This is a genomic window from Streptomyces sp. NPDC093252 (genome assembly GCF_040683675.1).
GTDB lineage: Bacteria > Actinomycetota > Actinomycetes > Streptomycetales > Streptomycetaceae > Streptomyces.
In genome coordinates this window covers 345,244-452,675 of the sequence record NZ_JBFBEM010000007.1, presented here as the reverse complement: position 1 = coordinate 452,675, position 107,432 = coordinate 345,244, and the positions used below count along the sequence as shown (strand labels likewise).

The 107,432-nt window shown below is 72.8% G+C and carries 95 protein-coding genes, 1 pseudogene and 2 CRISPR repeat arrays (1 of these 98 running past the window's edge); of the genes and pseudogenes, 46 read left to right on the top strand and 50 right to left on the bottom strand.

Annotated elements, in window-relative coordinates; translation table 11 throughout:
* Positions 1-2,973, top strand: a 2,973-nt coding sequence (locus AB0O01_RS17780) for an SDR family NAD(P)-dependent oxidoreductase (protein WP_365314393.1), incomplete at its 5' end; no start/stop codon positions are given.
* Between the two features lie 85 nt (positions 2,974-3,058).
* Here AB0O01_RS17780 and rfbA read toward each other — a convergent pair.
* Complete coding sequence (rfbA, locus tag AB0O01_RS17775; RefSeq protein ID WP_365314392.1) at positions 3,059-3,964, bottom strand: glucose-1-phosphate thymidylyltransferase RfbA; 906 nt, start codon at positions 3,962-3,964, stop codon at positions 3,059-3,061.
* 241 nt (positions 3,965-4,205) lie between these two features.
* On the opposite strand from rfbA, the gene AB0O01_RS17770 reads away from it, so the two are divergent.
* The gene (locus AB0O01_RS17770) at positions 4,206-5,423 is read left to right on the top strand and encodes a class I SAM-dependent methyltransferase (protein WP_365314390.1); all 1,218 of its coding nucleotides are present in this window, start codon (positions 4,206-4,208) and stop codon (positions 5,421-5,423) included.
* 20 nt (positions 5,424-5,443) lie between these two features.
* Positions 5,444-6,418 (top strand): dTDP-glucose 4,6-dehydratase, encoded by a 975-nt coding sequence (rfbB, locus tag AB0O01_RS17765; protein WP_365314424.1) that lies wholly within the window; start codon positions 5,444-5,446, stop codon positions 6,416-6,418.
* Between the two features lie 138 nt (positions 6,419-6,556).
* Here the strand turns inward: rfbB and AB0O01_RS17760 are convergent, their stop codons facing one another.
* On the bottom strand, positions 6,557-8,122 hold the full coding sequence (locus tag AB0O01_RS17760) for an IucA/IucC family protein (protein ID WP_365314388.1): 1,566 nt from the start codon (positions 8,120-8,122) through the stop codon (positions 6,557-6,559).
* Positions 8,123-8,345: 223 nt separating this feature from the next.
* Here AB0O01_RS17760 and AB0O01_RS17755 point away from each other — a divergent pair, with 223 nt between their 5' ends.
* The 3 genes from AB0O01_RS17755 (at position 8,346) to AB0O01_RS17745 (ending at position 12,144) form a co-directional block, all read left to right on the top strand.
* Positions 8,346-9,962, top strand: a complete 1,617-nt coding sequence (locus AB0O01_RS17755) for an IucA/IucC family siderophore biosynthesis protein (protein ID WP_365314387.1) — start codon at positions 8,346-8,348, stop codon at positions 9,960-9,962.
* Between the two features lie 68 nt (positions 9,963-10,030).
* Positions 10,031-11,347, top strand: a complete 1,317-nt coding sequence (locus AB0O01_RS17750) for a VWA domain-containing protein (RefSeq protein ID WP_365314386.1) — start codon at positions 10,031-10,033, stop codon at positions 11,345-11,347.
* Positions 11,347-12,144, top strand: a complete 798-nt coding sequence (locus AB0O01_RS17745) for a hypothetical protein (protein ID WP_365314384.1) — start codon at positions 11,347-11,349, stop codon at positions 12,142-12,144. The genes AB0O01_RS17750 and AB0O01_RS17745 overlap by 1 nt, the downstream gene beginning before the upstream one ends.
* 76 nt (positions 12,145-12,220) lie before the next feature.
* On the opposite strand, the gene AB0O01_RS17740 is transcribed toward AB0O01_RS17745, so the two are convergent.
* Positions 12,221-12,895 carry a helix-turn-helix domain-containing protein gene (locus AB0O01_RS17740; protein ID WP_365314382.1) on the bottom strand — a complete coding sequence of 225 codons (675 nt, stop codon included), beginning with the start codon at positions 12,893-12,895 and terminating at the stop codon, positions 12,221-12,223.
* A 94-nt stretch (positions 12,896-12,989) separates the two neighbouring features.
* Here AB0O01_RS17740 and AB0O01_RS17735 point away from each other — a divergent pair, with 94 nt between their 5' ends.
* Positions 12,990-14,198, top strand: a complete 1,209-nt coding sequence (locus AB0O01_RS17735; RefSeq protein ID WP_365314380.1) for a pyridoxal phosphate-dependent aminotransferase — start codon at positions 12,990-12,992, stop codon at positions 14,196-14,198.
* A 29-nt stretch (positions 14,199-14,227) separates the two neighbouring features.
* On the opposite strand, the gene AB0O01_RS17730 is transcribed toward AB0O01_RS17735, so the two are convergent.
* Positions 14,228-14,434, bottom strand: coding sequence for a hypothetical protein (locus AB0O01_RS17730; protein WP_365314378.1), 207 nt, complete (start codon positions 14,432-14,434; stop codon positions 14,228-14,230).
* A gap of 265 nt (positions 14,435-14,699) precedes the next feature.
* On the opposite strand from AB0O01_RS17730, the gene AB0O01_RS17725 reads away from it, so the two are divergent.
* Complete coding sequence (locus AB0O01_RS17725) at positions 14,700-16,235, top strand: hypothetical protein (RefSeq protein WP_365314377.1); 1,536 nt, start codon at positions 14,700-14,702, stop codon at positions 16,233-16,235.
* On the opposite strand, the gene AB0O01_RS17720 is transcribed toward AB0O01_RS17725, so the two are convergent.
* From AB0O01_RS17720 to AB0O01_RS17710, 3 genes are all read right to left on the bottom strand, one after another.
* Positions 16,207-16,821 carry a VOC family protein gene (locus AB0O01_RS17720; protein WP_365314375.1) on the bottom strand — a complete coding sequence of 205 codons (615 nt, stop codon included), beginning with the start codon at positions 16,819-16,821 and terminating at the stop codon, positions 16,207-16,209. The two genes, AB0O01_RS17725 and AB0O01_RS17720, sit on opposite strands and share 29 nt — an antisense overlap.
* A 52-nt stretch (positions 16,822-16,873) precedes the next feature.
* On the bottom strand, positions 16,874-18,262 hold the full coding sequence (locus tag AB0O01_RS17715; RefSeq protein ID WP_365314372.1) for a hypothetical protein: 1,389 nt from the start codon (positions 18,260-18,262) through the stop codon (positions 16,874-16,876).
* A gap of 263 nt (positions 18,263-18,525) precedes the next feature.
* Positions 18,526-18,939, bottom strand: coding sequence for an ATP-binding protein (locus AB0O01_RS17710; protein WP_365314370.1), 414 nt, complete (start codon positions 18,937-18,939; stop codon positions 18,526-18,528).
* A gap of 159 nt (positions 18,940-19,098) precedes the next feature.
* On the opposite strand from AB0O01_RS17710, the gene AB0O01_RS17705 reads away from it, so the two are divergent.
* Positions 19,099-19,935 (top strand): helix-turn-helix transcriptional regulator, encoded by an 837-nt coding sequence (locus tag AB0O01_RS17705; protein WP_365314369.1) that lies wholly within the window; start codon positions 19,099-19,101, stop codon positions 19,933-19,935.
* Positions 19,932-20,111 carry a DUF397 domain-containing protein gene (locus AB0O01_RS17700; protein WP_365314367.1) on the top strand — a complete coding sequence of 60 codons (180 nt, stop codon included), beginning with the start codon at positions 19,932-19,934 and terminating at the stop codon, positions 20,109-20,111. Before AB0O01_RS17705 ends, AB0O01_RS17700 begins: the two co-directional genes overlap by 4 nt.
* Before the next feature lie 46 nt (positions 20,112-20,157).
* Here AB0O01_RS17700 and AB0O01_RS17695 read toward each other — a convergent pair whose 3' ends face one another.
* Positions 20,158-20,535, bottom strand: coding sequence for a peptidase inhibitor family I36 protein (locus AB0O01_RS17695; RefSeq protein ID WP_365314366.1), 378 nt, complete (start codon positions 20,533-20,535; stop codon positions 20,158-20,160).
* 107 nt (positions 20,536-20,642) lie between these two features.
* Between AB0O01_RS17695 and AB0O01_RS17690 the strand changes: the two genes are divergently transcribed.
* From AB0O01_RS17690 to AB0O01_RS17675, 4 genes are read left to right on the top strand one after another with little or no spacing between them, the layout of a single operon-like run.
* The gene (locus AB0O01_RS17690) at positions 20,643-21,242 is read left to right on the top strand and encodes a histidine phosphatase family protein (RefSeq protein ID WP_365314365.1); all 600 of its coding nucleotides are present in this window, start codon (positions 20,643-20,645) and stop codon (positions 21,240-21,242) included.
* Positions 21,243-21,281: 39 nt separating this feature from the next.
* A complete protein-coding gene (locus tag AB0O01_RS17685; protein ID WP_365314363.1) occupies positions 21,282-21,914 on the top strand; it encodes a hypothetical protein in 633 nt (210 codons plus the stop codon).
* A 59-nt stretch (positions 21,915-21,973) separates the two neighbouring features.
* The gene (locus AB0O01_RS17680; protein WP_365314361.1) at positions 21,974-22,396 is read left to right on the top strand and encodes an acyl-CoA thioesterase; all 423 of its coding nucleotides are present in this window, start codon (positions 21,974-21,976) and stop codon (positions 22,394-22,396) included.
* A 13-nt stretch (positions 22,397-22,409) separates the two neighbouring features.
* Complete coding sequence (locus AB0O01_RS17675; protein ID WP_365314359.1) at positions 22,410-22,988, top strand: VanZ family protein; 579 nt, start codon at positions 22,410-22,412, stop codon at positions 22,986-22,988.
* Here the strand turns inward: AB0O01_RS17675 and AB0O01_RS17670 are convergent.
* From AB0O01_RS17670 to AB0O01_RS17625, 10 genes are all read right to left on the bottom strand, one after another.
* Entirely contained in the window at positions 22,967-24,346 is a 1,380-nt protein-coding gene (locus tag AB0O01_RS17670; RefSeq protein WP_365314422.1) for a nucleobase:cation symporter-2 family protein, read from the bottom strand. The genes AB0O01_RS17675 and AB0O01_RS17670 overlap by 22 nt on opposite strands.
* Before the next feature lie 316 nt (positions 24,347-24,662).
* Positions 24,663-26,114 carry an 8-oxoguanine deaminase gene (locus AB0O01_RS17665; protein ID WP_365314358.1) on the bottom strand — a complete coding sequence of 484 codons (1,452 nt, stop codon included), beginning with the start codon at positions 26,112-26,114 and terminating at the stop codon, positions 24,663-24,665.
* 14 nt (positions 26,115-26,128) lie between these two features.
* Complete coding sequence (pucL, locus tag AB0O01_RS17660) at positions 26,129-27,031, bottom strand: factor-independent urate hydroxylase (protein WP_365314355.1); 903 nt, start codon at positions 27,029-27,031, stop codon at positions 26,129-26,131.
* An 8-nt stretch (positions 27,032-27,039) separates the two neighbouring features.
* Positions 27,040-27,474 (bottom strand): hydroxyisourate hydrolase, encoded by a 435-nt coding sequence (gene uraH, locus AB0O01_RS17655; RefSeq protein WP_365314354.1) that lies wholly within the window; start codon positions 27,472-27,474, stop codon positions 27,040-27,042.
* Positions 27,471-28,040: a 2-oxo-4-hydroxy-4-carboxy-5-ureidoimidazoline decarboxylase gene (gene uraD / locus AB0O01_RS17650; RefSeq protein WP_365314352.1), complete on the bottom strand. Its 570-nt coding sequence runs from the start codon at positions 28,038-28,040 to the stop codon at positions 27,471-27,473. Before uraD ends, uraH begins: the two co-directional genes overlap by 4 nt.
* A 195-nt stretch (positions 28,041-28,235) precedes the next feature.
* On the bottom strand, positions 28,236-28,547 hold the full coding sequence (locus AB0O01_RS17645) for a helix-turn-helix domain-containing protein (RefSeq protein WP_365314420.1): 312 nt from the start codon (positions 28,545-28,547) through the stop codon (positions 28,236-28,238).
* 47 nt (positions 28,548-28,594) lie between these two features.
* Entirely contained in the window at positions 28,595-28,846 is a 252-nt protein-coding gene (locus AB0O01_RS17640; RefSeq protein ID WP_365314351.1) for a hypothetical protein, read from the bottom strand.
* A gap of 174 nt (positions 28,847-29,020) precedes the next feature.
* A complete protein-coding gene (locus AB0O01_RS17635) occupies positions 29,021-30,343 on the bottom strand; it encodes a cytochrome P450 (RefSeq protein WP_365314349.1) in 1,323 nt (440 codons plus the stop codon).
* 296 nt (positions 30,344-30,639) lie between these two features.
* On the bottom strand, positions 30,640-31,296 hold the full coding sequence (locus AB0O01_RS17630; RefSeq protein ID WP_365314347.1) for a hypothetical protein: 657 nt from the start codon (positions 31,294-31,296) through the stop codon (positions 30,640-30,642).
* Positions 31,293-32,180, bottom strand: a complete 888-nt coding sequence (locus AB0O01_RS17625) for an ATP-binding cassette domain-containing protein (RefSeq protein WP_365314346.1) — start codon at positions 32,178-32,180, stop codon at positions 31,293-31,295. The genes AB0O01_RS17630 and AB0O01_RS17625 overlap by 4 nt, the downstream gene beginning before the upstream one ends.
* A gap of 282 nt (positions 32,181-32,462) precedes the next feature.
* Here AB0O01_RS17625 and AB0O01_RS17620 point away from each other — a divergent pair, with 282 nt between their 5' ends.
* Both AB0O01_RS17620 and AB0O01_RS17615 read left to right on the top strand, forming a co-directional pair.
* Positions 32,463-33,299: a TIM barrel protein gene (locus AB0O01_RS17620; RefSeq protein WP_365314344.1), complete on the top strand. Its 837-nt coding sequence runs from the start codon at positions 32,463-32,465 to the stop codon at positions 33,297-33,299.
* Between the two features lie 78 nt (positions 33,300-33,377).
* Positions 33,378-34,268 carry a 2-hydroxy-3-oxopropionate reductase gene (locus AB0O01_RS17615; protein WP_365314342.1) on the top strand — a complete coding sequence of 297 codons (891 nt, stop codon included), beginning with the start codon at positions 33,378-33,380 and terminating at the stop codon, positions 34,266-34,268.
* A gap of 341 nt (positions 34,269-34,609) precedes the next feature.
* On the opposite strand, the gene AB0O01_RS17610 is transcribed toward AB0O01_RS17615, so the two are convergent.
* From AB0O01_RS17610 to AB0O01_RS17585, 6 genes are all read right to left on the bottom strand, one after another.
* Complete coding sequence (locus AB0O01_RS17610; protein WP_365314340.1) at positions 34,610-35,680, bottom strand: methyltransferase; 1,071 nt, start codon at positions 35,678-35,680, stop codon at positions 34,610-34,612.
* On the bottom strand, positions 35,677-35,886 hold the full coding sequence (locus tag AB0O01_RS17605; RefSeq protein WP_365314339.1) for a hypothetical protein: 210 nt from the start codon (positions 35,884-35,886) through the stop codon (positions 35,677-35,679). Before AB0O01_RS17605 ends, AB0O01_RS17610 begins: the two co-directional genes overlap by 4 nt.
* A 130-nt stretch (positions 35,887-36,016) precedes the next feature.
* The gene (locus AB0O01_RS17600) at positions 36,017-37,939 is read right to left on the bottom strand and encodes a carbamoyltransferase (protein ID WP_365314337.1); all 1,923 of its coding nucleotides are present in this window, start codon (positions 37,937-37,939) and stop codon (positions 36,017-36,019) included.
* Between the two features lie 5 nt (positions 37,940-37,944).
* Positions 37,945-40,164 (bottom strand): iron-containing redox enzyme family protein, encoded by a 2,220-nt coding sequence (locus tag AB0O01_RS17595; RefSeq protein ID WP_365314335.1) that lies wholly within the window; start codon positions 40,162-40,164, stop codon positions 37,945-37,947.
* Positions 40,165-40,264: 100 nt separating this feature from the next.
* The gene (locus AB0O01_RS17590; RefSeq protein WP_365314333.1) at positions 40,265-41,371 is read right to left on the bottom strand and encodes an SGNH/GDSL hydrolase family protein; all 1,107 of its coding nucleotides are present in this window, start codon (positions 41,369-41,371) and stop codon (positions 40,265-40,267) included.
* A gap of 81 nt (positions 41,372-41,452) precedes the next feature.
* On the bottom strand, positions 41,453-42,100 hold the full coding sequence (locus AB0O01_RS17585; protein ID WP_365314332.1) for an NAD(P)H-dependent oxidoreductase: 648 nt from the start codon (positions 42,098-42,100) through the stop codon (positions 41,453-41,455).
* 173 nt (positions 42,101-42,273) lie between these two features.
* Here AB0O01_RS17585 and AB0O01_RS17580 point away from each other — a divergent pair, with 173 nt between their 5' ends.
* Positions 42,274-42,516 (top strand): hypothetical protein, encoded by a 243-nt coding sequence (locus tag AB0O01_RS17580; protein ID WP_365314331.1) that lies wholly within the window; start codon positions 42,274-42,276, stop codon positions 42,514-42,516.
* A 113-nt stretch (positions 42,517-42,629) separates the two neighbouring features.
* Here the strand turns inward: AB0O01_RS17580 and gcl are convergent, their stop codons facing one another.
* Positions 42,630-44,414 carry a glyoxylate carboligase gene (gene gcl, locus AB0O01_RS17575; protein WP_365314329.1) on the bottom strand — a complete coding sequence of 595 codons (1,785 nt, stop codon included), beginning with the start codon at positions 44,412-44,414 and terminating at the stop codon, positions 42,630-42,632.
* Positions 44,415-44,672: 258 nt separating this feature from the next.
* Here gcl and AB0O01_RS17570 point away from each other — a divergent pair, with 258 nt between their 5' ends.
* Positions 44,673-45,350 (top strand): hypothetical protein, encoded by a 678-nt coding sequence (locus AB0O01_RS17570; protein ID WP_365314327.1) that lies wholly within the window; start codon positions 44,673-44,675, stop codon positions 45,348-45,350.
* 9 nt (positions 45,351-45,359) lie between these two features.
* Here the strand turns inward: AB0O01_RS17570 and AB0O01_RS17565 are convergent, their stop codons facing one another.
* Positions 45,360-47,111: an AMP-binding protein gene (locus AB0O01_RS17565; protein WP_365314325.1), complete on the bottom strand. Its 1,752-nt coding sequence runs from the start codon at positions 47,109-47,111 to the stop codon at positions 45,360-45,362.
* 302 nt (positions 47,112-47,413) lie between these two features.
* Here AB0O01_RS17565 and AB0O01_RS17560 point away from each other — a divergent pair, with 302 nt between their 5' ends.
* Complete coding sequence (locus tag AB0O01_RS17560) at positions 47,414-50,218, top strand: AAA family ATPase (protein ID WP_365314323.1); 2,805 nt, start codon at positions 47,414-47,416, stop codon at positions 50,216-50,218.
* 488 nt (positions 50,219-50,706) lie between these two features.
* A complete protein-coding gene (locus AB0O01_RS17555; RefSeq protein ID WP_365314321.1) occupies positions 50,707-51,495 on the top strand; it encodes a serine protease in 789 nt (262 codons plus the stop codon).
* A 180-nt stretch (positions 51,496-51,675) separates the two neighbouring features.
* Here the strand turns inward: AB0O01_RS17555 and AB0O01_RS17550 are convergent, their stop codons facing one another.
* On the bottom strand, positions 51,676-52,821 hold the full coding sequence (locus AB0O01_RS17550; RefSeq protein WP_365314320.1) for a winged helix DNA-binding domain-containing protein: 1,146 nt from the start codon (positions 52,819-52,821) through the stop codon (positions 51,676-51,678).
* Positions 52,822-53,048: 227 nt separating this feature from the next.
* Here AB0O01_RS17550 and AB0O01_RS17545 point away from each other — a divergent pair, with 227 nt between their 5' ends.
* From AB0O01_RS17545 to AB0O01_RS17530, 4 genes are all read left to right on the top strand, one after another.
* On the top strand, positions 53,049-55,874 hold the full coding sequence (locus AB0O01_RS17545; protein ID WP_365314318.1) for a hypothetical protein: 2,826 nt from the start codon (positions 53,049-53,051) through the stop codon (positions 55,872-55,874).
* Between the two features lie 59 nt (positions 55,875-55,933).
* Positions 55,934-57,826 (top strand): SMI1/KNR4 family protein, encoded by a 1,893-nt coding sequence (locus tag AB0O01_RS17540; RefSeq protein WP_365314316.1) that lies wholly within the window; start codon positions 55,934-55,936, stop codon positions 57,824-57,826.
* Between the two features lie 17 nt (positions 57,827-57,843).
* On the top strand, positions 57,844-60,264 hold the full coding sequence (locus AB0O01_RS17535; RefSeq protein ID WP_365314314.1) for a heavy metal translocating P-type ATPase: 2,421 nt from the start codon (positions 57,844-57,846) through the stop codon (positions 60,262-60,264).
* A gap of 93 nt (positions 60,265-60,357) precedes the next feature.
* Positions 60,358-61,359: an NAD-dependent epimerase/dehydratase family protein gene (locus AB0O01_RS17530; RefSeq protein WP_365314313.1), complete on the top strand. Its 1,002-nt coding sequence runs from the start codon at positions 60,358-60,360 to the stop codon at positions 61,357-61,359.
* 46 nt (positions 61,360-61,405) lie between these two features.
* Here the strand turns inward: AB0O01_RS17530 and AB0O01_RS17525 are convergent, their stop codons facing one another.
* Both AB0O01_RS17525 and AB0O01_RS17520 read right to left on the bottom strand, forming a co-directional pair.
* Positions 61,406-62,521 (bottom strand): HAMP domain-containing sensor histidine kinase, encoded by a 1,116-nt coding sequence (locus AB0O01_RS17525; protein ID WP_365314311.1) that lies wholly within the window; start codon positions 62,519-62,521, stop codon positions 61,406-61,408.
* Entirely contained in the window at positions 62,514-63,467 is a 954-nt protein-coding gene (locus AB0O01_RS17520; RefSeq protein ID WP_365314309.1) for a response regulator transcription factor, read from the bottom strand. Before AB0O01_RS17520 ends, AB0O01_RS17525 begins: the two co-directional genes overlap by 8 nt.
* Before the next feature lie 114 nt (positions 63,468-63,581).
* Between AB0O01_RS17520 and AB0O01_RS17515 the strand changes: the two genes are divergently transcribed.
* From AB0O01_RS17515 to AB0O01_RS17505, 3 genes are read left to right on the top strand one after another with little or no spacing between them, the layout of a single operon-like run.
* Positions 63,582-64,277, top strand: coding sequence for a glycosyltransferase family 2 protein (locus AB0O01_RS17515; protein ID WP_365314307.1), 696 nt, complete (start codon positions 63,582-63,584; stop codon positions 64,275-64,277).
* Positions 64,274-64,897: a DUF2064 domain-containing protein gene (locus tag AB0O01_RS17510; protein WP_365314305.1), complete on the top strand. Its 624-nt coding sequence runs from the start codon at positions 64,274-64,276 to the stop codon at positions 64,895-64,897. Before AB0O01_RS17515 ends, AB0O01_RS17510 begins: the two co-directional genes overlap by 4 nt.
* The gene (locus tag AB0O01_RS17505; RefSeq protein WP_365314303.1) at positions 64,894-65,670 is read left to right on the top strand and encodes a class I SAM-dependent methyltransferase; all 777 of its coding nucleotides are present in this window, start codon (positions 64,894-64,896) and stop codon (positions 65,668-65,670) included. The genes AB0O01_RS17510 and AB0O01_RS17505 overlap by 4 nt, the downstream gene beginning before the upstream one ends.
* On the opposite strand, the gene AB0O01_RS17500 is transcribed toward AB0O01_RS17505, so the two are convergent.
* Together AB0O01_RS17500 and AB0O01_RS17495 are read right to left on the bottom strand one after the other, a co-directional pair.
* Positions 65,600-66,028, bottom strand: coding sequence for a hypothetical protein (locus AB0O01_RS17500; RefSeq protein ID WP_365314301.1), 429 nt, complete (start codon positions 66,026-66,028; stop codon positions 65,600-65,602). The genes AB0O01_RS17505 and AB0O01_RS17500 overlap by 71 nt on opposite strands.
* A 92-nt stretch (positions 66,029-66,120) precedes the next feature.
* Positions 66,121-67,401, bottom strand: a complete 1,281-nt coding sequence (locus AB0O01_RS17495; protein WP_365314300.1) for a molybdopterin-dependent oxidoreductase — start codon at positions 67,399-67,401, stop codon at positions 66,121-66,123.
* Between the two features lie 113 nt (positions 67,402-67,514).
* On the opposite strand from AB0O01_RS17495, the gene AB0O01_RS17490 reads away from it, so the two are divergent.
* The gene (locus tag AB0O01_RS17490) at positions 67,515-68,888 is read left to right on the top strand and encodes a hypothetical protein (RefSeq protein WP_365314299.1); all 1,374 of its coding nucleotides are present in this window, start codon (positions 67,515-67,517) and stop codon (positions 68,886-68,888) included.
* Between the two features lie 21 nt (positions 68,889-68,909).
* Here AB0O01_RS17490 and AB0O01_RS17485 read toward each other — a convergent pair whose 3' ends face one another.
* From AB0O01_RS17485 to AB0O01_RS17475, 3 genes are all read right to left on the bottom strand, one after another.
* Positions 68,910-70,898, bottom strand: a complete 1,989-nt coding sequence (locus tag AB0O01_RS17485; protein ID WP_365314297.1) for a serine/threonine-protein kinase — start codon at positions 70,896-70,898, stop codon at positions 68,910-68,912.
* Positions 70,899-71,731: 833 nt separating this feature from the next.
* Positions 71,732-72,187: a CRISPR direct-repeat array (repeat unit 29 nt; unit sequence GTGGTCCCCGCGCATGCGGGGGTGGTCCC).
* 120 nt (positions 72,188-72,307) lie between these two features.
* Positions 72,308-72,859 (bottom strand): class IV adenylate cyclase, encoded by a 552-nt coding sequence (cyaB, locus tag AB0O01_RS17480; RefSeq protein ID WP_365314295.1) that lies wholly within the window; start codon positions 72,857-72,859, stop codon positions 72,308-72,310.
* Positions 72,860-72,874: 15 nt separating this feature from the next.
* Positions 72,875-73,726 (bottom strand): helix-turn-helix domain-containing protein, encoded by an 852-nt coding sequence (locus AB0O01_RS17475; protein ID WP_365314294.1) that lies wholly within the window; start codon positions 73,724-73,726, stop codon positions 72,875-72,877.
* 203 nt (positions 73,727-73,929) lie between these two features.
* Here AB0O01_RS17475 and AB0O01_RS17470 point away from each other — a divergent pair, with 203 nt between their 5' ends.
* The 4 genes from AB0O01_RS17470 to AB0O01_RS17455 all read left to right on the top strand — a co-directional run bounded on the left by AB0O01_RS17470 (position 73,930) and on the right by AB0O01_RS17455 (position 79,581).
* The gene (locus tag AB0O01_RS17470) at positions 73,930-74,274 is read left to right on the top strand and encodes a hypothetical protein (protein WP_365314292.1); all 345 of its coding nucleotides are present in this window, start codon (positions 73,930-73,932) and stop codon (positions 74,272-74,274) included.
* 505 nt (positions 74,275-74,779) lie between these two features.
* Positions 74,780-75,287: direct repeats of the CRISPR family, unit length 29 nt; unit sequence GCGGTCCCCGCGCATGCGGGGGTGGTCCC.
* 125 nt (positions 75,288-75,412) lie between these two features.
* A complete protein-coding gene (locus AB0O01_RS17465) occupies positions 75,413-75,820 on the top strand; it encodes a YciI family protein (protein ID WP_365314290.1) in 408 nt (135 codons plus the stop codon).
* Positions 75,821-75,828: 8 nt separating this feature from the next.
* Positions 75,829-76,989 carry a DUF6596 domain-containing protein gene (locus tag AB0O01_RS17460; RefSeq protein WP_365314418.1) on the top strand — a complete coding sequence of 387 codons (1,161 nt, stop codon included), beginning with the start codon at positions 75,829-75,831 and terminating at the stop codon, positions 76,987-76,989.
* A gap of 624 nt (positions 76,990-77,613) precedes the next feature.
* Positions 77,614-79,581, top strand: coding sequence for an FAD/NAD(P)-binding protein (locus tag AB0O01_RS17455; protein WP_365314288.1), 1,968 nt, complete (start codon positions 77,614-77,616; stop codon positions 79,579-79,581).
* Between the two features lie 91 nt (positions 79,582-79,672).
* On the opposite strand, the gene AB0O01_RS17450 is transcribed toward AB0O01_RS17455, so the two are convergent.
* From AB0O01_RS17450 to AB0O01_RS17435, 4 genes are all read right to left on the bottom strand, one after another.
* Positions 79,673-80,305 (bottom strand): hypothetical protein, encoded by a 633-nt coding sequence (locus tag AB0O01_RS17450; RefSeq protein ID WP_365314286.1) that lies wholly within the window; start codon positions 80,303-80,305, stop codon positions 79,673-79,675.
* Between the two features lie 247 nt (positions 80,306-80,552).
* On the bottom strand, positions 80,553-83,339 hold the full coding sequence (locus AB0O01_RS17445) for an FAD/NAD(P)-binding protein (RefSeq protein WP_365314284.1): 2,787 nt from the start codon (positions 83,337-83,339) through the stop codon (positions 80,553-80,555).
* A 379-nt stretch (positions 83,340-83,718) separates the two neighbouring features.
* Positions 83,719-84,957, bottom strand: a complete 1,239-nt coding sequence (locus AB0O01_RS17440; protein ID WP_365314283.1) for a PQQ-binding-like beta-propeller repeat protein — start codon at positions 84,955-84,957, stop codon at positions 83,719-83,721.
* Positions 84,958-85,367: 410 nt separating this feature from the next.
* Positions 85,368-86,813, bottom strand: a complete 1,446-nt coding sequence (locus AB0O01_RS17435) for an APC family permease (protein ID WP_365314281.1) — start codon at positions 86,811-86,813, stop codon at positions 85,368-85,370.
* A 236-nt stretch (positions 86,814-87,049) separates the two neighbouring features.
* On the opposite strand from AB0O01_RS17435, the gene AB0O01_RS17430 reads away from it, so the two are divergent.
* From AB0O01_RS17430 to AB0O01_RS17420, 3 genes are all read left to right on the top strand, one after another.
* Entirely contained in the window at positions 87,050-88,489 is a 1,440-nt protein-coding gene (locus tag AB0O01_RS17430) for an aldehyde dehydrogenase family protein (protein WP_365314279.1), read from the top strand.
* A gap of 99 nt (positions 88,490-88,588) precedes the next feature.
* Positions 88,589-90,010, top strand: coding sequence for an FAD-dependent oxidoreductase (locus AB0O01_RS17425; RefSeq protein WP_365314278.1), 1,422 nt, complete (start codon positions 88,589-88,591; stop codon positions 90,008-90,010).
* Between the two features lie 23 nt (positions 90,011-90,033).
* Positions 90,034-90,564 carry an Lrp/AsnC family transcriptional regulator gene (locus tag AB0O01_RS17420; RefSeq protein WP_365314276.1) on the top strand — a complete coding sequence of 177 codons (531 nt, stop codon included), beginning with the start codon at positions 90,034-90,036 and terminating at the stop codon, positions 90,562-90,564.
* Between the two features lie 185 nt (positions 90,565-90,749).
* Here the strand turns inward: AB0O01_RS17420 and AB0O01_RS17415 are convergent, their stop codons facing one another.
* Complete coding sequence (locus tag AB0O01_RS17415; protein ID WP_365314274.1) at positions 90,750-91,466, bottom strand: NAD(P)H-binding protein; 717 nt, start codon at positions 91,464-91,466, stop codon at positions 90,750-90,752.
* 105 nt (positions 91,467-91,571) lie between these two features.
* Between AB0O01_RS17415 and AB0O01_RS17410 the strand changes: the two genes are divergently transcribed.
* Positions 91,572-92,282 (top strand): TetR/AcrR family transcriptional regulator, encoded by a 711-nt coding sequence (locus AB0O01_RS17410; RefSeq protein WP_365314272.1) that lies wholly within the window; start codon positions 91,572-91,574, stop codon positions 92,280-92,282.
* An 83-nt stretch (positions 92,283-92,365) separates the two neighbouring features.
* Here AB0O01_RS17410 and AB0O01_RS17405 read toward each other — a convergent pair whose 3' ends face one another.
* From AB0O01_RS17405 to AB0O01_RS17390, 4 genes are all read right to left on the bottom strand, one after another.
* Entirely contained in the window at positions 92,366-93,010 is a 645-nt protein-coding gene (locus AB0O01_RS17405) for an HD domain-containing protein (RefSeq protein WP_365314270.1), read from the bottom strand.
* Positions 93,011-93,132: 122 nt separating this feature from the next.
* Complete coding sequence (locus tag AB0O01_RS17400; RefSeq protein ID WP_365314268.1) at positions 93,133-95,088, bottom strand: choice-of-anchor A family protein; 1,956 nt, start codon at positions 95,086-95,088, stop codon at positions 93,133-93,135.
* 189 nt (positions 95,089-95,277) lie between these two features.
* Positions 95,278-95,784 (bottom strand): hypothetical protein, encoded by a 507-nt coding sequence (locus AB0O01_RS17395; RefSeq protein ID WP_365314266.1) that lies wholly within the window; start codon positions 95,782-95,784, stop codon positions 95,278-95,280.
* A gap of 33 nt (positions 95,785-95,817) precedes the next feature.
* Positions 95,818-96,765, bottom strand: a complete 948-nt coding sequence (locus tag AB0O01_RS17390) for a GNAT family N-acetyltransferase (RefSeq protein WP_365314265.1) — start codon at positions 96,763-96,765, stop codon at positions 95,818-95,820.
* Between the two features lie 76 nt (positions 96,766-96,841).
* Between AB0O01_RS17390 and AB0O01_RS17385 the strand changes: the two genes are divergently transcribed.
* Together AB0O01_RS17385 and AB0O01_RS17380 are read left to right on the top strand one after the other, a co-directional pair.
* Complete coding sequence (locus tag AB0O01_RS17385; RefSeq protein ID WP_365314263.1) at positions 96,842-99,139, top strand: WD40 repeat domain-containing protein; 2,298 nt, start codon at positions 96,842-96,844, stop codon at positions 99,137-99,139.
* Positions 99,140-99,218: 79 nt separating this feature from the next.
* Positions 99,219-99,689 carry an NUDIX domain-containing protein gene (locus tag AB0O01_RS17380; protein ID WP_365314262.1) on the top strand — a complete coding sequence of 157 codons (471 nt, stop codon included), beginning with the start codon at positions 99,219-99,221 and terminating at the stop codon, positions 99,687-99,689.
* Positions 99,690-99,851: 162 nt separating this feature from the next.
* Here the strand turns inward: AB0O01_RS17380 and AB0O01_RS17375 are convergent, their stop codons facing one another.
* The 3 genes from AB0O01_RS17375 to AB0O01_RS17365 are packed head-to-tail and all read right to left on the bottom strand — an operon-like array spanning position 99,852 to position 100,706.
* Positions 99,852-100,142: a hypothetical protein gene (locus tag AB0O01_RS17375; protein WP_365314261.1), complete on the bottom strand. Its 291-nt coding sequence runs from the start codon at positions 100,140-100,142 to the stop codon at positions 99,852-99,854.
* Positions 100,139-100,408, bottom strand: coding sequence for a hypothetical protein (locus AB0O01_RS17370; protein WP_365314260.1), 270 nt, complete (start codon positions 100,406-100,408; stop codon positions 100,139-100,141). The genes AB0O01_RS17375 and AB0O01_RS17370 overlap by 4 nt, the downstream gene beginning before the upstream one ends.
* Positions 100,401-100,706, bottom strand: a complete 306-nt coding sequence (locus tag AB0O01_RS17365; RefSeq protein ID WP_365314259.1) for a hypothetical protein — start codon at positions 100,704-100,706, stop codon at positions 100,401-100,403. Before AB0O01_RS17365 ends, AB0O01_RS17370 begins: the two co-directional genes overlap by 8 nt.
* Positions 100,707-100,810: 104 nt before the next feature.
* Between AB0O01_RS17365 and AB0O01_RS17360 the strand changes: the two genes are divergently transcribed.
* The 4 genes from AB0O01_RS17360 (at position 100,811) to AB0O01_RS17345 (ending at position 102,524) form a co-directional block, all read left to right on the top strand.
* On the top strand, positions 100,811-101,641 hold the full coding sequence (locus AB0O01_RS17360) for a helix-turn-helix transcriptional regulator (RefSeq protein WP_365314258.1): 831 nt from the start codon (positions 100,811-100,813) through the stop codon (positions 101,639-101,641).
* Complete coding sequence (locus tag AB0O01_RS17355; protein ID WP_365314257.1) at positions 101,638-101,838, top strand: DUF397 domain-containing protein; 201 nt, start codon at positions 101,638-101,640, stop codon at positions 101,836-101,838. Before AB0O01_RS17360 ends, AB0O01_RS17355 begins: the two co-directional genes overlap by 4 nt.
* Positions 101,839-102,014: 176 nt before the next feature.
* On the top strand, positions 102,015-102,227 hold the full coding sequence (locus tag AB0O01_RS17350) for a DUF397 domain-containing protein (RefSeq protein ID WP_365314255.1): 213 nt from the start codon (positions 102,015-102,017) through the stop codon (positions 102,225-102,227).
* Between the two features lie 30 nt (positions 102,228-102,257).
* Positions 102,258-102,524, top strand: a complete 267-nt coding sequence (locus AB0O01_RS17345; RefSeq protein WP_365314253.1) for a hypothetical protein — start codon at positions 102,258-102,260, stop codon at positions 102,522-102,524.
* A 66-nt stretch (positions 102,525-102,590) separates the two neighbouring features.
* Here the strand turns inward: AB0O01_RS17345 and AB0O01_RS17340 are convergent, their stop codons facing one another.
* Together AB0O01_RS17340 and AB0O01_RS17335 are read right to left on the bottom strand one after the other, a co-directional pair.
* The gene (locus tag AB0O01_RS17340) at positions 102,591-102,923 is read right to left on the bottom strand and encodes a hypothetical protein (RefSeq protein WP_365314251.1); all 333 of its coding nucleotides are present in this window, start codon (positions 102,921-102,923) and stop codon (positions 102,591-102,593) included.
* A complete protein-coding gene (locus AB0O01_RS17335) occupies positions 102,920-103,762 on the bottom strand; it encodes a transposase (protein WP_365314249.1) in 843 nt (280 codons plus the stop codon). The genes AB0O01_RS17340 and AB0O01_RS17335 overlap by 4 nt, the downstream gene beginning before the upstream one ends.
* A 244-nt stretch (positions 103,763-104,006) precedes the next feature.
* Between AB0O01_RS17335 and AB0O01_RS17330 the strand changes: the two genes are divergently transcribed.
* Positions 104,007-104,219 carry a DUF397 domain-containing protein gene (locus AB0O01_RS17330; protein WP_365314247.1) on the top strand — a complete coding sequence of 71 codons (213 nt, stop codon included), beginning with the start codon at positions 104,007-104,009 and terminating at the stop codon, positions 104,217-104,219.
* A 50-nt stretch (positions 104,220-104,269) separates the two neighbouring features.
* Positions 104,270-104,404: pseudogene (locus AB0O01_RS17325) on the top strand (protein kinase family protein); the annotation flags it as partial.
* A 144-nt stretch (positions 104,405-104,548) separates the two neighbouring features.
* Here the strand turns inward: AB0O01_RS17325 and AB0O01_RS17320 are convergent.
* Positions 104,549-105,205, bottom strand: coding sequence for a TetR/AcrR family transcriptional regulator (locus tag AB0O01_RS17320; RefSeq protein ID WP_365314245.1), 657 nt, complete (start codon positions 105,203-105,205; stop codon positions 104,549-104,551).
* Between the two features lie 107 nt (positions 105,206-105,312).
* On the opposite strand from AB0O01_RS17320, the gene AB0O01_RS17315 reads away from it, so the two are divergent.
* Both AB0O01_RS17315 and AB0O01_RS17310 read left to right on the top strand, forming a co-directional pair.
* Positions 105,313-106,365: an aldo/keto reductase gene (locus tag AB0O01_RS17315; RefSeq protein WP_365314243.1), complete on the top strand. Its 1,053-nt coding sequence runs from the start codon at positions 105,313-105,315 to the stop codon at positions 106,363-106,365.
* A gap of 198 nt (positions 106,366-106,563) precedes the next feature.
* Positions 106,564-106,752, top strand: a complete 189-nt coding sequence (locus AB0O01_RS17310; protein ID WP_365314241.1) for a suppressor of fused domain protein — start codon at positions 106,564-106,566, stop codon at positions 106,750-106,752.
* Positions 106,753-106,846: 94 nt separating this feature from the next.
* Here the strand turns inward: AB0O01_RS17310 and AB0O01_RS17305 are convergent, their stop codons facing one another.
* Positions 106,847-107,432 carry the 3' portion of a CatB-related O-acetyltransferase gene (locus AB0O01_RS17305; protein WP_365314239.1) on the bottom strand. Its footprint extends 59 nt past the window's final position, so 586 of the gene's 645 nt are visible here — the last part of the coding sequence; the start codon falls outside the window, past its right edge — the gene reads right to left on this strand; the stop codon is at positions 106,847-106,849.

Sequence of the window (107,432 nt, the reverse complement as noted above, 5' to 3'; positions counted from 1 at the left end):
CTCCTCCACCCCACCCTCGACACCCCCACCCCCCACCTCCCCTTCACCTTCACCGGCATCACCCTCCACACCCCACCCCCCACCGGCCCCGTCGAAGCCCATGTCGACACCGCGACGGGCCGGGTCATCCTGCTCGGCGCGGACGGCCAGGTCTTCGCCCGGATCGAGGGCGTGACCCTGCGGCCCGCCGCGCTGGAGAACCCGGGGCTGCACACCCTCACCTGGACCCCGATGAGCGAGCCGGAGGCCCGACCGGACCACACCGACTGGGCGTGGGTCGGGTCGGCCGACTCGGCGCGCTCAGCGAACTCGGCGGGCTCAGCAGGCTCAATGGCCTCAGCGGGCTCAGCGGGCTCAGCGGATTCGTCCGTACTCGACACCTTCTGCACCCGTCACCCCGATCTCGCCTCGGTGCCCACCGAGGACCCCGTCACCACCGTGCTGGTGCTGGACACCCCGGCCCCGGCGGAGTCCCTGGCCCTGGACGGGCTGCCCGCGCTCCTCGACTCGCTGCGGGGCTGGCTGACGGGGCCCGCGCATCCGGCGAGCCGGCTGGTGGTGCTCACCCGGGGGGCCGTGGCCGCCGGTGAGGGTGAGCGGGTGAGTCCGGCGGTGGCCGCCGCGCGGGGTCTGGTGCGCAGTGCGCAGACGGAGAACCCGGGGCGGATCGTCCTGGTGGACACGGATGGCCGGGAGGACTCGGACCGGGCGCTGCGGGCGGCCGTGGCAGGGGCCGTGGCGGCGGGCGAGCCGGAGGTGGCGCTGCGCGCGGGCGCGGTCCTGGTGCCCCGGATCACCCGGGCGGCCCCGCCGGAACCGGCGCTGCCGCCGGGCCCGGAGCCGTGGCGGCTGGCGCCGGGGGCGCATCGGACGCCGGACGATCTGACCGTCGTCCCCTGGCCCGGCGGTGCGGAGCCGCTCGGTGCCGGTCAGGTGCGGATCGCCGTACGGGCCGCCGGGCTGAACTTCCGGGATGTGCTGATCGCGCTGGGGATGGTGCCGGAGCGGAATGTGACCATGGGTGCCGAGGGTGCCGGAGTGGTGGTCGAGACCGGTCCGGGGGTCACCGATCTGACGGTGGGCGACCGGGTGATGGGCTACTTCGACGGGGCGTTCGGGCCGATGGCCGTCGCGGACCGGCGGCTGGTGGCGCGGATGCCCGAGGGCTGGTCGTTCGCGCGGGCGGCGGCGGTGCCGGTGGTGTTCCTGACGGCCTACTACGGGCTGGTGGACCTGGGCAGGGTGCGGCCCGGGGAGAAGGTGCTGATCCATGCCGGTGCGGGCGGGGTGGGGATGGCCGCCGTCCAGCTCGCCCGGCATCTGGGCGCGGAGGTGTTCGCGACGGCGAGTCCCGGCAAGTGGGGGGCGCTGCGGGAGCTGGGAGTGGCGCCGGAGCGGATCGCGAACTCGCGCACGACGGCGTTCGAGGCGGAGTTCCGGGCGGCGACCGGCGGGGCCGGGGTGGATGTCGTACTGAACTCGCTGACCGGTGAGTTCATCGACGCGTCGCTGCGGCTGCTGTCGGCGGGCGGGCGGTTCCTGGAGATGGGGAAGACGGATGTCCGGGACAAGGCCGGGGTGGAGGCGGAGCGGCCGGGGGTGGCGTACCACGTGTACGACCTGACGACGCTGGCGCGGACGGAGCCCGGGGTGCCGGGCGCCGATCCGGAGCGGATGCGGGAGATCCTGGCGGAGGTGCTGGCGCTGTTCGACCGGGGGGTGCTGGAGCCGCTGCCGCTGACGGTGCGGGACATCCGGCGGGCCAAGGAGGCGTTCCGGTTCCTGGCGCAGGCGCGGCACGTCGGCAAGGTGGTCCTGACGGTCCCGGCGCCGCTGGATCCGGACGGCACGGTGCTGATCACGGGTGGGACGGGGGCGCTGGGCGCGGAGGCGGCCCGTCATCTGGTGCGGGAGCACGGCGTGCGGCATCTGGTGCTGGCCAGTCGGAGCGGCCCGGAGGCGCCGGGGGCGCGGGAACTCGTGGCGGAGCTGCGGGAGTCGGGGGCGTCGGCGGCGGTGGTGGCGTGCGATGTGGCAGTGCGGGAGGAGGTGGCCGGTCTGCTGGCGGGGCTGTCCTCGGCGCGTCCGCTGACGGCGGTGGTGCACACGGCCGGGGTGCTGGACGACGGGATCGTCACCGCGCTGACGGACGGGGCACTGGAGCGGGTGCTGGGGCCGAAGGCGGTCGCGGCCCGGCATCTGCACGAGCTGACCCGGGATCTGGATCTGGCGGAGTTCGTTCTGTACTCGTCGTACGCCGGGGTGTCCGGCGGGCCGGGGCAGGCGAACTACGCGGCGGCCAACTCCTTCCTCGACGCCCTCGCCCGGGAGCGGACCGCGCTGGGGCTTCCGGCGGTGTCGCTGGCGTGGGGGCTGTGGGAGCGGGAGAGCGGGATGACGGGTCATCTCGGGACGGCGGACCGGGAGCGGCTGGCCCGGGGCGGGCTGGTGCCGCTGACCACCGGGCGGGGCATGGCCCTGTTCGACGCGGGGCGGGCGCTGGCGGAGCCGGTGGTGGTGGCGACGGCGTTCGACGAGGGGGCGCTGCGGGAGCGGGGTGAGGCGCTGCCGGCGCTGCTGCGGGACCTGGTGCGGGTTCCGGCGCGGCGGGCCCGGCCGGGGCCGGACGCCGGGGCGGCGGCCGGGCAGGCGGGGCCGGACGAGCTGCGGGTGCGGCTGGCGCCGCTGTCGGCGCGGGACCGGACGCGGATGCTGATGGATCTGGTGCGGACCCATCTCGGCGCGGTGCTGGGGCACTCCGATCCGGGGGCGATCGGCGCCGACCGGGCGTTCGAGCAGTTGGGTCTGGACTCGCTGATGGGGGTGGAGCTGCGCAACCGGCTGAATCTGGCGACGGGGCTCCGGCTGCCGTCGACGGCGGTCTTCGACCATCCGACGGCGGCGGAGCTGGCGGTGCGGCTGGACAGCGATCTGCTGCCGGGGGAGCGGGAGGGGGTGCCGGTGGGCGGGTGAGCGGGTGAGGTGGGTGAGCGGGTGAGCGGGTGAAAGCGTCCGCCCGCCCCGGGGGTGACCGGGGGCGGGCGGACGCGGTGTGGAGTCAGACAGCGGTGGAGGCGGCTGTGGCGGCTGCGGTGGTGAGTTCCTCGGCGACGGCCATCACATACCGGCCGTAGGAGGAGTGGGCGATCCGGGCGCCCAGGCGGTGGCACTGGGCGCCCGTGATGAAACCCATCCGCAGGGCGATCTCCTCGATGCAGGCGATGCGGATGCCCTGCCGTTCCTGGAGGGTGTGGACGTAGTGCCCGGCCTGGAGCAGGGATTCGGGGGTACCGGCGTCGAGCCAGGCGAAGCCGCGGCCCAGATTGACCAGATGGGCCCGGCCGCTCTCCACATAGCGGCGGTTGAGGTCGGTGATCTCCAGTTCGCCGCGGGCGGAGGGCCGCAGGTTCTTGGCGAGGTCGACGGCGGTGCCGTCGTAGAGGTAGAGGCCGGTGAGGGCGAGGTTGGAGCGGGGGTGGGCGGGCTTCTCCTCGACGGACAGCAGCCGGCCGGCGGAGTCGGTCTCGCCGACGGCGTAGCGGCTGGGGTCGCCGACCCGGTAGCCGAACAGCACGCAGCCGTCGAGGGCGGCGCGGGCGTCGGCGAGGATCCGGTAGAGGCTGGGGCCGTGGTAGATGTTGTCGCCGAGGACGAGGGCGACGGGGTCGTCGCCGATATGGGCGGCGCCGATGAGCAGGGCCTCGGCGATGCCGTTGGGTTCGGGCTGCTCGCGGTAGGTGAGGTGGATGCCGTAGTCGCTGCCGTCGCCGAACAGCCGCTGGAACTGGGGCAGATCGGCGGGGGTGGAGATGATGAGGATGTCGCGGATGTCTGCGAGCATCAGCACGCTGAGCGGGTAGTAGATCATCGGCTTGTCGCCGATCGGCAGCAATTGTTTCGATGTGGCGAGAGTCAGCGGGTGAAGTCTGGTTCCGGACCCGCCCGCGAGAATGATGCCTTTCACAGGGATTCTCCTGCCTTGCCTCCGGGAGTGGCACGCGACGCTGGACATTAATCCGGGCCGCTGTCGATCCCCGCTCGACGGTGGGTGGACCGGGTGAACGGCCGGGCGGACGGGCTGAACCGCCGGGCGGACCGGGTGAACCGCCGAGTGAACCGGGTGGGCGGACGGGCGGACCGGGTGGGCGGGCGGTGTCCAGCGGCCTTCTAGCTGCCTTCGAGAGGCGGCCGACAGGATCGTCGCCATGACTGCATGCCGTATCTGCCAGGGCTCGGTGCACCAGTTCTTCGACTTCGGCAGCCAGCCGCTTTCCGACGGTTTTCTCCGTCCGGAGGACACCTCCGGGGAATTCTTCTTCCGGCTCGCGGTGGGAGTGTGCCGCAATTGCGCGATGGTGCAGTTGCTGGAGGAGGTGCCGCGCGAGCGGATGTTCCGCGAGGACTACCCGTACCAGTCGTCGCTGTCGGTGCGGATGCGGGAGCACTTCGCCCGTACCGCGCACCATCTGCTGGACACCGAGTGCGCCACCGGTGATCCGCTGGTGGTGGAGATCGGCTGCAACGACGGGGCGATGCTCGGCACGGTCGCCGGGCGCGGGGTGCGGCATCTGGGCGTCGACCCGTCGCGCGATGTCGCCGAGGTGGCCGCCGGGAAGGGCGTCCGGGTCCGGGTCGACTTCTTCGAGGAGTCGCTGGCCCGGGAGGTCGCCGCCGCCGAGGGACCGGCGCAGGTGATCTACGCCGCCAACACCATGTGCCACATCCCCTATCTGGACTCGGTGTTCCGGGGGGTGGACGCGCTGCTCGCGCCGGACGGGGTGTTCGTGTTCGAGGACCCGTATCTGGGGGACGTGGTCGAGCGGACCAGCTTCGACCAGATCTACGACGAGCACTTCTATCTCTTCTCGGCGACCTCGGTCCGGGCCGCGGCCCGGCTGCACGGCTTCGAGCTGGTGGAGGTGGAGCGGCTGCCGGTGCACGGCGGCGAGGTCCGCTACACCCTGGCGCGGGCCGGGGCGCGGACGCCGTCGGAGCGGGTGGCGGCGCTGGTCCGGGAGGAGGCCGAGCGGGGCATCGCGGAGATCTCGACGCTGGAGCAGTTCGGCTCCCAGGTGAAGCGGAACGTCGAGGATCTCGCGGCGCTGCTGCACCGGCTGCGCGAGGAGGGCGCCCGGGTGGCGGCCTACGGGGCGACCGCGAAGAGCGCGACGGTCACCAATTACGGCGGTATCGGCCCCGATCTGATCCCGGCCGTCTATGACTCCACCCCGGCGAAACAGGGACTTCTCTCGCCGGGCGCGCATATCCCGGTACGGCCGCTGGAGGAATTCTCCGAGCCGTATCCGGAGTACGCGGTGCTGTTCGCCTGGAATCACGCGCAGGAAATCATCGAGAAGGAGCACGCGTTCCGCGAGCAGGGCGGCAAGTGGATTCTGTACGTACCCGAACTCCACATCCTGTGACCGCCACCGCCGCCGCCGCCGTGCCCACCCGGCTTCTGGTGACCGGCGGGGCCGGATTCATCGGTTCGCACTATGTGCGCTCGCTGCTGTCCGGTTCCGCAACGCCGGACGGGGTTCAGGTGACCGTCCTGGACAAGCTGACGTACGCCGGGAACCGGGCCAATCTGGCGCCCGTGGAGGGGCATGCCGGGCTCCGTTTCGTGCGGGGTGACATCTGTGATCCCGATCTGGTCGGCGAACTCGTGAAGGACGCCGACCAGATCGTCCACTTCGCCGCCGAGTCCCATGTGGACCGGTCGATCGCCGGGGGCGACGAGTTCGTCCGGACCAACGTCCTCGGCACCCAGACCCTGCTGTCGGCGGCGCTGCGGTCCGGGGTGGAGCGGTTCGTGCAGGTGTCGACGGACGAGGTGTACGGGTCGATCGCCGAGGGGTCCTGGCCGGAGGGCCACCCCCTCGCGCCGAACTCGCCCTACGCGGCGTCGAAGGCGGCGTCCGACCTGGTGGCGCTGTCGTACCACCGGACGCACGGACTGGACGTCCGGGTGACGCGCTGCTCCAACAACTACGGGCCGTACCAGTTCCCGGAGAAGGTGATCCCGCTGTTCGTGACCCGGCTGCTGACCGGCGGGAGGGTCCCGCTGTACGGGGACGGCTCGCAGATCCGGGAGTGGCTGCACGTCGACGACCATGTGCGGGGCGTGGAGCTGGTCCGCACGGCCGGGGCGCCGGGCGAGGTCTACCACCTCGGCGGCGGCACCGAGCTGACCAACCGCGAGCTGACCGGGCTGCTGCTCCGGGCGTGCGGCGCGGACTGGGACCGGGTGGAGCGGGTCACCGACCGCCTCGGCCACGACCGGCGCTACGCGCTCGACTGGTCCAAGTCCCGCGACCGCCTCGGCTACCACCCGCGCCGCGACTTCACCGAGGGCCTGGCCGCGACGGTGGCGTGGTACCGGGAGCACCCGGAGTGGTGGGGCGCTCCCGACGGCTGAGGAGCGGTGGGCCGCCCCCGACGGCCGGCAAGCGGAGGGCCGTCCCCGGCGGCCGACGAGGGTGGGCCGCTCCCGGCGGCCGGCGAGCGGGGCGGGGCCGTACCGGGTCACCGGCGGGGCAGCCGGGAGGTCGGCCCGTCAGCCCCGGAACGGGTTCGGCAGCGGACGGTAGCGCGCGTCCGCGCCGTCCGCCTCCGTCCAGCGCAGCAGCAGATTCGTCTTGCCGGGCAGGGTCGGCGCGGCGAGCAGGGCCGGGATCTCGGGAACGGCGTGGCGGGCCAGCTCGCGGCGGACGGCGGGCCAGGGGTCGAAGCCGGGCCGCTGCTCGGCGAGCGCGCCCGCGACCTCCAGCAGATGGTTCACCACCAGGCAGTACACCAGCCGCTCCCACCCGGCGGCCCGCCCCACCTCCGCCACCAGTTTCACGCCCTCCGCGTCCCGGTACAGCGCCCGCACGGGCGTGCCGTCCGCCGCGCAGACGACGACCGCGTTCTGGAGGTGCGCTTCGAGGACGACGCCGTGACCGGCGAAGGCGGCCAGCACCGGGGGCACCACCGCCGCGAGATACGCCTCCCACCAGCGCCCGGGGTCGGTGGCGGCGGCGAGCGGGCTGCCGGGGAAGCCCTCCACCAGCGCGGCGGCCAGATACGGGGTCGTCCCCGGCGGCACCTGCGCCCGCAGCCCCGCGCGGCTGAGCACCGCGAGTTCCTCGAAGGCGAAGTCGGCCGTCCGGTACCCAAGGTCGCCGAGCCAGCCACCGGGGGCGCCCGGCGCGGCGAAGGCGGCCGTCACCGCGCCGTCCGTCCGGCGGAGCCTGCGCAGATCGTGGCGCCAGAGCCGCCGGATGTCGTTGGTGATCCGGACGTCCAGGCTGAACTTCAGGAAGAAGTCCCCGGCGGACCGGTCACCATCCACCCCTGAGGCGCCCTCCTCGGACCCGGAATCCCCCGCCCCCGGCACATACACCGTCCGGATCGCCGCCGTCGGCCACACCGCGAACGGTGTCGTGCCGAGCCGGATCAGGCGGCCGTCGGCGAAGGCGGGGGCGAGGCGGTCGCCGAGCAGGGCGAGCTGCCAGGGGTGGGCGGGCAGCGCGCGGTAGCCGGGCGGGACGGTACCGAGGGCACCCAGGGCGTCCAGGGCGCTCGTGTCGCCCTCCTCCACCACCGCGTCCGCGCGCAGCCCGAGCAGCGTGAGCGGGAAGCGGGCGTACGCCTCCGGCGCGTACGGGAGCCAGCCGCTCGCCGGACCGCCGCCGCGCGCCTTGGGCGCCGGGTGATGGGGGTGGCCGGTGAGCAGGGACTGTTCGGAGAGCAGATACGGGTCCCGGGGCGGCTCGGCGTCCGCGCGGGCGGCCAGCAGTGCCGCCACCACGTCCCGGCTGTCCCGCATCTCGGCGGGCAGTGCGGCGTTGGCGCGGCCGGTGTGCCGGGTCAGCTCCTCGGCGACCAGGTCGACCAGGCCGGTGTGGGAGAGCGGCTGCCACTGTCCGTTCGTGCAGACTTCCGGTTGGGCGGGCCGCCGGTCGCCGCGCACCCGAAGCAGCCGTCCGGTGCCGAGGAGCCGGTAGGTGAACCGTTTCCCCGGGCCACCGTCCGGTGTCACCGCCTCGGCGGCCTCCCGCAGCAGACAGTTCAGCAGCGGCGCGGCGGCGAGGGCGTCGGCCGGGACGCCGGTGGCGGCGGGCGGGGGGATGGGATCCACGCGTTCTTCTCGTTCCCTGCGGCTCGTACGGTTCATTGGGGCGGGGACGATCAGTATCCCCCGCACGACGGACCCGCCCGCCCGCACCCACGACCGACACCACCCGCCCCACGACCGGCGCCACCCGCCTCATGCCCAGCACCACCCCACCCAGGCACGAAGCAAAACCCACGCACCACGCAACCCGCCCCAGGCACCACGCACCACCGGAGGTAGACCCCCCGTGTACCCACCCCCCGCAGCCGCCGACGAGGTCGCCGCCGAGCTGGCCCTGGTCCGGCCCGGACTGACCGCCGGGTTCCGGGCGGAGCTGCCCCGCGCCCGCGCCGCCGTGCTGACCCGGCTCTGGCGGGCCCTGGCCCATGAGCCGCTGCCCTGGGTCGAGGCCCGCGACCGCTCCGCCGACGGCGTCACCCTGCGGCTGCGCGACGGACGGCGGCTGCACGGCCCCGCCGCCGACCCCTACGCGACCCGCGCCTACGCCCCCGCCGTCGACCTGGACGGCCGCCCCTACGACGACCCGGCCCGCCTGCTGGCCGCCCTCGCCGTCCCGCACGGCGACGGGTTCGCCGCCGAGCTGGCGCACAGCGCGGCCTCCCTGGCGCTCTCCCGGGCCGCGCAGCGGGAGCTGCCGGACGAGACCCCCACCCGGGACCGGGAGTGGGAGCAGCGGGTCGTGGACGGGCATCCGTACCACCCCAACTGCCGGGCCCGGCCGGGCTTCTCGGTGGCCGAGCAGTTCGCGTACGCGCCCGAGCACCGTCCGCTGGTGCGCCTGGGGCTGGTGCCGGTCCCGGCGGACCGGGCGCTGGTGTCGGGCGACTGGCCGGACGCGCTGCGCGCCGGGAGCCGTCTGCTGGTGCCGGTGCACCCCTGGCAGGCGGCCCACGTCCTCAAGCCCCGCCACGACGAAGAGCGGCTCCGCCACGACGGAGAGCGGCGGCGCAACGACGACGAGCGGCGGCGCTACACCGAGGCCGGACACACCCACACCCCCGCCCACAACCACCGGCACCACCACCACCCCTACGACGACAACCGCCCCGCGCACCCCCTGATGTCCCTGCGCACCCTCGCCCTCCCCGCCGGACCCCATGTCAAGACCGCCCTGAGCGCCCGTCTGACCTCCTCCGTGCGGGACATCTCCGTCCCCTCGGTGACCTCGTCCGCGCTGCTGTCGGCCTTCGCGGAGCGCCTGGCGGCGCGGACGGACGGGCTGCTGCACATCACCCGCACCCTGGGCGCGGTCACGGACGGCACACCTGAACTGGCCGCCGTGCTGCGGGAGTCGCCGGAGGTGTACGCGGGCCGGGGGGAGCGGGTCGTACCGGTGGCGGCGCTGCCGCTGACCGGGCTGCCGGAGTCGGCGGCCTGGCTCACGGACTTCGCCCGCCTCGTCCTCGCCGTGGGTCTGCGGCTGCTGGAGCTGGGGGTGGCGCTGGAGGCGCACGGGCAGAATCTGCTGGTCGTGCTCTCCGCCGAGGACGCGCCGGTCCGGCTGGTGTACCGGGATCTCGCGGACATCCGGGTCAGCCCCGCCCGGCTGGCCGGGCACGGTATCGAGGTCCCGGCACTGCCCGCCCGCATCCTGGCGGACGATCAGGACGCCCTGCGACGCAAGCTGTTCGGCTCCCTGGTCGCCGGGACGCTGGCGGCGACGGCGGGTTCGGGCCCCGCCCTGGGTGCCGTACTGGACGCCGCCCTCGCGGATCTGCCCCGCACCCCCGACACCCGTGCCCTGCGCGAAGGCCCGGTCCCCGCGAAGGCGTTGACGCTGATGCGGCTGACGCCGGACCGACAGGGCGATCTCTGGGCGGAGTTGCCCAATCCACTTCGGTGACCCACCGTCATACCAGCTCTTGACCAACCGTTTTGAAGCCGGTTACCCACGCTCAATAGGATCCGCCGATGATCACAAGTACACGGCGGGCGGCGGGCGTGGGTGCCCTGCTGGCCGCGCTGGCGGCCGGGCTCGCGTTCCCGTCCACGGCGCTCGCCGACGAGACCGACGAGACCAGGGCCCCCGCGCCCCAGGTCAATCTGGTGCTGGACGTGAGCGGCTCCATGCGGGAGCGGGACATCGACGGACAGTCCCGGATGGCCGCGGCCAAGCAGGCGTTCAACGAGGTGCTGGACGCCACCCCCGAGGAAGTGCGGCTCGGCATCCGCACCCTGGGCGCGGACTATCCGGGCGACGACCGCGAGCGGGGCTGCGAGGACACCGCGCAGCTCTACCCGGTGGGCCCGCTGGACCGGACCGAGGCGAAGACGGCGGTGGCGACGCTGGCGCCCACCGGCTGGACCCCGATCGGCCCGGCGCTGCTGGCCGCCGCCGGCGACTTCGACGGCGGGACCGGCGCGGACGGGGCCACCGGCTCCCGCCGCATCGTGCTGATCAGCGACGGCGAGGACACCTGCGCCCCGCTGGACCCCTGCGAGGTGGCCCGGGAGATCGCCGCGAAGGGCATCGGCCTGACCATCGACACCCTGGGGCTGGTCCCGAACACCAGGATGCGGCAGCAGCTCAGTTGCATCGCGGAGGCGACCGGCGGTACGTACACCTCGATCGAGCACACCGACGAGCTGACCGACCGGGTGAACCAACTGGTGGACCGGGCGGCCGATCCGGTGGTGGTGCCGGTCGCGGTGGAGGGCGCGGACCGCTGCGCCGGGGCTCCGGCCCTGACGTCCGGTCTCTACACCGACCGCCAGGAGTTCGGGCAGGCCCGCTGGTACCGGGTGGAGGTGGCGCCGGGCCAGGAGGTGCGGGCCTCGGTGAGCGTGTCGGCGGACCGGGCGGTGGCCCCGCACTACGGGGTGCTGCTGCGGGCGGTGACGGCGTCGGGCCGGGAGATCGTCCGGGGCGAGGCGGCCGGGACGGGCCGCACGGACGTCCTGTCGACGGGCCTGCGCTACCCGAGGCCGGAGGCCGAGGACGAGGACGACGAGAACGAGAACGAGAACGAGAACGAGACCCCGGAGACGGTGTGCCTCCAGGTGACCCACTCCTTCTCCCCGGCCTCCGGCGTGAAGACCACCCCCGGTCTGCCGCTGGAGCTGACCGTGGACCTGGTGGACGGGCCGTCGCCCGCGTCCGATGTGGCCGCGTTCGGCCTGGGGCGCGGCTGGTGGCTGCTGGGCGCGCTGGTACTGACCGGTTTTGTGGCGGGGCTGCTGTGGGGCTGGGTGTCCCGCTGGCGGGTCGCGGTCTGGAGGACGAGCTGATGCGGATCGTACGAGCGCTGACGGGCGCCTTCCTGACCCTCGCCCTGGCGACGGCCCCCGCGGCGGCGGACACGACCCCTTCCCCGACCGGCGATTCCCCCTCCGGGGCCCCGACCTCGGCGGGCACGTCGTTCCGCACCGCGACCGAGCTGGCCCAGGCGCAGCCCGGCACGGCCGACGCCTCCGCCGGTGACTACCTGTACTGGTCCTTCCCGGCCGACTCCGGGCAGCGCCCGACCGTCACGGCGACGGTGGAGCTGCCCGAGGCGCATGCCGCGCAGACCTGGCAGATCGACGTGTACGACGGTCTGCGGCGCCGCCAGGCGTGCCAGTACGGGGCGCAGACCCGGACGGCGGCGGCCGGGGCGGCCTCGGTCGAGCTGGCCTGCACCCTGCGGACGGTCCGGGCGTGGTCCGAGCCGTGGGCGAACGACCCGCTGCCGGGCACGTACTACGTCCGGCTCACCGCGCCGGGCCTGCCGACCGCCGATCTGGGGCTGCCGGTCCGCACCGAGGTGCGGGTGGACGCCCGGGACATCGGCGGCGCGGCGGCGGTGGACGGGGCGCTGTCCGAGCCACTGGTGCCGGGCGTGGGGGTCACCTCGGCGCAGGACCCCGAGGACGACTCGACGACGACGGCGGCGGTGCTCTCCGCGATCGAGCCGGAGGACGGCTGGGCGTCGGGCCGCTGGTCGGACCGCTGGGTGTGGACGGCGATCGGCGGCGCGCTGGCCGCGCTGGCGGGGGTCGGCGGCTACGCCCTGACCCGGGGTTCGGGCCGCCCGCCCCGCCCCTGACCGACCACCGGAAGGCCCGCCGCACCCCCTGTGGCGGGCTTTCCCCATCCCCCTGACGGGCCTTCCCCCTCCCCCCTCACCCCTCCCGCAGTGCCTTGGCGAGCGGGCCGTCCCCGCCGACCACGACCCGCCCCTCCCGCACGGCGTCGGCGAGACCGATCCGCCCCCGGGCGAGATCGGCGCCGGTACGGGAGTCCAGCTCCAGCACCACATCGGCCTCCCCCGGCGCACCCCCGTCCCCGTACACCGCGCCACCACCGCCACCACCACCGCCACCGCCCCCCACCCGCAGATGGAACTCCCCGTCCTCCGACCGCACATCCACCACCACCCCCTCCTCCTCCCCGAGTCCCTCTCCCAGTCCCTCCCCCAGGGCCCGGAGCAGGGGCAGGGCGAGCCAGTGGGCGCGGACGGCGTCGGTGGGGCGCCGGTCGCCGAGTTCGTCCTCGCCCCACTCCCCCAGAGCCTGGAGGACGGGCAGCAACCGGCGCCCGCGCGGGGTGAGTTCATAGACGTAGGCCGCGGCGGGCGGGGGCAGTCTGCGCCGGCCGCTCAGCCCGTCCCGCTCCATGTCCCGCAGCCGTGAGGCGAGGACATCGGTGCTCACGCCGGGCAGGTCCGCGTGCAGATCGGTGTACCGGCGCGGCCCGGCCAGCAGTTCCCGGACGATCAGCAGGGTCCAGCGGTCGCCGACGACATCGAGGGCACGGGCCGCGGAGCAGTACTGGTCGTAGCTTCGGCGTGGTGACATGCGACGCAGTCTAGACATGTTGTTGGACTTTCCAAGCGGCCACTTGGTAAAACCAAGCATCACAAGTTCCCGGAAGTTCCCGGAGGAGCGTCGCATGGAGTTCCGGCAGTCGAGCAAGCTGAGCGAGGTCTGTTACGAGATCCGCGGACCGGTGATAGAGCACGCCAACGCGCTGGAGGAGGCGGGCCACAGCGTGCTGCGCCTGAACACCGGGAATCCGGCGCTGTTCGGCTTCGAGGCGCCGGAGGAGATCGTCCAGGACATGATCCGGATGCTGCCGCGGGCGCACGGCTACACCGACTCACGCGGCGTCCTGACGGCCCGCCGCGCGGTGGCCCAGCGCTACCAGACCCTCGGTCTGGAGGTGGACGTGGACGACGTCTTCCTCGGCAACGGCGTCTCGGAACTGGTCTCGATGGCGGTCCAGGCCCTCCTGGAGGACGGCGACGAGGTCCTGATCCCGGCCCCCGACTTCCCCCTCTGGACGGCCGTCACCACCCTCGCCGGGGGCAGGGCGGTCCACTACCTCTGCGACGAACAGGCCGACTGGTACCCCGACCTGGACGACATGGCGGCGAAGATCACCGACCGCACCAGGGCGGTCGTCATCATCAACCCGAACAACCCCACCGGCGCGGTGTACCCGAAGGAGATCGTTGAGGGCATTCTCGACCTGGCCCGCCGCCACGGCCTGATGGTCTTCGCCGACGAGATCTACGACCAGATCCTCTACGACGACGCCGTGCACCACTCGGCCGCCGCGCTCGCCCCCGACCTGGTCGTCCTCACCTTCTGCGGCCTCTCCAAGACCTACCGGGTGGCGGGTTTCCGCTCCGGCTGGCTGGTCGTCACCGGCCCGCGCCAGCACGCCCGGAACTACCTGGAGGGCCTCACCATGCTGGCCTCCATGCGCCTGTGCGCGAACGCCCCGGCGCAGTACGCGATCCAGGCGGCGCTGGGCGGACGCCAGTCCATCAGCGATCTGACGTCCCCCGGCGGCAGACTCCACGACCAGCGGAACGTGGCCTGGGAGAAGCTCAACGAGATCCCGGGCGTGTCCTGCGTCAAGCCCATGGGCGCGCTGTACGCCTTCCCCCGTCTGGACCCCAAGGTCCACCGGATCCACGACGACGAACGCTTCGTCCTGGACCTGCTGCTCCGCGAGAAGATCCAGGTCGTCCAGGGCACGGGCTTCAACTGGCCCACCCCCGACCACTTCCGCATCCTGACCCTCCCGCACGCCGACGACCTGGAGGCGGCGATCGGGAGGATCGGGCGGTTCTTGAGCGGGTACCGGCAGTAGCGGGACGGGACGCCGTCCGGCCCCGGGACTCAGAAGTGGAGCTGACTCAGCAGCCGGTCGAAGAGGGCGCGGGAAAAACCGGCGACAGCCCCGCCCAGCACGACACGGAGCACCGTGAACCGGCGGGGCTCTCCGTCCGCGCCGCTCTCCCGGACGGGGGCGGCGGGGTCCGGCTGGACGGGCGGGACAGGGACGCTCCGGGCGGCGTCCCGGGGTACTCCCGGGCGGGACTTCATGGCGGTTCTCCCTCTCAACTCGGCGCGTCTCGGCCCTGCTTCGGCCTGGTCGGCCCTTGTCGACCCTGATCGGACCTGATCGGACCTTGTCGACCCTGATCGGACCTTGTCGGCCCTTGCGGCACCCCCTCTGTGTACCGTGCGCCTTCGCCGCGTTCCGCGATCTCTGGACGAATCCGAACGGGCCGGGGGCGCACCCTGGCCGGGGGCGGCGGGAGCTGCCAAGGTGGCGGGAAGCGCGGGCGAAGTCACTTCAGGGGGGACGATGCCGACCGCCGACGAGATCGCTGCGGCTCTCCGCTTCACGGGCGAGTTCGAGCGCCTGCGCAAACGCGCGGGCAATCCGTCGTACGACGAATTCGAGCGGCTGGTGCCGCACATTCCGCGCAGCACGCTGCACAACGCTCTCAGCGGTACGCGGAAGAGCCTCGCGGACTGGCCGCTGTTCCGCCCGCTGCTGCGCCGCTGCATCGAACTGGCCGGGAGCAACGGTGTCACGGACGCCGGGACCGAGGCGGAGTGGCTGGAGTTCTGGAAGGCGGCCACCGATGGACGGATCATTCCGTCCCCGCTGGAATCCGCCGCGATCCGGGAGAAGTTCCGCAAGGCGGAGGAACGGGCGAGGGTCCTGAGCGGCTCGGGCGTGCTCAGTACCCTGCGCAGCCTCTACCCCTCCTACCCGCCCGTCGACCTCTGGGGCGTCCAGCACCCCATCTGCGTGTTCCCGGCACCGCCCGGCCAGTGGCACAACACGGAGTCGGCCGTCGGGACGCTGCGGGACCGCCGGGTCCCGGCGGAGGACGAGTACGCGGGGGACTACGACCCGGAGGGCGGCCGGGACGCCTTCCTCACCTATGTGGACCGCTATCGCGGCGCGAGCGCGGCGGACCGCCGCCGCTTCTTCCCGGGGGCCGCCTACGGCTTTCGCCAACTGCGTCTGCGTCCCGGGGGCGCCGTCACCATCGACTGCGGGATGGGCCGCTACTTCACCTCGCTGGCCACCTCGGAGGATCTCGACGCCGAGATGATGGAGTCGCTGACGGCCGACCCGGCACGGCCCGTGCCGCTGCGTGAACTCCCCCGGCGCTCCTGGCTCCACCGGCAGGTCGGGGACCCCGTCACCGACGGCCGCCACCGCGACGCGGCCCTCTCCCACGCCACCGTCGTCGTGACCGCCACCGGGGACGGAGGCTACGACATCCTGCTCCCGGAGCGGTCCCGCGATGTCGCCACGCACGCCCATTTCAACCATGTCGCCCCGTCCGGGATCTTCGCCCCGTACGACGAGACCTCACCGTCGCCGCTGATGGAGTACTCGGTCCGGCGCAACTTCTTCCGGGAGTGGAGCGAGGAGTTGTACGCGGCGGAGGAGCATGAGCACCCCCAGTACTCGGTGGTGATCCCCGACCCCGAGGACGAACCCGAGATCACCCGCCTCAAGGCCCTGCTGGACAGCGGGCGGGGTCACCTCGGATACACCGGGGTCTCCTGCAACCTGCTCACCCTGCGCCCCGAGATCTGCATGGCGCTGATCATCGAGGACCGGAACTGGTTCCGGCAGGAGAACCGGATCGCCCGCGAGATGGGCCGGACCTTCGAGTGGGGCTGGGAGTACGAGAAGCGGGTGTGGGACGGGGCGAGGGCCCCCGGGAAGCCGGGCCAGCTCCGCCTGCGCCTGGACGCGGACCTCCGGCCCGTCGACGGACAGCTCCTGCGACCCAGCTTCCTCATCCCCAACGCCGCCGCGGCGATCTTCCTGGCGGTCAGAATGCTCAGGCTGCGCCGGACGGCGGGAGCGTGACGCCGCCGGGGGTGAGCAGCGCCTCGGTGAGCCCGTTGATCCGCGGCACCCAGGTGCCGTCGTCGTCGCCGGGCCCGAAGCGGACCCCGGGATCGTCGAGGCCGAGCGCGCGGCGGTAGAAGTCCCGGGCCGCGTCGGGATCGCCGCCCCGGTGATGCGGGGCGCCCGGGGTGGCGGGGGTCCCGGGTGCGTGGGTCCACCCGGCGAACCCGCGCTGCTCCCACAGCGAGACGGCCGCGCCGAGCGGATCGAGCAGGGTGCTCATGGCACCCACCCCGGGCAGTTCGAAGGGCTCGACCACGAGCCGCGCCCCGGCGTCGAGCGCGGCCCGCGTACGGGCCTCGACATCGTCCACGGCCAGGTACCAGGCGATGTGCTCAGGGGTGCCGGGCGGGTAGACCGGATGGGAGAGATCGCTCAGCCCGGCCACCACATGACCGTCGTGGGCGAGAACGGCCGCGGCCCGCAGCGCCTGGGGCTCCGCGGGCCGCCAGCCCAGGGACTCGGCCAGGAGAGTCACCGTGGCCCCGACGTCATGGGTCTTGAGATCGAGCCAGCAGAACATTCCGGGGCCACGGGGGTGCATCGGTCGGCCGTCCTCTCTTCGCGGCCGTTCATCATAGGAAATCGGGTCCCGGCTACCCGCAGGGCGGGCAGCAGACCGGTGCCGGTTCGACGCAGACGGCGACGGAGTCGGTGTTGTCGGTCGGGTCGGGATCCTTCTCGTTCGCCGTGGCGGTGGCGGTGTTGTGGACGAGGCCGGTCGTCGTGGCCTTGGCGCGCAGGACGAGGGCGGCGGTGGCGCCGACGGGGAGGGTACCGACCGCCCACTCGCCCGTGGCCGGGTCGTACAGCCCCGGACCCTCCGCGGAGAGGAAGGCGAGCCCCTCGGGCAGCCGGTCGGTGACCCGGACGCCGGTCGCCTGGTTGGGCCCGGAGTTGGCGACCGTCACGCGATAGGTCACCGTCTGCCCGACGGTGACGGTGGTGAGGTCGGCGGCCTTGGTCACGCTCAGGTCGGCGGCGGGCTTGACCTCGGTGACGGCCTCGTCGGAGGTGGCGGTCAGGGTCTGCGGGGTCTCACCGAGCCGGTTCTCGTAGGTCGCCGACGCGGTGTTCCGGACGAAGGATCCGGCGCTGGCGAGGTCGATGACGACCCGGTACTCGACGGTGGTCCCGCCCGGCAGGCTCTCGGTGTTGGGCAGCGACCCGCCCACCGCGCCGGAGGCACCCGCGCCGAGATAGAACACGACCTGGTCGGCCGCGGCGTCGTAGTGCCCCTGGTCGTCGCCCGGCGCGTCGGTCAGCGCCCCGGTGTTCGGCCCGTCGACGATCCGCAGCGAGCCCGGCACATATGTCGTCCCGGGCGGGACGACATCCGTCAGGACCAGCGCGTCGGCCGCCCCGCCGCCCTCGTTCCGGACGGTGACCCGATACGTCAGGACGTCGCCGACCTCCAGCGGCCCGGCGGGGATCGCGGTCTTGTCGAGGACGATGTAGGGGGCGGTGCCGAAGAAGATGCCGTCCAGGAAGTTGCCGATGCCCCGGTTGCCGCCGGCCGCGGCGATCGAGCGGAACGCGAACCGGGTCAGGGTCTGCCCGGCCGGGACGACATACGTGCCCGTGTAGTAGCCCCAGGCGTTCTTGCCGTCGGAGAAGCGTCGTTGCTCCACCACCGACCCCGGGGCGCCGATGTCCAGCGCCATGGTGTCCTCGCCGAGGCGGCCCCGGTGGTAGAGGCGCCAGTACAGGGTGGTCCCGGGGGTGGTGGGGAGGTCCTGGTAGAGGGTGGAGACCTCGTTGGCGTTCAGCTCGGCGAACTGGGCCCCCTCGGCGGACGGCACCCCGAGGAAGCCCGAGCGCCACAGCTCCACCATGTGGTCGGAGGCGGTGGTGAGCCAGCCGGGGACTCTCTTCGGCGCCTGTGTCTGGGAGGAGTCGGGCAGGATCTCGAAGTCCGTCACGGCGGGCTGCTCGAAGCTGCCGTTGACGAGGGCGACACGGAGCGGCGGGGGCGGGGTGGACATGGTTGTTCTCCTCGGAGTGGACGGAGTTGACCGAGTTGACCGAGATGGCCACTACGTTCAGTAGCGAATCGCGGGATGACGACTCCGTACAGTGGCGCCCCGTCAGCTCCGGCCAACCCGTGACAGCGGGTTTACGGCCATTCCCCCGCCGCCGGACACCACCACCGCCTCCCCCATCCCGCCCGTCACGCCCGCCCTGGCCGGAAACACCGCTCACCCAGGGTGAATTGAACGCGGCCGGGTTGACGCCATCGGACCCCACCTCACTTCAGCGCCACCTCACACCACACGGTCTTGGTGTACGGGTCGCCTCCGGCGGTTCCCCAGTCGATGGCCAGCGCCTCCACCAGGGCGAGCCCCCGGCCGGACTCGGCGTCGAGGGCCACCGGAGGAACGCACCCGGGCAGGGGCGGACGCCGTTCGGGGCGGGCGTCGGTCACCTCGATCCGGAGCGTCGGATGCCCCTCCGGGCGGAGCGTGAGCCCGAGCCGGAACTCGCGGCCCCGCAGGCGTCCGTGGGTGGCGGCGTTGGTGGCGAGTTCGGCGACCAGCAGGGCGGCGGTACGGCTCGCGTCGGTGTCGGGGGGCCAGCCCCAGTCGTGCAGTTTCCCGATCGCGCAGTGCCGGGCGAACCGGGCCCCGGCGGGGGTGGCGGGGAGACGGATTCCGTAGTTCATGTCACTGAGAGTGGTTGGGCGTCCCTACAGTGGCCAGTAATGGCGGCCGTACACAGCGTCACTGTCCGACCGTTGTCCGGGCTTGTCCGGGCCGCGCGGCGTTGCTCGGTGCGTCTATGGGGAGTTGGGCACGAAGCGACACGAGGAGGTGTCTGAGAGATGAGTGACGAGACCGAGCCGCGCATCGCCGACGACGAGGAGGCGAGGGCGGTCCTCAAGACGGTGGGTCGGGTCATCAAGTTGTGTCGGCAGCGGAAGGGGCTGACACAGGCGGAGCTGGGGAAGCTGGTGGGGTACAGCGAGGAGCAAGTATCGGCGGTGGAGCGCGGCAGGCGAGTGCCGAGCGAGAAGTTCCTCAAGGCAGCCGATGAGGCGCTGGGCGCCGACGGTCTGATCGTGGGGTTACGGCGGGACGTGGCCCAGGCCAAGTACCCCAAGAAGGTGCGCGACCTGGCGAAGCTGGAAGCGGAGACGATCGAGGTCTGCGCCTACACCGATACCGTCATCGACGGCCTGCTCCAGACACCGGACTACGTCAGGGCGCTCTACGCAATGCGGCGCCCGCCCTACTCCGAGGCCGAGTTGGAGACCTTGACCGCCGGACGCTTGGACCGGCAGAGCATGTTCGACCAGGATCCCACCCCGGTCTTCAGCTTCATCCAGGATGAGGCGACACTGCGACGGCCCCTCGGGGGCAGGATGGTCATGCGGAAGCAGCTCGAACATCTGTTGGAGATGGGCGAGCGGCGTAACGTAGACATCCAGGTCATGCCGTTTGACCTGGAGGAGCACGCGGGCATCTCAGGGCCGGTCCGACTGCTGCGACTGCTCAGCGGAGAGACCGTGGCCTACGACGAAGTGCCCTTCACCAACCGCCTGTTCGCTGGGCCGAAGGAGGTTCAGATCCTGTCGATCCGCTATGGCACGATCCGAGGTCAGGCCCTCTCGCCCCGCGATTCGTTGGCCTACATCGAGAAACTGCTGGGAGAAACATGACCGCTCTGCACTGGTACAAGAGCAGCTATAGCACCAACGAGACGGCGGCCTGCGTGGAAGTCGCCCTCGCCCCCCAGACCATCCACATCCGCGACTCCAAGCACATAAACGGCGACCAGCTCACCTTCCCGCGTGAGCGCTGGACCGCGTTCATCGGCTACGCCGCCGAGCGCTGACGCACATCCCCGCCCCGGCACCTCACCGGGGCGGGCCGTCATATCGTCAGCAGATCCTGAAGGAGCTGATCTTGTCGTTGATCCACGACGGAACGCTGCCCCACCGCTCCCAGGGACCGATCCTGAACTCCAGTCCCGTGCCTTGGTTCTCGTAGAAGCACAGGCTGTTCGCGGAATTGTTGACGAGGGACGAGGTGGCATCGTTGCCCGCCCTCACGCTATCGGAGCGCGGCACGGAGAACCACACCCACGCCGTGCCGTCGTAGTTGCTGTGCTCGAAGAGGCAGAGTGCGAGCCCGTTGCAGCGGTCGGGCGTACCGGCGGCGGCCGGGGTGGCGGTCGCGAGACCGGCGGTGGCGGCGAGCGCGGCGGCACCGGCCAGCAGGCCGATCTTGCTTCCGGCCTTGCGAAGAAGTGAAGTCATGGCCGGAACCTAACGGTGGGAAAGATGTAGATGGAGAACTTCTCTCCAGATACTTCCCGGATGAACAGAGACCTTCGCCTGAAGGGACGTAGTCGTAGCCTGAGGGCATGGGTGATCTCTTTCTCGTACGGCACGGTGAGACCGAGTGGTCGCGGAGCGGCCGGCACACCGGGCGCACGGACGTCCCGCTGACCGAGCACGGGCGCGCGGAGGCGCGGGCGCTGGTGCCGCTGATCCGGTCGCATCGGATCGGTGCCGCGTTCGTGAGTCCGTCGCAGCGGGCGCGGGAAACAGCGGAGCTGATCGGGTTGCCGGACGCGCGGCCGGACGTCGATCTCATGGAGTGGGACTACGGGGCGTACGAGGGGATCACGACCGTCGAGATCCAGCGGGACCGGCCGGGGTGGTTCCTGTTCACGGACGGGGTGGAGCCGGGGCCGGTGGAGCATCCGGGCGAGAGCGTGGAGCAGGTGTCGCGGCGGGCGGACCGGATGCTGGCGAAGGTGGACGCGGCGCTGGCGAACAACGAGGGGTGTGTGGTGCTGGTGGCGCACGGGCACTTTCTGCGGGTGCTGACGGCGCGGCGGCTGGGGCTGGCGCCGGAGGACGGGGCGTTGTTCCAGTTGGCGACGGGGGCGTTGGGGCGGTTGAGCTATGAGCACGGGTGGCCGGTGATCGCGGGGTGGAATGTCAGACCCGGGTCGTAGCCTTCGGAGGGAGGGGGATCTCCGGGGAGGTGGGCGGGTATGGCGGGACCGGCGACGGCCGCGCAGCGGCGGGTCATCGAGGGGGCCGATCCGGTGACGGGGCGGCTGCGGGGTACGGAGGCGCAGCTCGCGGCGCTGGTGAGGCGGGGGCTGGCGTTCCGGCATCCGAGGCCGCCGCACGAGCACTTTCTGACTCCGGCGGGGCACCGGCTGCGGGAGGCGCCGCGGGGAGCTGTGCCGGAGGAGGTCCCGGTCAGGGCCGATTCCGGGGTGTTCGCGGCGCGGGTCGGGGGTGAGGAGGCTCGGCCGCCGGAGTCGGGGGCGGCGAGGGCGCGGGAGGTGCGCAGTGCGTGGCAGGGGCTGCTGGAGCTGCGGCGGATGACGAATCGGGACGGGGCGGTGGACCGGCCGTGCGGGTGGGAGCGGGGTCATCTGGTGCAGGCGGCGGCGCTGGCGCTGGAGGCGGCGGGGCACCGGCCGGCGGAGGGGGCGTCGGGCGGGTACCGGGTGCGGGCGACTCCGCAGCCGGAGGCGGTGGCGGTCCATGACTCGGACGCGGCGGCGCTGGTGGGGTACGCGGAGACGCTGGAGGGGGCGGGGTGGCAGCCGGGTGAGTACACCGACCCGCGCAGCCGGAGCCGCTATCTGCTGGCGTCGCCGCGCCGGGTGTGAGGGGTGGGGGGCGTGCCAGGATCGGGGGCGATGGGCGTGGGCGATGGCGAGGAGTCGTGGTGAGGGAAGAGTTCGCGGTGCCGGTGACCGTGCGCGGGTACGAGACGGATGTGCAGGGGCATCTGAATCAGGCGGTGTATCTGAGCTATGCCGAGCACGCGCGCTGGTCGCTGCTGGAGGCGGCCGGGATCCGGCAGCGGGATCTCACGGACAGCAGGCTGGGGCCGGTGGTGCTGGAGACGGTGATCCGGTACCGCAGTGAGCTGCTGGCCGGTGATGAGGTGCGGGTGACCTGCGCGTTCGTCTGGGGCGAGGGCAAGACGTTCCGGGTGGTGCAGCGGATCGAGAAGGCGGACGGGACGCTCGCCGCGGAGGTGGAGGGTGTGTCGGGGCTGATGGACCTCACCGCGCGGCGGCTGGTCGCGGATCCGGGCGGCCGGTTCAGACAGCTCGCGGCGGAGCCGGGGCTGATGGGGTTGTAGCGGAAAGAGCACCATGAGTCGAGTACTGAGCCTCTACGCGGACGAACTGGCCGTGGCGCTGTTTTTCGGAGTGCCGCTGTCCATCACGGTGGCGTGGCTGGTGCACCGGTTCGTGATGGGACGAACCCCGGGGCCGGGAATGCGCCGCCTCGCGGTACTCGACGGTCTGCTGGCCGCGTCCGTCCTGCCGTTTCTCTGCGCGACTCTGTCCCGGGGCTACGGCAGCGGACGGACGCTGAGCGTCGTTCCGTTCGGTGAACTCTCCACCGCGTTCGGCACCGCACAGGTGGCCTTCTCCGAAGTGACGCTGGTCAACGTCGGCGGCAACATGGCGCTGCTGTTTCTCTTCGGCGCCCTGCTCCCCGTGCGGAGCCGGAGGTGCCGCGGCTTCGCACGGGTCGCCGCTGTCGCGGCCCTGATGTCCCTCTGCGTGGAGGGCGCGCAGTACCTGCTGGCGCTCGGCCGGGTCGGCTCCGTGGACGATGTGCTGCTCAATGTCGCCGGAGCCCTCATCGGCGCTCTCGCGTCCCGTCCTTGGTGGTCCGCGCGGCGGATCACCGCCCGAGGGCGCTATCCCGCCGCCGCCCGCTGATGCCCCGCCGCCCCGCTGATCTCCTCCCCCGCCTCCATCGGGTGGGTGACGTCCTGGGCGTCCCGGGTGCCCTTGCCGATGTGGTTGAAGACCAGGTTCAGGAGGACCGCGGCGACGCAGCCCGTGGAGATGCCGGAGTCCAGGATGATGCGGGCGGTCTCCGGGAAGGCGTGGTAGAACTCCGGCGCCGAGATGGGGATGATGCCGACGGCCAGGGAGACGGCGACGATCAGGACGTTGTTGTCCCTGTCGAGGCCCGCGCGGACCAGGGTCTGGATGCCGCTGGCGGCGACCGAGCCGAAGAGGACGACGCCCGCGCCGCCCAGGACGGGGCGGGGGACGACCGCGATCAGTGACGCCGCCATCGGGCACAGGCCCATCAGGACCAGGAACCCGCCGCCCGTGGCGACGACGTACCGGCTGCGGATCCTCGTCATGGCGACCAGGCCGATGTTCTGGGCGAAGGCGCTGCACATGAAGCCGTTGAAGAGGGGGCTGAGGGCGGAGCCGAGGGTGTCGGCGCGCAGTCCGGCGGCGATGGTCCGCTCGTCGGCGGGGCGGTCGACGATCTCGCCGAGGGCGAGCATGTCGGCGGTGGACTCGGTCATGGAGACCACCATCACCACGCACAGCGAGACGATCGCGGCGATCTGGAACTGCGGGGCGCCGAAGTGGAAGGGGGTCGGGAACCCGATCACGGCCGCGTCCGCGACCGGGGCGAAGTCGGTGACGCCGAAGGGGATCGCGATGAGGGTGCCCAGGACCAGGCCGAGGAGGACCGCGATCTGCTTCACGAAACCCCGGGTGAAGCGGCGCAGGACCAGGACGATCACCAGGGTGAGGGCGGCGAGGGTGAGATTGGTGGCCGAGCCGTAGTCGGTGGCGGTGGGGCTCGCGCCCTGCGCCCAGCCGAAGGCGACGGGGAGCAGCGAGATGCCGATCAGGGTGATGACCGTACCCGTGACGACGGGTGGGAAGAAGCGGACCATCTTGCTGAAGAAGGGGGCCGCGAGGAAGCCGAGGAGTCCGGCGACGATCACCGCGCCGAAGATGACGGGCAGGGCGTCGGACTTGTCGTCGGTGGTCGCGACGATCGCCGTCATGGGGGCGACCCCGGCGAAGGTGACCCCGTTGACGAAGGGCAGCCGGGCGCCGATGTTCCAGACGCCGAGGGTCTGGAGGAGGGTCGCGAGACCGGCGGTGAAGAGACAGGCGCCGGTGAGGAAGGTCAGTTCGGCGGCGGAGAGCCCGATGGCGGCGCCGACGATCAGCGGCGGGGCGACGACTCCGGCGTACATGGCGGCCACATGCTGGAGGCCGGTCGTGGCCATCTTCAGGGCGGGGAGCTTCTCGTCCACCGGATGGACCGGGGGGACCGGATGGACCGGGGGCTCGGGTGTCTTGCGGGGGGCTGGCTGGGCGGGGACTCGGTCGGCAGGCACTGCGGTTCCTCCGGTCGGTTGCACGGCACCGTTGCCGTGGGTGTCAGGGAGGTGGTGCGTGATGACGCGGTCGTGCGGGACCGGGGTGGGGAGACGGACGGGGAGGGGTGGGGGCGGTGCTCCGGGGCGTGCCGGTGCGTACGGGCACGCCCCGGAGACGGTCGCCATGGCTCCGCTCGGGTCCATGGCCACCGGCCGGGAGCCGTCCCTCCCGGTCGGAGTACAGGGGGGATCAGCCGCCCACGGGGGCCGTGGCGCTCTCGGTGATCCGGGCGCTCCCGGTCATCCCGGTAGTCCCGGTAGTCCCGGTAGTCCCGGTGATCCCGGCGAGGCGGCGGGCCTGGGTGCGGGTCTCGCGGGCGAGGGCGTCCTCGTCGGCGGTGAGCAGGCGGCCGTTCTCGACGATCTGGCGGCCGTCGACGAAGGAGGCGGTCACCGGGGCCGCCGCGCCGAGGACCAGCGCGGTGACCGGGTCGGCGATGGAGGCGTGGGCGAGGGTGTCCAGGTTCCAGAGGACCAGGTCGGCGAGCTTGCCGGGCTCCAGTGAGCCCGTCTCGGCGGCGCGGCCGAGGACCTGGGCGCCGCCGTAGGTGCCGAGGCGTAGCGCCTGACGGGCGGTCAGGGCGTGGTGGCGGTGGGCGCCGAGGCGGTTGATGAGGAGGGCGTTGCGCAGTTCGGTGTGGAGTTCGCCGGACTCGTTGGAGGCGGTGCCGTCGACCCCGAGGCCGACCGGGACGCCGGCGGCGAGCAGGTCGGGGACGCGGGCGATCCCGGCGGCGAGGCGGGCGTTGGAGGAGGGGCAGTGGGCGACGCCGGTACGGGTGCGGGCGAAGGCGGCGATGTCGGCGTCGTTCATATGGACGCAGTGGGCCATCCACACGTCCTCGCCGAGCCAGCCGGTGGACTCGAAGTAGTCGGTGGGGCCCATGCCGAAGAGTTCATGGCAGAACTTCTCCTCCTCGACGGTCTCCGAGCCGTGGGTGTGCAGGCGGACGCCGAGGCGGCGGGCGAGCGCGGCACCCTCGCGGAGCAGATCGGTGGAGACGGAGAAGGGCGAGCAGGGGGCGACGGCGATCCGGGTCATGGCGTCGAAGGCGGGGTCGTGGTGCTCGGCGACCGTGGCCTCGGTGGCGGCGAGGGCGCCGTCCAGGGTCTCCACGGCGAAGTCCGGGGGCAGCCCGCCGTCCTTCTCGCTGCGGTCCATGGAGCCCCGGGCGAGGGTGAAGCGGACACCCATCTCGCGGGCGGCGCGGACGATGGTGCCGGAGAGGTCGCCGGAGCCGTGCGGGAAGACGTAGTGGTGGTCCATGGCGGTGGTGACCCCGCCCCGGGCCATCATCGCCAGCGAGCCCCGGGCCGCCGCGCCCACCATCGGCTCGTCGATCCGCGCCCAGGTCGGGTAGAGCGCCACCAGCCAGTCGAAGAGGTTGTGGTCGGTCGCGAGTCCCCGGGTGATCCACTGGTAGAAGTGGTGGTGGGTGTTGACCAGGCCGGGGGTGACGAGATGCCCGGAGGCGTCGATTCGGCGGACGACGTTCTCCAGGCCGTCCGGCGCCCGGCCCGGCCCGAGCGACTCGATCCGGTTCCCGGCGATGACGAGATGGCCGGTGGCGTACTCGGTGTCGTGGGCGTCCACGGTCGCGATCGACGCGTTCTCGATCACGGTGCGCTGCACTGCTGCCATGGGGTGCGTCCTGTTCAGAGGTTGGTCAGGTCCAGCGGGATGCGGGCCTCGCGGCCGTCGCGCAGGACGGTGGCCTCGATCAGGCCGTAGGGGCGGTCGGCGGCGAAGTACACCTCGTTGTCGTTCTTCAGCTCGAACGGGGCGAGGTCCACCAGGAAGTGATGCTTGTTCGGGAGGGAGAAGCGGATCTCGTCGATCTCCTCGCGGTGCTCGATGATCCGCGCCCCCATCTGGTACAGCGTCTGCTGGAGGGAGAGGCTGTAGGTCTCGGCGAACGCCTGGAGCAGATGGCGTCGGGTCTCCTCGTAGGACTCCTCCCAGTCGGGCACCGGCAGGTCGTCGCCGGTCCAGGCGAACCGCCAGCGGGCGGAGACCTCGGTGGCGAGGATCCGGTCGTACGCCTCGGGGAGGGTCGTGTACCTGTCCTTGACGTAGCCCCAGAACTCGGAGTCGGTGGAGTTGAGGACGGTGAGGTCCTTGAGTCCCGAGATCACCTCCCAGGTGTCGCCGTCGTAGGTGATCTGGGTCAGGCGGGTCTCCTGGCCGGTGCGGGCGAAGGAGTGCCCGGCCCGGTCGGGGGTGGTGGTCCCGATCCGCTCCCAGCCGTACTCCTCGATCCGGATGCGGGCGCGGTGGATGGGGTCCTGGGAGGTGACGAAGTGCCGGGCGAGATGGATGCCGAACTGCTCGGCGGAGTCGATGCCGTACTCCTTGGCGAAGGCATAGACGGTGTTCTTGGTGGTGTCCGTCGGCAGGACGTTGGCGTTGGAGCCGGAGTAGTGGACCTCGGCCATGTCACCGCTCAGCGCGATGGAGACATTGAGGTCCTTGATGTGATGGGTGGCGCCGTCCCGCGTGATCCGGACGACTCGGTTCTCGGCCTTGCCGTACTGGTTCTGTCCAAGAAACGTGGGCATGGTGTCTGCTAGCTCCCTCGGTATACGGAGTAGCCGAACGGGTTGAGCAGCAGCGGTACGTGGTAGTGCTCGCCGGGGCGCACGGCGAAGGTGATCGCCACCTCCGGGAAGAACGCGCCCGGTTCGGCCGGTGTCTCCGGGCGGAGCACGGTACCGCTGTCCCGATTCGCGGGGGCGTCCTGCTGCGCATCGGCTCGCTGGGTCGTGAAGTACGGCTCCACCGCGAAGTCGAGCCGTACCTGGGTGGTGCCCTCCGGCAGGGCCGGCAGGTCCTTGCACCGGCCGTCGGCGTCGGTCTCGGAGGCGCCGAGTGCCCGCCAGTCCGCGTCCCGGCCGGCCCGGGCCGCGAGGTGGACGGCGACACCGCGGGCGGGGCGGCCGGCGCTGGTGTCCAGGATGTGGGTGGACACCGAGGTCACCGGGGCGGTGGTGGGGGTGCTCATAGGGATCGGTCCTCTTCCTCTTCCTCTTCCTCTTCCGCTTCCGCTTCCGCTTCCGCTTCCGCTTCCGCTTCCAGGAGTCGGGCGAGTCGGATGCGGTTGATCTTCCCCAGTTCGGTGCGGACGATCTCCCGTTCCCGCTCCGGCGGGTTGCCGGTCCGCTCCCGCAGCGCGTCCCGCATCTCCTCGCCGGTACGGCCGGTGGCGCAGATCAGGAAGACATGGCCGAACCGCTCCTGGTAGGCCAGGTTGAGGGCGAGCATCTCCGCCCTGAGCGACTCGGCGGCCCCGGCCATCCCGGACTGCTCCCGGGCCGAGGTGGGGTCACCGGGGCGGGGGCGGCCGATCGGGGGGTGCCCGGCCATCGCCTCGCCGAGATCGTCGGCGGTGAGCGCGGTCATGGCGGTGTCGCTGGCGGCGTACAGGTCCCCGGGGGTGGTGGCGGGCCGGGCGGCGAGCAGTCGCTCCACCCATGCCGTGGCGGCGCAGACCTCGTGCAGCGCGGTGCGCGCGGCGGGTTCCTCAAGGGCGTTGAACCGGGACAGGCCCGGCGTGGAGGTGGTCGTCACGGGAGAGCCTCCGTGGCCTGGTGCTGATCGGGCTGCGCATAGCTAACGCCCTCGACAACACGGCGTCAACAGTTTGTTGAAAATTCGGGGTAACAAGGCGGGACGACGGCGACCGCCGCTCCGCGGGCCTGCGGAACGGCGGTCGGGACCGGGTGAAATCCCAGGTCAGGGCGGACATATGGGCCGCGCGGGGGGTCAGCTCTCCCGCTCCCGGTTGAGGTAGTTGTAGACGGTGAAGCGGCTGACCCCGAGGGCGACGGCGACGGTCTCCACCCCGTGCCGCACGGAGAAGGCGCCGCGCGCCTCCAGCGCCCGGACGATCTCCTGCTTGGTCCGGCGGTCCAGGTCGGCGAGGGGCTTGCCGTGACCGCGCTCCATGGCGGCGAGGATGTGATCGAGCGAGTCCGCGAGCTGCGGGAGGCGTACGGCGACGGCGTCGGTGCCCGCCCAGGCGAGCACCACATCGTCCGGCCCGGCCTCCTCCGGTGGCAGCAGGGCCCCGCCCATCGCGTCGACCAGCGGCTTCACCGCGGCGACGAAGGCGTCGTGGCCGCTCACCTATCGCCCTCCCCCACCACATTGACCTGGAGCGAGACCCGGGTGGCCCCCGCCTCCAGCGTCCGCCGCAGCAGGGCGTCCAGCGCGGCGAGGACGGCGTCGGCGCCGCCCTCCGCCGTATTGCCGAAGGGCCCCACGTCCACCGCGTCCAGCTCGGCCGCCTCGATCACGTCCCGGGCCACCAGCGCGTGCGCGGGGGGCTGGTCGAGATCGAAGGGCTCGGTCGTGAACTCGACTCGCAATCGCACTGTGCCCCCAGGGAACGGATCCTGCATCGCAGCGGCGGGGTACAGACGTATCCCGGCCGCTCCCGCACGACCTTAACGGACGGCTGCGATCAACGGCCGGGATCGGTGGAGGGGGTTCAGAGGTGTTCCCGGGGTGTCGGAGGGCTCCCGGTTACCAGAGGTCCTCCCCGGCTGTCAGCCGTCCTCCCCGGGCCGCCGGACGGCGAGCCGCACCGGCAGCCGGGCCGGGGCGTTGACGAACGAGGACGCCACCGACTCGATCTCCTCCGACGGCTCGGCGAGGGTGATGGTGAACCGCTCGTACAGCGCGGGCAGCGCGGCGATCGCCTCCAGCCGGGCCAGGGGAGCGCCCAGGCAGTGGTGCGGGCCGTGCCCGAACGCCCGGTGCTGATGGGCGTTGGGCCGCCCGGGTGCGAAGGTGTGCGGGTCGCCGAAGACCTCGTCGTCACGGCTGATCGCCGAGAGATGGCACAGGATGGGATCCCCGGCGCGCAGGGTCACCCCCGCCACGGCCATGTCCCGCACCGGGTACAGGAACATGCTCATGGGCGCGGGCGGATCGAGCCGCAGCGACTCCTCCACGACCCCGCGCCAGGCCCCCGTGCCGCCGTCCTCCAGGATCCCCGCCAGCCGCTCCGGATGCTCGGCCAGCCGCCGGATGACATTGCAGATCAGATCCTGGGTGGTCTCATGACCGGCGAGCAGGACGAGGAACAGGGTGCCCGCCAGCTCCTCCTCGGACATGTTGCCCTTGTCGAACTCGGTGATCAGCGCGGTCGTGAGATCGGGTCCGGGGTGGGCCCGCTTGTCGGCGATGAGCCGCGCCATGGCGCCGAAGATGCTCGCCTCGGCGGCCAGCCGCTCCGCCGGGGGCGTCCGGCCGCTCATCAACAGCGCGGTGTCGACGGTGAGTTGGTGGCGCTCCTCGGTGTCCTCCACCCCGTACAGCTCGCAGATCACGATCACCGGGATCTCGAAGGCGAAGGTGGTGCGCAGATCCACCACCGCCTCGGGCCCCGCCGCCGCCAGCACGTCGAGCCGCTCGGCGACGATCTCCTCGATGCGGCCCCGCAGCGCCTCGACCCTGCGGGTGGTGAAGGCGGCCTGGACCGGCTTGCGGAGCCGGGCGTGATCGAGGCCGTCCATGATGAGCATGGTCGGGGTGACCAGGAGCTGGAGCATCGGCCAACTGTCCGGCACCTCCCCGTCCTGGTAGGCGCGCCAGTGGGTGGGGCTCTTGCGCAGGTCGGGGTGGGTGGTGAGCAGGTCGTAGACCTCCCGCCGGGTCACGGCCCAGGCGCGCACCCCGTCGGTGAGTTCCACGGGGACCAGGGGGCCGAGCGCCTGGAGGGTGCGGCCCTCGGCCTCGTAGTCCTGTCCCAGTGGGTCGATGCGGTACTGGGGGCGGTCGATGTGGTAGCGGGAGCGGTCGGGCCCCCGTTCGTCGGGCCGGGATATCTCCTCGGCGGGTCCGGCAGCAGCGGATGTCTCGGTCACGGCGCGCCTCCGAAAGCGGGCGGGGACGGGGGGACTTGGACGCGGTCGGGGACGGGGTGCTGGACGTAGGGGCAGGGGGCGAGGGCTGGACGACGTGCTGTGACGCATTCTCGGCACCCCACCGGCCCTGGCCACCCCGTTCGCCCCGGCCTGCACGCATCGCGGCGGCTTGCTACCCGAACGGGCAACGCACGGGAAGGTCGGGCGAGTTGGGCGCGCCGAACGGGATGGAGGGATGGAGGGGACGGGCGGGATGGAGGGGATGGGCGAGACGGACAGGACGGGCGGGGCGAGGGTCAGGCCCTTCTCCGGGAGACCGCACCCGTGACCGCCAGCGCCCCCGCCAGCAGGGCCACGGCGAGGACGAGCAGCCCGCCTGCCGGTGCCACGGCGGACGCCGGGTCCGGGGTGTTCTGGAGGCGGCCGAGCAGGAGGTTGACGGGGGAGACGCCCCTGCCCAGCAGCGCGGCCGACAGCAGCACGAGGGCCGCGGCCAGCGCGTAGCCCTGACGCCGGAACACCAGCCGGGAGCACACCACCCCGATCGCCATGCCGGTGACGGCGCAGACGAGTTGTGCCACCACGCCCAGCAGCAGATCCGCCGGGCCGGGTGTGTGGCTGCCCAGCAGCAGCGGCAGCACCAGGCCGACGGCCGTGAACAGCACACACCACACCCCGGCCGTCGCGACGGTCGCGAGCAGCACGCGCGTCCGGCCTCCGGCGCTCACGGTGACGATCGAGCGGTGCGGCGCGTCCTCAAGACCGATCAGCGCCGTGGTCAGCCAGACCGAGCACGGGAGCACGGCCCCGGCCACCGCTCCGTAGGTCGCGCTGAGCGGACCGGTGTCGCTGCTGGTCAGCACGGTGACGAGGCCGAGGAGGAGGAGTAGCGGGGCAAGATAGCGCTGGGAGAGCAGCAGGGTGGTGAAGAGGTAGCGGACGAGGGCGATCACCGAGGGGTCCGCCTCGCCTCGGCCGCAGACTGCGGCACCTCCTCACCCTCAACCTCGCCCTCAACCTCACCCTCGCCATCGCCCCCGGCCCCCTCCCCGACCCAGGTCAGTCCGGCCACCGACCACCCTTCCCGCAACGCCGCCAGCAGCACGGCGTCCGTCCGGTCCCGCGTCACCCGGAGCACCACCTCGCCGTCGCGCCGCACGGCGTGCAGCACGCCCGGCAGGCCCGGCCAGTCCAGCGCGGCCGGGGCGGCGGCACCCGTGTGCGGCGGCACGGTGAGGAGGAGTTCGGCCCGCGCGGTGCGGCCTCCGGCGGGACGATCGCCGCCGGGTCGGCGGGTGATCCGGCCCCCGGCGAGGGTGTGGACGCCGTCGGCGCGGGTGTCGACGGTCGCTTCGCGGTGGTCGGTGAAGACCACCGAGCCGCCCCGCGCCGCCACCTCCCCGATGAACTCGGCGAGGACGCCGTGCGCCGGGGCGTCGAGGCCCGACCAGGGTTCGTCGAGAACCAGCAGATCGGGCGGGACCAGGAGGGCCTGGGCCAGGGCCACCTTCTGCGCGTTGCCCTTGGAGAGCGTGCGCAGCTCCGCGTGCTCCCCGCCCACCAGGGACAGCCGGTCCAGCAGATGACGGCCCCGGGCAGCGGCGGCGGAGGTGGCGAGACCGCGGATCCGGCCCAGATGGACCAGATAGGACAGCGCCGACAGACGGTCCTGCGCGGTGAAGCGGTCCGGTACGTAGCCGATGACCGGCGGCCGGCCCGACACCCTGCCCGTGGTGGGCCGCGTCAGTCCGGCGAGGATTCTCAGCAGGGTCGACTTGCCCGAGCCGTTGCCGCCCACGACCGCGAGCACCTCACCGGGCGGGACGCGCAGGTCCACGTCCCGCAGAACCCACCGACCTCCCCCGTACCCGCGCCCGAACCCGGGACCGTACCGCTTGCCGACCGCCTCACAGCGCAACAACCCGGCTCCTCGATGTGGTCGCACGTCTGTCCACCCGCGCACCGCCACCGTATCCACCCGGAGCCGGGGATGCCGTGACGACCCCTTGACAAGCCTCCCCACCCCCCGGCACTCTTCCATTAAGCAGAAAGCAACTTCCATCATACGGAAATACAGCAGCCACCCACCCCACACGGTACGGAAGGGAGCGCGGCCCCGATGGGATTCGCAGACCAGCGCTTCAACGTCAACCTGTCGATCCTCTTCACCGAACTCCCGCTCCTGGAGCGCCCGGCCGCCGCCGCGGCGGCCGGTTTCTCCGCGGTCGAGCTGTGGTGGCCCTGGGTCGACTCCCCCACCCCCGCGCGCCCGGAACTCGACGCGCTCAAGGGGGCGATCGAGGACGCCGGGGTGCGGCTCACCGGGCTCAACTTCTACGCCGGACAGCTCCCCGGCCCCGACCGGGGCGCGCTGTCGGTGCCGGGCGAGGAGTCGGCGCGGTTCCGGGCGAACGTGGAGGTGGCCGCCGAGTTCGCCGGCTCCCTCGGCTGCACGGCGCTCAACGCCCTGTACGGGAACCGGGTGGACGGCGTCGACCCCGCCGCGCAGGACGCGCTGGCGCTGGAGAACCTCGCGCTGGCGGCGCGGGCCGCCGACCGGATCGGGGCGACGCTGCTGATCGAGGCGCTGAACAAGCCCGAGTCGCCCAGGTATCCGCTGGTCTCGGCACCGGCCGCGGTGGCCGTCGTCGACCGGGTCAACGAGGCCACCGGGCTGGACAACGCGCGGTTCCTGATGGATCTGTACCACCTGTCGATGAACGGGGAGGACCTCCCCCGGGTGATCGCCGCGTACGCCGACCGGACCGGGCATGTGCAGATCGCCGACAACCCCGGCAGAGGGGCGCCCGGTACGGGGACGCTGCCGCTGGAGGAGTTGCTCGATCAGCTCACCAAGGCGGGGTACGACGGCTGGGTCGGGCTGGAGTACAAGTCCACCGGGGGCGGGGCCGCCGCGTTCGACTGGCTCCCCCGCGCCGCCCGCGCGGCCCGCTGACCCGGAACACCCACCCTGCACAGACCCATTCAGATCAGCTCAGATCAGCTCAGATCAGCTCAGAGAGGTTTCCCCAGCATGAGCAGTCTTCCCAAGGTCGCCTGGATCGGGCTCGGCATCATGGGGTCGCCGATGTCCGAGAACCTGATCAAGGCGGGGTACGAGGTCACCGGGTACACCCTGGAGCGGCAGAAGCTGGAGCGGCTCGCGGCGGCCGGGGGCACCGCCGCCGCGTCGCTCGCCGAGGCCGTGCGGGACGCGGATGTCGTCATCACGATGGTGCCCGCCTCCCCCCATGTCGAGGCCATCGCCTACGGCCCGGACGGCATCCTGGAGAACGCCCGCTCCGGCGCCCTGCTGATCGACATGTCCTCCATCACCCCGCAGACCTCCATGGATCTCGCCGCCGCCGCGAAGGCGAAGGGCATCCGGGTGCTGGACGCCCCGGTGTCCGGCGGTGAGGCGGGAGCCGTCGAGGCCGTGCTGTCCATCATGGTGGGCGGCGACCGGGCAGACTTCGACGCCGCCCGGCCGGTCTTCGAGGCGCTCGGCCGGACCATCGTGCTGTGCGGGCCGCACGGCTCCGGTCAGACCGTGAAGGCCGCCAACCAACTGATCGTCGCCGTGAACATCCAGGCGTGCGCCGAGGCCGTGGTCTTCCTGGAGAAGTCCGGCGTCGACCTCGGGGCCGCGCTGGACGTACTGGGCGGCGGGCTCGCCGGCTCGACCGTGCTGGCCCGCAAGAGGGACAACTTCCTCCACCGGGACTTCACGCCGGGCTTCCGGATCGATCTGCACCACAAGGACCTGGGCATCGTCACCGACGCCGCCCGCACGGTCGGTGCCGCCCTGCCGGTCGGCGCGGTGGTGGCCCAACTGGTCGGCTCACTGCGCGCCCAGGGCGACGGCGGGCTCGACCACTCGGCGCTGCTGAGGTCGGTCGAGCGGCTGTCGGGGGATCAGGTCTGACCCGTCCGCTCCGCTCCCTCCCCTGGTCCGATCCGCCGGGTCCCCTGATCTCCGGGCGGTGCCGGTGCTGACAACTGTCCTGTCGCGCCCAAGCACCGGCACCGCCCGGAATCCACCCCGCTCCACCCCCGGCAGGGACATCGGACCCCCCATACGTCCCATACGTCCGCCAGGGCCGACGACCCGGATTGAGGGGTGGTCACCGGCCCGGCGGACCCGGCGAGGACCGCGGCGGCGTGCGAGCCAGTGCGGTGGTGAAGGCTTCGCGGTGCTCTTCCCGGCCTGAGGGAAGACCCGCGGAGCCGTCGCCGCGGTCCCCAGCCTCCCAGGCCCTTCCGGTCTCACCGGTCCAGTCGGGCCTCCAGGATCGAGAAGGGGTTGTACGACGGGCCCGGGATCAGCCGGGTCTCGGTGAACCCGGCGGCCCCCAGCAGCCGCCCGTACTCGGCCCGGCTGCGTTCGCGGCCCGTGCCCACCCCCAGCATCGCCAGATCGTTGAACTTGGCCGGGTGGGAGACGTCGGTGTCCGGCAGCACCGCCTCCACCACGACCAGATGCGCCCGGGGACGCGCGGCCTTGGCGATGGTGCCGAGGAGGGTCGCGCACTGGTCGTCGTCCCAGTCGTGGAGCACCGTCGACAGGATGTAGACATCCGCGGCCGGGACCGCCTCGAAGAAGTTCCCGCCCACCGCCTCGACCCGGTCGGCCAGTCCGAGCGCCGCCAGCCGCGCGGTCGCCGGGGCCACCGCCGCCGGGACGTCCAGGACGATCCCCCGGCGCCGCGGGGCGCCCCGGCGCTCCTGGTCGGGGCGGTCGAGCAGACCGGCGAGGACCGTGCCGTCGGCGCCGCCGATGTCCGCGACGATCTCACCGGGCGGCAGCGCGTACCCCGCCAGCAGATCCACCTTGATGGACAGGGCGACATCGCTCATCGCGCCGATCAGGCTCGCCATGTGCTCGGGGTGGGCGTCGAGCCAGGCGCCGATGGTCTGCCCGAAATGGGCCTGGAAGGCGGGTTCCCCGGTGCGGACGGTGGTCGCCAGATCGCTGAACGGGTGGTAGTGGGTGTGCATCCAGAATCTGGCCAGGGCACGGACCGAGCCCGGCCCGTCGGCCAGGGTCGCACCCAGCGGGGTCAGCGCGAACACCTCGGCGGCGTCGTACGTCACCACGTCCAGGGCGGAGAGGAAGCGCAGCAGACGGGTGAGGGCGGCGGGGTCGGTGCCGGTGGCCGCGGCGAGGTCGGCGGCCGGGAGCGGGCCGTCCAGCAGGGCGTTGGCCAGCCCGAGTTCACCGAACGCGTACAGGGCCTGGGACTGCTGGAACCCGGCGAGCAGCTCCGCCATGTGCTGGGTGTCGGCCACGGTCGGCCGGGGCAGGGGCCGGGCGGTGGGGATGTCGTCGACGGTCATGCGGCACTCCTCTGGTGGGCGGGGGCGGCGGCGGAGGCGGACGGGTGGGGGTGGTCGAACCGGTGCCAGTAGGAGGACCGGCCGGCGTCGGGGCGGCGGTGCAGGGGGTCGCGGACCAGCCGGGCGACGATCCCGAGCGGGACGAAGACCACCGCGTAGAGGAGGAACAGGGCCGCGGTCAGGGCGGCGTCGCGGAGCGGGGTCATGGGAGGGTGGGCCCCTTTCACGGGACGGGTACGGCTCCAGCGGGGACGCGGGGAGACGGGGGGGGGAGACGGGGGCACGGGGGGGGAGACGAGGGCACGGGGGGAGACGGGGGCACGGGGCCGCGCCGGGTCAGTCGAGGGGGATCTCCGCCCGCCAGTCCCCGTCCTCGCGCCACGGGGGCTGCTCGGTGCGGTCGAGGAGGTGGTCGCCGAGGGCCAGCAGATCGATGTGGGTGCGCATGAAGCAGCGGTAGGCGTCGGCGGGGCTCGCCACGATGGGCTCGCCGCGCACATTGAACGAGGTGTTCACCAGTACCGGGCAGCCGGTCAGGTCCCGGAAGTCGCCCAGCAGCCGGTGCAGTACGGGGTCGCGTTCCTTGTCGACGGTCTGGATCCGCGCGGAGTGGTCGACATGGGTGACGGCCGGGATGGTGCTGGAGACCGAGCGCAGCCGCTCCCCCACCGACATCGCCTCCGTCCCGCCCTCCGTCCCGCCGGCCGCCGCCCCGCCGCCCCCGGTGCGCTGCCGCTCGGCGACCTGACCGACGATCAGCATGTACGGGCTGGGCTGGCGCAGATCGAAGTACTGCTCGGCCTCCTCGGCGAGCACGATCGGGGCGAACGGCCGGAACGACTCCCGGAACTTGATCTTGAGGTTCATGGTGGACTGCATGTCCGGGCTGCGGGCGTCACCGAGGATCGAGCGGGAGCCCAGGGCGCGCGGCCCGAACTCCATCCGCCCGGAGAACCAGCCCACCACCTTGCCGTCGGCGAGTTCCTGCGCCACCGCCCGGGTCAGCTCCGGGCCGCGCAGGGTGCGGTACGGGTAGCGGTGCTCGTCCAGGAAGCGGCGGATCGCGGCATCGTCGTAGCCGGGTCCCAGACGGGCGCCCTTCATGGCGTCGCCGCCGTGCGGCACATGGGCGCGGGAGCCCTCGTGGCGGGCGGCGAGCAGGGCCGCGCCGAGCGCTCCCCCGGCGTCCCCGGCGGCGGGCTGCACCCACACCTCGTCGAACAGTCCGCGCTCCACGATCCGGCCGTTGGCCACGCAGTTCAGGGCGACGCCCCCGGCCAGGCAGAGCCGGGACTCGCCGGTCCAGGCACGGGCGGTGGCGGCCAGCTTCAGCATGATCTCCTCGGTGACCGCCTGCACCGAGGCCGCGAGATCGAACTCCCGCTCGGTCAGCGGCCCTTCGGGCAGCCGCCGGGGTCCGCCGAACAGCTCCTCGAAGGCCCGGCCGGTCATGACCTGGCCGTGGAGGAACTCGAAGCGGTCGGTGTGCAGCCGGAAGGAGCCGTCGTCGCGGAGGTCGACCAGCTTCTCCTTGATCAGGGCCGCGTACCGGGGGCGCCCGTAGGGGGCGAGGCCCATCAGCTTGTACTCGCCGGAGTCCACCTTGAAGCCGCAGAAGTAGGTGAAGGCGGAGTAGAGCAGCCCGAGGGAGTGCGGGAAGCGGAGTTCGGCGACCGGCCGCACCCGGTCGCCGGTGCCGTGCCAGATGGAGGTGGTCGTCCACTCGCCGACCCCGTCGACGGTCAGCACCGCGGCCGACTCGTACGGGCTCGGCAGGAACGCGGAGGCGGCATGGGTCTCGTGGTGGCCGTAGCTGACGACCGGCGGGGGCGCGCCCTGCCCGAGGTCGGCGAGGCGCCGGGTGACCGTGCTCTCGGTACGGGCCTTCCAGGCCAGCCACTGCGGCAGGACGTCCCGGAAGGACCGCCAGCCGCGCGGGGCGGTGGCGGCGTAGGTGCCGAGCACCCGGCGGAACTTCAGCGCGGGGCGCTCGTAGTAGGCGACCGTGTCGACGTCCCGGAGGGTGGCACCGGCCTCGTCGAGACAGTAGGTGACGGCGTGCCGGGGGAAGGCGGGGTCGTGGCGGCGTCGGCTGAATCGTTCCTCCTGGGCGGCGGCGACGATGTCACCTCCACGCACCAGGGCCGCGGCGCTGTCGTGGTAGTAGGCGGAGATACCGAGAGCGGTGGGGGTCGGGGAGGTGGCGGGGGTCTTGGGTGTCTTGGGGGTCTCGGAGGTCCTGGAGGTCCTGGGGGTCATCGGGGTCAGCCCCTTCCGGTGGGGAGGGAGTGCTCGGGGCCGCGTGCTCTGAGGCGGGCGTAGAGGGCCGAGCCGAGCGTGCGGGGGGAGTTCAGCGAGCGGTAGCCGATCCGGATCCGGCGCCACATCGCCCGGTCGCCGCCGGGTCCGAGGACCCCGGGCACCTGCGCCATGAAGGCGTCCACGGCCTCGGCGGCCCAGGCGGAGTGCCCGGTGGCCACATTGTCGATGGTGTTGTGCAGATCCACGAACTGGGTGCTGAAGCCGTACTTCTCCAGACCGACCCGGGCCGTGCGGTAGCTGCCGCCCACCCCGGACAGCTCCATCGCCAGATTGAGTCCGAGGATCTCGGGCTGGAAGGTGCGCGGGAAGCGGGAGACGCTCAGCCAGAAGACCGGCAGGGCGAACGACCGGTCGTGGAAGCCGGGCCACTCGGCGAAGGCGGCGGAGGCGGTCGGCGGCAGTTCGTGCCCCATCTGGCTCAGCAGCCGCCGGTAGATCCGGGGGTGGTTCAACTCCCGCTCCCCATTGCCCAGTTCGTCCCAGTAGGTCTGGAACAGCAGATGGCCGACCGGGGACGAGGCGAGCCGGTAGTCGGTGAACCCCTGGAGCCAGGCCCCGTCGATCATGATGAGCGGGGCCAGTTGCAGCGTGGACGCGATCAACTGCTCCCTCGTCGGTACGGGGGTGTCGTCGCCGAACTCCTCGCCGTGCCGGTCGTGTTCGGCCAGCAGCCAGGGCGTGAGGCCCCGCTCGGGGTCCCAGCGGGCGGGGAGCTGGTGGGGTGCCGCGTCGAGCCGGAACGCGCTGCGGGTCAGCCAGCGCCGGGCGTAGTCATGGGCGTGGCGGCGGATCGCGGGTGAGTCCTCCCGGGTGAGCAGCCGCCGGTAGGCGTCCCGGGTGGAGGCGGGCGCGCCCGGCTCCGCCGCCCGCCGCGGGGCGGTCCCCGGGGACTCCGGCCCGTCGGTCGGCCGGAACCAGTCGCGCTGTACGTCGTGCAGGGCGCGCCGGTCGGCGGCGGGGGTGCCGTCGGCCGGGAGCTGGGCGATCCAGCGGCGGATCGCGGCGACCTCGTCCTCGGTGAACACCCGGAACATCGGGCCCGTCTCGGAGATCAGCCCCCGGATCAGCGGGCTGTGGTCGGGTTTCCCGGGCCGGACCAGGGGGCTGGCGGCCAGGGCGTCCAGGAAGGGGGCGGGACCGGACTCGATGTCGGCGAACCACTCGGCGAGCGGGCGCCCGTCGAGCCGGTACCGCCCGTGGTAGACGGCGGCCTGCCGCGCCCGGCCGAAGAGCAGGCGCCAGATGTCGTAGTCGGGGTGGTGGGCGAGGACCGCCTCCCGCAGCAGCGCCTCGCACCAGCGGCGGTACTCGCGGGCGGCACGACGGAAGCCGTGCCGGAGGCGGTCGGCAGTGGTGGGATGGTCGGGGGCGGTGGGGTGGTCGGGGGCGGTGGGGTGGTCGGGGCGTGGGGCAGCGCCGGGTCCCGGGGCGGGGACGGTCGGCGGGGCCAGGTACAGACCGGCGGCCGTGAGGGATCGTTCCAGCGCGCTCGGGCCCTCCCCCGTGCGAGTCGAGCCCAGGTCGATGTCCCGGGCGCTCATCGGGCCGAGGGCGGTCTCGGGCAGGACGGCGAGCGGCGGCGGGGTGCCCACCGCGCGCAGGAACAGATCCGCGCCGAGGATCTCCGCGAAGTACCGGTCGGGCTGCCTGCTCATGGCGAGCAGCAGGGCCGGGAGCCGGAAACTGACGTTCTGGATCCGGTCGTTGGAGGTGAGGCCCACCCCGTCGGTGTCCAGGGGGAGCCGGTGGTGGGCCAGGGCGGCACGGTAGGCGCTGCCCCGGTCGGCGCCGGGGTAGCCGACGCCGAGGTCGGCGGCGTACAGGGCGAGGATCTCCAGGGCGAGGCCGGTGTCGCCGTTGGCGGCGCTGGACATCCACTGGAGCCAGGACCCGGCGGACAGCGCGAGCGGGGCGGAGTTGAGGAGGAGGCACCGCACCACCGGCTCCGCGGCGGCCTTCGCCCCGAGTTCGGTACGGAACCGGGCGGTCTGCCCGGCGCCCCAGGCGCGGGCCTCGTCGGCGAGTTCCGCGGCACCGGCCGTGCCGGGGTCCTCGTCGGGGACGGGGGTGTCCAGGGCGGTGAGGGGCAGGGCGCCCTCCGGGTCGAGGGCGCGGAGGTAGAGGAGTCGGTCCGCCGTCGCGGTGTCGGGGGCCTGCGTCACGGTGGTCCTTTCCGGCTCGGGGCAGCTCAGAACATGGGGTAGATCGACCCGTCGTTCTTGCGCCGGCGGCGTCGGCGGAAGAAGTCGAGGAGTTTGCGGATCATGGCGTTCTCTCCTTCTCTGCCGGGCCACGGAGGGGTTCCGGGCCATGGAGGGTTTCCGCTCCGGCCGCTTCCGGGGACTGCGCGCCGATTCCGAACGCGGCGCACAGCAGCGTGGTGGCCAGCGCGTTTCCGCGGTCGTTGAGGTGCACCGGATCGACGAACAGCCAGCCGTCGCGGTCCGGATGGGAGGCGAGGGCCGCACTGAGATCGAGGAAGTCGACACCGCGTTCCCGGCAGACGCGCGCGGTCTCCTCGGCGTACCGCTCATGGGCCTCTTCGGTGAGCGCGGTGCGGAATCCGGCCCACATCGTGGACCACAGGGAGCCGTCCTCGCGGAGCAGGACGCTCTCCTCGGCGGAAGGTTTCTTCCGGCTCCAGGGCAGGGTGGGCTGGAGCGCGAACCGCACCCGGGCGCCGGTCGGGGCGAGCAGTTCCAGCAGCCGGTCCAGATCCCTGCGCAGGGCTCCGGCGGCGGTGGCCACCCGCTGGTCGAGCGGCGGTTCGGGCTGCGCGGGCGGCCCGGACCGGGACAGCAGCCGGCGCAGCCCGGAACGGGGACGGGCGATGCCGGCCACAGCACCGCGCCGGACGGCGGCCCCGCTCAACTCGCCGTAGAACTCGCCGGAGAAGAAGAACTGGCCGAATCCGCGGTCGGCGCCGGGCAGCGCGGAGAGGACGAGATTGTTGAGCCCGGAGAAGATCACGACGTCCCGGATCTGCGGCAGTTGATGCCGGTGCAGCAGGAACAGCAGGACTTCCTGGGTGGAATTGAAGGCGGGCGCCGCGAGATTGAGCCAGGGGGTTCCGGTTTCCCGGCCGAGGAGGGAGGCGAGGGTGGTGCGATCGGATCCGGCGCCGAATCCGAACGCCGAGGAACCGCCCATCAGCAGGCTCACCGGGCCCTCGGGGAGATGGTCGCCGAGTGAATGGGGGACGTCCCGTAATCCGTGGGAGAGACGGAATCCCCGGGAATCGGTGGTGAGGACGGGGGAACGGTAGTCCGGCTGGTTGAAGTACATGACATAGGGCTGCCAGTGCACCCCGCTCATGGCGAATTTCTCGTACTGCGCCAATTGCGGGGCCAGGGCCGCGGGGGAATCCATGTCACCTCTCACGGGCGGGCGTGGGTGGGGCTAAGGGGTGAGGGGGTGAGGTAGGGGGTGACGCGAGAAGGGAGGGGGTGATCAGGCGGCCGGGGCGGGCAGGGGCGGTGGCTGGGGTGCGGTGGCGCGGGCGGAGTGGCGGCGGATCGAGCGCAGCAGGGTGCCCGCGTGGTCGTGGGCGAGCAGATCGCCGAGCACATGGAGTTGGACGCGGATCAGCCGGGCCGCCTCCCGGTCCAGCAGCAGCGGTGCGCCGAACTCGTCGTCGGCCAGCGCGCGATGGGCCTGATGGACGACCACCTGCGGCTGGGGTACGACGATATTGCCGAGTTCGTTGAGCATCGCGGCGGTGTCGGCGAGCCCGCGGTAGCCCCGGGCGCGGGCCGGGGTGGCGGTGAGCACCACGATCGCCTTGCCGGTGAGGGCGGGGGCGTCCTTGGGCCGGGAGGCCCAGTCGATGGCGTTCTTGAGCACGCCCGGCAGGGAGTGGTTGAACTCGGGGGTGGCGATGACCAGTCCGTCCGCCTCGGCGAGGGCCCGGCGCAGACGGGTGACGGGTGGAGGTGGGGTGGCGGTGTCGGCGTCCTGGTCGTAGAGCGGAAGCTCGGCGAGGCCGTCGCAGGACCGCCAGTCGAAGGTGGTGGGGGCGAGTGGGGGAAGGCAGCGCAGCAGGCGGGAATTGAGCGAGTCCTCGCGCAGCGAGCCGGACAGCATGAGTACGCGGTGCATGACGCGTCCCCTCATGTCAGGGGTGGGATACGTTGAAAACTATATTCCTCTAGAGGATTTAACAAGAGACTCTTTCTCCGTTTAGCGCACATGGCTGGAAACCATCTCCCCCGGTGGGGGTCTCCCGCCGTGCGGGGGGTGCGGTCGGCCCGTGCGGGCAGCACCCTGAAGGCATGGCACATCCATCGCCGCGCCCGCGGATCGTCGTCCACGCCCCGGCCCTCGACGGCACCCGGCGGGTCACCGAGGGCGACGAGACCCTCGGGGTCGCCTCGCACCTGGACGATGTCGGCGAGATCCTCCGGCTGGCCGACCACTATGTGACGGACGTCGGAAGCAGTGATCTGGTCGAGTGGCAGGGCGGCGGACCGGAGGAGTGGCCGGGGCTGTCGGAGGAGCACCACAGGTCGCCGTGACAGCGGACAGCCCCCGCCCCCTCCGGGTGAGAGGGGAGGCGGGGGCCGCTGGATGCGCCGCGCCGGGGTCAGACCTTCAGCGTGCGGATCGAGGTGGGTGCGCCGCGCCGGGGTCAGACCTTCAGTGTCCGGATCGAGGTGGGCGCGTGCCCCGGTTCGGTGGCGATCTCCTCGAACTCCACCACGTTGCCGATGTCGTTCGTCGTGGACATGGAGATGTTGGTGACCCGTTCCAGGATCGCCTCGACCACCACCGGCACCCGGAACTCGGCGGCGAGCTTCTTCGCCTCCTCCAGCGCGGCGCCCAGTTCGTTGGGGTCGGTGACCCGGATCGCCTTGCAGCCCAGCCCCTCGGCGACCTTGACATGGTCGACGCCGTAGACGCCGAGTTCGGGTGAGTTGAGGTTCTCGAACTCCAGGTTGACCTGGAAGTCGATGTCGAAGGCGCGCTGGGCCTGCCGGATCAGACCGAGGTAGGCGTTGTTCACCAGCACATGGATGTAGGGGATGCGGTGCTGGGCGCCGACGGCGAGTTCCTCGATCAGGAACTGGAAGTCGTAGTCCCCGGAGAGGGCGACGACCAGGGTCCCGGGGTCGGCGGTGGCGACCCCGAGGGCGGCCGGGACGGTCCAGCCGAGGGGGCCCGCCTGACCGCAGTTGATCCAGTGCCGCGGCTTGAAGACATGGAGCATCTGGGCGCCGGCGATCTGGGAGAGGCCGATGGTGGAGACATACCGGGTGTCGGGCCCGAACGCCTTGTTCATCTCCTCGTAGACCCGCTGCGGCTTGATGGGGATGTCGTCGAAGTGGGTGCGGCGCTGGAGGGTGGCCCGCTTCTCCTGCGCGGCGGCGGCCCAGGCGGAGCGGTCGGGGAGCCGTCCCGCCGCCTTCAGTTCCCGGGCGGCCTCCAGGAGGAGGGCGAGGGCGGCCCCGGCGTCGGAGGCGATCCCGTAGTCCGGGGCGAAGATCCTGCCGATCTGGGTGGGTTCGATGTCGATGTGCACGAAGGTCCGCCCGGCGGTGTAGACATCGAGGCGGCCGGTGTGGCGGTTGGCCCAGCGGTTGCCGATGCCGAGCACGAAATCGGACTCCAGGAAGGTGGCGTTGCCGTAGCGGTGCGAGGTCTGGAGGCCGACCATCCCGGCGTTCAGCTCGTGGTCGTCGGGGAGCACGCCCCAGCCCATCAGCGTCGGGACGACCGGGACGCCGGTCAGTTCGGCGAACTCCACCAGCAGCGCGGAGGCGTCGGCGTTGATGACCCCGCCGCCCGCGACGATCAGGGGCCGCTCGGCGGCGTCGAGGAGGGCGAGGGCCTTGTCGATCTGGGGGCGGGTCGCGACCGGCTTGTAGACGGGCAGCGGGGCGTAGGTGTCGGGGTCGAACTCGATCTCGGTGAGCTGGACATCGAGCGGCAGATCGATCAGCACGGGGCCGGGCCGCCCGGACCGCATCAGATGGAACGCCTGCTGGAAGACGCCGGGCACCTGGGCCGCCTCCAGCACGGTGACGGCCATCTTGGTGACCGGCTTGGCGATGGACGCGATGTCGACGGCCTGGAAGTCCTCCTTGTGGATCACCGCGGTCGGGGCCTGGCCGGTGACGCAGAGGATCGGGATGGAGTCACCGATGGCCGAGTAGAGCCCGGTGATCATGTCGGTGCCGGCCGGGCCGGACGTGCCGATGCAGACGCCGATGTTGCCGGGCGCGGTGCGGGTGTAGCCCTCGGCCATGTGCGAGGCGCCCTCGACATGGCGGGCGAGGGTGTGGGCGACACCGCCGGACGCCTTGAGCGCCGCGTAGAAGGGGTTGATGGCCGCGCCCGGCACACCGAACGCCTGGGTGACGCCTTCGCGCTTGAGGATCTCGACTGCCGCGCGGGCAGCGGTCATACGAGCCATTGAGCACTCCTGCTTCGCCTGTCGGATGCACTCCCGTCGCGCCCCGCGGTAAGCACGCCCCGAATCTCTCACTACCTTCGGATTCCACCTCGTTCAGTCCCCGTATATTCCGTATCACGGAAACTGTTTTCTACTATCTGGAAGTAATGTAGGAGGGGTGGCCGGGGCAGTCAAGACAACCGACGGACAAGCGGCCCCCGCCTGGAGCACGATGGAGACCCCCCGGGCGGTAGCGGCACGCAGTCGGAAGGGCGGACCATGTCCCAGAGCATCGAGGTGCACTGCCCGGCCTGCGCCCGCGCCCACCACTACACCCCGCCGTCCTACCCCTGCGTCTGCGGTACGGCGGTGGCGCCCGCGCTGGATCCGCGCGGCACGGTCCGGCCGGTGCCGCACCGGGTCTGGGACGAGGAGTGGGTCCCCGCGCGGTGCGGCGACTGCGGGCGGGTCGGCATCTGGCCCCGCCCGGATGTGGGCTGCCCCTGCGGCACGACCCTGCGGCTGCCGGTCGCCGAGGAGCCGTCGGCGGGCGCCGGGGGCGGTGGCCGCCCCGCCTTCCGCCCGGTCACCATCCGCACGGCGAAGGACGCGGTCACCACCGTCGTCCGCTATCTGAACTGGCTCGGACACGACGGCGTCCGCCGCGCCGACCACTCCCCGCCGGCCGGGATCGGCCTGACCGCCCCCGGTGTCCTCGCCCAGGTCGACCCGACGGTCCGTCCGGCGTCCCTGCGGGATGTCGAGTGCCTCTGGCTGACCGCCCTGACCGCGTCGGCGTCCGGCGTCTACTTCTCCCTCGCGGGCTACGAGGACCGGGCCAGAACGCGGGCGGACGAGTTGGGCGTACCGCTCTACGTCCTGGACCTGACGGGCACTCCGCAGCCGGTCAACGCGGTCGCGGAGCGCTGGACGGAGACGGGGGCGGACACCCCGTAGCCGCCCGCTTCAGCGGAAGTCCTCCTCCCGGTACTCCTCCGCCGAACCCGAGGCCGAGGGGGGACCCGAAGCCGAAGCCGACGCCGAAGCCGACGCCGTCGCCGTCGCCGTCGCCTCGCGCAGTTCGACGCGGCGGATCTTCCCGGACACCGTCTTCGGCAGCGTCCCGAACTCCAGTCGGCGGATCCGCTGGTACGGGGCCAGCGTCTCGCGGGAGTGCTCGAACAGGGCCTTCGCGGTGCCGGGCCCGGGGTCCCACCCCTCCGCCAGCACGATGTACGCCTTCGGCACCGCGAGCCGCACCGGGTCCGGCGCGGGCACGACGGCCGCCTCGGCGACGGCGGGGTGCTCCAGCAGGGCGCTCTCCAGCTCGAAGGGGGAGATCTTGTAGTCGGAGGCTTTGAATACCTCATCCACTCGCCCGACATACCTGACATATCCCTCTTCATCCCGGCTGCCGATGTCACCGGTCCGGTAGTACCCCCCGGCCATCACCTCCGCCGTGCGGTCCGGGTCGCCGTGGTAGCCGGTCATCAGGCCGACCGGGGGGCCGCCGGGGCCGGTCAGGTCGAGGGCGATCTCGCCCTCGTCGCCGGGGGCGCCGGTGGCCGGGTCGAGCAGGGCGACCCGGTAGCCGGGGCTCGGGCGGCCCATGGAGCCGGTCTTGAGGGGCTGGCCGGGGCTGTTGGCGACCTGGACGGCGGTCTCGGTCTGGCCGAAACCGTCCCGGACCGTGACGCCCCAGGCGCGGCGGACCTGCTCGATCACCTCGGGGTTGAGCGGCTCCCCGGCGGCCACGGCCTCCCGGGGCGGGGTGCGCAGTTGGGTCAGGTCGGCCTGGATGAGCATCCGCCAGACGGTCGGCGGGGCGCAGAAGGTGGTGACCCCGGCCCGGTCCATCTCGGTCATCAGCCGGGCCGCGTCGAAGCGGGTGTAGTTGAGGAGGTACACGGTCGCCTCGGCGTTCCAGGGGGCGAAGAGGTTGGACCAGGCGTGCTTGGCCCAGCCGGGCGAGGAGATGTTGAGGTGGATGTCGCCGGGGCGCAGACCGATCCAGTACATGGTCGACAGATGGCCGACCGGGTAGGAGACATGGGTGTGCTCGACCAGTTTGGGGCGGGCGGTGGTGCCCGAGGTGAAGTAGAGCATCAGGGGGTCGTCGGCGCGGGTCGGGCCGTCGGGGGTGAAGGTGGCGGGCGGCGCCTGGTGGGCCTCGTCGTAGGGCAGCCAGCCGTCCGGGGCGGGGCCGGTGGCGATCCGGGTGTAGTCGCCGGGTACGTCGGCGAACTTGGCGGTGTCCTCGGCGCGGGCGATCACATGGCTGACCCGGCCGCGCTCGACGCGGTCGCGCAGATCGGCGGGGCCGAGCAGCGGGGTGGCGGGGATCACGACGGCCCGCAGCTTCATCGCGGCGAGCGCGGTCAGCCACAGCTCCGCCTGGTTGCCGAGCATGACCAGGATCCGGTCCCCGGCGGCGACGCCCCGGGCGCGCAGCCAGTTGGCGAAGCCGTCGGAGCGCTCGGACAGCTCGGCGAAGGACAGCCGGGTGTCGCGGCCGTCCTCCTCGACGATGTGCAGGGCGGTCCGGGCATTGCCCTCGGCGATCACGTCGAACCAGTCCAGGGCCCAGTTGAAGTGGTCGGGCCGGGGCCAGCGGAAGCCCTCGTGGGCCGTGGGGTAGTCCTCGCGGTGCCGGAGCAGGAAGTCCCGGGCGGCCCGGAACTCCCCGGTCGCGTCCGCCGCACTCGTCGCCGTGCTCATGGTCGTCGTCCTCCTGGAAACCCGGACCTGACGCCGGGTGGCTCGCTGCCGTCGGGCAATCCGTGACGCGGGTCTCACTACCCCGGATCGGAGGTGGAACCGTCCCCGGAACGGGGGTGGAACCGTCCCCGCTGTGCGATTGCCGGGACGGCGCTGTGCCGCCCCTGGGAAGATGGGGCTGTGAGCCACGTCTCACCGGTTCAATCGTGATGCACGCTGTAATTTCCCTCACCACCGCACGCCTCCGGATTTCAACGACGCGTTGCCTAGAATTTGGCGGAACACGACCCTCGGAGGGAGCGGTGACCGTGCGACGGGACTTCCAGGAGCCTGCGAGGTGCCGCCCCGACCTGGTCATCGGGCGGGAGGAGCTGTTCTCGGCCGCGCGGGAGCAGTTCGGGCGCGGCGGCAGCGTGCTGCTGCACGGTCCCGCCGGGATCGGGAAATCGACGGTGCTGCGGGCCCTGGCCGCCGAGTACGGGGAGTCCGCCCGGACCGTGCTGCGCTGCTCGGCGACCGAGTCGGAGTCGCATCTGCCGTTCCTCGCGCTCGCCGATCTGCTCGGGCTGGTCCTGGACGAGGTGGCCGGAAAGATGCCGGACGCGCAGCGCACGGCGCTGGAGTCGGCGCTCACCGGCCGCGGCGAGTCCACCCTCCAGCGGGACGGTCTTGCGCTGCGCCTCGCGGTGCTGTCCGCGCTGCGCGCGCTGGCCGCCGAGGGCCCGGTCCTGGTGGTCGCCGACGATCTCCAGTGGCTGGATCCGGCCAGTGCCGAACTCCTCGGCTTCGCCGCCCGCCGCCTCGGCGACTTCCCGGTCCAGGTGCTCTGCGCGGCCCGCACCGAGGGACAGGAGTACGACGACCATCTACGCGCGTCCCCGCCCGACACCCTCGCCCTGCGGCTCGGCCCGCTGACCCGGACCCAGGTGTCCGCGCTGCTGGACGAGCGCGGCTACCCGGCGCTGCTGCGCTCCACGGTCCGGGACATCCATCGCACCAGTGGCGGGAACCCGCTGTTCGCGCTGGAGCTGGGCCGGGCCCTCGCCGAGAGCCCGACCCCGCCGCGCCCCGGGGAGCCGCTGCCGGTGCCGACCTCGCTGCGCGCGCTGGTGCTGCACCGGCTGGACATGCTGTCCGCCGACGCCCGGCACACCCTGCTGGTGGCCAGCGCGGGCGCCCGCCCCACCACCGCGCTGCTGCACGCGGCCGGGCGGGTCCACGCGGAGGCGGAGACCGCGCAGGCGGCGGCGCTGGGCCTGCTGGCGACCGAGCCGGAGGGCCCGGCCGTCCGGTTCGCGCATCCGCTGATCTCGGCGGCGCTGTACGCGGAGGCGTCGGCGCAGGAGCGGCGGGACGCGCACGCGGCGCTGTCCACGGCCGCGTCCGACCCCATCGAACGGGCCCGGCACCTGGCGCTGGCCACCACCGGCACCGACCCGGAGGCGGCGGCCCGGCTGGCGGAGGCGGCGGCGCTGGCCCGGGACCGGGGCGCGCCCTCGGTCGCCGCGTCACTGGGGCTGCTGGCGGCCCGGCACACCCCGGCCGACGGGGAGCCCGGCCCGGAGGAGCGGCGGCTGACGGCGGCGGAGGACGCGATCACCGGCGGGGAGACCGATCTCGCCCGGGACATCGCGCGGGACGTGCTGACCCGGGCGACGGCACCGGCCGACCGGGTGCGGGCCTGGATCGTGGTGATCAACGCGGCCGGGCAGGCGATGGGCAAGGTCGACGCGGTGTTCCCGCAGGCGCTGGCCGACGCCGACGACGATCCCCGGCTGCTGGCCCTGGTCCGCTACCAGCTCGCCTGGCGGGCGCTGCTGGTGGAGGGCGAGATGGACCGGGGCCGGGAGGAGGCGGCGCACGCGGCCCGGCTGGCGGCGAAGGCCGCGGACCGGCGCACCGAGCTGCTCGCCCTCGCCTTTCAGGCCCATATGGAGACCCTGATGGGCCACCCGGACGCCCCGGCCACCATCAAGCGGGCGATGCGCGAGCCGCAGGACCCGAGGGTCGCCGTCGACCACAACGGCATCGGCGCGGTCCGCTTCCGCTGGCTGATCATGAGCGATCAGCTCGCCGAGGCGCGGACGACGGTGATGACGCTGCTGCGCGAGGTCCGGCGGCGCGGCATCGCCGAGAGCGAGGTGCACTACGTCCGTTTCCTCGCCGAGACCGAGCTGCGCTCCGGGCACTGCGGCCGGGCCCTGGACCTGGCCCGCGAGAGCCTGCGGCTGGCCCGGGACGCCGGGATCGGCGAGGGCGCCAGCGCGATGCTGACCTCGCTGGCGGAGGCGGCGGGCGGGGAGACCGGCCGGGCCCTGGCGCTGGCCCGGGAGGCGGCGGAGCGGGCGGAGGAGGACGGCGACGTCATGTACCTCTCCCGCGCGCTGGGCGCCCTCGGCCACGCCCATCTGGTCGCCGGGGACGCGGCGGAGGCGGTACGGGCGCTGCGGCGGGTGCGGGAGCTGGAGATCGGTATCGGCATCACCGACCCGGCGCGGGGGCGCTGGCAGGGTGATCTGGCGGAGGCGCTGGTGCGGATCGGGGAGACCGGCGAGGCGCAGGACGTCATCGATGTCACCCGGGTGCAGGCGCTGCGGCTGGGCCGGGAGAGCGTGCTCGCGGTGCTGGACCGGGCGGAGGCCCTGGTGCGGGCGGCACGCGGGGAACGGGACGCGGCGCTGGCCCAGTTGACGTCCGTGCAGGACCGGCTGGCGAAGCTGGGGTACGGGCTGGAGGAGGCGCGGGCCGCGTTCGCCCTGGCCCGGCTGCGCACCGGGCGCCCCGGTCCCACGTCGTACGACGAGGCGGCGCGGCTGTTCCGGCGGTGCCGGGCGATGCCGTGGCTGCGGCAGGTCGAGGAGGCGGCGGCGTCGGATCCGGCCGAGCCGCCGGCTCCGCCGGTGCTGGACGCGCTGGCGGGCCTGGCGGCGATGGAGCGTCAGGTGGCGGCGCTGGTGATGGAGGGGGCCACCAACCGGGAGATCGCGGGGCGGCTCTTCATCAGCGTGAAGACGGTCGAGGCGACACTGACCCGGGTGTACCGCAAGCTGGGGATTCGGTCGCGGGTGGATATTGTGCGGTTGGCGGCGGGGAGCCCCCGGCGGTAGATCGGGAATTGGGTGCGGGTGCGGATTCGGGTGCGGGTGCGGGTGCGTGGGGGCTGGTCGCGCAGTTCCCCGCGCCCCTGGGGACGTTCGCGCGCGGGCCAACTTCAGCGGCCCCCGGGGGCGCGGAGTCGGGTGCGGGTCGTGGTGGGTTGCTCGCGCAGTTCCCCGCGCCCCTAGGGGGTGGCAGCTAGCTCTGCTTGTGACTCACGCGACCTCAACGTCCTCAGGGGCGCTGGGGGTACCCCCTCTGGGGGAGGAACTGCGCGACCAGCCACCCTCCCACCCGCACCCGAAAAGCCATCCGCTCGCACACCTGACCGAGGGTTAACCCTGTTCAACTCCCCTAGGGGACTCCCTCATTGGGCGTCGGTGATTGCGGCCCCTACGGTAGGCCCGTACCGCTCGCCGGGCACACGAGGGCCGGTCCACCACCCTCGTGCTCACCCCCCACCCCCGCGCGACCCCCCACCGGCAACCTGAGGAGACCCATGTTCGGGCTCAACCGTGCCAGAAAGACCGCCCTCACCCTCGCGGCCTGTACCGCCGCCGCCGCGACCGCGCTCGTGGGCGCGCCCGCCGTCGCCGCCCCCGCCCCCATTGTGGGCGGAACCACCACGACCACCACGGCGTATCCGTACGTCATGCAGATCACGGATGCCTCGCAGAACCAGTTCTGCGGCGGCACCCTGGTCACGCCCACCAAGGTGGTCACCGCCGCGCACTGCATGGTCGGCGAGACCACCAGCAGTGTGCGGGTGGTCGGCGGGCGCACCTACCTCAACGGCACCAACGGCACCGTCGCCCGGGTCAGCCGGATCTGGATCCACCCCGACTACCGCAGCGTCACCAGCGGCGACGACATCGCCGTACTGACCCTGTCGACGTCGATGCCGTACACCACCATCCCGTACGTCGCCCCCACGGACACCGGGGTGTACGCGGCCGGTGCCACGGCCCGGGTGCTGGGCTGGGGCACCACCCGCGAGGGCGGCGCCTCCTCCAACCAACTGCGCACCGCGACCGTCCCCACGGTCTCCGACACCAGTTGCCGCACCTCCTACGGCACCCGGTTCGTCGCCGGTGACATGGTGTGCGCCGGTCTGACCAGCGGCGGGGTGGACACCTGCCAGGGCGACAGCGGCGGCCCGCTGGTGATCGGCGGACGGCTGGCGGGCATCACGTCCTGGGGCGACGGGTGCGCGCGGGCCGGGTACCCGGGGGTGTACACCCGGCTGACGACCTTCTCCAGCCTGGTCACCACCCAGATCAACTCGTAACCGGTGACGGCCGTGCGCGCGCTGCCGGTGACCGCGTGAACGGTTCGGCACCACCGGTACGGAAGAAGAACCACTGCTCCCCGTACTCCTGAGTATCCCTCAGGTGCAAGACCAGGGGGCGCTGCGGGCCTCCACGAGCGGCCCGCAGCGCCCCCTCTCCATGTCCCCGCGACCTCGCGGCTAGTCGGGGATGACCGTGCCGAAGCGGATGTCGTGCCCCGCCCCCGGGTGGACCGCCGCCAGCATCCGCGCCCCCTCCTCCACCACCTCGTCGCGCCGCTCCTTGCCGAGTTGGTCGAAGAGTTCGATCACCAGGGCGTCGGCGGTCAGGCCCCAGACGCCGACCAGGAAGCCGTCCACGAGGAGCGGGCAGTAGGGGGTGTTGACCTGCCAGGTGCGGCCGTGGTGGACGGCGGGCAGCACCCGGGTGCGGTCGGCGTGGGAGAGCAGGGCGTTGTCGAACTCGGGCAGGAAGCGCGGCGGCGCGGGTGTCCCGGCGTCAGGGCGGGGCGCGTCGGGCAGGTCGAACAGTTCCACGCCGTGCTGGTCGTGGAAGGTGATCAGCTCGGGGCGCAGGCTCTCGAAGGCGTCCCGCAGCCGGGTCAGCCCGCACCAGTGCTGCATGTCCTTGACGGAGGCGGGCCCGAAGGCGGCGAGATAGCGCAGCACCATGTCCTGGCGGGCGGGGGCGGGCAGCGCGGGCCGGTCCAGCCAGTGCTCGACGGTGGTGACGGCGACCTGCTTGCTCTGCCCCCACATCCCGCGCGGGGTGACCTGCACCAGCGGCAGCAGACAGCGGGCCGCGACGGACAGGGACTGCGGGTCGGCGTCCGGCCAGTGCGTGCCCAGCGCGTCCCGGACCTGCCGCATGGTGCGGGGCTCCGCCTCGACCAGTTCCCGGGCGAGGACCACGAGCCGCTCCAGGTCGACCCCGACCAGCCCCTTGCGGAACATCTTCACCTCCCGGTCCAGCGCGCCCTGCGCGAACGGCCGTACCGTCAGCGCGTCGTCGCCGGTGTGGAGGTGGATGGTGGAGCGCAGGGTGGCCATCCGGACGACGGCCCGCTCCCCGAGGAGGGTGGAGAGCTGTTCCGGGGCGAATCCCTCCAGCCGGGCGGCGAGCGCGTAGTACGGCGGTTTCACCTCCTGCGCCTGGAGCCCGACGAGATGCGTGACGGCGTCCAGGGGGGTCATCGGCGCCCTGGTGAGCAGGAGTTGCCGGGCGAGGGTGGCGCGGTTGAGGGCACGGGGGGTGAGGACGGGGGGTCGGGCGCGTCCGGCCGCGGCCGGGCCCGTCGTGGCCGGTGCCGCTGTCCTGTCGTTCATCTCCGCCGCCTCCGTCGCATTCCCTTGTCCTCCGTCGTTGTCCGTCGTGCCTCGCCCGGCCACCCCGGGCCGGATCCCGCCGGATCCCACCGGGTCTGACCAGGAAACTACCGAGCATCGCGGACAGATCCCGTCCGCAACACGTCCTGTCCCCCAACCCACCCTGGCACGACGGCCGTTCGCACTACACTCTGGCCCCGCGCACGCCACGAGGGGGGACGGTACGCATGGCGAACCCGACGATCCAGCCCGCGCCCGCCGGAGCACCGGGCGGGCCCGCCGCCGACACGGACTTCGTCTGGACGGACCCCGCCGAGGAGACCGTCTACCGGCGGACCGTCGAGGCGTGCCTCGCCGAACCCCGCATCCAGCGCCGTCTGGACTCCCGGCCCGGGGTCACCGCCGACGCCGTCCGGACGGCGATGCGCGGGCAGGCGAACACGGCGCGGGCGCTGGCGCCGTGCGAGGGGACCCGGGCCAAGTACCGGGCTGCCGCGGACCGGCTGGAGGAGACCAGGACCTCGTTCGCACGGGCCCGGATCGAACTCGGGTTCGATGTGCGCTCGGTGCTGGTGTGGCTCGGGGGCGCCCTGATGCTGGCCACCATCCTCGCCGGTGTCTCCGAGGCCCTCTTCGACGGCGCGGTGTGGCCGACGGCCGGTCTCGTCGCCCTCACCAGCGCGCTGTTCGGCGTTCTCATGGCCTGGGCCACCGGCTCCGCGCCGTCCGAGGCCCATCTGCTGGCCCAGGTGATCCTGGTGCGGGCCGTCCTGGTGGCCAAGCCGCAGCAGTTCAACGCCGGTGTGGAACTGCGGCGCTGGGAGAACGATCTCCGGGTGACGGGGACCGCCCCGGTCGTCCTCCTCGTCGTGGAGGCGCTGCTCGGTGACGATCCGCACAGTGTGCTGCTGCCCGACAGCTACGACGGGCTGCGCGCCCCGCAGAGCGGCGGGTATGTGGTGCCGGGCGGCGCCGCGCGCGAACTGCGGCGCAAGCTGGCGATCCTGGAGGGCGGCACCATCGCGGTGTGCGGGCCCCGCGGGTCGGGCAAGACGACGCTGCTGCGCGGCGCGGTCGAGGACGGCGACTTCTCGGTGTCCGCGCACATCCCCGCCACCTACGCCCCGCACGACTTCCTGCTGTTCCTCTTCGGCCGGGTCTGCGAGCAGTACATCCGGCGCGAGGACTACCCGGTCCCCGAGTTCACCCGGCTGTCCGGGCTGGTCCGCGCGCGCCGCAGGCTGGGCCGGGCGCTGCGCGGGCTGCGGCGCCGGGCGTTCTTCGCGGTCCTCGCCGCCGGGCTGCTCGTCCTCGGCCTGTTCGCCACCTCCCGCTCCCTGTGGGGGCGGTACGACGGGACGGTCCGCTCCCACGCCGACACGGTGGCCGACCGGGCGACCGGACTGGTCCTGGACGTCTGGCGGGGCGACAACCTGGGCGCCGGTCTGCTCCTCGCCCTCGCCGGGCTGCTGATCTGGCAGGTACGGCGCTCCGCGCGCTGGCGCCGCCATCTGCGCCGGGCGCCGCGCAACCTGGTCCGGCTGACCGGTGCGGCGCTGCTGATCGGCACGGTCGTTTCCGTCCCCTGGGACGCCGAGGTGCGGCGGCACGCCGTGGCGGTGGCCAACAACGTGGTGTTCCTGAGCGGCGAACTGGCGCTGCTGCTGATCGCCCTGCTGCTGTGGCTGGTCGGGTATGTGGAGGTCGAGTACCGGCTGGGCGGGCGGACGTTCCCGGCCCGGTGGCTGTACTCCCCGGCGGCGCTGGCCGCCCTGGTGGCCTTCGTCTACGTATTCCGCCGCAACGACGAGGCGGTCGCGCTGTTCCTGGACCCGGACAACCCGACCCGGCTGCTCTGTCTGACGGCGGGCGGCCTGCTGCTGGCGCTCTCCTCCTGGACCGCCCGCGAACCCGAACCCCCGCTGGTCACCCGCTGCCGCGACCAGCTCTACCACCTGAAGACCGTGCAGACCACGACCGCCGCCATCGCCCCCGGCGCCGCCCAGCTCGCCGCCGTCACCGGCACCCACACCTCGTCGCTGTCCACGATCCCGCCGAACTTCCCCGAACTCGTGGACGACTTCAGGGCGCTGCTCACCGCCATCGCCGACCAGGTCCGCGCGGAGGGCCACCGTACGGTGATCGCCCTCGACGAACTCGACCGGCTCGGCTCGGACCTCCAGGCGCGGGCGTTCCTCAGCGAGATCAAGGCGATCCTGGGGGTGCCGCACGTGTACTACCTGATCTCGGTCGCCGAGGATGTCGGCGCCGCCTTCGTCCGGCGCGGGCTGCCGCACCGGGACGCCACGGACAGTTCGCTGGACGACATCGTGCATGTCCAGCCCGCTGACCTCGCCGAGTCGCGGGCCATCATGGACCGGCGGGCGCCGGGCCTGACCCCGCCGTACGTCCTGCTCTCGCACGCGCTGTCCGGCGGGGTGCCGCGCGATCTGATCCGCTACGGGCGCCGGGTCATGGAGATGCACGAGCGGACCAGTTCCATGGAGCTGACCGACATCTCCCGCCGGCTGATCCTGGAGGAGCTGACCGACACCCTCGCCGGGTATCACACCCTGCTGGCCAAGCAGCAGTGGTCGCAGGAGAGCGCGGACGTGCTCGGCGCCTACCGGCAACTGACGGCCCGACTGCGTTCGGCCTGCGCCTGCGACGCCGACGCGGTGACCCGGTCCCTGGAGCGCTTCTCCGCGCGGTCCGCCCCCGGGGTCCCCGCCGTCCCCGCGCTGCCCGCCGACAGCGCGGCCCTGATCCACGAGGCGTCCGTCTACACCTACTTCGCCCTGACCCTGCTCCAGATCTTCGCCGCCCCCGCCTTCGACCAGCGCAGCGGCCAGGCCCTGGCGAACGGCGCGGCCGGTGACCCCCAGTCGCTCGCGGAGGCCCGGCTCGAACTGTCCGTCTCCTCCTACAGCGCCCGTCCCCTGATCGGCGACATCCGCCAGGCGTGGAGCCTGCCCCCGGTCACCAGCCTCTCCCTCACCCTCCCGATCCCGGCCCCGCGCCCACGCTCCTGCCCCCTGCATCCGCGGGTCTGAGGCGTTGTCCGAGGCACTGTCCGAGGCGTTGTCAGTGCCGGGTTCTACGCTCGGTGGGCATGAGCATCGCGACCGTCGGGGAGTCCTGGGACCGGATCGAGGACTGGCTGTCCCGGCATGCCCCCGTCACCCTTGCCCGCCTGCGGCCCCCGGCCTCCGCCGCCGACATCGAGGCCGCCCAGCGCACCCTGGGCGTCACCCTCCCCGACGACGTGGCCGCCTCGCTGCGCCGCCACGACGGGGTGGAACTCGCCGACGGAACACTGGAGCTGTCCTACTACGGCCCCCTGTCCCGCGTCGCGGACATCGTGGACCGGACCCTGTCCCTGCGCCGGATCGGGGAGCAGTTCGCCGACCTCAACACGGACGACGAGAACGACGACGAGAACGACGCACACCAACTGACCGCCTTCTGGCACCCCAAGTGGCTGCTGCTCACCCTCGGCATCGGCTGGCAGTCCTCCGACGGCCTCTTCGTCACCTGCCGCCCCGGCCCCCACCACGGCCGTCCGGGCCGCTACTTCGACGAGGACGCGGCCGGCTTCACCGAGTGGCCCACCTTCCGCCATCTGCTGACCGACCTCGCGGACGCCCTGCGGGACGGGCGCGCGTTCCATCACCGGATCCCGATCGCGGCGGAGGGCGCGCTGCGGTGGGAGGACGAGCAGGACATCATCCCGGACCCGGTATCGGCGCTGGCCCTGGCGGAGGCGGCGACCGAACCGGAAACGGCTCCCGAGCCCGCCGATACGCCCATGGGCAGCGCACCGCCCTTCATCTCCGCATCCGCATCCGCATCCGCAGCCTCATCCGTCTTCGTCTCCGCTTCCGCCCCCGCCTCCCCCTCCGTGAAGCCTGTCCCTTTCCCCACCTCACCGCCCCTCCCCGAGCAGCCGGACATCCTTCTCGCCCGGGGTCTGTCCCCCGCCGAACTGCTGCGCCGGCTGGGCGCGCTGCCCGGTACCGTCCGTCCACGCACCCGGCGGGGAGCGGTGCGCTCCGGGGCGTCCCTCTGGGCCGTGGGCCGACCCCTGGTCCGGGCGGGCCGGGCCGGGGAGTGGGCCTACGCCGTGCAGGAGTCCGGCATCGCGCAGTTCCCCAGGCCGGAGGTGCTGCGGCTGGTGTCGGCGGGCACCCGCGCGCTGGCGCTGACCATGCTCGGCCCCAGGGTGGCCGTCACCGTCGCCGAGGACGGCGCCCTCCGCCCCGAAGAGGGCCGGAGCGTCGAGGCACCCCGCGAGGGGGACTCCCATCAGATCATCGGCCCGGCCGGCGCCCATCTGAGGAGCCTGCCCGGCTTCGAGCCCTGGCCGGACGCCGCCGCCGCGTACACCCGGCTGCTGACGGAGCTGACCCGGGAGCACGGCATCGCGCTCCCCCCGCTCCCTGCCGGGGACCTGCCGAGCGCGCTCCTCCTCCCCCACCTGGACGACCTGGAGCCGTATCGCCGCCTGTCCCTGACCGAGGTGCGCCAGTACGACCTGGCCGGGCTGTTCGAGCGGACCGAACCCCGGCGGCTGCGTACCGCCTTCGCGGCCCAGCTCGCGCGGCTGGCCGGGGAGACCCGGCTGGACACCTACCCGGAGATCGCCCACGCCCTGGTGCTGGTGCGCCGGGACACCGAAGTCCCGCTCGCGCCGGACGACCCGCTCGATCTGCGGCTGCGCACCCTCGCCGCGGAGACCCGGGCCGCGCAGCGCCTGCTCACCCCGCCCTGGTCGGCGGAGCCGGTCCGGGTCACCCAGGACGACTGTTTCGCCTGGTCCGCGCGGGAGCGGGCCGCGCAGGCGCTGTCGGCGTTCATCCGGCTCCCGCTGACGACCGCCGCGGGCCTGATCCTCCAGGAGCGGATATCCCCGTACTGGCGGGACGAACTCGCCGCCGACCTCGACGGCCGGGTGGACGGGCCCGGTTGTCTGGGGCTGCCTCCCGCCTTGCCGGAATACCCCTGAGGGGTATTGTCGTGCCCATGGGAGACGCCGATGTGACCTTGGCAGTGACCGAGATCGATCTGTCCGACTGTTCCTGCGGGACGGAACTGGCCGCCCTGGAAAGCGGCCTGGAGACCCTCCCCGGGGTGCACTCCGTCCACCTCGACCGGACCCGCTCGGTGGCCCATGTGCGGTACGACCCGGAGCGGACCGACCCCCGCCGGCTCGCCGCCGCGCTGTCGGAGCGGGGGTACGGGTGCGTGTGCGAGGACTGCCCGGACTCGTGCTGCCAGCCGGGCCACCCGGCGGTGGGCACGGCCGACCGGCAGCACGGCACCGAGGACGGGCACGCCGAGCATGCGGGACACGAGGAGCACGCCGGGCACGGCGGGCACGGCGAGCACGGCGACCACACCGGGCACGGCGAGGATGACGACCACACCGCGCACGGCGATCACGACGAACACGCCGGGCACGGTGCCTCCATGGTGCGGGACATGTTCCGCCGGTTCCTCGTCTGCGCCGTCCTGACCGTGCCGATCGTGCTGTACTCGCCGATCGGGCACAGCGTCGGCTTCACCGCGGACCCGCCGTTCGGGCTGCCGATGGCGTGGTTCGGGCTGATCCTGGGGACGCCGGTGGTGCTCTGGGGCGGCTGGATCTTCATCTCCTCGGCGTGGCGGTCGCTGCGCCAGGGCGAGGTGACGATGATGACGCTGATCGCGACCGGCATCCTCGTGGCGTACGTCTACTCCGTGTTCGCCACCTTCGCCGGGGCCGAGGACGTGTTCTTCGAGGCCGCGGCGATGCTGACCACCCTGAGCCTGATCGGGCACTGGCTGGAGATGCGCTCCCGCTACGCCACCGGGCGGGCCGTGGAGGCGCTGCTGTCGCTGGCGCCGCCCACCGCGCGGGTCCGGCGGGACGGCACCGAGACCGAGGTGCCGCTGGAGCAGGTCGTCACCGGGGATGTGGTGGTCGTCCGGCCCGGCGAGAAGGTCCCGGTGGACGGGACGGTGCTGGACGGGGCCAGCCATGTCGACGAGTCGATGATCAGCGGGGAGCCGCTGCCGGTGGCCAAGACCGCGGGCTCGCCCGTGGTCGGCGGGACCATCAACACCACCGGTGCCTTCACCTTCACCGCCACGGCGGTCGGCGCGGACACCGCGCTCGCCCGGATCGTGCAGATGGTGCGCAACGCGCAGGCGTCCAAGGCCCCGGCCCAGCGGCTGGCCGACACCGCCGGGAAGTACATCGTCTATCTGGCCCTGGGCTCCGGTGTGGTGACGTTCCTGGCGTGGGCGCTGATCGGGGACGAGGGCATCGGGTTCGCCGTGACGGCGGCGGTGTCGGCGGTGGTCATCGCCTGTCCGGACGCGCTGGCGCTGGCCACCCCGACCGCGATCACCGTGGGCGTCGGGCAGGGGGCGCGCGGCGGGGTGCTGTTCAAGAACGCCACCGCGCTGGAGGCCACGGCGGCGATCGACACCGTCGTCTTCGACAAGACAGGAACCCTGACCGAGGGGAAGCCGTCGGTCACCGAGGTCGTCCCGGCGCCAGGGGTGGACGAGGAGACGGTGCTGCGGCTCGCGGCCCGCGCCGACCAGCCGTCCCAGCACCCGCTGGCCACGGCGATCGTGGCGGCGGCCCAGGAGCGGGGGTGGACGGTGGAGCCGCCGGCCTCGTTCGACTCCGTACCGGGGTACGGGGTGGTCGCGGTGGTGGACGGCCGCAGGGTGCTGCTGGGGAACGCGCGGCTGCTGGAGCGGGAGGGGGTGGCGGACCGGGCGCTGGCGGAGGCGGCCGACCAACTGGCGGCGGACGGGAGGACCGCGATGTATGTGGCGGCGGACGGGAAGCCGCTGGGGGTGGTCGCGGTGTCGGACACGGTCCGGGCGTCGGCCCGTACCGCGGTCGCCGAACTGCGCCGGGACGCGGTCACCGCGGTGATGCTCACCGGCGACCGGGCCGCGACCGCGCACGCGGTGGCCCGGGGGGTCGGCGTGGACGAGGTGATCTCCGATGTGCTGCCCGGGGACAAGGCGGAGCGGATCGCCGCGCTCCAGCGGGGCGGCGCCAAGGTCGCGATGGTCGGCGACGGCGTCAACGACGCCCCGGCGCTGGCCCGCGCGGAGGTCGGCATCGCGATCGGCGCCGGGACGGATGTCGCGGTGGAGACCGCCGATGTGGTGCTGGTCCGCGACGACCCGGCCGATGTCGCCTACGCGCTGCGGATCGCCCGCGCGGTCCGCCGCAAGATCAAGCAGAACCTGTTCTGGGCCGCGATCTACAACCTGCTGGCCATCCCGGTCGCCGCCGGGGCGCTCTATCCGAGCCTGGGCCTGGTGCTGCGCCCGGAGTGGGCGGCCCTGCTGATGAGCGCCTCCACCATCATCGTCACCTTCAACGCGCTGCTGCTGCGCCGCCTGGACCCCCGGCGCCACCCGGCACCGGCCTGACCGGCCCTGCGGCGCCGGGCGGGGTCTTACGTCCCGGTGACACGCCCGGCATTGCGCCGGGCGGTGGGCCCGCGCGGGCCTAACTTGACCGGTATGCGCGTACTGGTCACCGGCGGTGCCGGGTTCATCGGGTCTCATGTCGTCGACACCCTGCGGGCCCGCGGGCACGAACCGGTGGTGTACGACGTCCGGCGCGACCCGGCGGCCGACGTACGCGATCCGGACGCCGTCGCGCGGGCGCTGGCGGGCGTCGACGCGGTGTGCCATCAGGCGGCGAAGGTCGGACTGGGGAACGGTGTCGCGGACGCCGCCGACTACGCCTCGCACAACGACCTGGGCACCGCCGTGCTGGTCGCCGCGATGGCGGGGGCGGGCGTGCGGCGGCTGGTGCTGGCGGGCTCGATGGTGGTGTACGGCGAGGGCCGGTACACCTGCCCCGGTCACGGCGTCGTGCGGCCGGGGCCGCGGGCCGCCGCCGATCTCGCGGCGGGCCGGTTCGAGCCGCTGTGCCCGGAGTGCGGCCGGGAACTCGCCCCGGGCCTGGTCGGCGAGGACGCCCCGGCCGACCCGCGCAATGTGTACGCGGCGAGCAAGCTGGCCCAGGAGCATCTGTGCGCCACCTGGGCGCGGGTGACGGGCGGTGCGGCGGTGTCGCTGCGCTACCACAATGTGTACGGGCCGCGGATGCCCCGGGACACCCCGTACGCGGGGGTGGCGTCGTTCTTCCGCTCGGCGCTCGCCCGGGGCGAGTCCCCCCGGGTCTTCGAGGACGGTGGGCAGCGGCGGGACTTCGTCCATGTCCGGGACGTGGCCGCCGCCAACGCGCTGGCCCTGGAGGCGGACCCGGCGCCGGGCGAACTGACCGTCTACAACACCGGCAGCGGTGAGCCGCACACCGTCGGCGAGACGGCCCGCGCCCTGGCCGCCGCCCACGGGGGCCCGGAACCCGTCGTCACCGGTGAGTTCCGGCTCGGCGACGTCCGGCACATCACCGCCGACTCGTCGCGGCTGCGCGCCGCGCTCAACTGGCGCCCGGAGACCGGCTTCGCCTCGGGGATGCGCGAGTTCGCCCACGCGGACCTGCGCGCGGACTGAGCGACCTGAGCGGACTGAGCGGACTGAGTCGCCTTCGGCGGGCCGGTCAGGGCGCCGCCGTCGGCAGGATGACCTCGAAGCGGCAGCCGCCCGGGATGTTGCGGACCCGGGCGCGGCCCTGGTGGGCCTCGACGATGCCGCGCACGATGGCCAGTCCGAGACCCGCGCCCGCCGGGGGCGTCCGGGCGTCGGTGCCGCGCCAGCCGGTGTCGAAGACCCGGGGCAGATCCTCCTCGCTGATCCCGCCGCAGCCGTCGGTGACGGACAGCACGACCTCGCCGTCGGCGGCGCGTTCGGCGGCGACCGCGACGGTGCCGTCGGCCGGGGTCCGGCGGATGGCGTTGACCAGCAGATTGCCCAGGACCCGGCTCATCTCCCTGCCGTCCACCTCCACCGGTACGGCCTCGACCCGCTCCCCGACCAGCTTGACGCCGTGCTGCCGGGCGAGCGGGTCGGCGCCCGCGATGGCGTCGCCGATCAGGTCGTACAGGGAGATGCGGGAGGGGGTGAGGGGGAGGGTTCCGGCGTGGATGCGGGAGAGTTCGAAGAGGTCGCCGACCATGCCGTCGAGGCGTTCGACCTCGGCGCGGATCCGGGTGAGATAGCGGCCGGGGTCGGCGGCGACACCGTCCTCCAGGGCCTCCGCCATGGCGCGCAGCCCGGCGAGGGGGGTGCGCAGATCGTGCGAGATCCAGGCGACGAGTTCCCGGCGTGAGGTCTCCAGCGCGCGTTCGCGCTCCCGGGACTCGGCGAGCCGGGCGCTGGTGGCGGCCAGTTCGCGGCTGAGGGCGTCGAGTTCGGCGGTGGCCGGGCCGTCGGGGGCGGCGAAGGCGCCGCCGTCGCCGAACGAGCGGGCGGCGACGGTCAGTTCACGGCTGCGGGCGACCACCCAGCGGCCCAGCACCAGCGCGGTGGGCAGGGAGACGGCTGCCGCCATCACCACGACGGTGGTGACCACGGTCAGATCGTGCGGGGACAGGAACATCGCCCAGGCCACGACCAGGGTGCCGGAGAGCATCGCGACCACGCCGACCACCGCGACCACGGTCAGGGAGGCGGTGAGCGACCGGCGCCGGATCAGCCGCAGCACGGCGGCACCGGCCAGCCCGGAGAGGGCGGCACCGGCGAAGGCGTAGGCGGCGATGAGGAGGGTGTCACGCACGGTCGGCGCCTTCGGGGTCGGGACCTTCGGGGTCGGGGTCGGCAGCGAGGACAGGAGCGGCAGCGGGGGCAGGAGCGGCTCCGGGGGCAGGGGCAGGGGCAGGCAAGGGGCCCGGGTGGTCGGCAGCGGGGCCGAGGTGGCCGGGGTCGGGGACGGGAGGGTGCCCGGGGACGGGAGGGTGCCCGGGGTGGCCGAGGGGATCGAGGTGGCCGAGGGGGTCGGGGTCCGGCTCGAAGCGGTAGCCGACGCCCCACACCGTCCGGATCAGCCGGGGGTGGGCGGGGTCGTCCTCGACCTTGCCGCGCAGCCGCCGGACATGGACGGTGACGGTGGACAGATCACCGAAGTCCCAGCCCCACACCTCCCGCATCAGATCCTCCCGGCTGAACGCCCGCCCGGGATGCGCCAGGAAGAAGGCGAGGAGGTCGAACTCGCGCAGGGTGAGGGCGAGTTCGGTGCCGTGCTTGACGGCCCGGCGGGCGGCGGGATCGAGGCGGAGCCCGGCCGCGCCGAGCGGGCGCCCGGCGGGGCCAGGGCGGGCGCGGCGCAGGACGGACCCGACGCGCAGGACGAGTTCCCGGGGGCTGAACGGCTTGGTGACATAGTCGTCGGCGCCGATCTCCAGGCCGAGGACGCGGTCCTCCTCGTCGCCGCGCGCGGTGAGCATGATGACCGGGACGGGCCCGGCGCCGCGCAGTCTGCGGCACACCTCCAGACCGTCCATGCCGGGCAGCATCAGATCCAGGACGACCAGGTCGGGCCGGTGGGCGGCGGCGGTGGCGAGCGCGCCGGGCCCGTCACCGGCCCGGTCCACGAGGTAGCCGGCGCGGTCCAGGTATCCGGCGACCACCTCGGAGACGGTGGGGTCGTCGTCCACGACCAGCACCCGGCGGGTGGGGGCGGCCGGGTCGGTGAGGGGCGGTGGCGGGGGAAGGGGCGGGTGCATGGCCCCAGGGTGGCACCGGGGCCCCGCCGGGGGCGGGCGATGGACGCGCGGACGGCCCGACGTCCGCGTTTCGTAAGGAGCGGAAGTCCCGGATGTCCGTTTCTCGTTCGTAGGGTGAGCGCTGTGATCCCACCACCCCACGACGTCGATGTCGTCCTGCCCTGTCTGAACGAGGCCGAGGCGCTGCCCTGGGTCCTGGCCCGGATCCCGGAGGGCTGGCGGGCGGTCGTGGCCGACAACGGCTCCACCGACGGCTCGGCGGAGCTGGCCCGCGCGCTCGGCGCGCTGGTGGTGACGGAGCCGCGCCGGGGCTTCGGCGCCGCCTGCCACGCCGGGCTGTCGGCGGCCACCGCCGAGGTCGTCTGCTTCTGCGACTGCGACGCCTCCCTCGATCCGGCGCTGCTCGTCCCGTTCGTCGCCGAGATCCGGTCCGGCGCGGCCGATCTGGTGCTGGGGCGGCGCCGTCCGCGCGGCCGGGGCGCCTGGCCCGCGCACGCCCGCGCCGGGAACCTCGCCCTGGCCCGGATGCTGCGCCACCGCACCGGGCTGCGCCTGCACGACCTGGGCCCGCTGCGGGCGGCCCGACGGGAGCCGCTGCTCGGGCTCGGCCTCACCGACCGGCGCAGCGGCTATCCGCTGGAGATGGTGGTGCGCGCCGCCGACGCGGGCTGGCGGATCGCCGAGCACGACGTGCCGTATCTGCCGCGCACCGGGGTGTCCAAGGTGACCGGCACCTGGCGCGGCACCTGGCAGACCGTACGGGACATGCGGCGGGTGCTGGCCCGGCCGGTGGAGGGGGCCGCCGAATGACCACGCTCGTCGTCATCGCCAAGGAACCGCGCCCCGGCCGGGTCAAGACCCGGCTCACCCCGCGTTTCACCCCGGCCGAGGCCGCCGAACTGGCGGAGGCCGCGCTCGCCGACACCCTGGACACGGTGGCCGCCGCGCCCGCGACCCGGCGGCTGCTGGTCCTGGAGGGCACTCCGGGGCGCTGGCTGCCCCCGGGGTTCGAGGTGGTGGCGCAGTGCGCGGGCGGCCTGGACGCCCGGCTCGCGGACGCGTTCGCGCACTGCGCCGGTCCGGCCCTGCTGATCGGCATGGACACCCCGCAGGTCACGCCCGGACTGCTCACGGTCGATTTCGCGGACTGCGACGCGTACTTCGGCCCCGCCGAGGACGGCGGCTTCTGGGCGCTCGGGCTCGCCGCCCCCGATCCGGCGCTGCTGCGGGGTGTGCCGATGTCCACGCCCGTGACCGGGAAGGCGCAGCGGGAGCGGCTGACGGCGGCCGGGCTGCGGGTGCGGGACCTGCCCCGGCTGCGGGACGTCGACACCGCCGACGACGCCGAGGCGGTCGCCGCGCTGGCCCCGTACGGCCGTTTCGCCGCGTCGCTGGCCCGGCTGCACCGGCGGGCGGGCGGCGACCGGTGAGGCGGACGGCGCTCCCGGGCCCCGGGGAGCGGGACCGCACCTGGCCCGACGCCACCCCGGCCGACCCCTACGCCGCCGCCCTCCGCGCCGGGCACGGCCCGCTGTTCCTGCGCCGGGAGGACGGCTGGCTGCTGCCGCTGGAGGTGGAGCGGTGGTGCGCGCGGGCCGACGCCGTGGACCGGGACGTACTGGACCGCTGCGAGGGCGCGGTGCTGGACATCGGCTGCGGCCCGGGGCGGCTGGTCGCCGAACTCGCCGCCCGGGGCCGCCCCGCCCTCGGGGTCGATGTCAGCCCGGCCGCCGTCGCCCGCACCCGGCGCCTGGGCGGCCAGGCGATCCACCGCTCGGTGTTCGCCCCGCTGCCCGGCGAGGGCCGCTGGGACACGGTCCTGCTGATGGACGGCAACATCGGCATCGGCGGTGACCCGGACGCGCTCCTCGCCCGCACCGCCCGGCTGCTGCGCCCCGGCGGGCTGCTCATCGCCGAGACCGACCCCGCCGATGTCGACGAACGCACCCGCGTCCGGGTCGTCCCGCTCACCTCCGCCCGCGCCACCGGCACCCTCTTCCCCTGGGCCCGGCTCGGCACCCCGGCCCTGCTGCGCCGGGCGCACGGTTGGCGGACGGTCGGTCACTGGGCCGTCGGAGGCCGCCGCTTCGTCGCCCTGCGCACCGGCACCGCCCCGGGGCCGGGCACGGCCCTCACCCCCTCCGCCCCCGCCACCCCCGTACCGCCAGCACCACCGCCGACCCCCCGAACAGCACCGCGCTGATCACGAGCCAGCGGGTCAGGAATCCCGCCGAGGACAGTCCCGTCGCCGCCCGGTACCGTTCCGCCGTCACCATCCCGCTGATCAGCGGGAACCACACCGCCAGCAACAGCAGCGACAGCGCCGCCGGGACCCGGACGTACATCACCAGGTCCCGGTGCCCGCTCGCGGCGAGCCCCGCGGTGAGCGCCCGGTCCGCGCCCGCGTACAGCGGCAGCAGCACCAGATCGTGCAGCAGCGCCGCCCCGACCAGCCAGACCGCCACCCCGAACCAGTCGTCGGCGAACAGCCGGACCCCCGCGTAGGCGGCCAGCGCGAACGAGCAGGCGAGCAGCAGAAGTTGCAGCGGACTCCCGAGCACGTCCCGGAACCGGCTGGCCCTCCGCCCGCGCCCGCCCCCGCCCCCATGCCCATGCCCATGCCCGTGCCCGAGGCGCCACCCGTCCCGCCCCATCACAGCTCCCCGAACGTCATCCGGGCCACCCACTTGGTGTTCAGCACACCGGGCGCCGCCGGGACGATCACCCGGGCCGGGTAGCCGTGGTCCATGGACAGATCCTCCCCGTTGACGGTGAGGGCGAGCAGGGCGCGCGGGTCGGCGACCTGGTTGGCGCGCAGCGCGGCATGGCGGAAGGCGCCGCGCCGCTGGAGGGACTCCACCAGGACGTCCGGCGGATCGTCGCCGTGGCCGACCAGCGCGGCCAGCTCGGCGAGCCGGACACCGCGCCACCACTGGTCGGAGGTCGACCAGCCCTCCACGCAGGCGATGGGCAGGGCCGCGCTGTGCTGGGGCAGCCGCCGCAGATCGGCGCGGCTGAGGCGGACCGTGCCCGCGCGGCCGGTGACGACCAGCCGCCAGGTGTCGGCGCCGGTCTCCGCAGGGTCGATCCCCGCGTACGACGCCGTCTTGTTGATCTGGAAGCCGTTGGGGCCGCTGCCGGGGTCGGTGCCGCCGTGCGGGGCGAGGAGCGCGGTGTGGCGCAGGACGCCGTCGAAGCTGCGGCCGACGGTGGTGGCGAAGAGCAGCAGCGCGCCGCCGCCGATGAACCGGAGGGCCCCGCGCCGCAAGACGGTCGGGGAGTCCGGCCGGGGTGCGGCGAGGTCGTCCGGCCGGGGCGCGGCGAGTTCGTCGTCCTCCTCCCCCGCCCGCATCCGCCGCAGATTCCGCAGCGCCTTCGGGGTCTTCAGTGCCGCGTGCGCGGCGAACGCGGCGAAGAACACCCAGGCCCCGTAGAAGTGGAGGGTGTAGAAGGAGCCGGGGAAGATGTAGTCGAGCTGGATGTTCAGCACTCCGGTGACGAACTCGAACAGCGCGCCGCCCACCAGGAGCAGCAGGGAGAGCCGTTCCAGGGCGTGGGCCACCGAGCGGACCGGGGGCAGCGCGAACAGCCGGGGGATCACCGACCAGAGCTTGGCGAGCAGCACCGGGATCAGGGTGACCCCGAGGGTGACGTGCACGCCCTGGGTCAGCCGGTACAGCCAGTGCGGGTCGGTCGGCCAGGAGAAGAGATAGAAGCCGAGGAGCCCCTTGTCCGGGGTCTGGTCGTTGACCGGCGACAGATCGGGGTTGTAGGCGGCGTACGACAGCAGCCCGGTCACGAACAGGACGGTGATCCCGGCGAGCAGCACCAGGCCGAGCACCGAGGTGAAGCGGACCCCGCGCAGCGGGCTGCGCCAGAAGCCCGGCGATGTGGGGGAGAGGTGGGAGAGGGGGGAGTGGGGAGCGTCTCGCATGTGCCGACCGTAGAACCGCACCGGCCCGCCGAAGGGGGCACGACCCATGACGAAACGCTGACGTCCGGCCCGTTCGGCCGGGTCGGGCCGCCCACCCGGCCTAGCGTGCCGATGTGATCCGCACCCGCACCCCGCGCCCCTCCCCGTCCTCCCCGTCCACCGGCACCCGCCGCGATCTGTACGCCGCCGGGACCGCCGTCCTCCTCGTCCTGGCCGCCGTGCTGATCGGCCGTCATATCGAGGACACCGCCCACACCCTGTTCGTCGGCTGGCCCCCGCTGCTGGCCTCCTGGGGCCCGCACCTGGGCCCCGGCACCCCGGCCGCCGTCCTGATCGCCGCCGCGGCGGTGGTGTACGGTCCCGGACTCGCGGCCCGGCTGCGCTGGCGGGCGCTGCTCGCGGTGGCGTGGGCGTCCTCGCTGGCCTGGATCGTGTCGCTGGCCCTGATCGACGGCTGGCAGCGCGGCATCGCCGGGCGGCTCACCACCCGCTACGAGTATCTCCGGGTCATCGACCGGTTCCAGGACATCCCGGCCGCGCTGCACACCTTCACCGAGCACATCCTGATCGGCTCCCCCGACCCCTGGCCCGCCCATGTCGCCGGGCATCCTCCGGCGGCGACGCTCACCTTCGTGCTGCTGGACCGGGCCGGGCTGCGGGGCGGTGGCTGGGCCGGGATGTGGTGCGTGGTGCTGGGCGCGACGGCGTGCGTGGCGGTGCTGGTCGCGGTGCGGGCGCTCGCGGGCGAGGGGCTCGCGCGGCGGGCGGCGCCGTTCCTGGTGCTGGCTCCGGCGGCGGTGTGGATGGGTGCCTCGGCCGACGCGTACTTCGCGGCGGTGGCGGCGTGGGCGGTGGCCCTGCTGGCGCTGGCGCTGACCCGGGGCTCCCTGGCGGCGGCCGGCGGCTCCGGTCTCCTCTTCGGCCTGACCTGCTATCTCTCCTACGGTCTGACCCTGATGGCGGTGATCGGCGCGGCCGTCGTCCTCCTGGCCCGCCGGGGTCTGCGGGAACGTCCGGCGCTGCTGGTGCCGTTCGCGGTGGGGCTGGCGGTGGTGCCGGTGCTGTTCACGGCCGCCGGGTTCGACTGGTGGGAGGCGTACCGCCTGCTGGTGACCCGGTATCACCAGGGCGCGGGCGGCATCCGCCCCTACGGGTACTGGATCTGGGCCAACCTGGCGTGCACGGTGCTGATCACCGGCCTGGCGACGGCGGCGGGCCTGCGCCGGACCGGGGCGGCGCTGCTCCCCGGGGGCAGGGCGCCGGCCACCGCCGACACCCGCCTCGCCGTCCTCGTCACCGCCGCCCTGCTGGCTGTCCTCATCGCCGATCTGTCCGGGATGAGCAAGGCGGAGACGGAACGCATCTGGCTGCCGTTCGCCCTGTGGCTGCTGCCCTGCTGCGCGTTCCTCGACCGCCCCCGGGCCTGGCTCGCCGGACAGGCGGTGCTGGCGCTGCTGCTCAACCATCTGCTGCGCACGGGCTGGTGAGGGGCCGGGTCGGTGGTTCGCTCAGTCCGCGTCCTCGTTGGGGTACACGTCGATCACCTTGCCGTCGGGGTCGGCCGTCAGATAGCCGCTCTGGCTGTAGTCGTTGATGAGGTAGGCCGCCATGTGCTTCGGGTCGCCGAAGGTGGGGTCGTCGCCGTTCACCGCGAGATAGCGCGAGGTGACGTCCTTGACGTTGAGTTCCTTCTCGGCCCGCTCGAACAGGGCGGGGACGGCGTCCCAGTCGAAGGCGTCGACGTCGAAGGGGCTGTCCATCGCGCCCACCGAGCCGTTGATGATGCCCTTGGTGGCGCCCTCGCCCGGCCGGTAGCTCCAGGATTCGTAGCGGCTCTTGCTGCCCTTGACCATGACATCGGCCGAGACATACTCCGGGTACACCGACAGACTGCTCATCTGGTCCGTGCCGGTGGCCTTCTTGAGCGCCGCGAGGGCGGTGCGGATGCCGTCGGGGGTGAGCAGGTCGGAGGGGTCCTCGTCACCGCCGCCGGAGTCCCCCGAGCCACCGGAATCGTCCGATCCCGCAGGGGTCTCCCCCGGTGTCTCCGCCGGGTTGTCGGCCGGGGTCTCCGCCGGGGTGCCGGCGCCGCTGCCGTCGTCGCTCGCCGAGGCCCCCGGCGAGTCCGCCGCTCCGGCGCCCGCCGGGTCGCCGCCCCCGTCGGGCAGGAAGTTCCACAGCAGGACGCCGATCAGGACCATCGAGGCGACCGACGACCCGATCAGGATCCGGCCGATCCGCCGCCGCAGCCGGTCGTCCCGGTCACCGCCCCCACCCTGCGTCCCCACGGGCGCGGTCGCCTCGTAGGGGTGGTTGGGGGTGGCGGCGGATGTGGCATAGGGATTCGCGTGCGGCCCGGTGGTCCCCGAGCCGGTGAGCCGCGCCCCCGGGTATTGGGGGCCGGTGCCCTGCGAGTCGACGGGGTGTGCGCCGGGGTACGGGGACCCGGTCGCCTGCCCGCCGGGGTACTGGGGCCCGGTGTTCTGCGAACCGGTCGGCTGCGAACCGGGGTACTGCGATCCCGGTGGGGCCAGGGCGTACGAGGTCATCGCGCCGGCCGAGGTCGGGGGCACCGCGCCCGGCGGCGGCCCGAAACCACCCGCTCCCGTACCCGCTGCCGGTCCCGTGCCCGGACCCGGGGCCGCTCCGGTGCTGTCGTCCGTCTCCGCCCGCGCCAGCATCGCGTCCATCGTCGCCACGTCCGGCCGCAGCGCCGGGTCCTTGGCCAGGACCGAGACGAGCAGCGGGGTCAGCGCACCGGCCCGGACCGGCGGGGGCAGTTCCTCGCGCAGCACGGCGGCGAGGGTGGCCAGGGTGGTGGCGCGGCGCAGGGGATGGTGGCCCTCGACGGCGACGTACAGCATCATCGCGAGGGACCACAGGTCGGACTCGGGTCCGCCGTCGCCGCCGGAGATGCGTTCCGGGGCCATGTAGTCGGGGGTGCCGATGACGGATCCGGTGGCGGTGAGGGCCGTCGACTCACGGATGGCGGCGATGCCGAAGTCGGTGAGGACGGGGCGGCCGTCGGGGCGGAGCAGGACGTTGGCGGGTTTCACGTCCCGGTGCTGGATGCCCGCGCTGTGGGCGGCGCGCAGGGCGCCGAGGAGTTCGCGGCCGAGGCGGGCGGCCTCGCCGGGTGCCATGGGGCCGCGGGCGAGGCGTCCTTCGAGGGAGCCGCCGGTGACCAGTTCCATGACCAGCCACGGGTAGACGTGCTCGGCGCCGTCGACCACATGGTGGATGGTCACCACATTGGGATGCTCGACGCGGGCGAGGGCGCGGGCCTCGCGCAGCACCCGTTCGCGCAGTTGCCGCGCGGCCTCCGGGTCGTACTCGGCCAGCCCCGGGTCCGGGGGCCGGACCTCCTTCAGGGCGACGGCCCGGTCCAGGACCAGGTCCCGCGCCCGCCACACCGTGCCCATGCCTCCGCCGCCGAGCCGCGCCTCCAGCTCGAACCGGTCATCGATCACCCGTCTGCCGGGCGCGCCCTCGTTCATCGCCCGCAGCATACGAGACCCCACTGACATCAGGGACACCCGTCCCGCGTCCTGGAAGGGGAGAGGCGGAGGCGGGGAGGGACGGAGATCTACGCGGACGCCCCCGCCATACCGCCGTTCGCATCCGTTCCGCCGCAGGGTGGTGGCCGCCCAGGGCAGCCGACGCGCTGTCCACAGAGACGGAAGCCCCCGCCCGCCGACGAGGCCGAGTCGGATTCGACCACCACGCGAGGTAGAACCCGAAGGTCAGCGAGCGGCCAGCCGGAGCCCCAGCCCCCCTCATCGGATTCGAACGACAACTGTCGCTCTCTCTACCCATAGGGGCGAGATCTCGCCAGGGCGTGCCGGACACCGCCACGCCATGCACTTCCCACTGATCAGCGCCATGCGGCCTGCCACGCGGTCCGGCTCGTGACACCTGATGCCGGACCGTCCGCTCACGCAGCGACGGACTCCCGGCCAGGCCACTGCCGCCTCCGGTCGGCTGACACCTTGGGCTGCCGATGTCGTGTCACTGTCCAAAGCCGTGACCATGCACATCGGCCAGGAGCGCGAGGCCCCCGACCTGGCTGAAGGGCAGCGAACTCAGGACGAATCCGGGACGGTATCAACGCTTGTGCCACCTTCAGGGCCGGGGGCACAACAGCGCTCGAAGACCCTGACTGGACATCACCCTTCACGACGCCGTCGGCAAGAATGGAGCAGGCGTAGCGAAAGGGAGTCAGGCGGCAAGCACAAGGGGGAGAAGATTGCCCTATATGTCAGCAAGGTCGGAGTTTGGCAAAATGGGTAAAATCCGCACCCGCCAGCGATAAAGGCGCAGGTGGGCTCCTGTGGTCCCCGCGCATGCGGGGGTGGTCCCCATGTCCCTGCGGGGTCGTCCCTGAAATCCAGGTGGTCCCCGCGCATGCGGGGGTGGTCCCACGTCGCCGGGGCGCAACTCATGGGCGTGGACGTGGTCCCCGCGCATGCGGGGGTGGTCCCGCGCCGGGGTCCGGGGCGTGGGCCGGAACCGTGTGGTCCCCGCGCATGCGGGGGTGGTCCCTGCCGGTCGAGCGTCCACGCGTCCTCCTCGGCGTGGTCCCCGCGCATGCGGGGGTGGTCCCTCGGGCTCTTCCCGACCGAAGACGTTGTCGTCGTGGTCCCCGCGCATGCGGGGGTGGTCCCGGTCCCACCTGACACGTGACACGCGCAGTTTCGTGGTCCCCGCGCATGCGGGGGTGGTCCCTCGGGGCCGCTGATCTGAAGCGTCCGGGCGTCGTGGTCCATGCGCATGCGGGGCTGGCTCGACCTGCCGGGCCTTGAAGTCCTCGCGACCTAGGCAGGGGGCGTTTCGGCACGGCCCGGGATGCAGCGAATGCGGTAATAAGATCACCGGCATTGCTGGACCAGCATGGCCCGAGGGTCACTCATCCGCGCTGGGCTGTGACCGCAGCCGTGTACGTGTCCCGGGTGAGGTCGGCCTGTTCGATGCCGAGGGCGGCGAGGACGGCTCGGACATCCGACAGGGCTGCGTCCACGTCGCTCTCGGCGACGAGCGTCTCCAGTTCCAGAAAGGTCCCGTCGATCTCCGGGACCCGCACCAGCGTTGCGAGCATCGTCCTGCCGTGCGCCTCGAAGTCGTAGTTCCGGCATCGCTTCTCGAACGCGACGACCGGCACGTAGCCGAGGCCGCGCAGAATCGCATGGGCCGCATCCGTGTCCACGGCCGTCTCGTGCTCCGGTTTCGAGCCGGAAGCCGGATCGACGGCCGCGCCCTTGAATGTCAGCAGTGTGCGGGTGCCGTCCCTACCGTGCACTGTCCGCACCCGCAGTTCTTCATCAGCCATGTCGAGAGACCGGTCCGGCCTGTCGTAGTAGGTGTCCTGGTACACCTCGACCCGGGCTGCCGCCCGCTCCTCCAGCCTCCGCATGACCGCTTCCGGCGAGTGCACCCGCGCCTTCAACTCAGCCTCAATCACAGCCGTCTCCCTTCTTCACACCGTGCGTTCCCCATCGGCAAGGACCGTCTCAAACATCCGTCGGAACCCACGGAACAGCGGTCCGTGAGGCGTCGCCATGACCTTGTAGGTAGCCGACTCATGTCCTTCCCAACCGGCATCGAATGCGCTGACGAACAGGGTGGAGTCCGTGCGGATCAGCCGCCACGTGGGCAGTGTCCGATAGCGCCACACTCCGATGTCGACCACCCCCGCAAGCTCCCTCAGCCGAGCCTCGGTCAGCCGGACCCCGCCCGCGAGGGATTCGGTGGACTCTCCGATCTCGGCCGCCCGCTGGGCCAGGGCGTCGCAGTCCGGGTCGAGTAGCGCTATCCGGAGGCGCAGCCCGTTGCCGCCTTGTTCTCGTGGCAGACAGACCCGCAGCAGGCTGTCGTTCAACCCGATCAGACCGAGCCCGCGCACAGCGAGCACGTCCAGCTCTCCGGCTTCCCGGGCATGTTGCTGGATCTCTTCGGCTGCGGAACTCTGCGCGGCGTACACGCGCACGACTTCGGGGAACGCAGCCAGGTCGAACGCTGCCCCACCGGATCGCTTCTCCCTGCTCGCCGCCAGGCCGAGCAGGTGGCGGGCGTCGTCGGGCATGCGCAGCCCATCGGCGATCCGCTCATACACATCGAGGCGGGATACCTCGCGCCGCCCGTTGATGATCTCGTTGACGCGGGCCTGCGTCATTCCTGTAGCAACAGCGATGCGGGCCTGGCTAGCACCCGAGTACTGCTGAACGTGCCGGAAAACGGCGCCGATGTCCCGGCCGCGCAGTGCCTTGCGAACCTCCGCGTGTTCCCAGGCCCAGGTGGGAAGGTCGATCGGCTGGAGTGCGGTTGACACGGCATGCCCCCTCCACGAACGGGATGGGAAACCATCCCACGGTGAGATTACCGTTGAGGAGTCGCCATCACACGGTCCGTCACAACAGGCTGGGTGCAGACAGAGACCCCTGCGACCGCGCGAACGGCCCCGGGGCACGGCCGACGCTGAAGGGGCGCCGACATGCAGAACGCTACCGCCGAACACTCCCGGAGGGCGGGCCGATGACCGCCCCCGTCCGCGACATCCTGACCGAGGCGCTCAGCCTCCTCGTCCTCCCGTCGCTGCCCGTACTTTCGGACGAGCAAGTGCGAGGTGAGGTGTGCGTGTGGAACCCGGCAGAGGCCCGGTTGTCCGCCGAGACGGCGGTCGACCTCGGTGAGCGCAAGGACGGAGGCCGCCGCTGGTTCCCCCGCGCCTGCCGCACCCACACCGGCCTCACCGCCTACCGCGCCCTCCTGGACCACGCACCCACCTGCGAGCAGTGCGTCGACAACCACACCGGCTGCCCCATCGGCCGCCCACTGGCGCGGTTGACCCGCCTCTACCACCGGGCGGCCGGCCAATGATCTGCCAGCGGTGCGGTGAACAGATTCAGCCGGACGAGCCCTACGACCAGCTCGACAACCCCGGGGAGAGTCGCGGCGGCTGCACCATCTACCTTCACAAGGCGCCCTGCCCGACAGGCGCCGACCGATGACCACCTCCCGCCCCCTGTGGTCGGCGGGGGCGGGAGGCGACCAGTGCACTCCTCACCGGGACGCACCGGCGGCAGGAAGGACGTGCTGACACCGCCCCGGTCTCCGGGCCGACCGGGCACCGGGGCCGTAGACCAGCCGAATTCCGGACGACGTCAACGCCTAAGCCACCCCGAGGGCCCGGGGGACCAAAACGGGAAGAGTGGAACCCGGTGATGGACGACACAGCCTTCAGCCAGAATGGAGCAGGCGGCGAACCAGGAGTCCGGTGGTAAGCACCCAGAGAAGCAAGTTGCCCCAAATGCCCGCGAGGTCGGAGTTTGGCAAAGTGGGTAAAATCCGCACCTGCCACTAACAAACGCGCAGGTCGGCCCCTGCGGTCCCCGCGCATGCGGGGGTGGTCCCTCGACCTCGGTGACGTCGGCGACCGTGACCATGCGGTCCCCGCGCATGCGGGGGTGGTCCCGCCGTCGACATGCGGGACGGAATGGAATGGGCGCGGTCCCCGCGCATGCGGGGGTGGTCCCGGGACCCTCACGGTCCTCACCAACGACGTGGCGCGGTCCCCGCGCATGCGGGGGTGGTCCCTCCTCGGTCCGCCGCACCACCCACCGGTCGATGCGGTCCCCGCGCATGCGGGGGTGGTCCCTCCAGCAGCACCACCCGGTGGTTGCTGGACGCGCGGTCCCCGCGCATGCGGGGGTGGTCCCCAGTCCTGCATCGCGGCCCGGCCCCGACCATCGCGGTCCCCGCGCATGCGGGGGTGGTCCCTGGTGCATATCTGGGCGGATGACGCGGATGGTGCGGTCCCCGCGCATGCGTGGGTGATCCCAGGGCCTCGGCCCCCGCCCGGTCCCCGGCCCCGCGCATACCGGGACGGCTCCGCCCCGCCCTGACCGGAAAGAGTGGGAAAAGTTCGGGTGAGGATGTCGAGATCCGTGGGTCGGCTCCGTCCCTGGTGTACATACGACCGCAAGGGGTCGTCAGGAGCATCGAGGAGAGAGCGACCATGGCCAAGTATCTGCTGCTCAAGCACTACCGGGGCGCCCCGGCCGCCGTGAACGACGTGCCGATGGACCGGTGGACGCCGGAGGAGATCGCGGCGCACATTCAGTACATGGGCGACTTCGCGGACCGGCTGCGGGAGAGCGGGGAGTTCGTCGACGAGCGGGCGCTGTCGCCGGAGGGGCTCTGGGTGCGGTTCGACGGGGAGGGGCGTCCGCCGGTCACCGACGGGCCGTTCGCGGAGACCAAGGATCTGATCGCGGGATGGATGGTGATCGACGTCGACAGCCGGGCACGGGCGGTCGAGCTGGCCGGGGAGCTGTCGGCGGCGCCGGGCGCGGGCGGGCGGCCGATCCACGAGTGGCTGGAGCTCCGGCCGCTGCTCGGCGCGGCGCCCACCGTCACGGAGTGACCGGCGCCATGGACGAGGCCCTGCTCAGAAGCCTCACGCCGGGCGTGCTGGGCATCCTCGTCCGGCGCGGGGCGGACTTCGCGGCGGCGGAGGACGCCGTGCAGGACGCGCTGGTGGAGGCGGTGCGGGTGTGGCCGGGCGGGGCGCCCCGGGATCCCAAGGGGTGGCTGGTCGCGGTGGCGTGGCGGCGATTCCTGGACGCGAGCCGGTCGGAGGCGGCACGGCGGCGCCGGGAGGAGCGGGTGGAGGAGGAGCCGCCTCCGGGGCCCGCGTCCGAGGTGGACGACACGCTGCGGCTGTACTTCCTGTGCGCGCATCCCTCGCTGAGTCCGTCGTCGGCGGTGGCGCTGACGCTGCGCGCGGTCGGCGGGCTCACCACCCGGCAGATCGCACGGGCGTACCTGGTGCCGGAGGCGACGATGGCGCAGCGCATCAGCCGGGCCAAGCGGACGGTGTCCGGGGTGCGGCTGGACCGGCCCGGCGACGTCTCCACCGTGCTGCGGGTGCTGTACCTGGTCTTCAACGAGGGGTACGCGGGCGATGTCGATCTGGCCGCCGAGGCGATCCGGCTGACCCGGCAGCTCGCGGCGGTCATCGACCATCCGGAGGTGGCGGGGCTGCTGGCGCTGATGCTGCTGCACCATGCCCGGTGGGCGTCGCGGACCGGGCCGGACGGGGCGCTGGTGCCGCTGGCCGGGCAGGACCGGGGGCGCTGGGACACGGAGATGATCGCGGAGGGCGTCGGGATCCTCCAGGGGGCGCTGGCCCTGGACCGGCTGGGCGAGTTCCAGGCGCAGGCGGCCATCGCGGCCCTGCACGCGGACGCGCCGACCGCCGGGGAGACGGACTGGCCGCAGATCGTGGAGTGGTACGACGAGTTGGTGCGGCTGACGGACAGTCCCGTGGTCCGGCTGAACCGGGCGGTGGCGGTGGGCGAGGCGGACGGGCCGGGCGCCGGTCTCGCGGCGCTCGCCGGGCTGGACGCCTCGCTGCCGCGGCACCCGGCGGTGGCGGCGCACCTCCATGAGCGGGCCGGGGACCTGCCGCTCGCGGCCCGGCTGTACGCGGAGGCCGCCGAGCGGGCGCCCACGGTCGGCGAACGCGACCACCTGACCCGGCAGGCGGCCCGCCTCAACACGGCGGCGCGCGGCAGGCAGAGGGGCGCGTGATCCGGAGCGACCCGTACGACCGGGCGCGGCAGGCAGAGGGGCGGCGCGCGATCCGGAGTGACCTCTCCGACCGGGCACGACAGCACCGCACGCAAACCAGAGCGACCCGCACGACCCGACACGACAGCACCACCCACAATCCCGAGCGACCCACACGACCCGACACCACAGCACCACCCACAATCCCGAGCGATCTCTACGGCCGGGCGCGGCAGCAGGTCTCGCGATCCGGAGTGACCTGTGTCGATTCCGTCGCCCGGGCGCGGTCGGCCGGGGCTGATTCCGGTCGTCGGCGGGCAAAGGCGCAGGTCGCGCCGGGGGGACGGCGGGGTGGCCGGGGGTGGGGAAAAGGGTGGTCGGCCGGTGCCGGGAGCCCGGTTCCCGCTCCCCCGCGCCCGCCGCCCGCCCCGCCCCACTCCCCCACCCCACCTGATGAATTGGGCCCGTACGGCGCGGAATAGGCACAGACACCCCACAGTCTCCCCCCACCACCTCACAACTGATTCCGCATCAATATTGCTCATCTACAACGAATTTCGCACTTAACTATCACGACAACCACTGTTTAGCATCTCGATCACCCCCCACGTCTCCGGATTCCGTACTCATGCGTGGAGGACTGGCATGCCCGGTTTCAGTGATCGTGAACTCGGTATGGGACGGCGCATCACCCGCCGTGACTTCATCGACGGGGTGGCCGTCGGCACGGCCGCGGTCGCCGCCGCCACCGCGCTTCCCGGCATCGCCCAGGCCGCCCCGGGCGCGGGCAAGGGCAATGGACACGGGGGGCATGGCAATGGTCATGGCAACGGCCACGGACACGGTCCGAAAACCCCCTACCCGCCCACCGAAACCGGCCTGAAAGGCCAGGGCGCGGGCTCCTACGACGTCGCCCACGCCGTCCGCAACGGCGACTTCGACCCCGGGAAGATCAACGGCACCAAGGAGTCGTACGACCTGGTCGTGGTCGGTGCCGGGCTGAGCGGGCTCGCCGCCGCCCACCTCTACCGCAAGCACGCCGGGAAGAACGCCCGGGTGCTGATCCTGGACGCCCTGGACGACTTCGGCGGTCACGCCCGCCGCAACGAGTTCCAGGTCGGCCGCAGTCTGCTGCTCTCCAACGGCGGCACCGTCAACATCGACACCCCCAGCACCTGGACCCGCGCCTCGCGCGACCTGCTCACCAAGGATCTCGGCGTCGACCTCAAGGCGCTGGAGGCCACCGTCAAGAGCGACGCCTACGCCCCCTACTCCCTGCGCAGCGCCACCCTCTTCAACGCCGAGCGGTGGGGCAGGGACCAGTTGGTCATCCGGGAGTCGGGCGAGTCCTGGGCGTCGTATGTCACCAAGCTGCCGATGGGGGCGGCGAGCCGGGCGGCGCTGGTCCGGCTCTACACCACCACCGAGGACTTCTACCCGGGGCTGACCGACGCGCAGAAGAAGGAGATCCTGGCGCGCACCCCGTACGAGACCTATCTGCGCGAGAAGATCGGGATGGACGACGACGCGCTGGAGGTCGTCAAGCGGGGCACGAACGGGCTGTGGGGCGTCAATGTGGACCGGGTCGCGGCGGCCGACGCCTGGGCGACCGGGCAGCCGGGTTTCGGCGGCCTCAACCTGGCGCACACCCCCTGGCCCGGCGCCGGTTTCACCCCGCTGATGCAGCTCGCCGAGACCGACGACGACGGCTACTTCTACTTCCCCGAGGGCAACGCCGCCCTCGCCCGGCTGCTGGTCAGCAGGCTGATCCCGGACGCGTTCGACGAGCGCCGCCCCGACTGGCGCGACATCGTCACCGCCAGGGCCGACTACGGACGCCTGGACCGCCCCGGCAGCAAGGTCCGCATCCGGCTCGCCAGCACCGCGTTCAGCGTCCGCAACGACGGGCGGCGCGGGGTGGACGTCCACTATGCCAAGGGCGGGCGCAGCTACCACGTCCGCGCCAAGGGCGTGGTGATGGCCTGCTGGAACTCGGTCGCCTCGTACGTCATGCCCGAACTCCCCGCCGAGCAGGCCACGGCGATGCGCTACGGCGTCAAGGTGCCGCTGGTGTACGCGCGGGTGGCGCTGCGCGACTGGCAGCCGTTCGCGCGGGCCCGGGTGAGCCGGGTGTCCACCCCGTCCCGTTTCTTCAGCAGCTTCGGGCTGCCCACGGTCACCGAGATCGGCGACTTCAAGATGCCGAGTCGCCCCGAACTGCCCACCGTGGTCTCCCTGTCGGCGACCCCGAACCAGCCCGGACTGATCTGTCGCGACCAGCACAAGGCGGGGCGGCGGCAACTGATGCGGATGCCGTTCGAGGACTTCGAGCGCGAGATCCGCGACTCGATGGCCCGCTCCCTGTCCTCGTACGGCTTCGACCCGGCCCGGGACATCACCGCGGTGACCGTGAACCGCTGGGCGCACGGCTACGCCTACGAGTACAACTCGCTGGACGACCCGCATCTGTTCCGCCCGGAGTCCGAGCGGCCCTATGCCCAGGCCCGCCGCCCGGTCGGCCGGATCACCATCGCCAACTCCGACGCCGAGGGCTTCGGCTACACCCAGGCGGCGTTCGACGCGGCGCACCGGGCGGTGTCGCAGTTGCTGTGAGCCGCTGGTGAGCCGGGCGGCCACGCCGCCCGGCTCCACAGCCCTGCCCGGCTCCGGGCTCCACAGCCCCACCGGGGGCGGCGGCGGGTGCTCAGTACAGCTTCTTCACCGCGGTGTTGAGGGTGTTCTTCCACGGGATCACGGGCGGATCGCCCCAGTAGCTCTCCCACAGGACCAGCGTCACCGTGTCGCCGTCGCGGCCCACGCCCCATAGGTAGTTGTAGTCGGGGCGCTCGGTGGCGTTGGAGTCGAAGGTGTGCATCCCCTGAAGGGTGGCGCCCTCCTCGACGTTGATCACCCCGTGGTCGCGGTAGGTCGCGGTCACGCCGGGCCGCTGCGGAGCGTGCGCGCAGGCGAGGTAGTCCTGCCGGGCCTGGTCCGCGAAGGCGATGGCCTCGGCCTCGGTGTCGAAGACCGCCACCCTCTGCTGGGCGAGCGCGGTCTCCGCGGTGGTGAAGTCCCGGTGCCATACATTGACTTCGGGCGGCTCGGCGGGCCAGCTCACCGAACAGCCGAGATCGTAGCCCCACCCCCGGGCGGTCGGCTTGGCGCGCCACGACTCGGTCTTCGGCAGGTCGGAGAGGTACAGGGTCCCCGGCTGCGGTCGCCACTGGTCGGCAGCCACCGCCCGGCCCGGAGCCACCCCGGCCCCCAGGACCCCGACCGCCAGCACCGCGGCCCCCACCGCGACCGCGCCTCCGCGCCGCCGTGCACGTACCCCCATGGCTTCCCTTCCTCCATACGCTCAGATCACCCCGTTCCGTACCGAACCGGGGCGGACTCCCTCCACGGTAGGGTGCCGGCACCCCGTACGGCAGGGCCTTTCGGTGGGAATGACCGAAAAATTCACCGCTGTTGGCCGAGGGGACGGCCAGTGCGGTGACCGCGGGCGCAGCAGCCGTCGCCCGCCGCCGCGCTGGAGCTTTCCTCCGGGTCGGCTCGGCGAACCACCGATAAATGCCTGACTCAGGTCACCGGGGGGTGCCCGACGGACCGCCGGGGGCGGTCAGCTCGGCCATCATCCGGCGGTCCCGGGGGGCCTCCTTGCGGTCCAGCCGGGCCGTCAGCAGCCGCTGGGCCGCCTCGCAGCGCCCGGCCGAGACCAGGGCGTACAGCAGGGTCTCCTCGACGATCTCGCGCTGGGCGGCGCTGCCGCCGACCCGGCGCAGGACCGGGAGCAGGGCGGTGAGCCCGCGGGCCGCCTCGGCGAACCGCTCCTCGGTGAGGGCCGCGAGCGCCTCGCAGAGCGGGGCGACGATCTCGCGCTGGGTCCGGTCGGCCCCGGCGGCGTGGTCGCGCAGGCGGCGCAGGGCGGCGAGGTCGCCGGCGGCGGTGAGGGCGACGGCGCTGTGCAGGGCGGTGAAGGCGGTCGCGGGGCGTTCCAGGACCTCCCGCTCGACGGCCGCGAGGACATCCCCGGCGGGCAGCGGGCCGGGCCAGTTGTCGCTGAGCCGGGCCCGCCACAGCATCGACCCGGAGTCGACCAGGGCCCGCACCCCGGCGACCCGGCCCGGCGCGAGCTGGGCGTGCCAGCGTTTGCGGACGGCGGCCGGGTCGTCCAGGGCGAGTTCGTGCAGGGCGACATGCCAGGAGAAGTGGGCGCGGTGGACGGCGCCGCGCCCGCGTCCGGCCACCCAGCCGTCGAGCCAGTCCCGGCCCCGCTCGTGGGCGCCGGTCTCGTAGTGGACGTGGGCGAGGGCGTGCACGGCGTGTCCGGCGGCGGGTTCGGCGGCCAGGACGCGGTGGGCGAGTTCCCCGGCCTCGTGCAGCCGCCCCTGCTCCTGGCGCAGGAAGGCGAGCAGCGAGGTGTGGAACCAGTGGCCGTCGTGGGCGGGTGAGGTCCGTTCGACCAGGTGGAGGGCGTAGTCGTCGTCCAGGTCGTCCACGCCGGAGAAGGCGATGGTGGGGACGGCCGCGGCGAGGGCGAGGGCGTCGCCGGGGTGGGCGTCGAGATGGTGGACGAGGGCGGTGTCGCCGCCGTCGCCGTGGACGCGGCGGGTGACGACGTCCACGAAGGAGCGCTCGCGCGCGTCGGCCCGTTCCCGGGCGCAGCGCTGGGCGTCGGCGAGGGCGCGCGGTACGTCGACGGCGGCCCCGCATTCGTGCCCGAGCAGGGCGAGCGCGGCATGTCCGAGGGCGAAGCCGGGGTCGGCGGCGACCGCGCGGGCGAAGGCGTCCTCGGCGCCCGCCCGGACCTTCAGGACCCGGTCCAGTCCGCGCCGGTAGGCGGCAGCGGCGTCGGCGTGGGTGGACAGCGGCAGCCCGTGTCCGTCGACGGGACGGCGGGTGGCGCGCGGGGCGCGGGTGGGCGGGACGAGGTGGTCGCGGGCGAGGGCGGCGGCCTGGACGCGGATCTCGGGGATCGCGGTCGTCTCCCACAGCTCACCGCGCCGGGGCGCCCCGAGCGTGAACAGCGGCAGCCCGGCGGTGGTGCCGGTGGCGGTACGAGTGTCGGTGGCGGTGGCGGTGCGGGCGTCCGTGCCGGTGCCGGTGCGAGTATCAGTGCTGGTGCCGGTGACCCTGCCGTCCTCCGTGGCCACGCCCATCCCCAGGGGGCCGGGCCGGGCCGCGCCGGTGGCCAGCAGCCACGCCCACAGCGGGTCGTCGGCGGTGGTACGGCCGGGTCCGGTGCAGTCGACCACCCAGCCGACGCCCAGGGTGGTGCCGTCGGAGAGGGTGAGGGTGAGGGGGTGCTCGCCGCCGGGCGCGGCGGAGACGACCGTCCCGGTGTGCACGGTGAGGCGGCGGGCGGTGCGGGCGCGGGTGACGGACTCGGCGGTCGCCGGGGCCATCCGGTGGCGGTGGGTGTTCCACAGGGCGCCCTCGCGGGCGAGGAACTCGGCGCGCTCGTCCGGGGTGAGGCTCCGCCACAGTTGTGCGGTCTGCGGACGCAGACTGTCCAGCGCGGGCCGCCAGTCGCCGTGGGTGCGCAGGGCGCGGGCCACATGCCGGTAGACGGTCCGCCGCAGCCGCCCCAGGGTCGTCGGACCGGACAGCGGGGGCGCGGGCATGGCGGGGGCGGGGGTGAGGGCGTGCGGCTGGGGCAGCAGCCCGCTGCGGGAGACGACGTGCACGACCCGTCCGGGCCGGTCCAGCGCGAGCGCCAGATCGACGGCGGTCAGCCCGCTCCCGACGAGCAGCACATCACCGGGCCCCGCGTCCGGCGCCGCCGCCGTGGCCCCGTCCAGCGCGCCCGGCTCCCAGGGGCGGGCGACGAAGCGGGGCGAGGTGCGCAGGGGTCGCGGGGCCCAGGCCGCGGTGGGGGCGGCGGGGCCGGTCGCCAGGACCGCCCGGTCGGCGGTGAGCAGGCCCCCGTCGGCGAGGTGAAGGTCCACCCGGTCGCCGGGGGCGCCGGTACAGCTCTCGACGCGGGTGCGCAGCCGCCGTACCGAGACGGTTCCCCGGGCGCGGACGACGGCGGCGGCGAAGGTGTCGGCGAGGTAGGCGCCGTAGCGGTAGCGGGTGGCGAAGTCGGCGCCGGTGACCTCGGGTTCGCCGTGCCGGGCCAGCCAGCGGGTGAAGTGGCCGGGGTCGTCGGGGTAGCAGCTCATGTTCCCGGCGGGGACGTTGAGCCGGTGCCGGGGGTCGCGGGTGGCGTAGGCCGTGCCGCGCCCGGCCTCCGGGGCGGGGTCGACGAGGACGAGGGCGAGGGGGGTTCGGCGGCGCAGGGCGGTCTCGCAGACCTGGAGGGCGGTGAGCGTCCCGGCCGCTCCGGCGCCGACGATGGCCACGGTGTACGGCTGGCGGGCTGAGGTCATGTGCTGCCTCCGGCGAGGGTTCGTTCGTTCGATCGATCGTTCCTCACTCTTCCGATCGGATTGACCGGAAACCATCCCCGCCCGCCCGATCTCACCGGATCCTCAGGGCACCGGGCCCCGCTTCATACGGCGTTCATACGGCGCGGCGCGGGGGCCTCCGGCCCTCGGCGGGCCTTCAGTGGCCCCGGCGGGCCCTCAGGTTGGCCCTCAGGTGGCCTCCCGGCGGCCCTCGGGTGGCCTCGCAGCGGACCTCAGCGACTCCCCGGCGGCCCTCAGCGGCTCCCGGGCGGACCTCAGCGACTCCCGGGCGGCCCTCAGCGGCCCCTCCACGAGCCTCATCGGCCCCTCCGCGAGCCCTCAGCGAGCCCTCAGCCGCCCCTCAGCGCAGGGAGAACACTCCCGGCTCCCCGCTCATCGCCAGATGGTTCACCACCACATGCCCCTCCGTCACCGGGATCAGCTCCGGCCGGACCGACAGTGACGCGGTGGCACCGGGGTCCCGCGGCGCGATCCGGCCCTGTTCGCGCCCGTCCGTGCCCAGCAGGACGACGAGACCGCCCCCGGGACCGGACGCGAGCACCCCGATCCGCCCGTCGGGTTCGCGGACGAGGGCACCGGCGGTGACGCCCTCGGGACGGTGGTCCCAGACCGGGCGGCCGGTGGCGAGGGAGTGGGCGACCACATGGTCCGCGCCACCGCGACCCCGCCCGGCGAGGGTGACCAGCAGGTCCCCGGCGACCAGCGGTGGGCTCGCCGCTCCCCCGCCCGGCCGCACCCCCCTGGGCACGGTGAGTTCCCCGGCGGGCCCCGACAGCGGCACCGTCGCCGTGGACCGGCCGCGCGCGTCGAAACCGAGGTAGGCCCGGGTGCCGCGCGGGTCCTCCTCCGCCACGGCGAGGACGGCGGGCGTCGCGGACACCACGGCGGCGGTGACGCCCGGCGCCCGGACCGGCAGCGCCCGGACCCAGCGCTGCGCGCCGGTGCGGGTGTCGAGGGCGGTGAGGCGGGCGCGGGTCCCGCACTGCTCGACCAGCAGGGCGCGGTCGTCGTCGGCGCCGAGGGCGCGGGGGGCGCAGCCGTCGGCGACACCGCGCCACCAGCGCTGGGCGCCGGTCTCGGCGGAGCGGGCGCGCAGGGCGTCCCGTTCGGCGGTGAGGACGAGGGAGGCGCCGACGGCGAGGCCGCCCGCGACCAGCCCGCCGCCGGTCAGGGGGCGCCGCCACAGTTCCGCGCCGTCGGCCGCGCGGACGGCGGCCAGGGTGGCGCACGGCCGCCCCCGGTCCCCGAACCCGATGAACCCGACGCCCTGCGCGACCCCGGGGCTCATGGCGCAGACGGCCGTCCGGCGCGGCGGGGCCACGCTCCACAGCACGGCCCCGTCATCGGAGGCGTAGGCGAAGAGCCCGTCCGGGCGGCCCTGGACGACGGTGTCGCCGAGGCCCCAGGCGCCGGGGCCCTCGTCCTGGCGGGCCCCGCCGGCCGCGACCTGCCAGCCGACGACCGGCCGGACGGGCCCAGCCGACGCGGGCGCCCCCCGCGCGCCGGGCGCACCCCCGCTGTCGGGCCACCACGCCCAGAGCCCGGCGACCACGGCGAGACAGAGCGCGGGCGCGGCCACCCGGACCCACTGTCGCCATCCCCCGGCGGAACCGGCCCCACTCTCGTCGTAGGGCCGTCCCCCGCCCGTACGCACGCCCATCCCCCACCCCCGGCGAACCCCCGCACGGCACACCCTGCTGTGCCGCCGGGACGGAATCTACCGCCGTCCTACCCGCCCGCCGGGGCCGGATGCGGACGGGGGACGGGGGTGGGGTGTGCGAGCGGCGGGGAAGGGCGCGCGACGGGCGGCTCACTCCGGCGACGCACTCCCGGGCCCCGTCCCCGGATCCCCGCACTCCGGCGACGCACGCCCGGACCCCCGCCCCCGGATCACCTCACTCCGGAGACGCACGCCCGGACCCTGTCCCCGGACCCCCTCACTCCGGAGACGCACGCCCGAACCCACGCCCCCGGATCACCTCGTTCCCCTCACTCCCTCCGGTCCTGCACCTTCCTCCGGTACATCCACAGCACCACCGACACCGCCAGCACCCCCAGCGCGATGGCGAGTTCCTTGAAGCCGCCGTATCCGGTGATGGAGAAGCCCGTGGCGCCGACGACCAGGATCACGGTGAGCAGGGCCGCCAGGAACCAGGCCAGCGGGACGAAGAAGCCCGGCAGCCGGATCGGGCGCGGGGCGTCCGGCCGGTCGCGGCGCAGCAGGGCGAACCCGGAGATGGCGAGGACATGGACCAGGATGTAGCCGAGGTTGCCGGTGACGATGATCGCCAGGGGGGTCTTCAGGACCGTCAGGACGACGATGTTGAGGACCAGGGCGACCAGCAGCGCGCGGGCCGGGACGCCCCGCCGGTTGAGGACGCCGACCTGGCGGACGGTGTGGCCCTGGCGGCCCATCTCGTAGAGCACGCGGGAGCCGTCGGCGAGGCCGGTGATCATGATGAGCAGCAGGGACGCGATGAGGAAGACGACCATCAGGTCGGCCGCGCCGCCCACCAGGTCCTGGAAGGCGCCGACGTAGAACGTGGTGGGGTCGGCGGAGATGGCCGATTCACCGACGTAGCCGGAGAGGGCGAGCGGGAGCAGGATGAAGACGCCCAGGCAGAACAGGACTCCGGCGCGCAGGGCCCGTGAGGTGTCCCGGACGGTGTCCTTGTACTCGGGGGCGAAGGTCGCGCAGACCTCGACGCCGAAGGACGTCCAGGCCATCACATAGAGCCAGACGAGGGCCTCGCGGACACCGCCGAAGCCGTCCGGGAGGTTCCAGTGCAGTCCGCTCGCGCTCCAGTCGCCGCTGAAGAACGGCAGCACGATGAAGACGGCGAGGGGGATCAGCAGCGCGCCGCCGGTCACGTACACCAGCCACATCGCCACGTTCAGGCCGAACATCGTGGCGGCGAAGAGGAGCAGGATCACCGCCAGGCCGACCACGATCGGGAAGCTCAGTTCGGCGGGGCCGAGGGTGACCGACCAGTCCTGGCCGGGGAACCACTGGGCCTGGACGAACGAGCCGATGATCCCGGCGTAGACGGCGAGCGCGGTGGTCCAGGGGAACCAGTAGCCGACGCTGGCGATCGGGCCGACGACGGGGGCGCGGGAGCGCCAGCCCTCGGCCGCGTAGGCGGCGATCCCGCCGGAGGAGGTCGGGAACATCGCGGCGAGTTCGGTGTAGATCCAGTTGGTGGCGGTGGCCAGGACCATGGAGGCCGCCCACAGGGCGATGGCTCCCCAGGCCCCGAGGCCGCCGATGGAGGCGCCCAGGGAGGCGATCAGGGCCGCGGGCATGGTCAGCGACATGGCGAAGCCGTCGTACCAGCGGATCTTCTTGGCGAGGGCGTGCTCGGGTTCGGCGGGCGAGGTGGGCTGCTTCGCCGGCGGGCTCGCGGATGACGGGGTGCTCGGTGGCGGGGTGCTCATGGCGGTGTTTATAAGTCCAGCGAAAATTTCCCGTCAAGATGCACGCATGAGCAATCAGAAAGGTTTTACTTTGCGGATCCGTGAGTCTTGACGTTCCAAACTTGCCGATGAATCATCTGCCGTAGACGGCGTCGACGACGTCGGTGACATCGGTGACGTCGGCGATGTCGAAACGGACGACAGCCGGACGACAGCCGCACCCCGGACCCCGGATCGGACAGAGGAGCACTCACCTCATGACCACCGCAGAGCAGCAGCTCTTCATCAACGGCGCCTTCACCGACGGTGCCGGTTCACAGACCGCCGAGGTGATCAGCCCGGCCACCGGCGAGCGCGTCGGCTCCTTCCCGCTGCCCGTCGCGGCCGATCTGGACGCCGCCGTCGAGGCCGCGCACCGGGCGCAGCGCGCGTGGGCCGGGGTCAATGTGTGGGACCGGGCGGCGGCCTGTCACCGCATCGCCGACGAGATCGACAAGCGCCGTGACGAACTGGCCCGGCTCCAGACCCTGGAGCAGGGCAAGCCGCTCGCCGAGTCGGTCGCCGATGTCACCGAGACCGCGCAGTTGTTCCGGCTGCACGCCGAGGACGCGGTCCGGCTGAACGGCGAGACGCTGCTGTCCCGCGACAACTCCAAGAAGATGTTCACCTTCCACCGGCCGGTCGGCACCTGGGCCATCATCACGCCCTGGAACTTCCCGCTGCTGATGTTCGCCGAGTTCGCCGCCCCCGGCCTCGCCACCGGCAACGCCCTGATCGTCAAGCCGCCGGCCAACACCCCGCTGACCGTCCTCAAGGCGATGGAGGCGGTCGCCGCCGCCGGGCTGCCGGAGGGCCTGGTCAACATCCTGCCCGGCGACGGCCCCTTCGGTGACGCCCTGGTGCGCCACCCCGGCATCCACGCCATCGGCTTCATCGGCTCCTCCGCGACCGGCGCGAAGATCACCGCGGCGGCCGGGCTCAAGCGCTCCCTGATGGAGTGCTCCGGCAACGGCCCGCTGGTCGTCCTCGCCGACGCCGATCTCGACGCCGCCGCGAAGGCCGCCGTCGACGGGGCCTACCCGTGCGCCGGGCAGGTCTGCTGCGCCACCGAGCGGGTCGTCGTGGACGCCTCGGTGCACGACGCGTTCGTCGAGGCCGTGCTGCGCGAGTCGGAGCGGGTGCGCCTCGGCGACCCGTTCGACGACAAGACCGTCCTCGGCCCGCTCAACAACGAGGGCGTCGCCGCCAAGATGGACCGGCACATGGCCGACGCCCGCGAGCGCGGCGCGGAGATCCTGCTCGGCGGTGCCCGCCGCAGCGGCATGCCGACCGACCTCTACTACGAGTTCACCGTGGTCGACGCCGTGCCCGAGGACAGCCTGCTGTCCCGCGAGGAGTCGTTCGGCCCGGTCGTCCCGATCATCACCGGCCGCGACGAGGACGATCTGCTGCGCATCGCCAACGACGACGCCCTCGGCCTCCAGGGCGCGGTCTTCACCTCGTCCATGAAGTCCGCCTTCCGGTTCATGGAGGAGCTGGAGGTGGGCCAGGTGATCGTCAACGAGTCCAACAACTGGTGGGACATCAACATGCCGTTCGGCGGCGCGGGCTCCCGCGGCACCGGGTGGGGCCGGATCGGCGGCAAGTGGACGCTGATGGACATGACGGACACCCGTACCGGGGTCATCAGCCTCTGATCCGTACGTCCGTCCCGGGGCGTGCCCCTGCTCGGGCACGCCCCCTCCTCTCCCCCCTCCCCCCTCTCCCCCTCCCTCCCCTTCCGCAGTGAGGAGCCCATGACCTCCGCCGCCGAGACCTCGCCACCGGCCGCCCCCCGCCTGCGGCTGCGCCACGCGGCCCCCCTGCCCTACTGGCTGGACCGGCCCGAGAGTCCCGGGGCCGAGCCCAGGCTCACCGGGGACACCGCCTGCGACCTCGCCGTGGTCGGCGGCGGCTACACCGGGCTGTGGACCGCGCTGCTCGCCAAGCGCCGGTTCCCGAAGCTGGATGTCCTGCTGCTGGAGCAGAGGACCTGCGGCCATGCCGCCAGTGGCCGCAACGGCGGCTTCTGCTCCCCCTCCCTCACCCACGGCCTCGCCAACGGCGTCGCCCGCTGGCCCGGTGAGATCGGCCTCCTCCAGCGCCTGGGCACCGCCAACTTCGACGCCTTCGAGCGCGACCTGGAGACCCACGGCATCGACTGCGGCTTCGCCCGCACCGGCAAGGTCACCGTCGCCGCCACCGACTGGCAGGCCCGCGCCCTCGCCGACGCCGCCGCCCTCTCCCGCGCCCACGGCGAACCCGCCACCCTCCTGGACCGCGACGCCCTGCGCGCCTACGTCGACTCCCCGGTCTGGCAGTCCGGGCTGTGGAGTCCGGACTACGCCCTGCTCGACCCGGCCCGCCTGGTGTGGGGCCTGCGCCGCGCCTGTCTGGACCTGGGCGTGCGGATCGCCGAGCACACCGAGGTCGAGGCCCTGGACACCCGCCCGCGCGGCCCCGTCCGGCTGCGCACCCCCTACGCCGAGGTCCGGGCCAAGAGGGTCGCCCTCGCCACCAACATCCACCGCCCGCTGCTGCGCCGCCTCTTCCTCACCATGGTCCCGGTCTACGACTACGCCCTGGTCACCGAGCCCCTGACGGACGCCCAGTTGGCCTCGGTCGGCTGGACCGGCGACCACGGCATCACCGACGCCGGGAACCAGTTCCACTACCTCCGCAAGACCGACGACGGCCGGATCCTGTGGGGCGGCTACGACGCCATCTACCACTACGGCAGCCGCACCGACGACGAACTCACCCAGCGCGCCGCCACCTTCGAGACCCTGGCCCGGCAGTTCGCCGAGGCGTTCCCGCCGCTCGCCGGGGTCTCCTTCTCGCACGCCTGGGGCGGCATCATCGACTCCACCACCCGGTTCTGCATGTTCGCCGGTACAGCGGCGCGCGGCCGGGTCTCCTACGCCCTCGGCTTCACCGGACTCGGCGTCGGTGCCACCCGCTACGGCGCCGAGGTGATGCTGGATCTGCTGGCCGGACGCCGTACCGAGGCCACCAGCCCGGCGATGATCCGCCGCCCCCCGGTCCCCTTCCCGCCCGAACCGGTGCGCTGGCTCGGCATCCAGGCGACCCGCCGCTCGATGGCCCGCGAGGACGAGACCGGCGACCGGAACCTGTGGCTGCGCACCCTGGACCGGCTCGGCCTCGGCTTCGACTCGTGAACCGGGGGAGGAATGATGGGCCCATGGGTTCCACGGCACATCAGGGCGGCCATCCGCTCGACGACATCGACCGGCGCATCATCGCCATCCTCCAGGCCGACGGGCGGCGCGCCTACAGCCAGATCGCGGAGGACCTCGGTATCCCGGCCTCCTCGGTCCGCTACCGGGTGCAGCGCCTCGAGGAGAACGGCGTCCTCCAGATCGTCGGCATCGCCAATCCGCTGACCATCGGCTTCGACCGGTTCGCGATGATAGGGCTGAAGGTGCGCCCCGGCATGACCCGCGAGGTCTGCCGCCAGTTGCGCGAACTGCCGGAGACCTCCTACGTCATCATGACGGCGGGTCAGTACGACGTGATGGCCGAGGTGATCTGCCGGGACACCGACCACTTCACCGATCTGGTGAACGAGCGGATGCATCTGATGGAGGGCGTCATCTCCACCGAGTCGTTCTTCGTCCTGGAGGTGCACAAGATGGCGTACGGGTGGGGTGTGGGCGAGGTGGAGACCCTGCTGCTGGACGGGCGGGGCGGGGCGAAGCCGGCCGACGGCTGAGCGGATCCGCACCGGCCCCGGGCGTTGTCAGTGCCCGGGGTTATGCTCGCCGTCCCTTGAATGGGTGGGCCGGACGGAGATCGTGAGGGACTCGCGGCCATGGGGGGTGGGTGAGGTCCCCGGCAGTCCGCTCGGGCCCCGAGATGCCGATACGCCACCCCCCTTCCCCACCCCCACCCCTACCCTCACCCGCTGCCCGCGTGGGCCAGCGCGCTCGGGGTGTGGCGGCCGACGATCGCCGGGGCCTGCCGGACCAGACGGTCGTCGGTGAGCGCGGCGACCATGAACAGGGCGAAGTCCACCCGCCGGGTCAGATCGCTGGCCAGCACCGGATCCCCGACATGCTCCGCCCACACCGGCAACCCCTGGCTCTCGCCCTCCTCCAGCGAACTGCCCCGCACCACGGTCCAGCGGGTGTCGCTGGCGAAGATCCGGCGGCACGCCTCCACCTGGTCGTCGATCTCGGCGAACCGCACCAGCTTGCCGATGACCGTCGCGGCCCGCAGCCCGAAGGTGAACAGCCGTGAGTAGCGGTCCTTGCCATCCCGGGTGATGTGCCAGCCGCAGGAGAAGACGAGCCGGGCGCCGGGCCGGGCGAAGTCGAGCACCGCCTGCGCGGTGCCCGAGGAGTACTGCCGCACCCCCCACGGCACCAGCACCGTGAGCACCCCGTCGCACCCCTCGACCGCCCGCCGGATCACCTCGCGGTCGTCGGTGTCCCCCGGCACCACCGTGATCCGCCCCTCGAACCCGGCCAGCTTCGGCACACTGCGCTCCCGGCAGACCCCGACCACCTCATAGCCGCGCTCCAGCGCCTGCCGGACCATGTACTGCCCGAGCTTCCCGGACGCGCCGACGACACACACCTTGGCCATCCGCCCCTGCCCCTGCTCCCCGTCCATGCCGCACAATCCCTTCACCGACCTGCGAACCTTACCTTGTAAGGCAAGGTAACCTTATGCCGTAAGGCAGTCAAGCGGAGCCGAGGCGGAGAGGGTGGAGCAGGGATGCCCGAGGGAGGAAGGGCCCGGCGCGGCCCGGCGGGACGCACCCCGCTCAGCCGTGAGCGGGTGATCCGTACGGCGGTGGCGGTGGCGGACGAGAAGGGGTCGGCGTCCCTCACCATGCGGGCCGTCGCGGCGCCGCTGGGCGTCGAGGCGATGTCCCTGTACCACCATGTGTCGGGCCGGGAGGACATCCTCGACGGCATGGTGGACACGGTCTTCGGGGAGATCGAGCTGCCGTCGCTCACCCCGCCGTCCGGCGCCCCCGGTCCCCACTGGCGGGAGGCGATGGCCGCCCGCGCCCGCTCGGCCCGCGCCGCGCTGCTGCGCCATCCCTGGGCGATCGGCCTGATGGACTCCCGCACCCACCCCGGCCCGGCGACCCTGCGCCACCACGACACGGTGATCGGCGCGCTGCGCGCGGCCGGTTTCTCGGTGGCGATGGCGGCGCACACCGTCTCACTGATCGACAGCTATCTCTACGGCTTCGTCCTCCAGGAGGTGAGCCTGCCGTTCCGGGGCGAGCCGGAGCGGGACGAGGTGGCGGGCGCCATCATCGACCGGATGCCCGCCGACGCCTACCCCCACCTCGCCGAACTGGCCGCCGAACACGTCATGAAGCCGGGATACGACTACGCCGACGAGTTCGACTTCGGGCTCACCCTCATCCTCAACGGCCTGTCCCCCGACGAGGGGACGGACCTCCCGGAGTGACTCAGCCCCGGTCGGGGCCGCGGCCGGGGTCCCGGTGGGGATCCTGGCCGGGGAACCGGTAGGGATCCTGGCCGGGGTCCCGGTCAGCGTCCCCGGTCGGCGTCCCCATCAGCGTCCCGGCCGAGGTCCCCGTCGAGCGGGTTGGCCGTCACCCGGTCCGCCATCCCGTTCGCCACCAGCAGGGCCGCCGAGCAGCGCGGCTTGCGGGCCGCCTGGTCCGCGAAGAGCCGGACGAAGGACGCCGCGAAGTCCCCCCGGGGGTAGGCCGCGACCAGGGCCCGGCGGAAGGCGGGGTCGAAGTCCCCGAGGGTCCCGCCGGACACATCGGCGGTGGTGCCCACCTGGAGCAGCCGGCTCTCCGGATCCGCCTCCGGTGCCACGTCGTCCCGCATGTGCAGGACGATCACCTCGGCGGCCCGGTCCCGCCGCTCCACCGGCCAGCCCAGCCCGGCCGTGAACACCCGGGCCAGATGCCCGCCCGCCTCCTCGAACGGCAGGGTGTGGCTGTCGAAGGGCGGGGTGAGTCCCAGATCGTGCAGCAGCGCGGCGACGTAGAGCAGCTCCCCGTCGAAGTCCAGGCCCCGGTCCCGGGCCCAGGCCGCGGCGAAGAAGTAGGCCCGCAGACTGTGGTGGCGCAGCGCCTCGTCCGCGTACTCCGCGCAGACCAGCTCCGCCGCGCGGGCCGCCCGGCCCTCCGGTGTCCGCAACCCCGCGACCTCCGTCGGCATCGGCCGACCCCCTCTCGTACGACGACTGGGCGCAGCCTAACCAGTGCCGGGAGCACGGCCGCGCCCGCCGTCGGGGGACAGGGACGGCGGGCGCGGGTCAGGAGGGGTTGCCCCCGCCGGGATCAGGCGTCCTCGCAGTGGTCGCCGTAGCCCTTCCCGTGCTCCTTCCCGTGGTCCTTGCCGTGCTCCTTGCCGTGGTCCTTCTTGTCGCCGTACTCCTTGTCGCCGTACTCCTTCTTGTCGCCGTAGCCGTCGTCGCCGTAACCGTGGTCGCCGTAGCCGGGCTTGCAGGGCTCGGGGGGTTCCTCGCCCTCGGGGGTGTTGTCGAGGCGGGCCGTGGCGGTCTCGCCGTCGGTGTCGAGGACGTACGGGCCGCTGACCGGGTTGTCCGGCAGGAGGTAGCCGTCGGGGACGGCGGTCTCGCGCAGGTAGTAGGTGCCCTGCGGGAGTTCACCGAAGGTGCAGCGGCCGTCGGCGTCCGTGGTGCAGACGCCGCCGACATGGGTGTCGGGGTTGGGCCCGGAGGTCTGGAGGCCGGGGACGCCGTTGGTCTCCTGCCACAGTTCGAAGGTGGCCCCGGCCAGCGGGTCGCCGGTGTCGGCGTCGGTCTTGACGATCTGTACGGCGCCGTTGTCCTGCGGGGTGGTGGTGGGCCGGTTGGCCGCGGTCACCGAGACCCCGTCGGTGGCGTTCTCGGGGGTGAGGACCAGGGGGCCGAAGACCGCGGGCTGGGGGAGTTCGTAGCCGTCGGGGGCGTCCGTCTCCTGCCAGTAGTACGTGCCCGTCTCCACGGACCGGGCGCACAGGCCCTGGGCGTCGGTGACGCAGGGGGCGCCGACGCGGGTGTCGGCGTCGGTGCCGGTGGTCTGGAGGCCGGGGATGTTGTTGGTCTCGTGCCAGAGCTGGAAGGTGGCGCCCGTGAGGGGCTCCTGGGTCCCGGCGTCGACCTTCTTCACGCTCACCACGCCGGTACGGGGCTCCGGGGCGCCGCAGTCGGGCAGGTCACCGTCGAAGGGGTAGGCGTGGAACTCCTGGCCGCCGCCCCCGGTCGCGGCGGAGGTGTGGGTGAGGGAACCGGTGGTGAAGAACCGGCCGTTGATGCCCGGCAGGGTCACCGTGGTGCTGGAGCCCTGGTTGCCGATCAGGAAGCTGCCCTGGAACTGCCCGGTGCCGATCAGGTCCACGGTGGCGGCATCGGGGAAGTTCCACAGCAGGCGCTCGCGGTAGGCGTTGAGCGGGTCGGTGGCATCGTCGATGGCACCGCTGTAGGTGTTGATGGTGCGGTCGGCGCCGACGATGTTCACGAGGATGGTGGCATTGGCGGGGATGTTCGCGAAGGCCACGCCCTGCTGGCCGCCGTTGGCGGAGGCGAGGTCGAAGTCCACGTTGAAGACCTGGAGGGCGGAGGTGCCGTCCCCGGTGAACAGGGTCTGGAAGCCCTGGTTGACGGCGGTGCCGGTGGGGGTGCGCGGGGCGCCGTTGACCCGGGCGTAGCACTGGCTGGCGTCGGTGAGCTGGTCGCGCAGGCCGACATAGGGGTCGGTGGCGTCCGGGTCCTGCACGAGATCGGCCAGGACGGTGCCGGTGACGGTGCCCGCGTGCCGGACGACCCCCGCCTCGGCCAGCAGCCGCTGCCCGCTCGCCACGGTGACATCGCCGCCGGTGGTGAGCCAGTCGGCGCCGACCGGGGGCGGGACGCGGGAGCCTACGCCGGCCTCGCCCAGGTTGTAGACCTGGCTGACGCCCGCGCGCTTGTTCATGTCGAAGTTGTCCAGGACGACGACCCGGCCCTCGGCCTCGGCCGCGGCCTCCCGGACGTTGAAGTCGCTGCCGACGAAGATGTTGATGCCGTTGTCGCGACCGGCGATGGGGCCGTTGCTCACCCCGGGGAAGGGGTCGGGGCAGTCGCCGGGGACACAGGGGCCGAGACCGCCGGGGAGCGGCGCGGCCGACGCGGAGGACACTCCGGGTCCGAGGACCAGCACGGGTACGGCCGTGAGCGCCACGGCACAGGAGAGCCCCGCGGATCTCGCACGCCGTCGCAGGCGCCCGGAGGGGCGGGGGGTGAGGTTGCTCATGCCCGGAGTGTCGAATTGCCTGGTGGCGCCCACCACCCGGGGAACCCCGGGGTTGGTCCGGTCAGTGGCACCGCTCACCGCCAGGCGTGAACGCAGGGGGCCGCCAGGAGTACAGGAACGTCCACCGGGTACCGGCCTACTGGCCTACCGGCTACCGGCTACCGGCTACCGGCTACCGGCCACGGACCGTCACATCGTGGCGCCCACGACGGTGATGCCGCCCTCGCCCCGCTCGAAGCAGGCGATCAGCTCGGCGGGGGTGACCGGTCCGCCGGTGTGGTCGAGCAGCAGCACGGGCCGCGTGGGGTCGGGGCCATGGTCATGGTCGGTGACGGCCGTCTCGCGGCGGAGCAGCACCCGGAAGTCGGGGTCGCGGGGGTCGACCGGCAGGGTATCGGGATCGGCATCGGGATCGGGGCCGGGCTCGGCTGCGGCGCGGGCGAGGACGGCCCGATGGGAGACCAGGGTCACCGACAGCCGGTCACCCGTCCGCTCGTAACGGGCCGACAGATCCTCGGGCAGCAGATAGAAGACCCCCTCCTCCCCCTCGTGCCCCCGGTCGAGCAGCCCGCACACCAGCCGCTCACCGGGGTCGGCGGAGGTGTGGTCGAGCCCGAGGAACACCTCCGGGGTGTCCGGGTCGAGGGAGGGGATCGTACCGATCCAGAGATGGGTGTCGGTGTCGCGGTCGTCCATGCGGCGAATCCAAGCACAGGGCCGGTCGCCGGGTCAGGCCCCGGGGTGGTCCGGGGTCACCGGCAGGGTGACCTCCCAGGTGTCCACGGCGAAGTGGGTGCGCATGCCGTGCCGCTCGTAGAGGCGCAGCGCGCCGGTCTCGTTGGCGGTGTCGACGCCCAGGCCGATGGTGTCCCGGCCGGTCGCCGCGTACGAGCCGAAGGCGTGGCGCAGCAGATGACCGGCGATGCCCCGGCCCCGGAACGCCTTGCGGACGCCGAGGATGTTGATCCAGCCGTAGGGCTCGCGGTGGTCGGAGGTGACCAGCACGGCCGCGTCGCCCTCCCCCTCCAGCGAGGCGATCCAGACGCGGTCCCACTCCATGCGGTTGCCCAGGTTGGTGAGCCACTGGTCGTAGGTGAGGGGGGTGTGGTCGAAGTGGTCGACGAAGGTCTCCTCCACCAGGGCGTGAGCGGTGCGCCGGTCGGCCTCGTCGCGGCAGTCGCGCAGCCGCAGTCCGGCGGGGGCGGGGGGCAGCGGGTCGGCGGCCGGGTCCAGCGGGCGGGTCAGGACGTGGTACCGGCGGACGGTGGACCAGCCGCGGCGGGTGAGCAGGGCGGTGTCCAGGGTGGGCCGGATATTGAGGTGGAGATGGACGACGGCCTTCTCGGCACCGTTGGCACGGGCGCGGCGCACGGTCTGGGCCTCCATCAGATCGAGGAGCCGCTCCCCCGCGTCCTGATGCTCCGGCAGCACATAGTGGTCCATGTCGATCCGCTCGCCGCGCGAGTCGTCCCACACCAGCCCGTACGCCACGAGGCGCCCGTCGTGGAACGCCAGCCACGAGTTCTCCGCGAGGGCGGCCTCGGGGTGGGTGAGGTCCTCCTGGACCTGGGCCGTGTCGGTCTCCTCGCGGCCGATCTCGATCAGATCGACGGCGTTGAGCAGCGCGCTGATCCCGGGGGCGTCGGCGGGGGTGGCGGGGCGGATGACTGGGTCCATCGGACCACTGTCCGGGGTGGGCGGCGGGGGCCGCAACGCAATATCGGGGCGGGCTGTCGGGCCTACGATGCCGGGCATGTCCGATGGTGTGCGTGACGGTGATGTGCGTGACGGTGGTGTGCGTGACGGTGGTGTGGGCGCGGGTACGGGCGCGGGTCCGGGCGGGCCGGGGGCCTGGTGGTCGGATCCGGAGTTTCTGGTGCACGGGGATGTCCGGCGGGTGTGGGGGCTGCTGGATGCGGCGCCGGACGCTCGGGCCCGGTCGGTGGCGGCGGTGTACCGGGCCTCGGCACATCTGCACCGGGACGCGATGCCCGCCGGGCGCCGACAGCTCCTGGCGCTGGATGCCGTCCGGTACGGAGAACGGGAGTTGTCCGCCCGGATCACCGCCGTGCCCGTGGCCGAAGGGGGACCGGCGCGGTGGGGGTTCGAGTGGGCCACGGGAGAGCGGATCGACTCCCGCTTGCGCTACGCCCTGACCGCCTGGAACCTGCCGTGCGCGGCCACGGCCGTGGTGGAGGGCCGTGCGGTCGCTGTCGGCCCGTCGCGGGGCGGCTGCAACGCGGGCAGAGGACTCCAGGTGTGGGACCTGATGACCGGCGAGCAGATCGGTGAGCCCCTGACCGGCCACACCGACCTGGTGCGCGCGGTGGGGACGGGGGTGATGGACGGGCGTCCCGTCGCGGTCACCGGAAGCCAGGACGGCACCGCGCGGGCGTGGGATCTGACCGGCCTTGAGCCGATCGGCAACCCCCTGACCGGCCACGAGGGCTGGGTGACGGCCGTGTCGGTGGCCGTGCTGGACGGCCGACTTGTCGCCGTCACAGGCGGCAGCGACAGGACCGCGCGGGTGTGGGACCTCGGCACCGGACAGCAGATCGGCGAGCCCTTCACCGGCCACGAGGACGGGGTGCGGGGCGTGGCGACAGCGGTGGTGGAGGGCCGCCCCGTCGCCGTCACCCATGGCCAGTACGACGCCACGGTCCGGGTGTGGGACCTCGCCACCGGTCGGCAGATCCACGAGCCGCTGACCGGCCACACCGACCGAGTACTGGCGGTCACGACGGCCGAGGTGAACGGGGCACCGGTTGCCGTCACCGGCAGCTACGACACAACGGCCCGAGTCTGGGACCTCACGACCGGCAGACCCATCGGCGCCCCGCTCACCGGCCACTCCCACAAGGTGCCGGCGGTGGCGGCGACTTCGGTGGACGGCCGCCCGTTCGCCGTCACCGGCAGCGGTGACGCCACGGCCCGGATATGGGATCTGGCCACGGGAGAGCAGGTCGGCGACCCGCTGACGGGCCACACCGACGAGGTGGGTGCGGTGGCGGTGGCGGAGGTCGCCGGTGTCCCGGTGGTCGTCACCGCCGGTGAGGTCAGCGGCACGGACCACTGCGTACGCGTATGGCACGGGACGGGTCGTCGGCGGACCCCCGAACGGTCCTCGGCCGGACACGAAGGCACCGTGCTCGCGGTGGCGGCGGCGCTGCTCGGCGAGCGGCCCGTGACGGTCACCGGAAGTGCCGACGGCACGGCGCGCGTATGGGACGTGGCGACGGGAGAGCGGATCGGGACCCCCCTCACCGGCCACACCGACGGGGTGCACAGCGTGTCGGCGGGGATGGTGGACGGCCGTCCGGTCGTCGTCACCGGCGGCTACGACGCACTCCGGCTCTGGGACCCGGCCACGGGTGAGCCCCTCGGTGAACCGCTCACCGACCCGGACGGACGGACGATCACGCGGGCCACGGGAACGCTGAACGGCCGCCCCGTAGCCGTCACCAGCAGTGGCTACGGCAGCGGCAGGCCCCTGCAACTCTGGGACCCGGCCACCACACGCGAGCCGATCGGCAGGTTCCCCACCGGTCGCCACCGCAGGCACGCCGACAGGATCATCGCGGTGGCGGTGGGCATGCTGGACAGCCGACCGGTCGCCGTCACCAGCGCCGACGACCGGACCGTACGCGTGTGGGACGCCACCACGGGGCGGCAGGTCGGTGAGCCCCTGGCGGACAACTACCCGGTGCGGGCGGTTGCCACGGCGGTGCTGGACGGCCGCCCGCTCGTGCTCCTCGGCGGCGACGCCGGGACGGCACGGATAGTGGACCTGGCCACGGGCCGACAGGTCGGCGGGTCGCTGGGCGGCCACACCGACACGGTGTGCGCGGTGGCGCTGGGCACGATGGATGGACGCCCCGTCGCCGTCACCGGGAGCTGGGACGCCACCGTGCGGGTGTGGGACGCGGTGACGGGCGAACAGGTCGGCGAGGAGGTGGTGTTCCCCGCCGGGGTGAACGCGGTCGCGGTGACGCCGGACGGGCGACTGGCCGTCGGATTCGGCCCGGAACTGGCCGTCCTCTCCCCTCGCTGACCCCTCGCTGACCGCTTGTTGAGGCCGCGTGTGGTGGTCGGGTCGTTGGATAGGGTCGGTCCTGGCGGGAGGTGCGGGGATGAGTTTCCGGTTGGCGGCGTACGCCGTGTGCATCGAGGACGGGCGGGTGCTGCTGGCCCGTCATGTGGCACCGGAGGGTGGCGGGAGCACCTGGACGCTCCCGGGAGGCAGGGTCGAGCAGGGGGAGGATCCGTTCGACGCGGTGATCCGGGAGGTGGCCGAGGAGACCGGCTGTACCGGGGTGGTGGATCGCTTGCTGGGAGTGGACTCACGGGTGATCCCCGCGGCCGTCGCGCGAGCGGGAGTCGAGCACCAGAATGTCGGCGTCTTCTACCGGGTCCGTATCACCACCGGCCCGCTCCGCCCCGACCCGAACGACGACATCGCCGAGTCGACCTGGACCCCTTTGGCCGACGTGCCCACCCTGCGCCGGTCGTCGCTGGTGGACATCGGCCTCACCCTGGCACACACACTCCCGGCGACCGGCCATGTCCCCACTGTCGCGGTGGGCGGCCTGATCCAGCATTGAGGGATCTCCGGCGCTGGGCTGGACCGGGCCACCCGCCCGAGCCCCCCCCCCCCGCGGGAATCTAGCTGCGGAACACCATGCAGAGCGCGAATCCGCAGGAGCCGCTGAGTACGGCGAGCAGCAGCGGTCCGGTGACCGCCGCGGCGAAGTCCCGCCAGCGCTTCAAGAGCATCGCCCCCGTTCGCGTGCGCGCTGGAGCTTGGCGAGGGCGATCAGTTGGCGGGCCTCGCGCTCCGTGCCCCGCCTCAACCGACTGAAGTTCACCCGCCAGATCAGTCCCGTGGGGCGCTGTAGATCGACCCAGCGACCGTCGAGGTTGCGCACGGTGCCGGGCATCTCGTGGTCGAGATCGAAGACGACCATGCCGATGACGATGTCGTGCGGGGTACGGAAGAAGGGGCGCGGTCGGCTCGCGCCGGTGGGCGCCGCCGGGACGGGGCTATGTCTTGTCACAGCGACCGGCCGCCTTCCCGGCGCTGCCGGTTGCGCTCACGCACCAGCGCCCGCACTCGGGCAAGGGTCTGGCTGTCGCCGTCGGTGGTAGTGCTCTGGTCGGTGCCGGGGTGGTGCGGATGCTGCCTGATCGTCTCGTCCGCCGCCCGTTCGCTGACGGCACTGCCCGGTTTCCGGGCGGAGTCGCGAGCGGTTGCCGCCGCGGCGCATACGGGGCACCCCTCGACGGGGGCGTGCAGGGTGATGGGCTTGGGGTTGTCAGTCATGGATCAGCCTCCGTGGGCCGGGCTCGGCGTTTCCGGGTTCCAGGGGTACCCCTGCCGGATCGGGGTCCCGGCGTTCGTCCGGCTCGGGTCGATCTGCCAGGGTCGCCGGCCGGATGTCCGAGCGCCATGCGGGCCATTCGACGCCGCCACCGGGCGGACGGAGCGCGTAACGGCCGTCCGCCCAGGTCTCGCCGGGGTCCATGAGGATCGCGAGTCTGTTGCGCGTCATGTCGAACACCAGGGCACCGACGCCGAGTTGGGCCGTTGGGTCAAGCGGCCCTACGCTCTCAGCGGGCACGGCAACTCCTCTCCGTAGCGCCTTGACTACCGGGGGAAGTCAGAGTGACCTACGCTCGGAGAGCTGTTCAACTGACGCAGAGTGATTGATGAGGTGGAGTCAGGATGGTGAATCGCAAAGAGCTGGACCCGGAGGCCGGTCCCGGGGCTGCGTTCGGCGCACGTCTGCGCAGGTTACGTGATGAGCGCGGCTGGACTCAGGAAGAGCTGGGCGAGCGGCTTGGGTGTACCGGGTCGCATGTCTCCGCGGTGGAAACTGGTCGACGCCAACCGACTCGACGGTTCTCATCACAGGTTGACCGCGTCTTTGGAACGGGAGATCGGTTCGAGCGCCTGAGTATGGCTGCGCGGCAGACGGCGCTACTGGAGGGATTTCCGTCGTACCTGGAGCATGAGGCCCGAGCGGCAGAGATCCGACTCTATGAGGTAGGAGTGATACCGGGGTTGCTCCAGACGCCGGAGTACGCTTCAGCGCTCGGAGACAGCACCGTGAAGAGAGGTGTTGCCGTGCGTGAACAGGCGGACGAGCGGGTTGCCCTGATTGCGCAGCGCCAAGCCTCGCTGGTGCGCACACCGCCGCCGCTTGTCTTCGTGGTGCTTGACGAGAGCTGTCTCCTCCGACCCATCGGAGACAAGTCCTTGATGGACGCCCAGTTCGCGCACCTGCTGGAGTTCGCGGAGCAGCCCAACACCGTACTTCAGGTGGCGCCGTTCAGCATCGGGGTTCGTCGCCCGATAACCCTGCCGGTGACGATGCTGACCATGCCTGATCGGTCGCTCATGTCGTACGCGGAATCCGCAAGCCGAGGCCACCTTGACCGGGACAGCGGAGCGGTGTTGCCCATCTTGGCGGACTACCATCAACTGCAAGCCGAATCGCTGCCGCGATCAGCTTCGCTGGCCATGATCCGCACTTTACGAAAGGGCACCTCGTGATGAACGAGTCACCCCAATGGTTCGCATCATCTTTCAGTGAGAACGGTGGTCAGTGCGTCGAGGCTGCCGCAAACCTCCTCACATCACAGGGCGTGGTTCCCGTCCGCGATTCCAAGGACCCTCATGGGCCGGTTCTGATGCTCTCCCCCTCGGCGTTCGCCGGACTGGTCGCCCTCGCCCGATCCAGCAACATCTAGTTGACCCACGCGACCCCGAGCCCCGCCGCCTCCCATCCTCCGGAACGGTGGGGCTCGGGCAGCAGGCTGACATCCGCCTTGCCCCGGGTGAAGAAGGGCCATCAGCATCAGATCGGGGCCGCCTTCCAGGCGGAATCCGTAGCCACGATCGAACAGCTACGAAAGGGCACCCTCCGATGGCCACTACCAACCCGACCCCGCTCCAGTGGGCCAAGTCCTCATACAGCGTCGACAACGGCGGGTCCTGCGTCGAGTGGGCCCCCGCCCACACGACCACGTTCGGCATCGTCCCCGTCCGGGACAGCAAGACCCCGCACGGCCCCGTACTGAACCTCTCGCTCACCGCGTTCGCCGGACTCGTGACCCTGGCCCGCTCCAGCGACATCTAGCAACATTCGCCCTGCCTGTACGGTCAGGGCATGGATACCGGCGTCCAGCCAACTCTTGATGAGATCGAAGACCGCTTCGTTGGGCTTCTCGCGGGTCGGTTGACGAGGGACGAGGCCGATCGCTGGGCGGCGAGGTGGGTGGTGCGGGACGGGATCGTCTGGGACGACCTCTCCTGGTGGGCGCTGACCCACCTCTACGGAATCGATCTCCCGACGGGCCAGGGCGACGGCTACCTGCACGACGACGAACAGGTGCGGGCGTGGCTCGCTGAGCTGAGGAAGCGCCGAGCGAGGTGAAGTCGGCCACAGCTCGGCCCCAAAGGCAGCGGGCCGGGCAATGGTCAAGACCTGTGGATGGTTTGGTCAGTGCGGCGGGTTGGTTCCCCGGATGGTCTGCCAACGGGAGCCCGGGGTGGCTGATGTGAGGTGCTCGGCTCCGGTGCCCCGGAGGGTCACGAGCGCGGTGTGGACGGGGTCGAGTTCCTCGACGGACCGGTGGTGGGCCAGGATCTGCGTCAGTTCCAGCTCGATGGGGTCCGCTGAGTCGCGGATGTGGTCGAAGCGGGCGCCACGGCGGACCGGCCCGATCATGCAGCGCACGGTGGCGGTGGCCTCGGCCGGGTTGACGACAGTGACCTGATCGATCGCCAGTTCCACCTCGGCCACGTGACTGCCGGGGGTGTGGGGCCCGGTCATGCCGCCACCTCGGCGCGCTCGACCGGGACGCCGTTCTCGAAGCGGGCGCCGGCGCGGACCGGGGACACCGGGTGGGCGCCGGTGATCGCCCGCCATCGCGCCCGGGCGGATTCGACCGGCTTGAACGCCATCGCCGGGGCGGCGGCCGGGCTGCCGGCCCCGCGGGTGACCCCGGTCCGCGGCTTCACGGTGGAGAAGGCCGACTCGATCGGAACGGCCTTCGGCCACTCGGTGCCGTCGCGGCGGACGCCGAGCAGGACCAGGACGCAGGAGTGCGGCCGGCCGGGCCGGACCTTCGGGTGCACGCCCTCGGCCCACACGTGAACACAGTCGCGCTCGGACGGGTCGCGGCCCTGGAAGGCGGCGCGGTCGTCGCTCCACTGCTCTGTCAGCCGGGTCACGGTCACCGGCGACAGGCCGGCCGTGCCGCCGGGGAACTGCTCCAGTGCGGGCACGAAGTCCCCGGAAGACAGTCCGTGCAGGCAGAGCAGCGGCAGCACCTCGGAGATCCTCGGCGACCTCCGGCACCACGGAGCCAGGATCTTCGAGGAGTGCCGGTCGCGCTCGCCGGTGGCATCGTCGGCGCGGCGGTCGTTCACCCGTGGCGCCGTGACCTCGACCGGGCCGGACGTGGTGACCACGGTGCGGGTCCGGTGGTGGCCGTCGCGGACCACCGGGCGCCGCCCGTGCCCGTCGGTCCCGGCTGCCAACTCGGCTGTGTACTGGTTGACTTCCGCCTCCAGCGCGGCGGCCGGCATCCGCCGGGCGCCTTCGCGGACGAGCTCGTCGACCAGGGCGCCGGACTCCGTCGAACCGTCGGCATTCACTACGCTGAGCACGGGCGTGCCTTCCCGACCCGCGCTGCAACGCGGGCCTACTCGATGACCATCAAAGGATCATTCGGGAAAGTACGCCCTCCGCGCCCTCCCGGAACCCCGATCCACAAGTCTCGAACATTGCTCCAGCAGGCCGGGCCGATATGAGTCTTGCCCCTGGTGAAGAAGTGCCATCAGCTTCAGATCGGGGCCGCCTCCAGGCGGAATCCGTAGCCACGATCGAGCAGCCACGAAAGGGCACCCTCCCATGGCCACAACCAACACGCCCCCGCTCCAGTGGGCCAAGTCCTCATACAGCACCGAAAATGGTGGCGCCTGCCTCGAATGGGCCCCCGACCACGCGTCCGCCTCCGGCATCGTCCCCGTCCGGGACAGCAAGACCCCGCACGGCCCCGTGCTCAACCTGTCCCTCAGCGCGTTCGCCGGACTCGTGACCCTGGCCCGCTCCAGCGACATCTAGCCGACCCGCGCGGCTCGCCGCTTATGGGACCGTGGCCACGCGCCCGTCCTGACCGGCATTCCCGAGCTGCCGTGGTCTTCGGCGAATTCGCCCGTCGTCTGCTCACCGAGAGCAAGCGGACGCCGTTTCCGGCCGCCGAGATCGAGGGGGCCCGGCGCACCACTGCGGTCGCGGTGCCCCGCTGAGGCCGGCCTTCGGCAGAAGATCGCCGTCAGGACGTCTCGGGACGGGTGGAACGGCCACCCGCTCGACCGCACCCGCGTCAGCCACCTTGCCCGCCCGCCTCGGCCTCTCCCTCGCCGCGTGATCCGGGGCCGGGACCCCGACCGCTACACCCGCACCGAGGCCGCCGCGCCGGCCGCACGACCCTTGCCGCCCCGCAGGTACGCTCCCGCACGCGCCGCTGCCGCGGCGGCCTCGGCGGCCTGGTCCGCGGCGGCTTCGTCGAGGCGGTCGCCGGTGGTCAAGAGGCGGTAGTAGAGGGGGGCGGAGACAGCACGGATCACCTCGCGGACATCGGTGCCCTCAGGCACTTCGCCCCGGTCGATGGCCTGCTGGACGCAGGGCGCCCACTCCTTGACGCGGATGTCGTAGAAGCGGTGCAGGGCCTCGGCCGTCTTCGCCTCACCGGTGGCAGCCGCGATCACCGCCTTGAACAGCGCTCCTTGCCGCGGGTCGGCCAAGGTGCGCTGCACGAGCCGGGCGTTGGCCCTGAGGTCACCGAGCAGCGAGCCGGTCTCGGTGCGCGGCAGTGACTGTTCGGCCATGTCCAGCAGCAGGTCTGCCACCAGGCCGGTCACCGTTCCCCAGCGGCGGTAGACGGTGGTCTTGCCCACGTCGGCGCGGCGCGCGATGTCGGCGAGGTCAAGGTGGGCAAAGCCCTGTTCCGCCAAGGCGTCCCCAGCCGCTCGCAGCACCGACGCCCGTACTCGCGCCGTGCGCCCACCAGGACGGACGGTCCCCGGATCCGCACCCTCAACCGTCATAACGGGACTCCAGTTTCATTAATTGCCTCACACCTGTTACGCTGACGCCCACACTAACGGAACTCCAGGACCATTAGCCACTGTCAGGCGACAAGAGAGGAACAGTCATGGAGTACAGGCGGCTGGGTGCATCCGGCCTCAAGGTCCCCGCACTGAGCTTCGGCGCCGGTACCTTCGGCGGCCAAGGGCCGCTGTTCGGCGCCTGGGGCAACACCGACGCGCATGAGGCCCGCCGTCTCGTCGACATCTGCCTCGACGCCGGGATCACGATGTTCGACACCGCGGACGTATATTCCGGCGGCGCCTCCGAGGAGGTGCTGGGCGAAGCGATCAAAGGCCGCAGGGACCAGGTGATCGTGTCCACCAAGACCGGTCTGCCGATGGGCGACGGCCCCGGCGACGCGGGCTGCTCCCGTTCGCGCCTGATCGCCGCATGCGAGGACGCCCTGCGCCGGCTCGGCACCGACTACATCGACCTGTTCCAGTTGCACGCCTTTGACGCCGGAACACCGATCGAGGAATCCCTGTCCGCACTCGACGACCTCGTACGAGCAGGGAAGGTCCGCTACCTCGGCATCTCCAACTTCTCCGGCTGGCAGGCGATGAAGTCCCTCGCGAACGCGGAGAGGTACGGCCACCCGCGCTATGTCGCGCATCAGGTCTACTACTCCCTCGTCGGCCGCGACTACGAATGGGAGCTGATGCCCCTCGGGCTCGATCAGGGTCTCGGAGCCCTCGTCTGGAGCCCCCTCGGCTGGGGACGCCTCACCGGCAAAGTCCGCCGCGGCCAGCCCCTACCGGCCAACAGCCGCCTGCACCACACCGCGGACTACGGTCCGCCGGTCGAAGACGACCACCTCTACAGCGTGGTCGACGCCCTCGACGAGATCGCGCAGGAGACCGGCAAGAGCATTCCGCAGATCGCCATCAACTGGCTGCTCCAGCGACCGACCGTCTCCTCCGTCATCATCGGCGCCCGCGACGAGAGGCAGCTCCGCCAGAACCTCGGTGCCATCGGCTGGACGCTCACACCCGACCAGATGACGAAACTCGATGCGGCGAGCGGCAGGACCGCGCCCTACCCGTACTTCCCCTACCAGCGCCAGGAAGGCTTCGCCCGCCTCAACCCACCGGCTGTCGCGCCCCCGCCCGCTGTATGACATCGGCGTCACACAGCAGGACCGTACAGCCGCGTGTCCCGGATTCCGGCCCGCACGATACTGCCTCGCCCCACACCTGCCCCGGGCCCTGGACCGAGGAGCCCGCAAACGCCATCTGAACCGTCCGGGTCCGCCCCGCCTCCGGCGGGGCGGACGCGCCACCAGGACACCTCGGCCGGCCGTGAGATCCTCTGCGTCATGTTCGAGAGCGAGCGCAGCCAGCGGGCGACAGCAGGCGTCGAGGCCCACGCCCGCATCCTCTGGGCCCTGCCGGTCACCGCAGCAGAGATGGCACACCGCCGTGAGCACGGCCACGAAGCCCTTGAACGGCTCTTCGACGAGCACGCGATCGTCCCGACCGATCCAAGGCGTCCATCCGTCGCCTGAACATCGCGGGCGCAAGCGGCAACCGGGAAGTCCTCCAGTACCGTCAAAGTGTCGCTGTCCGTCGCGCGGGCCTGACCCCCGGTCAGGGGTCTGCTCAGGTTCGGGGGGCGATCTTTTCGAGGTCGTCGATGGTGCCGGACATGATGGCCCGAATGTGTTCGGTGAGGTGCTCCGCGGGCCAGTCCCACCAGGCGAGGGCGAGCAGACGGGCGATGTCGTCGTCGTGGTAGCGGGTGCGGATGAGTCCGGCGGGGTTGCCGCCGACGATGCCGTAGTCGGGGACATCGTCCACGACCACCGCGCCGGAGGCGATGATCGCGCCGTGTCCGATGCGGACTCCGGGCATGACCATGGTGTTGTAGCCGAACCAGACGTCGTTTCCGATGACTGTGTCGCCTCTGCCGGGCAGCCCGGCGAGCAGGTCGAAGTGCTCGGCCCAGGAGCCGCCCATGATGGGGAAGGGGAAGGTGGAGGGGCCGTCCATACGGTGGTTGGCGCCGTTCATGATGAACCGCACTCCGGTGCCCAGCGCGCAGAACTTCCCGATGACCAGTTTCTCCGGCCCGTAGTGATAGAGGACATTGCGGGTCTCGAACGCGGTCGGATCCTCCGGGTCGTCGTAGTAGGAGTACTCCCCGACCTCGATCAGCGGCGAGGTCACCAGCGGCTTCAGCAGGACC

What these genes read in the sequence shown, in the direction of transcription:
- AB0O01_RS17770 (WP_365314390.1), top strand. Translation starts at nt 4,206, where the DNA reads ATGACTGCATGCCGTATCTGCCAGGGCTCGGTGCACCAGTTCTTCGAC.
- AB0O01_RS17750 (WP_365314386.1), top strand. Translation starts at nt 10,031, where the DNA reads ATGATCACAAGTACACGGCGGGCGGCGGGCGTGGGTGCCCTGCTGGCC.
- AB0O01_RS17745 (WP_365314384.1), top strand. Translation starts at nt 11,347, where the DNA reads ATGCGGATCGTACGAGCGCTGACGGGCGCCTTCCTGACCCTCGCCCTG.
- AB0O01_RS17740 (WP_365314382.1), bottom strand. Translation starts at nt 12,895, where the DNA reads ATGTCACCACGCCGAAGCTACGACCAGTACTGCTCCGCGGCCCGTGCC.
- AB0O01_RS17735 (WP_365314380.1), top strand. Translation starts at nt 12,990, where the DNA reads ATGGAGTTCCGGCAGTCGAGCAAGCTGAGCGAGGTCTGTTACGAGATC.
- AB0O01_RS17730 (WP_365314378.1), bottom strand. Translation starts at nt 14,434, where the DNA reads ATGAAGTCCCGCCCGGGAGTACCCCGGGACGCCGCCCGGAGCGTCCCT.
- AB0O01_RS17725 (WP_365314377.1), top strand. Translation starts at nt 14,700, where the DNA reads ATGCCGACCGCCGACGAGATCGCTGCGGCTCTCCGCTTCACGGGCGAG.
- AB0O01_RS17720 (WP_365314375.1), bottom strand. Translation starts at nt 16,821, where the DNA reads ATGCACCCCCGTGGCCCCGGAATGTTCTGCTGGCTCGATCTCAAGACC.
- AB0O01_RS17715 (WP_365314372.1), bottom strand. Translation starts at nt 18,262, where the DNA reads ATGTCCACCCCGCCCCCGCCGCTCCGTGTCGCCCTCGTCAACGGCAGC.
- AB0O01_RS17710 (WP_365314370.1), bottom strand. Translation starts at nt 18,939, where the DNA reads ATGAACTACGGAATCCGTCTCCCCGCCACCCCCGCCGGGGCCCGGTTC.
- AB0O01_RS17705 (WP_365314369.1), top strand. Translation starts at nt 19,099, where the DNA reads ATGAGTGACGAGACCGAGCCGCGCATCGCCGACGACGAGGAGGCGAGG.
- AB0O01_RS17700 (WP_365314367.1), top strand. Translation starts at nt 19,932, where the DNA reads ATGACCGCTCTGCACTGGTACAAGAGCAGCTATAGCACCAACGAGACG.
- AB0O01_RS17695 (WP_365314366.1), bottom strand. Translation starts at nt 20,535, where the DNA reads ATGACTTCACTTCTTCGCAAGGCCGGAAGCAAGATCGGCCTGCTGGCC.
- AB0O01_RS17690 (WP_365314365.1), top strand. Translation starts at nt 20,643, where the DNA reads ATGGGTGATCTCTTTCTCGTACGGCACGGTGAGACCGAGTGGTCGCGG.
- AB0O01_RS17685 (WP_365314363.1), top strand. Translation starts at nt 21,282, where the DNA reads ATGGCGGGACCGGCGACGGCCGCGCAGCGGCGGGTCATCGAGGGGGCC.
- AB0O01_RS17675 (WP_365314359.1), top strand. Translation starts at nt 22,410, where the DNA reads ATGAGTCGAGTACTGAGCCTCTACGCGGACGAACTGGCCGTGGCGCTG.
- AB0O01_RS17665 (WP_365314358.1), bottom strand. Translation starts at nt 26,114, where the DNA reads ATGGCAGCAGTGCAGCGCACCGTGATCGAGAACGCGTCGATCGCGACC.
- pucL (WP_365314355.1), bottom strand. Translation starts at nt 27,031, where the DNA reads ATGCCCACGTTTCTTGGACAGAACCAGTACGGCAAGGCCGAGAACCGA.
- uraH (WP_365314354.1), bottom strand. Translation starts at nt 27,474, where the DNA reads ATGAGCACCCCCACCACCGCCCCGGTGACCTCGGTGTCCACCCACATC.
- AB0O01_RS17645 (WP_365314420.1), bottom strand. Translation starts at nt 28,547, where the DNA reads ATGGGCGGGGCCCTGCTGCCACCGGAGGAGGCCGGGCCGGACGATGTG.
- AB0O01_RS17620 (WP_365314344.1), top strand. Translation starts at nt 32,463, where the DNA reads ATGGGATTCGCAGACCAGCGCTTCAACGTCAACCTGTCGATCCTCTTC.
- AB0O01_RS17615 (WP_365314342.1), top strand. Translation starts at nt 33,378, where the DNA reads ATGAGCAGTCTTCCCAAGGTCGCCTGGATCGGGCTCGGCATCATGGGG.
- AB0O01_RS17610 (WP_365314340.1), bottom strand. Translation starts at nt 35,680, where the DNA reads ATGACCGTCGACGACATCCCCACCGCCCGGCCCCTGCCCCGGCCGACC.
- AB0O01_RS17605 (WP_365314339.1), bottom strand. Translation starts at nt 35,886, where the DNA reads ATGACCCCGCTCCGCGACGCCGCCCTGACCGCGGCCCTGTTCCTCCTC.
- AB0O01_RS17600 (WP_365314337.1), bottom strand. Translation starts at nt 37,939, where the DNA reads ATGACCCCCAGGACCTCCAGGACCTCCGAGACCCCCAAGACACCCAAG.
- AB0O01_RS17590 (WP_365314333.1), bottom strand. Translation starts at nt 41,371, where the DNA reads ATGGATTCCCCCGCGGCCCTGGCCCCGCAATTGGCGCAGTACGAGAAA.
- AB0O01_RS17585 (WP_365314332.1), bottom strand. Translation starts at nt 42,100, where the DNA reads ATGCACCGCGTACTCATGCTGTCCGGCTCGCTGCGCGAGGACTCGCTC.
- AB0O01_RS17580 (WP_365314331.1), top strand. Translation starts at nt 42,274, where the DNA reads ATGGCACATCCATCGCCGCGCCCGCGGATCGTCGTCCACGCCCCGGCC.
- gcl (WP_365314329.1), bottom strand. Translation starts at nt 44,414, where the DNA reads ATGGCTCGTATGACCGCTGCCCGCGCGGCAGTCGAGATCCTCAAGCGC.
- AB0O01_RS17570 (WP_365314327.1), top strand. Translation starts at nt 44,673, where the DNA reads ATGTCCCAGAGCATCGAGGTGCACTGCCCGGCCTGCGCCCGCGCCCAC.
- AB0O01_RS17565 (WP_365314325.1), bottom strand. Translation starts at nt 47,111, where the DNA reads ATGAGCACGGCGACGAGTGCGGCGGACGCGACCGGGGAGTTCCGGGCC.
- AB0O01_RS17555 (WP_365314321.1), top strand. Translation starts at nt 50,707, where the DNA reads ATGTTCGGGCTCAACCGTGCCAGAAAGACCGCCCTCACCCTCGCGGCC.
- AB0O01_RS17550 (WP_365314320.1), bottom strand. Translation starts at nt 52,821, where the DNA reads ATGAACGACAGGACAGCGGCACCGGCCACGACGGGCCCGGCCGCGGCC.
- AB0O01_RS17545 (WP_365314318.1), top strand. Translation starts at nt 53,049, where the DNA reads ATGGCGAACCCGACGATCCAGCCCGCGCCCGCCGGAGCACCGGGCGGG.
- AB0O01_RS17540 (WP_365314316.1), top strand. Translation starts at nt 55,934, where the DNA reads ATGAGCATCGCGACCGTCGGGGAGTCCTGGGACCGGATCGAGGACTGG.
- AB0O01_RS17535 (WP_365314314.1), top strand. Translation starts at nt 57,844, where the DNA reads ATGGGAGACGCCGATGTGACCTTGGCAGTGACCGAGATCGATCTGTCC.
- AB0O01_RS17530 (WP_365314313.1), top strand. Translation starts at nt 60,358, where the DNA reads ATGCGCGTACTGGTCACCGGCGGTGCCGGGTTCATCGGGTCTCATGTC.
- AB0O01_RS17520 (WP_365314309.1), bottom strand. Translation starts at nt 63,467, where the DNA reads ATGCACCCGCCCCTTCCCCCGCCACCGCCCCTCACCGACCCGGCCGCC.
- AB0O01_RS17510 (WP_365314305.1), top strand. Translation starts at nt 64,274, where the DNA reads ATGACCACGCTCGTCGTCATCGCCAAGGAACCGCGCCCCGGCCGGGTC.
- AB0O01_RS17495 (WP_365314300.1), bottom strand. Translation starts at nt 67,401, where the DNA reads ATGCGAGACGCTCCCCACTCCCCCCTCTCCCACCTCTCCCCCACATCG.
- AB0O01_RS17485 (WP_365314297.1), bottom strand. Translation starts at nt 70,898, where the DNA reads ATGAACGAGGGCGCGCCCGGCAGACGGGTGATCGATGACCGGTTCGAG.
- AB0O01_RS17470 (WP_365314292.1), top strand. Translation starts at nt 73,930, where the DNA reads ATGACCGCCCCCGTCCGCGACATCCTGACCGAGGCGCTCAGCCTCCTC.
- AB0O01_RS17465 (WP_365314290.1), top strand. Translation starts at nt 75,413, where the DNA reads ATGGCCAAGTATCTGCTGCTCAAGCACTACCGGGGCGCCCCGGCCGCC.
- AB0O01_RS17460 (WP_365314418.1), top strand. Translation starts at nt 75,829, where the DNA reads ATGGACGAGGCCCTGCTCAGAAGCCTCACGCCGGGCGTGCTGGGCATC.
- AB0O01_RS17455 (WP_365314288.1), top strand. Translation starts at nt 77,614, where the DNA reads ATGCCCGGTTTCAGTGATCGTGAACTCGGTATGGGACGGCGCATCACC.
- AB0O01_RS17450 (WP_365314286.1), bottom strand. Translation starts at nt 80,305, where the DNA reads ATGGGGGTACGTGCACGGCGGCGCGGAGGCGCGGTCGCGGTGGGGGCC.
- AB0O01_RS17445 (WP_365314284.1), bottom strand. Translation starts at nt 83,339, where the DNA reads ATGACCTCAGCCCGCCAGCCGTACACCGTGGCCATCGTCGGCGCCGGA.
- AB0O01_RS17435 (WP_365314281.1), bottom strand. Translation starts at nt 86,813, where the DNA reads ATGAGCACCCCGCCACCGAGCACCCCGTCATCCGCGAGCCCGCCGGCG.
- AB0O01_RS17430 (WP_365314279.1), top strand. Translation starts at nt 87,050, where the DNA reads ATGACCACCGCAGAGCAGCAGCTCTTCATCAACGGCGCCTTCACCGAC.
- AB0O01_RS17425 (WP_365314278.1), top strand. Translation starts at nt 88,589, where the DNA reads ATGACCTCCGCCGCCGAGACCTCGCCACCGGCCGCCCCCCGCCTGCGG.
- AB0O01_RS17420 (WP_365314276.1), top strand. Translation starts at nt 90,034, where the DNA reads ATGGGTTCCACGGCACATCAGGGCGGCCATCCGCTCGACGACATCGAC.
- AB0O01_RS17415 (WP_365314274.1), bottom strand. Translation starts at nt 91,466, where the DNA reads ATGGACGGGGAGCAGGGGCAGGGGCGGATGGCCAAGGTGTGTGTCGTC.
- AB0O01_RS17410 (WP_365314272.1), top strand. Translation starts at nt 91,572, where the DNA reads ATGCCCGAGGGAGGAAGGGCCCGGCGCGGCCCGGCGGGACGCACCCCG.
- AB0O01_RS17405 (WP_365314270.1), bottom strand. Translation starts at nt 93,010, where the DNA reads ATGCCGACGGAGGTCGCGGGGTTGCGGACACCGGAGGGCCGGGCGGCC.
- AB0O01_RS17400 (WP_365314268.1), bottom strand. Translation starts at nt 95,088, where the DNA reads ATGAGCAACCTCACCCCCCGCCCCTCCGGGCGCCTGCGACGGCGTGCG.
- AB0O01_RS17395 (WP_365314266.1), bottom strand. Translation starts at nt 95,784, where the DNA reads ATGGACGACCGCGACACCGACACCCATCTCTGGATCGGTACGATCCCC.
- AB0O01_RS17390 (WP_365314265.1), bottom strand. Translation starts at nt 96,765, where the DNA reads ATGGACCCAGTCATCCGCCCCGCCACCCCCGCCGACGCCCCCGGGATC.
- AB0O01_RS17385 (WP_365314263.1), top strand. Translation starts at nt 96,842, where the DNA reads ATGTCCGATGGTGTGCGTGACGGTGATGTGCGTGACGGTGGTGTGCGT.
- AB0O01_RS17380 (WP_365314262.1), top strand. Translation starts at nt 99,219, where the DNA reads ATGAGTTTCCGGTTGGCGGCGTACGCCGTGTGCATCGAGGACGGGCGG.
- AB0O01_RS17370 (WP_365314260.1), bottom strand. Translation starts at nt 100,408, where the DNA reads ATGACTGACAACCCCAAGCCCATCACCCTGCACGCCCCCGTCGAGGGG.
- AB0O01_RS17360 (WP_365314258.1), top strand. Translation starts at nt 100,811, where the DNA reads ATGGTGAATCGCAAAGAGCTGGACCCGGAGGCCGGTCCCGGGGCTGCG.
- AB0O01_RS17350 (WP_365314255.1), top strand. Translation starts at nt 102,015, where the DNA reads ATGGCCACTACCAACCCGACCCCGCTCCAGTGGGCCAAGTCCTCATAC.
- AB0O01_RS17345 (WP_365314253.1), top strand. Translation starts at nt 102,258, where the DNA reads ATGGATACCGGCGTCCAGCCAACTCTTGATGAGATCGAAGACCGCTTC.
- AB0O01_RS17340 (WP_365314251.1), bottom strand. Translation starts at nt 102,923, where the DNA reads ATGACCGGGCCCCACACCCCCGGCAGTCACGTGGCCGAGGTGGAACTG.
- AB0O01_RS17330 (WP_365314247.1), top strand. Translation starts at nt 104,007, where the DNA reads ATGGCCACAACCAACACGCCCCCGCTCCAGTGGGCCAAGTCCTCATAC.
- AB0O01_RS17320 (WP_365314245.1), bottom strand. Translation starts at nt 105,205, where the DNA reads ATGACGGTTGAGGGTGCGGATCCGGGGACCGTCCGTCCTGGTGGGCGC.
- AB0O01_RS17315 (WP_365314243.1), top strand. Translation starts at nt 105,313, where the DNA reads ATGGAGTACAGGCGGCTGGGTGCATCCGGCCTCAAGGTCCCCGCACTG.
- AB0O01_RS17310 (WP_365314241.1), top strand. Translation starts at nt 106,564, where the DNA reads ATGTTCGAGAGCGAGCGCAGCCAGCGGGCGACAGCAGGCGTCGAGGCC.